This window comes from Mordavella massiliensis (assembly GCF_016901695.1).
Classification (GTDB): Bacteria; Bacillota; Clostridia; order Lachnospirales; family Lachnospiraceae; genus Claveliimonas; species Claveliimonas massiliensis_A.
Genome location: NZ_JACJKS010000005.1, coordinates 1 through 112,509, shown reverse-complemented (window position 1 = coordinate 112,509; position 112,509 = coordinate 1). Strand labels below are relative to the sequence as shown.

Here is a 112,509-nt window from a genome sequence, read left to right as displayed (position 1 = left end):
TTTTGCCTGCCCGTTTTCAATTGTCACCGTAACGCCATCTGAGGGATATTCTCTTAAAACCACATCTCCTTTTAACACATACTCTGCGGAATACAACTCATACCCGGTATCAGTCATATCTGGGAAAACTTCTTTGATCGTATAGGTGCCTGGCTCCAGTGTCGTTCCAATTGGGAAAAAATAATTCTCTTGGTTCGCACAACCGGTATCCGCATATTTCACGATGAGCGTTTTTTCCCCGTTTCCGAATGTAATTGGCTGCCCCTCTTCGTCTATACCGGTTATCTCAAAGCTCAGGGCCTTCGCCGTATCTATGGCATTCTGACTGTCCAGTCCTTTTCCATCTATATCTCCGATAAATCCCGTATCTGCGCCATTTTGATAGTCAGGATCGGCAAAGTAAATATTCTTGTTGATCTCCAGCGTACATCCCTCGCCGCCGTATACTGTCACAGACGCTTCCAGATCGTCCATGGTCACTACATTTCTGAAATCATAGACCTCACCGTCCTGCTGCTCCTCGGACAGGATCAGTTTAACCCTGTAATTTTTCGAAACGGATTTCTCAATCTTTCCATCAATATGCCAGGTCAGAACAATCTGATTTCCCGTTTTGCTCACAGAAACCTGATCTCCATTAATTTGCGTCGAGTAGGATACGTTCTCGGCGTTTCCCATCTGGTAGGTATCTTTGGCAAAATCCTCCCAGGATACATTCTGGGTACTATCATTTTCTATTCTCTGCAGCGTGCAGTCGATGGGTATCATACCTTCCGGAAGCGTATCCACCAGGTCAAATGACTCCTGCTGGCTGGGATGCTCCGGATCGTTTTTCAATGTGATCGTATAGTCAAATTCGGATCCGCTTTCATACACTTTTGAAGAATCCTGCTGTACGATTTTTTCCAGCTCCAGCGGATAATCCACTCCAATGGTAACCTGGTCATCTCCGCCGTCTCCGTCATGCTCTATGGTATTGGTCAACCCTGTTGTTCCTTCCATTTCATCCGTATTGACCGTACAGGTATAAGAAAATGATACGGAATCCCCTTTATTTAACGAATTCAGCGTCCAGGTAAGCTCCTGATCATTGCGATTAAAATTCAGTCCATACGGCTGGCCTGAGCCTGAAGTAATTGTATAAGTTCCACTAGCAGTAACCGATTGCTCTCCAATTTGAGATGACACAAATGTCAGGCCCTTGGGCAGCGTATCTGTAAATGTCTGAGGATCCTTTATATCGGCTCCGCCCGTATTGGATATTGTGATCGTATATGTTACGTTGCCTCCATTCGCTACCCTGTTTTTATCACTGGTCTTTTCTACTTTGATCTTTCCTTCTCCGAAGTAAACCGTAGTCCGGCCGGTAAATCCCTTGTAAGAAGCCATATTCGTAATAGCAGAATTATTATTCAGCTGCTCTCCGCTGCCTGATTTCACCATGACCTCAAAATCAAAAGTAAATGTCTCTCCTGTTTCTAATGTCTCTTTATCCTCTGTCTTTGTGGGATCCCAGGTGATGGTCCAGCGTCCTGTTTCCTTATCTAGTTTTGCTTCAGCGCCCACTGGCAGGTTCTCTTCCTGCTCTTTTGTCAGAGTCAGATATACCGGAAGCGTATCTGTAACCTTATATGCCTGACCGTTTTCATCCCTTAAAGCAATTGCCGTATGGCCGGTATTCTCAAAGGAAATCGTATAAGTCAGCGTGTCTCCTTCTTCAACCTGTTCCGGCTTTTCTCCATCTTTTCCTGCAACAGTCTTTGTTAACCTTCCCTCTTCTTCCGTTTTCTCAAGAGTGGTAAATACGCTGTCTTTACTCTCCTCAGGATTCACGCCTTTTACACAGGGAACCGCTTTAAAGGTTACTTCATTTGTAATACGGTCATTTTCATTTGAAAAAGTATTTCCAAAGTCTTCTGACAGTTCCAGATACTTTGCGTTCACCCGCAGATCCAGATCCAGGTTCGACTGCTCCCGGTCACGATCCGAACTGTTCCAGTTCTGGTTGTCAATCTCGATCGTGTAAGTTATTCCAACTCTCTTACCATTCTCTACAACCCATTGCATATCTTTCACTTCAAACTTCTGGTTTCCTGTATAATCATTGACAAAATACGCAATATTTTCCTCGTCCCCATCTGCAGTCTTTACAACAATTTTCCTTTGATTCAAGATAATTTCTGCGTCTTTCGGAAACCACATCTTGCTCCCGGTCAGCCTGATCGTATCTGTAAGTTCAATGTGATCTGTCCAGATCGCTCCGTATGTATCGTGATTATTTCCTATTGCAGATATGGTGTATATCAAGGTTCCAGACAACTGATTTACGTCTTCATAATATTTAATCGTATTGGATTCTTCTCCGTTTACTTCCTTAATTACATCATTCCAGTCAAAATCAGCCGTCCAGGTCAGTTCAACTGGCTCGGAAGCGTGATCCAGTCCGTCCTTCCAGGCATCCTCAGCGATCCTCGTTTTTTCTGTGTCTATTTCTACTGCAAGAGTTGTCTTCTCCGGCATAATCCCGTTTTCTGTGATAAAATCCAGATTAAATGTCACGGTATCGCCCTGTTCCGGAATATCAAACACTATATAACTGATCCCTTTTTCTTCCCGAAGTTCCAATACAGTAGAATGATTACCATCAATCGCAACCGTATGCTTATTGTCAACAAATCCTGCCAGGCTCATCCCTTCCGGCATCTCTCCAAGCCTGATCCAGATCTCTGCCTTGCCTGCCCAGTTGGCTCCTGAATAAGTAGCAATAACAGAGACTCCCAACTCCTGCCCTGTCTTCGCTTCTGTTGCACTGCCCGGTTTCGGGGTAATGTCTACCGTGATCCGCTGAGAAACATCTCCGCCTGTGTTTCCAGCATCTTTGCTCTCCCACAGGTTCACCGCCTGCTTTCCCGCCGGCTGTGTCTGCTCTCCATCTGATTCTCCTGCCCCGTCTTCTTCCGGAGCTTCTGTATTATCTTTCGCAGACTCCTTTTCTCCCGTCTGGCTATACGCTTCATAAGCTTTGCTTACCAGTCCGTATGCCACGATGTGTTTATCATCTGCGTTATAGGTGTTTTCCTTTACCGCGTCATCACAGTTTCCTTCGATGACCTTGACCTCGGTCACATTGCCGTCTTTATCTGTCCTGACCTCGCTGACGATGCCCATCTGCTGCGCCCGGTCCTGCCCGTCTTTTTCCAGGACCACCAGGTCGCCGCTCTCGGGCGCTGCTCCATCGGGAGCCACATAGTAGCCCGCGTTTTGGATCTGGGTCGTCCACTCATTCAGGCCGTTGGCATTAATGGGAAACTGCTCATCCGGCACGCCCGCATAGCTGAGAACAAAGGCTGCAAAGTCCAGATCCCAGTCGCCGTAGGGATCGTTGTTCCATGCGCCGTAGCGTGTGTAGCCATTTGTCGTCTCATCCTCATTGACAGTATAGTTGCTCTCGCTTTCCGTATACCCAACCTGAGTCTTTGCGATGTAGGCTGCGTCTTTGCCCCATTCGCCGGTCAGCTGGTAGTCTTTGAAGGCTGCTGTCCACTCCTCCTGACTCTCCACCGCGTTTGGATTGGAGTGACAGGCCAGGGTGTGGGTGTGCTCCTCCATGCCGCAGGTCATCTGCTTCTGATAGCAGGCGTCTGTGTGGGTGTGGCCCGCTCTCTCCTCCTGCCCGCAGGTCAGGCGCTGCTCTGTCGTGTAGCAGGCCTCTGTGTGGGTGTGGCCCGCGCTCTCTTCCTGAGCGCAGATGAGATTGCCCGCCTCATCATAGCAGGCCTCCGTATGGGTATGCCCTGCGCTCTCCTCCTGTGCGCAGGTCAGATGCCGCTCTTCCGTGTAGCAGGCCTCCGTGTGGGTGTGACCTGCGCTCTCCTCCTGCCCGCAGATCAGGACCTCCTCATAGCAGGCCCCGCTGTGAGTATGCTCTTCCCTGCCGCAGTAGGCGTCGCCGCCAAGGGCGATGCCCGGCAGGATCAGCTTCCAGGACACGAATCCGGCAACCAGAACAGCTAAAAGCGCAAGACCTGCATAGATCTTCCTGCGCCTCTTCCTTCTTTTGTCCGCTCTCCTTATAATACTTTTCACATCTTCCCGCATAACCTTGCCTCATTTCTATTCTGGAAATCCCGCCCGGGACAGGGGCCATATCCTGAAGGCCACCTTCCCGACCATCTGTTCCTGGGCTACGCAGCCCACCTCCCTGGTGCGGCTGTCTATTGATACGGAACGGTGATCCCCCATCACGAAGACCCGCCCGTCCGGCACCTGGTAGGGAAGGCGGATGTCGCATTCCTCCAGGGATCTCTCCGTGACGTAGGGTTCGTCGAGCCGTATCCCGTTCACTGATACATTTCCCTGTGCATCTATATCTATGTAATCTCCTGCGGTTCCGATGACCCGTTTCAGGAGGATCCTGCTCTGGTAATAGAAGGCGATCAGATCGCCCGTCTCAAAATCGTCCGTCTTCTGAAGGATCAGGATCTCGCCGTCCCTCAGGGTCGGCTCCATGCTGCTGCCCAACACCTGCACCACCGGGAGGAACCTGGCGGATATCAGTACAGATACCGCCGCCACCACGATGAGAAATCCGATCGTATTGAAAAGGCTCCTGCGGAAACGGTTCCTGTGCCGGAGTCTCTTTTTCTCCTCCGCGACCGCTTCCCTGGACGGGATCTCGATGTCCCGCCTCCGCTGTCTGTTCTCTTTCATGCTAAGACTCCTCCGGCGCTGCCTGCGCGCCCTTGTCTTCTCCTGTCCTGGTCCTGCTTGTATTGACAAAGTTCTCGATCATCGAGAGCACGTCGGAAGCCATCCTGGACGCGTCTTCCCGCGCCTTCTGAAGGATCTGCTCCGCCTCCCGCTTCGCCTGGGAGGTGATCTGCACAGCGTCCGCGCCGGCCATGCGGCGCATCTTCTCCGCCTGCTCCCTGGCCTGTGCCAGTTCTTCCTCCGCCCGCTCCTTCGCGCCCGCCTGCTGCTCCTTTATATTCTCCAGATATTGATCCGCCGCGGCCTGCGCCGCCTCGAATACCCGGTTCAGCTCCAGCGCGGCCTCCGCAAGGGATCCGGCGTTCGCAACATCCAGCGTCCGCGCCTCCAGCCGGCTTTTCAGTTCCGCGTTCTCCTGCTTTGCCTGCTCCAGCTCCTCCTGCAGTCTGTCGATGACGTCCACCAGTTCCAGCCGCTTCAGTTTCTTTAAGTCGTTCTCATATTCCGCCATGGATCCTGCTCTCCTATTCTGTCAGTGTCTGTATCTGCTCCCCGCCGTCCTCCGGACCGTCCGCGTCCAGCGCCCCGTCGATCAGCTTCAGCAGCTCCAGGGCTGAGCGGAAGGGTACGGTCTTCTGCTGCTCCGCCCAGGTGACCACCCCCTGCCAGCTACTGTGCTGGCGGTGCTGCACCCGGACGATGAACGTCCCTCTGTCACCGTGTTTTTTTAAAAGTTCCGCGTCACCCATCATCCTTGTCATCTCCGCTTCGCCGTTTGTATGTTGTTTCTTTAGAAAAGACCGGCTCTCCGTACCCGGGAAGGGGTACTTCAGCCTGTTGAAGAAATCCTCCATGAGCAGGAACGCGTCCTCCACGCCGTTGAACGGGATGCCGTCCCTGCTGTATCCGTGATAAAGTTCTCCGCTGATCCTGCTTTGCGCGCCGTCCACGCAGAGGACGACCGCGCAGGGAGTTCCGATGTAATTTCCTGATCCTTCCATATCTGTTCCGGTCCTATCCCGCCATGCTGTTATCTTACATTGCTATCTTACCAGCCCCGCACGCAAAAGAAGCGTCAAAACTCCATATGAAAATGGGAATTTTGACGCTTTTCTTTGCGTTTTCTTTATCTTTTTTACTCGTCCTGCAGGATGCTGCTCACGTGGTAGGACACGCCCGTGCGCTGCCGGCTGCTCAGAAACATGCGGTCGATCCGCTTCTGCACGATCCGGCAGCTCTCCAGCGTGATGTTGAGGAGCAGGATCAGATACTGCCCGCTGCCGTAGCGGTTGACCACATCGCTGCGGCGGATGGAGTGCACGATGGCCTCTCCCAGGCGGGCGGACAGCTCCTCAAGCTGGGCCCCCTCCTTCATGGGGTTCCCTTTGCTGTCCACCACCGTACAGAGCATCAGGTACACGGACTGGCCGCTGCGTTCCGACATCCGGCCCAGCATCTGGTAGATGCCCTGGAACACGGGGTAGCTGCACACGTAAGGGCCGCTCTTCTCCCGGTTCTCGTTTAAGTTTTCCTGGATAAGCCCCACTGCCTCGTAGGGATGTTCAAACTGGTCGCCCAACTGTTTCAGGGAGTCCAGAAGCTTCTGGGATGGCTTAAGGCCCCGCTCCTCAAAGTAGATCTGGGCGGTGTCCGCATAGAGGCGGTCCGCCTCCTCATACCGCCCCATCCCGATGAGGGCTTCCATCGTGACAGCCTCCCAGTCCGAGAAGGGGGAGATCCTGGATGCGTACTCGCCCACCTTCTGCATCTGGATGTAATCCTGCCTGTTGCGCAAAAGCTCTACGATCTCCTCCACGCAGCGGCAGAACAGGATCCGGTAGCGCCGTTCCTCCGCTGCCACCCAGAGGAACCCCACGTAAGCGCCCAGGAACTCGCCTGTGTATGTATGGAGCGCTTCCAGAAGGAGCCGGAGCCTTTCATCCCGGTTCCTCTCCGCTTCCGCCTGCTGCCAGAGGTTCTCAAAGAGCGCCGCGTCCTCCTCCACCGGCACATCGTCCGTCCAGTAGAGCATGCCGTCCTTCTGGATGATATAGTCGCCGCCGTCCGGCAGCTTTCCAAGCGTCTTCTCCAGCTTCTTCCGCGCGTTGTATAAAACGGTGCGGAAGGCATGGCGCGGGTCGTCCACATCCCGGTCCCCGAAAAGGACCTCCTCCACTGCTTCCCGGCTGATCCCGTCCCTGCGGTAATGCAGCACCATCTGCATCAGATAGGCGAACTGGGACTCCATCGCCTTCTGCCCCGCCAGGGATCTGCCGTTGTACATGAGCGAAAATGTTCCGAATGTCTTTATGATGATCGGGTTTCCTGTCTGTTCGTTCTCCACCCCGGTATCCCTCTTTTCCTGCCCCCTGTTCATCCTGCCGCTCATTTTAGTTTTTAGGAGCTTATATTTACCTATAGTTATACGTTATTATACGACATGATGCATGTTTTCGCAATATTTCTTCCATATACATCTATAATTATGTAAGGGACGGCCCATCCTGAACCGTCCCTTTCCCATCTGTCCTTGTTAAAATGTCAGTTCCATCCTTGTGCCCTTCCCGAGCTTGCTGTCCACATGGATGGTGGCGCCGTGGAGCAGCGCGCCGTGCTTGACGATGGACAGGCCCAGGCCCGTGCCGCCGGTCTCCCGGGAATGGCTCTTGTCCACCCGGTAGAACCGCTCGAAGACGCGCTCGATCTGGTCTTCCGGGATCCCGATCCCCGTGTCGGTCACAATGACTTTCGCGCCGCTCAGTGTATTTCCCACCCAGACGGTCACGCTGCCGCCGGGCCGGTTGTACTTGATGGCGTTCTCGCAGATGTTGTAGATCATCTCGCTTAGGACCTGACGGACGCCCGTGATCGTGACGGGCTCCCCCGTCACCTCCACGTGGACGCTGTGCTTCTCCGCCTTGTGGGACAGGCGCGAGCACACTTCCCGGGTCAGTTCGTAGAGGTCCACTTCCTCCTTCTCGATCTCCCCGCCGCCCTCATCCAGCTTGGAGAGCCGGATGATATCCTCGATCAGCACGATCAGGCGGCTCGCCTCGTTGTAGATCCTCTCGGAAAAGCCCCGCACATCCTCCGGGCGCACCAGGCCGTTCATCATGATCTCCGCATAGCCGGAGATGGAGGTGAGGGGTGTCTTCAGCTCATGGGAGACATTGGCCGAGAACTCTTTCCTCATATTTGCAATGGCTTCTTTTTCCTTGTTCTGCTTATCCATACTCTCTAACAATGGCGTCAGTTCCTCATACACATCATTTTCAAGGGGATGCTCCAGGTCCAGCCGGTTGACGGGTTCGATCAGCTTTGCCACCTGCCGCCTGGACAGCCGCCAGGCAAACAGGAACATGAGGACTGCCACGGCCGCCATGGCCGGCAGGATCGCGAGGGCGGAGCCAAGCGCGCTGGACATGGCCCGGGAGACCCGAAGGACCGAGCCGTCCGAGAGCCGCGCCGCATAGTAGAACATCTCCTGCCCCACTGTATCGGACCTGCGGATGTCCTGCCCTTCCCCCTTTTGAAATGCGCTGCGCACTTCCGGGCGTCCGGCATGGTTCTCCATTGTCTCCTGGCCCCTGGCCGAATCGTAGAGAACATCCCCGTCCGCGCCGATCCACGTCACCCGGGTCCCCTCCCGGAGACCTGCAAGCTCCTCAAAGTACCCGGATCCGGACGCCTCGATGGCCGCGCAGACATAGGACGCCTCCTGCCGTATTTCCTCCTCCATAAGCCCCACGTTCTGCCGGTACACGACAAAGGTCATAAGCCCCATGGTGAGGAGGATGGTGGCCGCGATGACCACGATCATGCTTCGCTGTATCTTCCGTCTCATCTTGTCTCCTGTCCGCTGATCCTGTATCCGACGCCGCGGACAGTCTGGATCTGCTCGCCTGCGTCCCCGAGCTTCTGCCGCAGGGTCCGGACGTGGACGTCCACCGTCCTCGTCTCGCCGTCAAAGTCATAGCCCCATATATCCTCCAGGAGCTGGTCCCTGGTAAGGACGATATCCGGGTTCTTCAGCATCCGCTTCAGCAGCTCAAACTCCTTCAGCGTCAGCGCAACCGTCTCCCCGTCCGACTGGACCTCGTGCTTGCGCACGTCCATGACGATGCGGCCAAGGGCGATCCTGTCCTCCACATTCACGGCGTTCTTCCTGCTCCGCCTGAGCACAGCCTTCACCCGCGAGATCAGCTCCATCATGCCGAAGGGCTTCGTCACATAGTCGTCCGCCCCCAGATCCAGGCCCATGACCTTGTCGTACTCCGTCCCTTTGGCCGTCATCATGATGACCGGGATGTCCTGGGTCTTGACGGATGCCTTGAGCTGCTTTAACAGGGATATGCCGTCCTCGCCGGGGAGCATGATGTCAAGAAGAATAAGCTCTGGCGTCTCCAGCGCCAGAGCCTCAAGAAAACTTCTCCCGTCCTCGAATCCGCGGGCTTTGAACCCTGTTGTCTCCAGTGTATATACAACCAGTTCCCGGATGTTGTTGTCATCCTCCACACAAAATATCATCCGTTTTCTCCTTGCTTTCTTATGCTTCGACGGCCTGCGCTCCCTTGTGGACGCCGGTGATGGAGAACTCCACCCACTCGGCGATGTTGGTCGCATGGTCGCCGATCCTCTCCAGGTATTTCGCGATCATGATAAGATCCACGCCCTGCTCGCCCCGGTTGCCCTCTGCGATCAGCGAGATGATGCTGGTGCGGATCTCATTGAAGAGATCGTCGATGCGGTCGTCCGCGTTCATGACCTTTCTGGCAAGCTCCAGGTCCCGCTCCACGTAGGCGGACACGCTGTCGTTCACCATCCTGGCAACGCCTGCGGACATCTCTTCTATCTTCTTCACGTCACCCACCTCGGACATGCCGGCGGAGATGATGATCTCCGCGATGTCGGCTGTCTGGTCGCCGATCCGCTCCATATCCGTGATCATCTTAAGGGCCGCGGAGATCTGGCGCAGATCCCTGGCCACCGGCTGCTGCTGGAGCAGAAGCTTCAGGCAGAGGCGCTCGATGTCCTTCTCCATCTGGTCGATCTCCTCGTCCGCCGCCATGATCTTCTTCGCCTGCTCCGTGCTGTTTTCCACCAGCGCCTTGGTGACGCGGTTGATGGCCAGCTCGCATAATTCCCCCATGTGGGTGAGCTGTTCGTTGAGCAGTTCAAGCTGCATGTCAAATTTGTTCCGCATATCCTAACCAAACCTCCCTGTGATATAATCTTCTGTTCTCTTGTCCGACGGGATGGAGAACAGTTTCTCCGTGTCGTTGTACTCGATCACTTCTCCCAGCAGGAAGAAGGCTGTATTGTCAGATACGCGGACAGCCTGCTGCATGTTGTGCGTAACCATGACAATAGTATAATCTTTTTTCAGCTCCATCGCAAGGTCTTCGATCTTGGATGTGGAGATCGGATCCAGGGCGGATGTGGGCTCGTCCATGAGGAGGACTTCCGGCTCCACTGCCAGAGCCCTGGCAATGCACAGTCTCTGCTGCTGGCCGCCGGACATGCCCAGGGCGCTGCTCTTTAAGCGGTCCTTGCACTCATCCCAGATGGCGGCGTTCCGGAGGGATTTCTCCACGATGTCGTCCAGCTTCGCCTTGGAGTGTACGCCGTGGGTCCTGGGACCGTAGGCGATATTGTCGTAGATGCTCATGGGGAAGGGATTGGGCTTCTGGAACACCATGCCCACGCGCTTGCGCAGCATGTTCACATCCATCCCCTTAAAGATGTTCTGGCCGTCCAGCTCGATGGTTCCCTCGATCCTGCAGCCCTCCACCAGATCGTTCATGCGGTTGATCGATTTTAACAGCGTAGATTTCCCGCACCCGGAAGGTCCGATGAAAGCGGTGATCTTGTTCGCTTCTATTTCGAGATTCACATTCTTAAGAGCCTTGAAATCACTGTAGTACAGGTCAAGGTTCCTGATACTTATCTTAGACATTTCCATTCCCTTTCCTATGCTTTCGTCAGTTTTCTTGCGATCACGCCGGACAGCGCGTTGATGCCCACCACGAGGACGAGCAGGATGACTGCCGTGGCGTAGGCCTGGTCCATGTAGAGGCCCTCGCTGGACAGATTGTACATGTGTACGGCCAGGGTGCGGCCGGAGCCGAACACGCTGGACGGAACCTGGGCCACGGTGCCTGCCGTGTAGATGAGGGCCGCCGTCTCGCCCACGATACGCCCGATCGCCAGGATGATGCCGGCCAGGATGCCGGGGACGGCGGACGGAAGTACGATGCGGAACACGGTGCGCAGCTTGCCGGCGCCCAGGCCGAAGCTGCCCTCACGGTAGGAGTCGGGCACTGCCTTTAGCGCCTCCTCGGTCGTCCGCATGATCAGCGGAAGGATCATGATGGACAGGGTGAACGCGCCGGCCAGAAGGGAGAAGCCCCACCCAAGCGCATTGACGAAGAACAGCATTCCGAACAGGCCGTACACGATGGAGGGGATGCCGGACAGCGTCTCTGTCGTCAGCCGGATCACTTCCACGAATTTATTTCCTTTCCCCGCATACTCCACCAGGAAGATGGCGGAGAAGATGCCGAAAGGAATGGCGATGAGCAGCGACAAAAGCGTCATGATCACGGTGTTGATGAGGGCCGGCACCACCGACGCGTTCTCGGAGGAGTACTCCAGGGAAAACAGGGACGGTGTGATGTGGGGCAGGCCGTTCGCCAGAATGTATATGATCAGGAAGATCAGCACCGCGAAGGTGATGACCGACGCCAGCATCACGAGCAGGAAGGTGAGAAAAGAGCCCGGATGCTTCAGGTATGTGTGAAACTTATCTTTTGTTGTCATCTTGTTACTCATGGTCCGCCCCCCTCTTAAGTAATGCCACGCTGAAGTTGATGATCAGGATGAACACGAAGAGCACCACGCCTGTGGCGATCAGCGCCTCCCTGTGCAGCCCTGTGGCGTATCCCATCTCCAGCACGATGTTGCCGGTCAGGGTACGGATGCCCTGGAGGATGCTTCCTGTGATGCGGGGCTGGTTGCCGACGATCATGATGACCGCCATGGTCTCGCCGATGGCCCGGCCGATGCCCAGGACGATGCCTGCGATCACGCCGGATTTGGCCGCCGGGATGATGACCCGGAAGATGCTCCTCTCCTTCGTCGCGCCCAGGGCCAGGGATCCCTCATAGTAGTGGACGGGGACCGCCCGCATGGCGCTCTCGGTCGTGCCGATGATGGTGGGCAGGATCATCATTCCCAGGATGAGGGAGGTGGTCAGGATGCTGTTGCCGTCGCCGGACCGCTCCACCAGGCCGATGTCTTTCAGGAAATGGCCGAAGTCGCGGATCAGCGGCACCACCACCACCAGGCCGAAGAAGCCGTACACGACGGAGGGGATGCCCGCCAGCAGCTCGGTGGCCGCCTTCAGGGGCTTATATACCTGTTTCGGGCAGTACATGGCCATGAACACGGAGGTGAGGATCCCGATCGGAACGCCGAAGAGGATCGCGCCCGCCGTCACGTAGAGACTGCCGATGATCATGGGGAAGATACCGAAGATCTCATTGTTGGGACGCCAGATATCGCCCGTGATAAATTTTACAAATCCGATTTCACCGATTGCAGGGATGCCGTTCGCGAACAGAAAGATACAAATGAGAGCTACCGCCAGCACCGAAGCGCAGGCGGCAACTAAGAACACTCCCTGCATGAATTTTTCAGTCCATGCTTTTGATTTCATATTTACCTTTTCCTTTTATCTGCAGGGTGCGGGATTACTCCGCGATCTCGTCCCAGGAGTACACTTCGCCTGTGTAGATGGCCTTTACCTGATCGGATGTCATCTCGTCTGTCGGGTTGTTGTTGTTTACGATCACAGCGATGCCGTCTGTGGCGATCACGGTGCCCTCAAGAGAAGCGGCCTCGTCGTCTTTCAGCTCTCTGGACGCCATACCGATGTCGTAGCTGCCCTCGATGGCAGATGTCATACCAGTCGTGGAGTCAGATGTCTGCAGCTCAATGTTGGCGTTCGGGTTTACCGCTGCGTAAGCCTCGACGAGCTTCTCCATCAGGGGAGATACGGAGGAGGATCCGCCTACCACACAGTCGCCGGCCGGCGCGCTTCCCGCATAAGCCTCCACGTCTGCTACCGGGATGTAACCCTCAGCGGCTACCACTTCCTGTCCCTCTGTGCTCATGATGTAACTCATGAAGTCAGCGGCAACCTCGTTTGTGCTGTCCGGTTTCACCGCTACGTTGAAGGGTCTGGACACCTTGTAGGATCCGTTCTCGATATTCTCCGCGGAAGCCTCGGCTCCGTCGATGGAGAGGGCCTTCACGCTGTCGTCCAGGGATCCGAGAGAGATGTAGCCGATGGCGTACTCGTTCTCAGCGACGGTCGTCATCATAACGGATGTGTTGTTTGTGATCTGCGCGTCGGCTGTGGTCATGTCCACATCCTCGCCGTCCACTTCCTCAACTACGCCGAAGAGCTCTGTGAAGGCGCCTCTTGTACCGGATCCGTCCTCACGGGATACGATGGTGATGTCGTTGGCGGCATCCCAGTCGCCTGCTGCCTCTTCTGTAGCCTCTGTGCCCTCGCCCTCTGCTGCTGTATCCTCAGAGCTTCCGCATCCTGCGAGCATGCCTGTCATCATTCCTGCTACTGCTAATACTGCCATAAACTTTTTCATTTTCATGTTCTGTTTCTCCTTTTGTCATTCAGAATTTTGGATGTGTTTTCCTGACATGTGCTATCTTATAAGAGCAATGTTAAATCTGAAACCAGCTCAATGTTAAATCTACGTAAAATCCTCCCTGCATGCGGACTTCTGTTCCCGCATACAGAGAGGATATCCATTTTTCTTCTATATTAGTCATCCGCAGGGCGGCCTGACGCGCTACAGCCGCTTCTCAAAGTTGCCGTCCACCGCGCAGCCCTCCGTGAAGATCATGAAGGCGTGGGGATCGATGCTGTGCACGATGTGCTTGATCTGCCCCACTTCATATTTGGAGATCATGACAAAGAGGATGTAGGACGTCTTGTTCGTGTAGGCGCCCTCCCCGTCCCAGTTGGTGACGCCCCGGCCCATCTGCTCCATGATGGCCTTGGATATGCCGGTCTTCTTTGTAAAGATCATGACGCTCATGTTGATGTTCTGCACATGGACCCGGTCGATGGCGATGGAGAGGATCGTCGTGTAGATCAGGGAGTAGATGACGATCTCAATGTTGAACATGAACAGGCAGATGGCGTAGACGAGCACGTTCATCATGATATTGACCCTGCCGACGCTGAAGCCCGGATACTTCTTCGTGCAGCACAGGCCGATGATGTCCTGCCCGCCGCCGGAGCTGCGTCCCCTGAGGATCAGTCCCGTGCCCGTGCCGGCCACGATGCCGCCGATGATGCAGGACGTGAGATAGTCGTCCACAATGGGCGCCGCCGGGATGGGCACGATGGTCAGGAACACACTCTGGATGCCGACCGTCACAAGGGTCTTCACCGCAAAGGCGCTGCCCAGCACCCGGTATCCCATGTAGAAGAGCGGGATGTTCATGATAAAGTAGATGATACCGGACAGGTCCACGCCCGCCGGCACCGGCATGTGCAGCACCTGGACGATCAGCGTCCGGATCAACTGGGCGATACCCATGAACCCGCCGTTGTAAAGCCCAAGCGGCGTGATCAGCACGTTGACGCCGAAGGCGAACAGAAAGCTGCCGCCGATCGCGTACACCACCTGGGTCATGGCCTCCTTCTTTTTTGCATCTGTCATTTTCCCGCTCATTCCCTTTTCCTCCTGTACTTTGAGACTCCCCGGGGAGTCTTCCTGACGTCTGATAAAAGAAAGGACTTAAGCCTGCCGCCTAAGTCCCTGACTGCTGTTCTTCCAGACACGCCTGTATCGCCTCGTTGAGCGACAGCATCTTCTCATCCAGCGTAGAGACCATCTCCGCGCATTCCCGCAGGTCCCGGCTGATGTACTCCGGCGCGTTCCCCTCGAACTTGTAATAGATCTTGTGCTCCAGGCTGGCCCAGAAATCCATCGCAATGGTGCGGATCTGGATCTCCACCTTCGTGTCCACCACGCTGTCCGACAGAAAGATCGGGACTGACACAAGCATGTGGTAGCTCTTGTAGCCGCTCTCCTTCGGATTCTTGATGTAGTCCTTGATGGACAGCACCTTAAGATCGCTCTGGTTGCCGATCATCTCCGCCAGCTTGTAGATATCGGATGTAAAGGAGCAGATCACCCGCACCCCAGCGATATCATTCACGTACTTGACCATATTCTCAATGGACGTCTCGTAGCCGTGCCGCTTGAGCTTCTTGACGATGCTCTCCGCCGTCTTGATCCTCGTCTTGATGTGCTCGATGGGGTTGTACTGATGGACATGCTGGAACTCATCGTTCAGGATCTCCAGCTTGGTCCCCACCTCCTTGAGGGCCGACGAATAGAGGAACATGATCGTCTTCCAACTGTCTACATCTTCATAAATTCGGATTGGTGTTTCCATACTGCCTGTTCGTACTCCTTACTGCGCTGCGGCCGCATCTTTCTCCTGCCGCAGCCTCTCCTGTCAGTATAGCATACTCCGGAACCCTTGTCACAGACTTCATACTTATTTAAGATATTCGGTCAGAACTCAATGCCCTCCCTGGCTGTCCTGCCCTCGTCGTAGGGGTGCTTCACCTTCCGCATCTCGGTGGCGTAGCTGGCCAGCTCCATCAGGGCGTCGGACACGTGGTGCCCCGTCATGACGACCTCCAGCCCCCTGGGCTTGTGCTGCAGGAAATGGATCAGCTTCTCCTCGCTCAAAAGCCCCAGGTCCGCCGCGCAGACCGCCTCGTCCAGGATGAGCACGTCAAAATTGATGCAGAACTTGGCGATCTCATCCAGCGCCTTTGTATTGTAATGCCTGTACTCCGCCTTCTCCTCCCGGTTCATCTGGTTGTAGAACTTCACGTGCGTCTTCCCCGGAAGGCAGGTGACGTTGGGGATCTGCTCCAGGATCTTCCGCTCGTTGGACGAGTTGTTCTTCATGAACTGGAACACGAGCACCTTCAGGCCGCTTCCCGCCGCGCGGATGGCCTGTCCCATGGCCGCTGTCGTCTTTCCTTTTCCGTCTCCGTAATAGATATGTATCAGTCCGGTGCCTCTCATCGTTTCGTATACCCCCTGTACTTTTATATTCCCTTATGATGTTACGTTACAATTCTAAAATGATTTCCCCTGTAAGTCAAGGCGAACCATTCCGTCCTGCGTTTAGAAGTTTCTAATGATATCTTTAGTTTTTCTTTAGACGCCTGTCACAGATTGGACATATTTACCGGCTATACTGTAACCATCAAAGAAATGAAGCCGGCGCGGGGCCGCGAAGTTCCTGTTCCCGGATCCGCGAACGGCTTCGCCTAAAAAGACATTCCGTTTATATTTTGATAGATTTACCTTTTTTCTCTTATTTCCTTTTTCAGAGGGCAGCCGGCAGGCTGCCCCTTCCTTTTGTCCCGCATTGATGCTATAATAGCCGGTATGAGATGGTGAAAGAAAGGACGGATGAGCCATGTTCCGTTTATGGGCAAAAGAATTCAAAGACAACCGGATGCTGCGGGACACCGTGATCGTGGACGGGAGCGCTGACACCCGCACCCACAAGATCTTCCGGGCGCTGGACGAGGTGTGCTACGCCTTCGACCTGAGCAAGCCGATCTGGCTTGACTCCACCGTCGCCGAGTTCAAAAGGCACGGCAAAGCCAGGTTTTACCAGGACAATTTTGTGGACTCCATCGACTTTGACTACCTGGAGATCCACGTGATAGAAGAAGACTGATCCAAAAAGGACCAGTCTTTTTTTATTTCATATAGGTTTCCGTGAACTCCTGCGCGCTGACAGGGCGGCTGTAATAGTAGCCCTGGGCGCATTCGCACCCCAGGCGGCGGATCAGTTCCTCGTTTTCCTTCGTCTCGACGCCTTCTGTCACGGTGCGGATCGACAGCTTCTTCGCGATCTTGATGATCTGCTTCATGATGATGGCCTGGCGCCATCCCCCGCTCTCTTCCCGGATCGCGGCCAGGAAGCCCCGGTCAAACTTCAGCTCGTCGATCCGCAGGCTTGCCAGCGTGTTCAAAGAGGAGTAGCCCGTTCCGAAATCGTCCAGGGAGATCTGGAATCCGATCTCCTTCAGCTTCAGGATCTTCTCGTTCAGCTCCCCGATATTCTCCATGGCGAGTCCTTCCAGGATCTCCAGCGTGACCAGCTCCGCCGGGATCTTATACCGGTCCAGCAGGGCCTTCAGCCTGTCTGTGTAGTCCGCCTCGTAAAAGAGGAGCTTGGACTGATTGACGGACAGGGGGACCGGCTTGATCCCGCCGTCTATCCAGGAGCGGAGCTGCCTGCAGACCTTCTCCACCATATACATATCCAGATTTACACAGAACCCGTTTTTCTCGAAGATGGGAATGAACTGGCCGGGATAGATCATTTTCCCTGCGGACGGGATCCAGCGCACAAGCGCTTCCGCGCCGCACACCTGCCCTGTCTCCAGATCCGCCTTGGGCTGGAGATACATCCGGAATTCCTCCCCCTCCAGCGCCTGATGCATGTGGCTCTCCACGTAGTTCTCCAGCTTCTCGTCTTCGTGGAGGGCGGTGTCATAGAACCAGATGCTGTTCTTCAGGGACTGCCTGGCCGTTGCAAGCGCGAACCGCACGTGGGTCAGGCTTTTCTGCACCGATGGCCGCACATCGTTTACATCCGTCCCGATCACAACGCCGCAGTACAGCATGATCTGATAGTTCCGGTTGTTGCTGACAGCGTGACGGCTGATCTCCTCCATCATCTGTACAAGCCTCGCCCGGATCATGTCCCGGTCCGTATCCTTAAGAAGGATGAAAAACATATCGTCTGTGCTCCTGCAGAAGACTTCCCCCTCCCTGATATGACTCATGACGACGTCCTTGATATGGCGCAGGAGCAGGTCCGCCTGCCGGCTTCCGAAGATCTCGTTGATGAACTTGAACTGCCGCACATTCAGCCCTGCCAGGCTGTACTCCGGCGTCCGCTCGATGATCCTGGCCGCCTCCATCTCAAACCGCGGCATATTGTAAGCTCCCGTCAGCGGATCGTACCAGGCGCTCCGGATCAGGCGGCGGTTCGTCTGGTAGATCATGCGGTAGCCGTACAGGATGATCGCCATGATCAGGAGGAGCACAGCCACCGTAATGATCCGGGTGCTCACCATGAGCTGATAGATCCCTGCGTTTACGCTCCTTGCTGTCTGGACGCAGAACAGGTACCAGCCGTTGACCTCCATAGGTTCCAGGAACACCCGGTATGTCTCGTCCATGTAGGTAAACTCTGACCGGCACACGTCTCCCTTTTCCAGCGCCTTCCGGATGTGCTGCTGCTCTTCCGGCCCGATGTAGCCGTGCTCGTAGATGCTTGCCAGCTCTTCCTCCACAACCCTGTCTTCGGCGCGCACAAGGATCCGCCCCGTATCAGAGATCAGGTGGATATAGCCCCGCCCGGTCAGGATGGACCGGTCCTCCAGGATCCCTGCCAGGGAATCCGTACTGACGCCTGCTACCAGGGCGCCGACCGTCCCGTCCGCCGTATACACCGGCACCCCGTAAAAGTAGATGCTTCCGCTCCCGTCTGACAGCTCGTAGATCCGGGAGAGCCCGCTCTCCCCCGCCCAGGCGTTCTCTACAACAGCGCGCAGGTTCCCGTCCACATCGTCCAGGGAAATACCTGTCTCAATGCCCGCTTCCCGCGTCACTCTCGTCCCGGTCCCGTCCTTTGGAAAATAGCCGAGACGGATGAACTGGTTGTACTGCCGGGAATCGTTGAATGCGTGCAGGAAGTTCTCCGTGCTCATCTGCGAGTGGCGCAGAAAACTGGACAGGGTATGCAGCGTCTGGAAATCCCCGTCTATCTTCCGGCTGATGTTGATCTTGTACTGCTCCGCCTCGCTCTCCATCTGCGCGTCCAGCGTGTCCTCCAGCATGGCCCGCAGATAGTAGGAGGCCACGCTGCCGCCGGCCAGGATCAGTATGCTGATCAGGATGACCACAATGGTCACCCGGTTCAGACGTTTTTTTAGTGATCGTTCATCCATCTGTGTCTCTCCTGTGTCGTCCGCGTTGTCATTCCTCCATATCGATCCTGCGGATACGGCAGCATCCCTTTACCCTCTTTGCCTCATACAGGACCTGGTCTGCCAGACGGTAGAGCTCCTGAAAGCTCCGCCGCTGCCTCCCGCAGATCCCGCCGATGGAAATGGAGGTCCCGCTTTCCGGATACCGGCGCCGCGCCTCCTCCTCATACCGGCGGATCACCTGCTCGGCCTTCCTTTGGATCGCATCCGCATCGCTGCACGGATAGGCGAGCACCGCGAACTCGTCTCCGCCCACCCGTATGACCACGTCGGACTGCCGGAATGCCTGCTTTAAGACCGCGCCGGTATAGTACAGCATCCGGTCCCCCTCCTCGTGCCCGTACAGATCGTTTACCTGCTTAAAATCATCCAGATCCAGCATGAGGAAGGCGTAGGGCATCGGGATCTTCATCCGCTCCTTAAGAAGCGATTCGCCGCCTCTCCGGTTGTAGACCTCCGTGAGAAAATCTCTGGACGACTCCTCCATCAGCCGGATCCGGTTCTGCACGTCCTTGGAGACGTCCATCAGGACGCTGATGATAGCCTCCCGGCCGTCCTCCGTGGTGATCTTGCGGCCCACGTCATAGACCCAGAGGTATCCGCCGTCTTTTTTGCGCACCCGGTATTCGATGGAGTACTCCCGGTTTGTCTTCATCCGCTCCAGCACTTCCCGGGTGACGCGGTCCGCGTCGTCTTCGTGGAAGGAATTGGCCACCATGCCGTCCACAGCTTCCACAAATTCCTCATACGTATAGCCCATCATCTCAAGCATGGTATCATTGATCACATAGAGCGGGAAGCCCTCCTCAATATAGCCGCCGATGATCCCGCCAGGCATGATCCTGCATACAATGTCCAGGATCTCTTTCTGCGCCTTCCCGTCCATCGCCTCCGCCTGCTTGGAGATATAATGAAGCGGGAAGAACTCCTCCCTGTCCTGGGAGCGGCTTGCCTCCGACATGTGCAACTGCGAGGCGAGCCAGCGCCCTCCCTCGCGCCGGAACGTGCCGGTAAAACGGGTCGAGTAGAAAAGAGGCGGCACCTCCCCCTGGTCGATGGTCGTCTCCACCCGGCAGAAGCAGTGCAGGCAGTCCGGCGTGCACTGCTTTTCGTGATAGTCCAGGATCCGGTACCGGATCGGCATGGGAAGCCCCTCCATCTCCTGCCTGAGAAGCTGTTCCAGTTCCCGCTTGTTCAGGGCGATCTCCTCCTCGCCGGTCCCCAGGCTGTACACGTCATCCGTCACCAGGGACAGGGTTTTCTCAATATCTCTCTGTTTCAGATAGGCCTGGAAAAATGTGTCCAGCGCCTGGTATAACTCTTTTTCCACAGCCTTCCCCCCCCTATTCATTATGTATACCTAAACTGTCGATGATCGTGATGACCAGACCCCTGATGTTATTCTCCGTTGTGCGGTAGGGCGCGATACGGAGTGTATAGTACCGCCCGTTCATGGCGGTCACCTCCCGGTCGATGGGAACCAGATTTTTGGACACCTCCTTGGCATCCTTTACGATGTCCTCCTCCGGGAAGCTGTGGGCGAAGATCTGCAGGGAGCGGCCCACATCATGCTCCATTAACTGGAACTCCCGCCCTACATACTCCGTGAACTTCCGGATATTCAGGTTGCTGTCCACAAAGAGGATGCCGATCATGGTGGAGGACAGGAAGTTGGACAGGTCGTTGGTGAGCATGGTCAGCTCATCCAGCTTCTGCTGGTACTCCGTGTTGACTGTGTACAGCTCCTCGTTGACAGACTGCAGCTCCTCGTTTGAGCTCTGCAGCTCTTCGTTGGCTGTCAGGAGCTCCTCGTTGGCGGCCTGCAGCTCCTCGTTCACTGTCTCCAGCTCCCCGATGGTGGCTTTCAGATCGTTGCGGGACTCATGAAGCTCCTGCTCCAGATCCGCGATCCGGCGCGCCGCCGTGGTATCCACGTCGTACTTCTCCGTCACGCCGTCCAGGTCCGCCGTCTGATTTTCCATAAAGAGGACGGCGATCAGTCCCGTGTCATCGTTCTGCCGGCCGGGACGGGCCTTCTGTCCCGTCCTTCTCATCTGTCAGGACGCAGACGCTGCCGGTGCCGTTGCTCCGGGCTTCGTAGATGGCTGCCGCCGCCTGCCCGAACAGCCGCTCAAACGGGATCTGCGCTCCCTGCGCCAGGTATACCCCGACGGAGACCGTGGCCGCCATACCGGAGGGCGCCGCCCCGGCAAGGCGCACCTGCGAGCAGACCTCTTTCGCCTTCTCCTGCGCCTTCTTCCCGGATATCGCTCCGGCGCTGTAGACGAGGAAGCTGTCTTCTCCCACGCGGCTTACGATGTCCGAGCCGCGGAACAGGGAGGACAGGATCTTCCCCACGCACGCCATCATATGTTCTTTCTCCCCCTGGCCGTATGTCTCCGCCATCTCCGCCGCCTGATCCAGCCGGACCAGAAACAGGGCGCAGACGTCCTCTGCTGTCATCTTGCCCAGATGCGCCGTGATATACCTTCTGGCCTCCTCATCATCCGGCAATCTTATCGCCGCTTCCTGTCCTGCTGCTTTCTGTCTCGGGTTTCTCATTGGTTTTTTCTTTCCCCTCTTCCACTTCCAACTGCCGGTACTCTTCGCCTTTCCAGTAATCGTCCAGCCGGACCGGCATATCCTTCACCATCTTCTCCATGCGGGAGTTCAGAAGGTACAGGCCCTGCTGGGCGCTGGATATTTCTTTGATATACTGTTCGATCTTATATTTGGCCGCCATGAGCTGTATGCCCTTCTCTTCAAGCTGGATGTTGATCCTAGAGGCAATGCGGTGTCTCTGCTCATCTTCCTCCTCCTTCAGCTTCTGCCGGGCGCCCTCAAGGATAGCGTCCGCCTGCTGCCGCGCCTCTTTTTCGATGATCCAGGCGTTATTGCGCGCTTCCTCCATGATTTTTCTCACGGTCTCATAGTCAAACAGCTCGTCTTCCTGTCCCTGCTTCTCCAACTTCTCCTTCAGGCTTTGGTTCTCCTCCTCCAGTTCCCTTAAGGACTCCCGCAGGGAAGCGAGCTCTTCTTTTTCCGCCTCCGGCGCCGCCTCTCTGACCGGCGCGCCGATCACTCTGCCAAGCTCTTCCTCCAGTTTCCGGAGGGCGTCCTCCTGGCCGGCCCCGTCTGCCGTCGGGGATGCCGGCCGGACGTCTGACCGGGCCGCCTCCAGTTCGTATCTCACCCTCGTAAGTTCCGACTCGCTCTCCTCTGCCCGCCGGATCAGATCCTCCTTTTCCTTCTGGTGAAGCTCCCTGACAGAGTCCATCTCCTTTTCAAGCGTCTGGATGTACTCGTCCACATCGTCCCGGTTGTACCCGCCGAACACCGCGGTGCGGAACATGCCATTGTCTGCCATCCTTCATTCCTCCTTTTATCCTTCGCACTCCTTATGTCTGCGCATTTTATCCAATTGTCGCACAATCCTACTCTATATTATAGGTGCATTTTTGCGGATATTCAAGGACGGCTTTCCTGTTTTTCACTTTTTCATCTTCGGCTCAAACACAAGGGAGGCCAGGTAGCCGAAGATGAGGGCGGCCGAGATACCGGCCGCGCTGGCTGTAAAGCCGCCCAGGAAGATGCCGGTGAACCCCTCCTGTTCCACCGCCTCCTTCACGCCGTTCCAGAGGGTGTTGCCGAATCCGAGCAGGGGGACCGAGGCGCCGCCCCCGGCGAACCGGGCAAAGGGTTCATAGACGCCGAGGAATCCCAGGACCGCCCCTGTGCACACGAGGAGGACCATGACCCGCCCCGGCATGAGCTTTGTCCGGTCCAGCAGGATCTGGACAAGGGCGCAGATCGCCCCGCCCACCCAGAATGCATTGACATACTCCATCCTATCCTTCCTCCTTCCAGTCCGGGCAGTGCTCCAGCAGGATGCCGTGGGCGATGCCCGGCACGCTGGCCCCCTCGTTGTAGCTGACCGTGGACATGAGCGCGCCGGTGGGGACAAACAGGACCCGCTTCCACTCCCCGGATATGATTTTCGGCAGGATGAAGGCGGAGAGCGTCACCGCCGCGCAGCCGCAGCCGCTCCCGCCCGCGTGGGTGTCCTGGGCCTTCTGGTCAAAGATCAGTTTCCCGCAGTCCAGGTGGAGGCCGCCGATGTCGATCCCCCTCTCCCGCAGCAGGTCCAGCAGGATGCTCTGTCCCACATACCCCAGGTCGCCGGTCACGATCCGGTCGTACTCCTGCGCCTCCCGCCCGAAGTCCTCCAGATGGCAGGCGATGGTGTCTGCCGCCGCGGGGGCCATGCAGGCGCCCATGTTCTGGGAATCCTTCAGGCCGTAATCCACGATCTTCCCCACCGTCACCCCCGCGATCCGCACCGCGCCCTTCCTGCTGCCCACGACAAAGGCGCCGGCGCCTGTCACCGTCCACTGGGCCGAGAGGGGCCGCTGGCTGGCGTAGCTTAAGGGAAACCGGAATTCCTTTTCCGCTGTCCCGAAATGGCTGGACGTGACAGCCAGCATGTACTCCCCGTACCCCGCCGACACGGCCATGGCGGCGAGGGCCAGCGCCTCCCCGGAGGTGGAGCAGGCCCCGAAGAGCCCGAACATGGGGATCTGCAGTTCCTCCGCCCCCATGGAGGTGGCGATGCCCTGGCGGAGCAGGTCTCCGCCGTACAGGCAGCGCACCTGTTCCGCGCGGATCTTCGCCTTCCCCAGCGCCAGGATGCAGGCCTCCTTCTGGATCCTGCTCTCCGCGGCCTCCCACGTCTTCTCCCCGAAGAGGTCGTCCTCCCCCGTCACGTCAAAACAGTCTCCCAGCGGCCCTTCTGCCTCCTTCTTTCCCGCCACGGAGGCGCTCCCCAGGATGCAGGGGGCCTCGGTAAAGGCAAGGCTCCTTGCGCCCTTCGTCTTCTGGATCATCCGATCACCCCCGTCTCCAGCGCCGCCCAGTACACGAATCCAAGAAGGGAGCTGGTAAAGATCCCGTAGAGGATCACCGGGCCGGCGATGGTGAAGATCTTGCAGCCGATCCCCATGACCTGTCCCTCCTTCTTGTACTCGATGGCCGGCGCGGCCACGGAATTGGCAAACCCCGTGATCGGCACGAGCGCCCCGGCCCCGCCCCACCTGGCGATGCGGCCGTACAGATTAAGGCCCGTCAGCAGGGCGCTCGCAAAGATGAGGAGGATGCAGCACCAGGCGGCGCCCGCCTCCTTTCCAAGCCCCATCTTTTCGCTGTAATTTAAGATAAACTCCCCGACTGTACAGATGACGCCCCCTGTCAGAAATGCCTTCGCCATATTTGCAGGCAGGCTGTGGACCGGCGTCTTCTTTTTTACATAGTCCCTGTACGCCTGTTCCCGGCGCTCCTTTCCTGTTTCCATTTTGTTCTTCCACCTTTCCTTTCCCGGCTGTCTTTAACCGCCCCACTGGTTCCAGAAAAACACGAGGGCGCCCAGCCCTTTCCCGAAGGCCATGCCAAGGATCGCCCAGGGAAGACAGTTCTGAAGCCGGACCCGCCGGATAAATACCGGGAATACGTTCAGCACCTCCGCCAGGGCCATGGCCCAGCAGCCGGTGAAGATCCCCGCCAGCAGCCCGAACACCGCCAGCGTCACAGCCCCGCCCGGCAGGTCCAGTCCGTACACAAAGACAAGACTGCCCGCCGCGCCGCCGAGCGCCGCCGCGTCCTCGTAGAGGAGCACATGCTCCCCCGTGTGGGTCCGGTCCGCGAAATCCGCCACGACCCCCAGCTCGACAAGGAAGGAGAACAGGCCGCCCGCCACGGTGATCCCGGCGCTAAGCCCCAGGATCCCCAGAAGGATCTGCTGCATCCACATCCAGTTCCCGCCCCTTTCTGGCGCAGGCCTCCACCAGGGCACTCTGTATCTCTCCCTCGTAGGTGCGCATCTGCACCTCGATGGGCGTCGGGTCCTGGGAAAACCGCTTTTTCCCGAAATGATTGAAGAAGATCAGGATCCCCATGACAAGGCCGATGCTGTAGGTGCACTCCAGGACGGTGAACCCGCTCTTCGCCTCCCCGGTGACAAAGGTGTAGATCTGTCCGAACAGCCGGCTCACATCCACATCGTTGTTGAAGGCCATGATGGAGAAGGCCGCTCCCGCAAAGGTCACCAGCGCCACACCCGCCGTCTTGAGGGCGTGAAGGGCTCTCCCGTCCCGGCGCGCCTTCACGTACGTAACGATCACATCCGCGCTGCCAAGGCTGACCACCTGGAGCTTCGGGAATTCCCTGCGTATGGCTTCCACCGCCAGCAGGACGCTCACCACCCGGCGCTGGGCCCTGCCCCCGCGGTCCGGTTCCGGAAAGCGAAGCAGGCGGATCGCGCGGATCCCCTCTTTTTGCGCCGGCGCCGCGCCCCCGATCTGGAAGAGGTCCCCCAGTGTGACGGCCGGATGGTCCACCTCCACGCTGGCGTCCGCCTTTAGATAGACTGTGCCGTCCATAGGTCAGATGCGCCCCCGTCCAGGTACACGAGGGTCCCCTCCGTCACATCCACACTGTCCAGCGTATCCTGCACATACCAGACTGCCCCCAGGAGCACGGCAAGCGCCGTCACGGCAAGAAGGCACGCCCGGATTTTTTTCCTCGCCTGATCCATACTGTCTCCTCCTTTTTTTGCTGTCTCACAGTTAGTATGGATCCCGCCTCTGGAAACTATACATGCCGGCGTGCCTTTTTCAGATTTTTTCGCGCATTTTCTCCAGGATCTTCTTCTCCATCCTGGACACCTGCACCTGGGAGATGCCCAGCATCTTCCCCACTTCGCTCTGGGTCCTCTCCGCAAAATAGCGCAGGTAGATGAGCTGCCTCTCCTGCGCCCCAAGCTCCTCCAAAAGCCGGGCGAGGAGCATGCGGTCCAGGAGTTTCTCCTCCCGGTCCTCCCGCTCTTCCAGCCGGTCGAGGAGCCGGATCTCCCGCCCGTCCTTCTGTCCGACGGTCCGGTGCAGCGACTCCACCTGGGCGCCCGCATCCAGCGCCTGCATCAGCTCCTGGGGCTCCACGCCCGCCAGGGCGGCCACCTCCTCCACAGAGGGCTCCCGCCCCGTCTCCTCCCGCAGCCGGTCCCGGCAGGCGCAGGCCCGCACGGCCGTTTCCTTCAGGGAACGGCTCACCTTGATCATGCCGTCGTCCCGGAGGAAGCGCTTGATCTCCCCGGATATCATAGGCACCGCGTAAGTGGAAAACCGGACGTCATACGAGAGGTCGAATTTGTCAATGGCTTTCAGAAGTCCGATGCTTCCGATCTGAAAGAGATCCTCCGCCTCCGTCCCCCTGCCCCGGAACCGCTTCACAATGCACCAGATCAGCCCCGTATTTTCCTCCACAAGCTGTGCTTTCGCCTCCTCATCCCCCTCGTGAGACCTCTGTATCAAAGCGATTGTGTGGTCCATAGATCCCTTCCTCTTCCGACCTCCTTGCGCATCCGCACGGTCGTCCCCCTGCCCGGCTCCGATTCCACTTCCAGCTCGTCCATGAACGCCTCCATAAAGGAAAAGCCCATGCCCGAGCGCTCCAGTTCCGGCCGGGTCGTAAAAAGCGGCTCCATGGCTTTCCGGATGTCCGGGATGCCAACCCCCTCGTCGGACACTTCCAGATACAGGCTCTTCCCCTCTGTCCACGCCCGGATATGTACTTTCCTGCGCCTGTTTTCGTAGCCGTGTATGATGGCGTTGGTCACCGCCTCGGACACGGCTGTCTTCACATCCGCCACCTCCTCCACCGTGGGATTGAGCTGCGTCATAAAGGCGGCCACGGTCACCCGCGCGAAGGCCTCATTGGACGAGTGGCTGTCGAAGGTAAGCTCCATCTCATTTGTCACATCCCCTACATGTTCCATGCTATTTATCCTCCTCATAGATCTGCATTATCTTCATCACGCCCGACATGGTGAGGATCTTCTTCATCCTCTCGCTCGCGTGCACGGCGCACACTTCTCCCCCCATCATGTACACCTTGCGGTAGCGCCCCATGATGACTCCGATCCCCGAGCTGTCCATAAAGCCGGTGTCCGCAAAGTCAAAGATGACGTAGCGGATATGCTCCCTGTCGATGAGCCGGTCCGCCTCCCTCCGGATCTCCTCCGCATTGTGGTGGTCCACATCTTCCGGCAGGAAGATGGTGAGACAGTTCTCCTGTACCTGATACTTCAATTCTGATTCCTCCTATCTGACAAAAAAAGAAGGACATGCCGTTTCGCATATCCTTCTCTTTTGTATCCTTTTCTATTGTCCGGGACGCGGATCCTACTCCCACTCGTCCCAGCTCTCCTCCTCATACCAGCCGTCCTCATCGTCCCACGTATCTTCCTCCCCGCTGTCCTGCTGCGGGTCTGCCGTGGTATCGATATCCGGGTATTCCGTCTGCACCCGCTCGGTCCAGGAGGCCGCATTCTGTGTATCGCCGGACGCTTCGTAGGACCGGGCCAAAAGCCACATGGCCTGGCCGTCGTCGTAGCCCGCGTTCATCTGCATCACGGTGTTCAGGTTCGCGATGGCGTCCGCGTAGTTGGCCGCGTCGTAGTTCTCCAGCGCCGTGTAGTAGAGCGTCTCGCAATACCGGTCATAGATCTCCCCCGTCATGGTGTCATACTGCTCCCGTCCCAGGGTTCCCAGGGAATCCGGGTTGACCTTCAGAAGTTCCTCCACCATGGCGGAATCGCTCATGTCAGACGCCAGATAATGGTCGTACATGTTCATGATGATCTCATAGCTGTCCTTCGTGGAAGCCGCCGCCTGCTGCGCGCTCTGCGTCGCCTCGCTGTCGGCGCGGTAGCTCTCCAGCTCCGTCTGCAGGGCGCTGATCTGCGCCTTCTGCTCCGCGATCTGGTTGCTGAACTCCCGTGCCTCCTGGTTCGTCTTCCTGGCGGTGGAGCTGTTCACCGCCGGCATAATCAGGAACCACATGAACGCCACGCCCACCAGGAGCCCGATCACAATGTTCACGATGGTCATGAGGCCGGCATTCTCCTTCATCCCGCCGGAGGCCGGCTGGATGATCGTCTCGTTTCCGATGTTGTATGTGACCGTCTGGGGCTTCTCCTTCTTCCCCTCCTTCTCGGCCTGCCGCACGGCCCTGTTCCTGCGCAGCTCATTCATCTCGTGCATGTAGCGCAGGGTGATGTCGTTGGTCGTGTCAAGCCTGTGGGCCTCCCTGAGAGTGTGCCGCGCCTTCCCGTACTGCTCCGTGTGGAGGTACAGAAGGGACAAAAGCTGCCAGGCCTTCAGGAAGGATGGGTGCTCCGCCACCACCTTCTTCAGTTGGATGACAGCCAGGTCCTCCCCGTCCTGGTAACAGTAGGCAAGGCTCTGGTTGAACTTGCGGATCGCCTGGTTCACCTGCTCCAGCTCTGTCGGATTCTCCTGCAGTTTCTTGATATAATAATTGGCGATGTTCTCATGGGACTGGAAGTTCTTGCTGAGGATCCACTCCACGAGCGCCTCCCCGACCTCTCCCCGCCCGTAGTAGACAAGCCCGAGAAGATTTCTCGCCGCGATGTTTTCCCTGTTATACTGAAGGCTCTTCTTCAGGGACGTGACCGCTCCGGACATATCCCTGATCCTGGCCCTCTTTAGACCGTCGTTGTACCAGTAGTTGGACTGATACACCAGTTTCTGTGTATACTCCATATAAACCCCGTATCTATTTGCTGTTGTTTGTCTGCTCGATCATCTCCCGCAGGATATCACTCATATCCGTCAGATCTTCCTGATATACCGCGTCCTCTATATCTTCCACTTCCACGCTTGGCTGGAATTTCTTCAGTTCCTCTTCATAGTTCAGCATCGATCTTTCAACCTCCTCTGTACGCAGTCTCCCTGCTCTGTCAGGATGCGCTTCAGCTCCCCGATCAGATAGAGGGATCCGAGACAGTAGATCCTGCGCCCGCGCCGGTTCGACACAGCGGCCGCAAGGGCGCGCGCCGGGTCCGGCTCCACCAGCACAGGGCTGTCTGTCCGCTCCCGGAAGATACGTCCCAGCTCCCGGGCCGGGACGCCCCTGGCGTCCTGGATCTGCGTTATGATATACAGTCCCGCCTTCACCCTGCCGCACAGGATGTCGGCTATCTTCTCATATTCCTTGTCCGACACGGCGGAAAACAGGAGCACCGGACTTTCTTCACCGAGCGCTTCCAGCGTGTCCGCAAATGCCTGCGCGGCTCCCGGATTGTGGGCCCCGTCCAGGAAGATCCCCGGACGGATCTCTTCCATCCGCCCCTCCCAGACGACAGACGCGAGGGCCTTCTTCCACACGGCCGGATCCCTCTCCCCCGCCTCCGGGAACAGGATCTCCAGCGCTGTCAGCGCAAGGGAGGCGTTCATGGCCTGGTACACGCCGCAGCCGCTGATCGTCCAAAGATCATTTCTATCATACGCACTGCCCCTGGAAAAAGCAATATGTTTCCTTGTAATTTCCCGGATTTCGTACGCATTTTTCCCAAGCTTTCTACACGCCGCATGCAGCCTGGCCGCCTGCTCTTCTATCACCTTCGCGGCGCGCGGGTCCGTCCCGTCGAACACGACGGGCACGCCCTCCCTGATGATGCCGGCCTTCTCTGCGGCGATCTCCTCCACCGTGTTCCCCAGGTACGCCGTGTGGTCCAGACTGATGGACGTGATGACGGTGACCGCCGGATGCGGCACCGCGCTGGTGGCGTCCAGCCGGCCGCCAAGCCCCGTCTCCAGGATGATATACTCCGCGCCGGCCCGCCCGAACGCCAGCATGGCCATGCCGAAGAGAAATTCAAAATAGGAAGGATGGGACAGCCCTTCCTCTGCCATCCCATCCACTGTCTCCTTCACCTGCCGGAAGACGGCGAGAAACTCTTCGTCCCCGATCTCATCATCCCCGATCACGATCCGCTCGTTCAGCCGGATCAGATGGGGGGATGTAAAAAAGCCGGTCCGCTTTCCCATCGCCAGGAGCACGGCGCGCATGTAGGCGCACACGGAGCCTTTCCCGTTGGTCCCCGCCACGTGGATCACCTGGCTGTCCGCCCCGGGATTGCCCAGTCTTGCCAGGAAATCCGCCACGTAGGACAGGTCGTGCTTCTTCGTAAATCTCGGGATCCCTTCAATATAGGCCGCGGCCTCTTCATACGTCATATCACTCTTCCTCTTCCCCGTTCGCCACAACCCAGGATACGCCCTCCTGGTCCGCGCTTCCGGTGCCCGGCACCTCTGTGAGCGCACCGTCCTGGTACACATACTCGCAGGATGTCCGAAAGATCGTATTGCTGGATCCGACCTGGCTCACAGTCACCACATCGCCGTCCGCAAGCGTTGTCTCAGGCAGCTCGATCCTCGTGTTGTTGAGGAAGGTGCTCTTCTGCCGGTCCCCGTTCACATAGACCCTGCTGTTCTTCGTGAAGTTCTCCCCGTACAGGCTGTAGCCTTCATCCAGCTTGGGCACAAGGTCTGTGATCTTCACATCCTTCACGCCCATCTGCATATGCCCTTCCGTGATGGGCGGGTTGCCGTTGTAGACATACTGCTCCCCGTACATGATGTCGTACTGCAGAAGCTCCAGGTCGGCCAGATAGTTCTTCGTCTGCCTGCGCTCCTGATGGTAGTTGAACACTGTGCCGGAGTGGATGTCCAGCCGCTCCAGCACGTCCGCCATGATCTGGTAGGACGGGATGTTCCTGTCCTCCTTGGGAAGCCCGATGTTGTCCCAGATCACATAGTTTGTATTGTAGAGGTAGCGGCTCTTCAGATCCTCCGCCTCCAGTCCCATGGTCGGCAGATGGTCGCCGTAGAACACGATAACAGTCGGCTCGCCTCTCTCCTCGATGGCTTTCACCAGATCCCCGGCGAACTTGTCCATCTCGTACACCTGGTTCACGTAGTACTCCCACTTGTTCTTCAGGCCCTCGTCCTCGATCCCCTCCACTTTGATCCGCGGGTTCTCGATGATCTGCTCCTCCGGATAGTCCCCGTGTCCCTGCACGCTGACGCCGAACACAAAATCCTGCTGCTCAGTCGTATCCATGGCGTCCAGGATGTGCTGGATCAGGATCTCGTCCTTGGACCAGCCGTTCTCCGTTGTCTGCAGGATATTCATGAACTCCTTGCTCGTGAAGGAGTCAAATCCCATCTCATTGTACACCCTGGCCCTGCTGTAGAAGTTGCCGCCGTTGTTGTGGGCCGCGTGGGTGCCGTAGCCGAGGGCGGAGAAAGCTGTTGCCGCGCTCTCCGTGGGCTGGAACTTGACGATCGTCTTGTAGGGGTATTCCCCCGGTCCGAAGTAGCGCATATTCATGCCGGTGAGCACCTCAAACTCCGTGTTGGCCGTCCCGGCTCCCACGGACGGCACTTTGAAGTACCCGCTGGAATAGTTGTCAAACATGGCGTGGAGGTTGGGGCAGGCATCTTCCGAAGTCGTAAAGAACTCCGCCTCCTCCACATCAAAGTAGGACTCAAGCTGGATGAAGATCACATTGGGCAGGGCTTCCTTTGCCCGTCCCGTCTCGCACTTTGTGATCTCCCCGCCTCCGCTGATCTCCTCCATCGTCTCCTCGCTGTAGCCGTTTGGCTCGTCGATGCCCGTGTTGAACAGGCTGGCCATGAAGCAGTAGGGCAGCCCGTAGTCCTCGTAGGCAAAGGCAATGTTTCCGAAGTAGTTGGAGACGACCCGCTTGTCGAGCGCCGCCTGGGAGACGAAGGTATACGCCCCGAAGCAGGCCGCCACGCCCACGAGGGCCAGGATGCGGTGCATCTTTCCCTCGAACTGGCCGCCACGCCTCCACATGGACACGCTCCACACGATGACCGCCGCCAGGCCGATGATCACCAGCACAAGCTCCATCGGTTCAAAATAGTTGTTGATAAGCGCCAGCCCTTCTCCCGCCGCCTTCAGGTCCTGGGCGTTGAAAGGCGTCACGCGGACCATCAGCATGTAGCCGTTGGCCACGCCCAGCACAAGCCAGAGCACGCTGATGACAATGCGGGCGAACACGCGCCGCCGCACCAGGTACACCACGGTGAACGTCAGAAAGATCATGAACGCGTTGTACAGAAATACAAGCGGCGATCCCACCATATACTCCCACGCCTCAAACGCCGAGTGTCTGGATATGGCCTCGATCACGAAATTGATCAGGCAGGCCAGCAGGGCGTGGAACACCAGTGAAAAGCGGTTCATAAACGCATACACCGGCTTCATCTTCCGGGCGAAGGGCCCGTTGCGGCGGGCCTCCAGGATCCTCTCCCGGCGCTCTTTGCCCGCCCGGTGCCACTCGATGATATCCTCTTTTTTCAAATGCCGGATCCGGTGAAGCGTCCCTTTTACATCCGGCTTTTTCAAATGGATCTTTTTCATTGTCAACCCTTTCCTTTGATCGGTAAGGAGGCTGCGGTCCGAACGCTTCGCAGCGCTTCTATGCCATCTTCGCGCGCAGGGATGCCAGACGGTCCTTCACCTGCGCCATCATCTGCTCATATTTCTCCAGCTTCTCCCTCTCCTCCTGCACTTTGGCAGCGGGGGCTTTGCTTATGAATTTCTCATTGCCGAGCATGCCGTTCGAGCGGGCGATCTCCTTTGTCAGGCGGGCCTCCTCTTTCGTCAGGCGCTCGATCTCCTGGTCAAAGTCGATCATATCTTCCAGGGGCAGGTAGGCCGTCGCATCCGGGATCACCACAGACATGGCATCCTGCGGGATTCCCGCCTTATCCTGCTGCACGGTGAAGTCGGATGCCTTTGCCAGGCGGAGCACCGCGTCCTCCAGCATCCGGAAGCCGTCCAGGAGCTCCTGATCCTCGCTCACCACACAGATCTTGATCTTTCTGTCCGCAGGCACGTTCATCTCCGAGCGGATGTTCCGCACGCCGCCGGCCAGGAGCTTTACGTGCTCCACCACATTCTCCGCCTGGGGGAACTCCCACTCCTTCCTGTACACAGGCCAGTCAGACATCATCAGGGACTCCTCCTCCGGGATCAGCTTGCTGTAGATCTCCTCTGTCACGAAGGGCATGAACGGATGGAGCAGCTTCAGCGCGTTCTTCAGCACTTCCCGGAGCACCCACAGCGCCTTGTTCGCAGAGGCGGGATCCTCATCCGCGTCGTACATCCTCTGCTTGACGAACTCGATATACCAGTCGCAGAACTCGTCCCAGATAAAGTCATAGACTTTCTGAAGGGCGATGCCCAGCTCGAACTTGTCCATGTTCTCCGTCATTTCGCGGATCAGTGTATTGCATTTGGACAGGATCCAGCAGTCCGCGGGAAGCAGATCTGCAAGGTCCGGCTCCGTGATCTCTTTGCCTTCCATGTTCATGAGGATGAACCGGGATGCGTTCCACACTTTATTGGCAAAGTTCCGGCTCGCCTCCACTCTCTCGTTATAGAAGCGCATATCGTTGCCCGGCGCGTTGCCTGTCACCAGGGTCATGCGCAGGGCGTCCGCGCCGTACCTGTCGATGATCTCCAGCGGGTCGATGCCGTTCCCTAAGGATTTGCTCATCTTGCGGCCCAGGGAATCCCGCACAAGCCCGTGGATGAACACCGTGTGGAAGGGGCATTTCCCGGTGTGGGCGTATCCGGAGAACACCATGCGGATGACCCAGAAGAAGATGATGTCATAGCCGGTCACCAGCACGTCCGTGGGATAGAAGTAGTCGAAGTCCTCGCTCTTCTGCGGCCATCCCAGCGTGGAGAAGGGCCACAGGGCGGAACTGAACCAGGTGTCCAGCGTATCCTCATCCTGGGTGAAATGGGTGCAGCCGCACTTCGGGCATTTCTCCGGCATGCCTCTGGACACGACCACCTCCCCGCACTCGTCGCAGTAGTAGGCCGGGATCCGGTGTCCCCACCAGATCTGGCGGGAAATGCACCAGTCGCGGATGTTCTCCAGCCAGTGGAGATAGATCTTGTCAAACCGCTCCGGGACAAATTTCAGATCCCCGTTCCGGATCGCCTCGATGGCCGGCTTCGCGAGCTCGTCCATCTTTACGAACCACTGCTGCTTTACAAGGGGCTCCACCGTCGTGTGGCAGCGGTCATGGGTTCCTACGTTGTGGGAGTGGGGCTCCACCTTCACAAGGTATCCCTGCTCCTCCAGGTCCTTCACCATGGCCTCCCTGGCCTCGTAGCGGTCCATGCCCGCGTATTTGCCGCCGTACTGTTCATTGATGGTGGCGTCGTCGTTCATGACATTGATCTCCGGCAGGTTATGGCGCTTGCCCACCTCAAAGTCGTTGGGGTCGTGAGCCGGCGTGATCTTCACCGCTCCGGTCCCGAACTCCCGGTCCACGTAGTAGTCCGCCACGATGGGGATCTCCCGGTCTGTCAGGGGGAGCAGACATTTCTTCCCCACGAGGTCTTTGTATCTCTCGTCATCCGGGTGCACGGCGATGGCCGTGTCGCCCAGCATCGTCTCCGGACGCGTCGTCGCGATCTCCAGATACTGATCGGTCCCCACGATGGGGTACTTGATATGCCAGAAGTGTCCCTCCTGCTCCTCATGCTCCACCTCTGCGTCAGACAGGGACGTCTTGCAGACCGGGCACCAGTTGATGATCCTGGATCCCTTGTAGATATAGCCATTCTCGTACAGGCTGATGAACACTTCCTCCACGGCCCTGGAGCAGCCCTCGTCCATGGTGAACCGCTCCCTGTCCCAGTCGCAGGACACGCCCAGCTTCTTGAGCTGTCCCTCGATGGTGCCGGCGTACTCTTCCTTCCACTGCCAGGTCCGCTCCAGGAATTTCTCCCTGCCGAGTTCCTTCTTGTCGATGCCCTCCTCCTTGAGCTGGTTCGTCACCTTCACCTCTGTGGAGATGGCCGCGTGGTCTGTCCCCGGGATCCAGAGCGCGTTGTAGCCCTGCATCCTCTTGTAGCGGATGAGGATGTCCTGCAGCGTATTGTCGAGGGCATGCCCCATGTGCAGCTTGCCGGTGATGTTCGGAGGCGGCATAACCGTCGTAAAGGGCTTCCGGCTGCGGTCCACTTCCGCGTGAAAATACTTGCTCTCACACCACTTCTCATATAACTTTGATTCGATTTGTTTTGGATTGTAGGTCTTTTCCAGATTCTGGCTCATGTTGTTCCTCCTCATTGTCATCCTTCTGCATCATGCGCAGCACACCGGCTGCCGGGTGAAGGGGCAAAATATAAAAAATCACCCTTCACTCAATCGTAAAGGGCGAATCGATCTGTCCGCGGTACCACCTTTGTTTGTATCTCTTCTCCTGTTCTGTAACGTGAACGACTCCGTGATAGCCTACCTGCTGCCGCCATTCAGCCATCCGGCTCCGAAGCTACCTTCCGCAGTCTCATCTCCGGGCCGCCTCCCAGCCTGTGGACAGCCCTCTCTTGGGGAGCGGAAAACGCCTGCGTACTCCTCTTCTTCTCCGCCTTTTTCATAAACTATGGATAATCATAGCCAGACGATGCGGTTTTGTCAAGGAATTCCTGGAATTTTCACAAAGTCTTAAGAACTGCTTTTACTGAAAGAGCTTCTGATAGATATGCAGGTCCTCCTCCTTAAATACATCAAAGATGACCCTCTGTATAGCGGAGCCGGACAGATACCGGTCCGTCACGTCCACAGCGATCCGGGCCGCCAGCTTCCCCGGGAAATGGAATTCCCCCGTAGAGATGCAGCAGAATGCGATGGATTTCAGCCCGCTTTTCTCCGCCAGCTTCAGGCAGCTCCGGTAGCAGGAGGCCAGCTCCTCCTTCTGCCTCTCCGTCACCTGCTGTCCGACCACAGGACCCACTGTGTGGATCACATGGCGGGCGGGCAGGTTATATCCTTTCGTGATCTTCGCCCTGCCGGCAGGCTCCTCGTGCCCCTGGGCCTCCATGAGCTGCGCGCACTCGTTCCGCAACTGGATGCCGGCCGCCGAGTGGATGACATTTGCTATCCCTATCTCGATTACACATTTGGGGCTTACGGGTATCTGTCAAGAACTCAGGTGACAGATACCCTCCGACAAAAAAATCGTCGTACTTATCCTTTGGTGTCCCTTTCACAAAAATGTGACAGATCTGTTCGTTACCGTGATTTAAAATAATGATACGTTCAATCACAGTATTAAGCAAGGACAATTTTTCTTCATAAGCGCTGGACTCGATAAAAGCCGGAAAGCTGAAAATGATTTTTTTGATTTCTCCCAGCCCTTTAGCCGATTTGCTTTCAGAAGATTTTGCGTCCTCAAGCCTAACGATCAGATCCCTGGTTTTAGAAAGTTCTTCTGAGAGCTGCGATATGTCCGCTTGAATGAAACTGCGGATGTTTTCATCAGCTTCTCTCATGTTGCGAACCTGGGCAGCGATGTCGGCCTGTATCTTTTCCATTTTTGTTTTTGCAGAAGCAAGGTCGCGTTCATTGCTGTCAGAGCGAATTAAGCTCTCCATCTTCGTGTCCAGAATTTGAGTGTAATATACACTGGCTTCATCTGCTACGGTTGCCATTTTTTCAAGAACAAAGCTGTCCATTCTGTTTCCATCAATAGGTTTGAAAGTACAGCTCTTTTTATATCTCTGGTTTGGACACCCATACTTGAAGCGAGGTTGTCCGTTCGTCCAGCGATTGGACTCAGGAAATACGTTGAGTCGGTGTCCGCATATCGGACAATACAGGAGGCCGGATAATAGAGCGTTGGTCGCTCTATGGGGCCTGTTATATTTATCCTCAATGGCATCTAAGATTTCTTGGACCTCAACCCATTCTTTTCCTGGAATAAAGCCCTCATGCTTTCCAATAGACACAATCCATTCATCAATGGGTTTATCTGTATGGACCTGTGCAAACTTTGGCTCAATAAAGGTGCTATCCTCATCTTCCAGCTTTTCTTGTTCTGTTCGATTATAGACAGCTAAGCCATACGTTCCATCAAACTCTGATTGGTCTTTGCATATATTCCCGTTGCGCTCATAGAAATACTCATACGCATCCTGATCGGCTGTGCAGTAATTGGGATTTCGGGCAATATCCTTCAAGCTCAAAATGGTATGGTCTTTACCATTTTTATCCCTTCACAACGTTGAAGGCTATTATTTTTAAAAAAATAAGTAAAAGCTAAACATTCCAATTTTTATGTAACTTCACGTTTATCAATTTATAATAATATTTATTCTCGATTCCCTTTAAGACTTTCCACCATATCCACTTTGGAAACCTTACGTCTTAAAAGGAACAATGAACCAAAGTAACTGCAGCACACCAAAACAGCTGTATAAATAAAGCTCATCGGTGCCACATAAGCCTTGGGCAAAACGCCGATAAAATCAGCCAGGAAAACCATAAACCAGTTCGTCGAAGCAAATACCAACGGAATGCTCAGAAGAAATCCAATCGGTAATAAAATATGATTTACATTTAATACAATCTGATTAATCTGATTGTCCTTGTATCCTAATACCTTCAACATGGATATATTCGAACGGTTCTCTGATACCAACATGTTGACTGCTACATAAATAGATGCCACGCAGATGATTGCACCTATGCCAATCAGAAAATATACCATAACATTCATTTGGTTTGACATATTCTGAAATTGCTCTTTGGCATCAGCCTTTTTAATGGTTTGAATAATCTTAGAATCCGGAATATCCAGTTCTACATCGCTCATCACTACATTGCTGATATCTTCATCAATACTCATGATATTAGCAACATTTTCCCGGTTACTGAATAATGCATTCTGCATATCGTTATCGATAATTCCTGCAACGGTGATTTCAAACTCTTCCAAAGTCAGCTGATTGCAAAGTATCATTTTATCTCCGGTCTGAACATCCTGTAACATTGCCATTATACTGGTAATATAATATCCGTCATCAAGGCTAACATTATTTCCCTCAACATCCTTCAATTGCAAATATGGATTACTATCTGTTGTACCAATAATGCTGAACTGCTCACCTTCTCTATTCTCCATTGTAGACATAATTACCGGTTCGCCACCGTAGGGATCTCCTTCTACAAGTTCATTCAATACATACTGATATTCAAAGCTACCCATTTTATCAACCATGTTTTGCTTTGTGTTATCCATGGTATCCAAAAAGCTATATCCCAAAAGTGCAATATAACTTCCCAAGAAAATACCCAAAAGTACTACAAACGTTCTGGACGGGTTGCCAATCAAAGAACGCATTGCATACTTAATGCGGAAAGAAATCTTGTTTTTAACCAGCATATTTTTATAGTTTCTTTCACCCTGTTCTGAGTTTCCGTTTAAAAGAAGTACCGTATCTTTCTTTAATAATTTATTCACCGAATATATTGCCGCAAGCACATACATCACCGTAGGTACAACAATTGCTATCACCGCTGCTACGGGGGCAACCTGACACTCTATTCGCATGGGTTCATAATCCGCCAAACACACCTCTCCGAAAGGTTGTGCAAATATCATTGCAAAAATGACTGCAAAGATTCCGCCAAACAATCCGGGAATCATAGCAAAACCTGCATAATGGTGCATTAATTTACCCTTTTTATAACCAAGTGCAGTTAATGTACCGATTAATCTCTGTTCGGATTTTACTTTTCGATTGATAACAATGATTACAAGTACCACTACACTCAACGGCATAACTGCTAGAATAATATATGATATAGCGGTAAACATCTCCGCCTGCATTTTTACCATGTCAATTCGCATATTTTCCTGTTCAGATATGTAGGTGCGCATATAATAATTTTCATTGATTGCCTTACGGAAATCAGCCTGATTATCTTCCTCATAACGGACAAGATACATACAATTATCGCCACCGATATGCTCATACTCCTCATCGGTCACATAAGCAAGATAAAAGGTGGTGACATTTTTATAAGAATCCCCTTCATTCTGAAGCATATATAAATAATCCGGTCTCTGGAAAAATCCGGTTATGGTATACGCCTTATCCCCAATTGTTATTTGGTCCCCCAAGGAAATTTTGTTAAAGACAGCATACCCTTCGGAAATAATAATCTCGTCATTTAACGCTACATCTTCTCCTTCTGTCACGCTGTAAAGATTGATTTCATTTGTCTTCTTAAAAACTCTGGCAGTCACACCATCAGTCTCAATATTGCTGTAATACTGTGCTTCTAAGTTTACCGAATAGTCTTCTTCCAGCTCTTCTATTTCCGTTTCTGAAATCGGCAGATATGTTGAAAAATTGGCATGTTCAAGATTCTGTGTTTCAAAAAAATCATCACCGAACTCCCATATTGCACTACCAGCAATATTCATCATAAAAAACAGGAACAATGTCATTATCGTTAAAATCGTCGAAGAAACATAAAACGATAAATTGCTTTTAATACTCCGAGAATATCTTTTATTTAACTTCATAATCGTCCTCCCTTAAAGTTCCAATTCCGAAGCTGATATCTTTTCGGTATTTATTCTGTTTTCCTGTACTTTTCCGTCTTTGATATAAATAATGCGGTCTGCCATTTGGGCAATTGCTTCGTTGTGGGTAATAATAACCGTTGTGGTGTTATATAATTTATTGATTTTTTCAATAAACTCCAAAACAGTTTTAGAAGATTTGGTATCTAAGGCACCTGTCAACTCATCACACAACAAAAGCTTGGGATTTTTGATAATGGCTCTCGCAATGGCAACACGCTGCTGCTGACCACCGGAAAGTTCCTTCGGGAAACGATAACGATATTTTTCCATTCCCATTGCTTCCAATACTTCGTCAACATTCAAAGGATTCTTCGAGATATCTGATACAACTTCAATATTTTCAGCCACTGTCAAATCCGGAATCAAATTATAAAACTGAAATACAAATCCCACATCTTCCTTGCGATACTCTGTAAGTTTATTGTTTTTGTAACCTGAAAGATTCCTCTCTCCTATAATAATTTCACCCTCATCCAAGTGATCCAAACCTCCGAGCATATTCAGCAAAGTAGACTTACCTGAGCCGGATGGTCCTAAGATAACACAAATCTCACCCTTCTCAATTTCCAGATTCGCATGATCCAATGCATAAACAAGCGATTCACCTTCACCATACTTTTTTGTTGCGTTTTTCAATGTGATAAACATTTTTCTACCTCCCGGTCGTAAATTTTTATTTCGTGGAAAATTCCTATGAAATATAAAAAACCCAAGTACAGCTTTAAAACTATACTTGGGTACATGTGTCAAATACATAGACTTCACGTATAGTTTGAGCTATACATGAGTCTCGCAATTTAAAACAAGCCAGACCAAGAGGTCAGTATGTTGACTTGCTACGTTATACGCTTGCTACTCCCTCATGGGAATTTTACATAGAGAGATGTTATCATTTTTTATTTCGGTTGTCAAACACTTTTTATCTTTTATTTCAATAATGCATGAAAATTTGGTTTTATTCTATCACTTCAGGTCTATATATTCTACCTGCACTTCATAGGAAAAATCACTTATTGAAATCACCAAACTTCCAAACTATCAATCGCATCCATCCACGCTTGCATTTCGCCATCTAAAGCCAATCTTGCATACTCAAGTGGCTCATCTATTGCTAAAGCATTAAGTGGATTTTGTGAGCAAGGTGTAGTTTTCAAACCATCCTCTGCCTCGTTACAATCAATTCGTAATATGTAATTCTCAAATGTAGTCACATCAATACTGTTCGTTTGAGGGTTATAATCTGCATATATCAATCTCATCTTATCAGTCCTTTCTTGAAAATGTATTATAAGCATTCCATCCAGTTCCAACTGCCATTTTCATAAACTGTTATAAGTTGTTGCCAGATTTTCTTTCCCTTATTTTTTCCCTTATGCGGGTTCATAAACAAGGGTAGAACGATATAACACGATACAAGATGTAATGGAAAGGACACCAGTGAAAAGTCTAGTGTTTTCAAGGGTTTGACGAGATTTCTATAACAAAATATAACAGTTATTAAATCCCATAAAAATCGTCATCTGAGAACTGGAATTTATTGTTTTGCTTCTCCACAATACCATAAATATATTGAATATACAAGCATAGCAATCAGTCCTATTACCAATAGAACATTCACTTTAATTATAAATATAGATAAAAGAGTATTTGTCAATCCATGAAAAACACTACAAGCAAAAACACATTTCGTTTTTTTGTAAATTGTCGCCAGCCAAAAGCTCAGTATAACAGCTAACGCTAAGAAAAAGAGAAATGGCATATTTTGTTGCGATGAGCCATTTACAAACCAAAGGGGAATATGCCAAATTCCCCATACAACACCCGTAATGATTGTGGCTATAGGAAAATTCAATTTTTCCTCTAATAAAGGCTGCATAACACCTCTCCAACCTAATTCTTCTTCGCCGCCATATATAAATGTTGCTTGAAGAAAGATTAAAGGCATCAAATACCATGGTAATGCGGAATTTAATTCCATTGACGATAAACCTATTGTCAGTATTTCAAAAATAGAAAATAAAAACAGAAAAATCAATGATTTCTTTCTGTAGCCAAAAATAAAATCTAATATAGATTTAACCGTGTTTTTTTCTTCTAAGACAAAGAAAGTTGCTATTGTCGGTCCAAATCCTCCTATAATATGTAAAATAGTGCCTAAAGGATGCGAAAATGGGATAATATTTAAACTCGTTAACACAGCAAGTCCAGACCAGGCTATCCCTGTAATAACAAATGTAATTATAAGAAATTTTGCTAACCGTTTAGTATCCAATTCAGTATATCTCCTTTTCAAATTAGGATTTGTTTTATTCTTCGCTTTGATTATTTTCGTCCTGCTCCAACTTAATCACATCCAAAATACCACAATTCAGGGCCTCGCAGATACGCAGTAGCGTTTTCATACTGATATGCTCATCCTTGCCCATGTTAGCAATCATATTAGTGGTTAGACCGGCGGCAAGCCGCAAATCCTCTTTCCTCATGCCACGCTCTTTCAATGTGTTCCATAGTGGCTGATAACTAATGTGCATAGGCTTCCCGCCTTTCTCCTCGTTGTCAAGTATTCTACTTCCATTATAGCAAAAATCTTGTGTTTCCACAATATTTCTTGACCGCACCGCCGGTTCCGTCTGGATTGTGCTTTTCCTTTCTTCGCTTTTGTTACATCTAATCAGCCATAAGCTGTTTCATGCCCTGGCTTTTTGCTTATGTGTGATAAAGAAGCAATAGAAGTGCAAAAAATTTTGCCGTTCCTATCCGACACTTGGCCATTGTGTCGGATAGGTCGGGCGGTTATTCGGGCAAGTCAATCTTGCCGACAAAGCTGTAATAAATCTCAATGTCCTGCCTGCGGGTGCCGTTCTCATCATAGCTGCACTCATGCACCACAATTTTCTCGATCATTTCCCGCAAGAGAGTGGGGGTCAGTTCTTCAAAGGCAAGGTGCTTGCGGACAATGCCCATAAATTTCTCGGCGTTGACGGTAGCTGCCTGTGACTTGTCCAGTTCGGCTTGCAGGGCGGCGGCTCTCTTTTTCAGCTCCGCTTGCTCGGCTTCGTAGTCAGCCGACAGTTCCATGAAACGCTCATCGCTGATTTTGCCGTTTACATTGTCCTCATACAGCCGCTTGATAATGCGGCTGATTTCAGAAATGCGTTCCTGCGCCTGTTCAAGCTGCTTGATGGCTGCGGCGGTCTTTCGCTTGCCGCCGATCTCGTTCTGCTGGACAAGTAGTTTCACAAACCGGCTCTCATGCTTGGCTGCGTATTCGGTCACTTGCCGGAGATTTGCCAGGACACCAGCGGTCAACAGATCGGTGCGGATAAAGTGCGCCGTACAGTTGCGGGTGCGCTTCTTGTAGCTGCCGCAGATGTAGCAGTCCTGTTTGCGGTCTTTGTTCTGATACCGCTGCTGATACAGCACATGGCCGCAGTCGGCGCAGAACAAAATCCCGGAGAACAGCCCCACTTCATCGTAGCGGTTCGGGCGTTTGCGCTGTTTGCGTAACTCCTGCACCCGTTCCCATGTTTCCTTGTCGATGATCGGCTCATGGTGGTTCTCGAAAATGGCCTGCTTCTCGACGGGGTTCTCTATGCTGTGCTTGACCTTATAAGAAGGCTTTTCCGTTTTGAAGTTCACCAGACATCCGGTGTACTCTCGGTTTTCGAGGATATGAACGACGGTGTTGGTCGCCCATTTGCACTCATAGCCTGGGTGATAACGGCGGGTGCTGCCTGTCCGCTGATATTCCAGCGTCCCCGGCGTGGGGATTTGCTGCTCCGTCAGCATACGGGCAATCTTGGTCGGGCCGTTCCCGGCAAGGCAAAGCTGGTAAATCTGCTGCACCACCGGGGCGGCTTCCTCGTCTATAATAAAATTCTCGTCCTCGTCCATCACATAGCCGTAAACCGGCTTGCTGGTAACAGGCTTGCCGCTCATGCCTTTTGACTTTTTCACTGCCTTGATTTTCTTGCTCGTATCTCTCACCAGCCATTCATTGAACAGATTTCGCAGCGGGGTAAAATCGTTGTCCATGCCCTCGCTGGCACTGTCCACATTATCGTTGACAGCGATAAAACGCACACCCTTTTGAGGGAACAGCATTTCCGTGTAAAACCCTACCTGCAAGTAGTTTCGCCCTAACCGGCTCATGTCCTTGACGATGACCGTACCCACTTTCCCGGCTTCAATGTCCGCAAGCATGGCTTGAAATCCGGGCCGCTGGAAGTTCGCGCCGGAAAAACCGTCGTCGGTGTACCAGCGCAGATTGGTAAAGCCGTTCTGTTTTGCGTAGGTTTCGAGTATCCTTTTTTGGTTCGATATGGAATTACTCTCGCCTTGCAATTCATCCTCGTGGGACAATCTCGGATAAAGGGCGGTAATGAGGTTTTGGGTGGCTTGTCTTAACATAAAATCCTCCGTTTCCGACAGCCAGCCCCACTATTCCGTGGTTTCATTGTACCACGGAACGGCGGGGGCTGTACAGCGGCAAAAGCGTTAAATTTGCTTCTTTACAGCTTTTCAATTTTCCGATTTTTATGGTATGGGTTGTCGTCCCATATTTGCAGTAGAAAAGTTCATAACTCCGTGGTATACTCTGATTTAACAAAAAAATCAGAAGTTAAAGGAGAAAACATGAAGTATACAATAGATGAATTAACCGCGGCCAAAAGGCAAATTGATTCAACTCTGCACAAGCTAAGAGAAACAGTAAAAACATTTGAATCAAAGGATAATTCCGAGCGTTATAAATCACAAATCACATTGGCAAAGAGAAGAATAAAAGCCTTTGAAATTGCAAATTATTTTATAGAGAATGAGATTAAGAATTGCTAAAGCACTTCCGATTTTCGTTCCAGCGGTCATGCTCCCTGGCATGGCCGCTTTTCCATGCCCCGGTTCACGCCGGATAAGTCGGCTCCTGTGTAGCAGCGGCTTCCGCTTCCAGTACCCGCGCCATTTTGTCGGCGGCTGTGGTTGTGGTGTCTTTCTTGAAATAGCCGGACACGACAAGGACGGAATTGCCCATGCGGATTTCCGTCACACAGTCAGGGCGGCGGGTGGTGCGGGTGTCGTGCTGCTTGTTATCTGCCATAGGCAATACTCCTTTCAGTCGGTAATCAGTTTCTTCATGCTCTCCATTTTCCGCTTGGCGGTTTCCTGCCGGAAGTTGTCGCCGGTAAAGCGTACCGGGACGCACATGGAAAGCAGGCGGTCATAAATCCGGGAATGGGCGGTGTCCTCCGGGTTGTGCAGGTCGTCCAGCGTAAGGTTGGTCGTGACGATCAGCGGCTTGCCGCTGCGGTAACGGCTGTCAATCACATTGAACACCTGTTCCAGCCCGTATTCCGTCCCGCGTTCCATGCCGAAGTCGTCAAGGATCAGCAGCGGATAACGACAAAGGCGGGAAATGTACTCGTTGCGCCCCTCAAAGCTGGCGGCAAGGTCATTGAGGATAAGAGCAAAGTTCGTCATGCGGACGGGGATTTCTTTCTCCATGAGGGCGTTTGCGATACAGCCTGCAAGGTAGCTTTTGCCGGTGCCTACGCCGCCCCAGAACAGGCAGCCGATATTGTCTGTCCGCATATCTTCCCAATGCTCCACATACCGGCGGGCAAGCCCGGTCTGCGGGTTCCTGCCGTTGTCGTTCTCGAAAGTCCAGTCCCGCATGGTGGGGTCGGTAAAGCCCCGGCGTTTCAGTTCTTCCACGGTGTCAAGGTGTCTGCGCCGCTTTTCGGCGGCTTCCCGTTCCTCGCGGGCGGTTCTCTGGCAGTCGCACTCTGCCGGGTGGCGGTCGCGCCCGAAGATAGCGGCCTTATCCGGCGCAAAATAGGCTTCTTTCGGCTTGCGGCACTTGCCGCAGTACAGTAAACCGTCCTCGCCGGTGTAGTCCTCCGGCTCCGGGATGGTGGTCGTCATATTCTCCAAAACCGCGTTGATTTCATTCTTCATAAACTCTCGCCCTCCTTGCATGAGTAGTCTGGTATGCCCTTTTTAGGGGCTTCCTTTTTGTCGTTCCCCGCCCATATCCGCAGGGCGGCGGCATAGTTCTGGTAGCTTTTCCCGTTGGCGGCAAGGTAGCGGCTCATTTCCTCGATGAACCGTTCCAGCCTGTCAGGGTACTCTGCCTGCAACTCGTCGTATTCGGTCTGTGACAGAAAAATATTTCCATATCGGCCATAGGGCGCGGACGGCCCCCCACTCACTCCCTTTGTTTGGCTCTCTGTAAGGTTGTTTATAGTAGTTTGGTTAGGGGACGGTTTTCCGACCATCATAAGGTCGGTTTTCTGACCATCAGTAGGACGGTTTTCCGGCTCTATGAGGGGCGGACTTCCGGCCATCAGTTGGTCTGAAAACTGTACCTGTGGCACTGGCGGTACTTTGACATAAAGCCGGTTCGGTGCGGAGAAGCCGCCCCGTTCCCGTTCCAACAGCCCCGCCGTGTCCAGTTCATTAAGCGCCCCCTTGATGGTGGTGCTGCCTTTATCCAGTATTTCTGCTATCTCCGCGATGGGATAGATAATATAAATCCTGCCCTCGTCGTCCAGCCACTTGTTTTTCTGGGAGAGGGTGGAACGGTCTAACAGCAGCGAATACAGCAGCTTGGCGGTCTGTGAAATCTCCATTTTCAGCAGGAAACGGGGATACGGCAGATAGGCGGGCAGCCGCGTGTCTGCCCTGATATAATCAGCGATAGGATCACCTCCCTGTGTTCGGGTTGATTTTGGCGTATTGTCACGCATTAAAACGCCGTTTCCGGGGGAAAAGGATAAATGTATCGCGTACCCTTTGACACCCACGAAAAAAGCCTTGATTTATGCGGGTTTGAAAGGCTCTAAAGCGTGACATCTCTGCCTTTGTTTCCGCTTTCTCTCGGCGGCTTTGATTTTCTTCATGCGCCCGGCGCAGTCGGGGCAGTATTTTCCCCGGTTGGATTTGGGGACAAAGGCCGCCCCGCAGACGGCACACCGTTTCCGGCTTCCCCGGCACAAGAGGGCTGCGGCCAGCTCCCCGTCAAGGGGCAGGACAGCCACACGGAACCAGTGGCACATGAGGGAAAAGGAAATGCTCTGGACGCACACGCAAGGCTCCCCGTCGTCTAACAGCAGGCAGTTCCCCTCATCGTAGTTACAGCACTCATGTACCAGCCGCCGCGCCCGCCGGTGCTGGCGGTAGTCCATGTGGGGCAGGTTATCGCTCATGGCTCTGCTCCTTTCTGCGGTGCGGCTCGTCCCGGCGCAAAATCTGGTCGATGTTCCGCTTGACGGTCTGCAACTCCTTGAACCGCTGTTTCTGTTCGTGATAGGTGTTATACAGGCCGTCTTTCTCGGAGATAAGCTGCTCGATCTCGGCCTGCAACGCTTTCCGGGCGGGCAGCTTGGTAATGCCATGCTCCCGGAAATATCGGGCGGCTGCGTCGGCTATGATAAAATCGCTCTCATGGGCCTGCCGGTATGCGGCGCGGGCTTTCTCGGATTTCTGTGCCCGCAGCCCGTCGCGGGCGGCCTTGGTCTGGGCGTAGGCCAACACCTGCCGCTGCAACTTCTTTTTCCCTTGCAGCTTCGTTTCCAGTGCTTTCAGTTCGCCGCTGGTCTGGCGCATTTTCTGATAGGCGGTGTCAACGGCGGCTTCTAACTGCTCCGGGGAAGTAAAGCCGTATTGCTGGTAGACGGACAGCGTTTTGGCGGCCTGCTTCAGATTGTGTATCTTCGCCCAGCGTTCATAGCCCCGGCCTTTGCCCTCGGCCATTTTCTGCTCAATGTCCACAAGCCGCTGCACTCCGTCCTGTTTCGGGGCGGCTATCTCGGCTCTGGCAACCTGCAAGCGGTCTTTTATGGTGCGTGGGGGATCGGGGGATCTGGCTGGCGCTTCGGCTGCTCTGGCGGCGTTTTGCTCTAAAACGGCAAAGACAGCGGCGCGGTCAAAATCGTCGCCCAGCTTCCGGGCGGTAATTGGCTTTGTCCTGTCCGGCGTGAGGTAGGAAAGCCGCCCCCGGCTCTCCTTGACGGTCACACCCTCCTGCAGCAACAGAGAGGAAAACTCGTCAAAGCTGGCGGCGGTGGCAAGGGCTTTCCGTAGGGTCTGCCGCAGCTTCTCCTTGTTCGTTTCAAACTTGGTCTGCCGGGGCGTGATACTATCGGCAATCATGGGGGCGTTCTGCTTGTCCAGCGCGGCCTGTCCCTTTTTCTGCGCCCAATACTCCCGGTCGGTGACGCGGTTCTTGCTGCCGTTCAAGAGGTCGATTTGATAAAGCCCCTCCCGGTGGCACATCTCCATGACTTCGGATTTGAAGTAGCGCAGGGCAGCGTCGGTACATCGGTGCTTGCAGCCGACTTTCGTATCGGCCGGCCTGTCCATGTAGGGCAGGAACGGCACTTCCTCAATCCGCAGGCTGTTTATGACGATATGCACATGAATGTTGCCGCTGTGGTTATGCCCGTCCGGGTGGGTGCAGACAAGGGCCTGGTGGCCGGGAAAATGCTCTTTACAGAATTGTTCCCCCAACGCCTGCGCCCGGTCTACGGTCAGGCCGTTGTCCGGCCCGTCCCGCGGGTCAAAGCTGATGATGTAGTGGTGGCTTTTCACATCTTCCCGCCGCTGGTTTTTCTGATAGCGGAGATTGGCCCGCATACACGCAACGGCAAAATCCTCCCCGTCGCAGTTCAGCGTGGACAGCCGGTAGTCCTCGCGGGGGATAAGCCTGCCGGTTTCATCAAGGACGGGCTTCATGGTAAACTCGTCATGCTCAAAGAGAAGATATTGCTCGGCGGCTCCGTAGTCGGCGTTTTTAGAGTTGATATGCTTGAGTGTTGCCAACCGCGTCACCTACTTTCTTGAGGACTTCATACTTGAGGACGGCAAGGTCGGATATGGCGGCGCGTACCTCGCCGGAAAGGGTGTTGTAGGGTACGCCGTATTCGTTCAGATACCGGGCAATCTGATTGAGGTTGCCGCCGATCCTGCCGTACTCGGCTGTCAGCTTCCCGACAGCGGAAAGCAACTCGTCATTGACCGACGACACATGGACAACCGGGCGTATGGTCGCCCGCCGTATCGCCTGCCGGAGAAATTCGGACTGGCTGATACCATAGGGCGCAAGCCGCGCTGTGAAGTCGGCATACTCATCTTCGGACAGCCGGGTTTTCACAACGCGGCTGCGGTGGGGCGTGTTGTATTTCTTTCGCATGGTGTGACCTCCTTTCTCGCCCGTAAGGGCGCATGAGCAGGGTTTGGGGAAGGCACTCCCCAACAAGTTTCCCGCGAGGGGCAAAACTGCAGAATTGCGGATTTTGGCACCGTGGTAGAAACTTGCTCTCCGTGACTGCAAACTTTCTCTCACTTCCGTCCGCCACTTTTTTGGAAAACTGCAACCACAAAAGTTTGTTTCTCTTTTTCTGCTACTACTAATCCTGTAAAGGGCATTCCTGCCCGCTTTCGCTAAAATGACACCGGACGCAGTGGTTTCTACCCGGTGTTGGAGAAATCCTTTCTCTTTGCCCTCTACTACGGGTAAATGCTCCAAATGCCAAACACCAGGGCAGAAAAATTCCCTCCTCGCTTACTACTACAACCGGCAGGGGGCAAAATGGCCGGGAGCGGAGCCGGACAACAAAAAAAGCAGTAAATCTTTTTCAAGACTTACTGCTTTCGCTGGCCGCGTCGGTGGCGGCTGGTATTCAGTTTTTATGACTTGTCCGGTGGTTCGTCAAGCCGGAACTTGAATTGACAGTCAATTAACCGCTGCTTTACATAGTCCTCCACCTCGGCGTTGACCTGCCCGTTCACTTTTGAGAAATAGCGGATATATCCGGCGTAGTGGAGCAGGACAGCGTTCACGGCTTCTGGGTCGCCCTCACGGGCTTTGAGGATTGTTTCATAGGGGAGAAGTCTACTCATACCGGCTCACCCCCATTTCTTCGCGTAGCCGCTGCAAGGCAAGCTGGATATGCCGCCCCGCTGTGCTGCGTGACCGGCCAATACACGCGCCGATCACGCGCTGCGGCTGGCGCAGAAAGTAATAGCGCAGGATTTCTTCCCGCGTCTGCTCCGGCAAAACAGAGATCGCGTCGGCAAGGGCGGCGTTGCAGAGCAGGACGGTCTGACCGCAGACGGTAAATGGGTATTCCTCGTCCGGCTCCGACGCGGCAAACTGGACAAACTTCTCGTTCATCAGATAGTCAAGGGAAACTTGCCGTTCCCATTGCCGTTTAAGCTTCAAAATCTTGTCCAAGGCGGCACAGCGGATAACAGTCTTGCAAAAGGCGTTGTACCTGCGCTGGATATATTCTTGATAGGCTATCTGGTCGGTCATGGAAATTCCCCTTTCTGAATAATAGTGCGGGGCGGTGGCACTTCTTGCTGTCGCCCCTTGATTGCCTACCAGCAAAGGCGGGCGGGGCTGTCAACGGCTGCGCATATGCGCCGTTCATCTTGACCGTTGACTGGCTCGGCTGGGTTTGCTATTTACCCGACAAACTTGAATTTATTTTAAGCTATCACGTTTTACCTTCTTAAGCCTTACTATCATTACCATAGGAATTTCTTTGTTGGTTTTAAAACATTCTTCATAAAATCCATCAATGACAAATCCAGCTCTAAAACAAAGGTTAAAAATATCTTGTATGGAACGATGATAATAAATCTGCTCTTTCGGTTGCCCTTCAATCGCTATATCATAGTAACTGTGCGGTGTCATATATTTTTCAGTCAACGTGACAAAACAAGGGTGTTGCGTTGCAAAGACAAAAATTCCGCTTTCCTGCAACAGTTCATAAACAGCCATAAGAAGTGGTTCAATATCCGTAATATCCATAATTGCCATATTAGAAACTGCTTTCGTAAAGGCTCGATTTCTTTTTAATTCTAATATACTTTTTCTATCGGTCGCATCCGCCACACAAAATTCAATTTGTTTTGCATATTGTGATTGCCGTCTTTTAGCCAATTCTATCATTTTTTTGCTGTAATCAAAAGCGACAACCGAAGCGCCTCTTTGTGCAAGATACGAAGAATAATTTCCATTGCCACACGCAATATCCAAAATGTAATCCGCAGGATTAGGAGATAGAAGTTCCGTTACTTTGGGACGCACTACCTCTCTGTGAAATTCATTAGATTCGTCACCCATTGCATTATCCCAAAATTGTGCGTTCTCCTCCCAGATTTTTTTACTTTCCTCTGTTCCCATGTTCTCTCCCACTCCCCAAATTTGCTTTTTTGCTTCCATTAAATCTTCCTTACTATATTCCATTGTTACCCTCCATAACTTCTGATTGTTGCCGTCTTGACGATTATGTATCTTTACATTACCTTCTGAAACATATGGCGCACCTTGTCCAGGCGGCTGTTTGGACGGCGGGGCTGGATGACCGGCTGACCGACAGCGGCCTGATATCCTTTCAGCTCTGTAAGGCATACGCTCCGCCCGTTGGTGTAAAAGGCCAGATCAGTACGGTATGCCTGTATACAGCGGGCGGGAATCTCGCCAGTAAAGACAACTTCATCCTTTTTTACCTGGGCCGTTTCGATGGTGGCACAGTATTTCGGTGCATCATGATAAGCCCTGGAAAGGTATTCCTGGGGCGCATAGAGGATGAAGGAGAGATAAGGTTCCAGCAGCTGCGTCCCCGATTCCTTCAATGCCTGTTCCAATACAATCGGGGCCAATGAGCGGAAGTCCGCCGGCGTGCTGACCGGACTGTAATAAAGCCCGTATTCAAAGCAAATCTTACAGTCCGTTACGTTCCAGCCGAACAAGCCCTGCTCCAGCCCGTAACGGATACCATCCCTGACAGCGTTTTGAAAACTCTGGTTCAAGTATCCCAGCGAAACCCGGCTCTCGTATTGTACACCGGAGCCAAGCGAGAGTGGTGTAACAGACAGTCCTATGGATGCCCAAAACGGGTTGGGCGGCACCTCGATATGGATGGTGTGGCTGGCTGCTTTGAGCGGCCGCTCCATATAAATGACGGAGGGTTCCTTTACCACTGTTTCAAGCTTGTATTTTTCCGACAGCAAAGCGGAAACAACCTCCAACTGCACCCGGCCCAAAAAAGAAAGAATGATCTCATGGGTGATGGAATCCACTTCGCAACGCAAAAGCGGGTCAGTATCCGCAAGTTGCGTAAGAGCGTCCAGCAGCCGTTCTCTTTGCGCTGCCGTTTTCGGCGCAATCGTCGTCCGCAGCATGGGGAGGGGGTCCTCGCGCCACCTTTTACGAGGGAGCCGGGTTTGGTCCCCTAATACATCGTTTAACCTCACGCTGTCGCTGGGAAGGATAACAATTTCACCCTGATAAGCGGTGTCTGTCCGAACAATTTCCCCTTTGGATGGAATACGCATCTCTGTGATTTTCAGCTTTTCTCTCCCGGCCAGGGCCACCGTATCCCGCAGGCGCAGCGTTCCGCTGTATAACCGTAGATAGACACGCCGCTGGCCGCAATCGGTGTACTCAACCTTGAAAACGCTGCCGCATAGGGCGGCGCCCCCCTGTTCCCCAATCGGTTGGAACAGCCCTGTCACCGCATCCATCAACGGTTGAATGCCAAGGCCATTTTTGGCGCTGCCATGATAGACTGGGAACAGGGAGGCGTCTTGAACCCGCTGCTGTTCCTCCCGCGCAAGTTTTTCCCGGCTGATTGGTTCTCCTGCGATATACTTTTCCAATAATTCATCGTTATTTTCGATGACCGCATCCCATGCTTCTATGTCGGTATTTTCCTCCAGGACTATTTCCGGGGACAGCGACACCGTCTGCTTGATGATAATATCGGCGGAGAGCTTATCCCGAACAGACTGAACCACGCTCTGCAAATCAACGCCAGCCTGGTCGATCTTGTTGATAAAGATAACGGTGGGAATGTTCATTTTCCGCAGGGCATGGAACAGAATACGGGTCTGGGCCTGCACGCCATCTTTAGCGGAGATCACCAAGATGGCCCCATCTAAAACAGCCAAAGAGCGGTACACCTCCGCCAAAAAATCCATGTGGCCGGGCGTATCCACAATGTTAACTTTACATCTGTGCCACTGGAAGGAAGTGACTGCCGCTTGAATGGTAATCCCACGCTGCCGCTCCAAAAACATGGTGTCCGTCCTCGTTGTCCCTTTTTCGACGCTCCCCGGTTCTGAAATGGCTCCGCTGGCATATAGCAGGCTCTCCGTCAAGGTCGTCTTTCCAGCGTCTACATGGGCAAGAATTCCAATATTGATTATTTTCATGTGATTGTCCTCCCTTTACAGCCCCAAAGGGCATAAAAATCCCCAGCAGTAAAATACTTTTACCACTGGGGATTATAAGTTGCGGACATACACATATACAGCATACACCTGTTTGTGATTGCTGTTTTTGGGGATATGTCAAAATTGATAAGGCAAAAGTATTCTTAAATTGGGTACAAAAAACTAAGCCCCTACAAAAGGAGCTATCATAATCCTTTGTTCCCACTATTTGATTATAGTTTTATTTAAGAATACCTTGCCGCATATTTTTTACTCCTTTTCTGGATTAAATCATTGTATCACATCAGTTTTAGGAAAGCAAGTACCTAAAAGAAATTTTTCTTCCCCTTATATGTAACAATCATACCGGCTTCCTAGCGTTCAGAATGTTTTCTGCTGTCTGCTGTGGTGTTTGGTTGGAATTGTCCAACCAAAAGCCGATCCGTGGTGTTGTCTGCATTTTACTAAATACAAATTCAATGTATACAGAAAGATATAAGGAGTGGGAGGGATTCCGCCGTAGTTGGCATTGTAGGAAAATCCAAAAGTTTAGATTTTCCCACAATGCTTATCTTTTGGTCTTTGGTTCGGAATAGTGTAGTGCTGGCGGTCTATCTCTTGTTTTCGGTTGCTTGCTTCCTTACCGTACATGAGCATTTGCCCCAGGGTTGTCGTTGCCGTAACCTTCGAGAAGGTTAATCACGCCCCAGATACCAAGGCCAGCGCCCAGGGCAATCACGAGAGTCTGAAGAACATCCACAGCAGAGTTAAAGAATTCCATAATGTACCTCCATAAAATTTGATTGATTTTTGATTGATTACGGAAGGCACACATTTTCCCCGAAGGTAATCAGCCGCCGGTTTCTTCGGCAGCTTCGTCCCCGGACAGGTCAATCGAATAGGCTGCAAACTGTTCGTCCGGCCGCAGTTTGAGCCTGGCAGACAGAAAACGCTCTATGTTGAAGGCGTTTTTCTTGTCGTAGTCGGAAAGGTATTTGTAGTTCGGATGTTTGGTAATATCAAACTTATCCGAAAGAAACGGCCTTACGCCGCGCAGTTGCAGGATGCACTTGCCGCCATCCATAACGGCCAGCTCATCCTGGCTCATCAGCTCTTTTCCGAGCTTCTGGTAATTGAGAGAGTGGGAGGTTTCCCGCCCACGGCTCTCGCCGGTATTGTAGGTGTCGATTGTCTCTTTCCCAAGGGATGCCGCCAGTTCCTTTAGGGTGGTCGGCTCCTTGCCGCCAAGAAATACCGTGGCATCCATGTTTCCGATGATGGTGTCGGCGTTGTCCTTATAAATCGCTTTAAGCTGGCTCTGTGCCTGAAGGACGAGGCAGGCAGATACCTCACGGCTTCGGATGGTTGCGACCAGCTTCTCCAGCCGGGGGATCTGCCCGATATTGGCGGCCTCGTCTATGAGGCAGCGCACATGGACCGGCAGCCTGCCTCCATACACATCATCAGCCTTCTCACAAAGCAGGTTGAAAAGCTGGGAGTAGGCCATAGCGATCAGAAAATTCATGCTGTCCTCGGTGTCGCTCATTATGAGGAACAACGCTGTCTTGCGATCTCCGAGGGTGTCCAGTTCCAGCTCGTCATAGGCAGTCAGGTCCCGGACCTCCTGAATGTCAAAAATAGAGGTCCTGGCCGCCGCGCTGATAAGGATGCTTTTGGCTGTCTTACCTGCGGCGAGCTTGTATTTTTTATACTGGCGCACCGCAAAGTGTCCGGGCTGGCGGCTTTCCAGCTCCTTGAACATCAAATCCACAGGGTTTTCAAATTCCTCATCGTCCTCCCGGACCTCCATCGCGTTAATCATTTCCAGCAGGGTGGAGAAGTTCTGCTCCTCCGTTGGGGCCTCATAATGGATATAGCCGATCAGCGCCGTGAACAATAGCGTCTCGGCTTTGACCCAGAAATCGTCCCCGCCCTTGCCTTCGCCTTTGGTGTTCGCAATCAGCGTTGTTACCAGCTTCAGGATGTCCTTCTCCGAGTGGATGTAGGCGAAGGGGTTGTAGTGCATGGATTTTTTCATGTTGATGGTGTTCAGGAAACGGATGCGGTAGCCGAACTTTTGCAGCATTTTTCCGCACTCGATGAGGATGCTGCCCTTTGGATCGGTGACTACGAAGGAGGTCGGATAGGTCTTGGAAGTACACTGCATCAGGTTGGGTTTCAACCAGAAGCGGGTCTTACCGCTGCCGGAGCCGCCGATAATCAAAACATTCTTATTTCTGGCTGTCCGGGGGGCTTTTGGGCGGCTGTTCATCGTCAGCCGTTCCGTCTGGGTGAGAATGATATTATTCTCAAACACCGGGTCCATAAACGGCTTGATGTCCTCCGCAGTCCCCCATGAAGCGTTTTGTCAAGTGCTTTTTTGAGTTATTGACGCAAATTATCGTGAAAGTGCGAAAGTGCAAAGTGCAAAGGGTCTGCGTTTTGCACTTTCAGCTTGCGGGTTCGGGCTGCTGCTTCTTCTTGATGAAGTTATACCATTGACCGCCGACGCGCCTTGCGCCCAGAATGTCGCCCATGTTGCGCTTGGCGTTCTGTACCGTCCTTTCGGATATTCCGGCTTCGGCGGCTGCTTTCACTATTTCCTCGCTGGCAAGTTCTTTCCCGTCTGCAAGCAGGTCAAGTATCAGCTTCTCGGCTTGCTCGGTCTTGGTGGCGGTATTCCCGCCCGCGCCGGACAGCAACTCGTCGGCGGTTATGTCGTATTCGCCTATCCATGAAAAGCCTGTTTCCGGGTCAAGGCAAAAGGCGACGGGCTTCCCCTCCGGCGCAAGGGAAGATTTGTCATGGACGATTACCCGCACATTCGGCTCCCGCTTCACGCGCCCGATCAGCAGGACGCTCCTTGCTGCGGCGCGAAAGTCGATGGAGCCTAAACCCCGGTATGCGCTCTGTCCTCCGGCAGCTTTGTTGAGATGTCCGATAAGGATAACGGCGCACCCGGTACGCTCGGCAACATCGGCAAGGCGGCGGAACATGGGGCGTATCTCATTGGCCTTGTTCATGTCGGTTTTCTCGCCCACATACGCCTGTATGGGGTCAAGGATAATCAGCCGCGCCCCGGTCTGCCGGATAGCTCTCTCTATGCGCTCGTCGGAAAGGGAAAGCCCCTGATTGCTCTCGTCGATGACAAGAACGCGGTCAAGGTCTGCTTCGGCTTCCATAAGGCGGGGTTTGATGGTGTCCCCCAAACCGTCCTCGGCGGTCTGGTAAATCACATTGAACGGCTCATGCGCCGCCATGTGGGGGAACGGCTTGCGGTTGGTACAGGCTGCGGCAAGGCGTAGGGCAAAGGTGGTCTTGCCCTCGCCGGGATTGCCTTGCACAATGGTTACTTTCCCAAAGGGGATATACGGCTCCCATAGCCATTCGACGGTCTGTGTGTCAACCTCGCTCATGCGGATAATCTCAACCGTTTCTTCCTGCGGCGGCTCTTTCAAGCCATAGACCGCTTCGCGGAGATACTTCCCGTCTGTGATTTCTTCCCGGCGCGTCTGTACCTCGTTCCAGTCCTTGTAAAGCGGCACAAGGCGGTGGACGGTCAAGCCCTCCGGCACAAGCTCTGCAAGGCGGCTGCAAGCGTCGTTTCCGGCTTCGTCGCTGTCAAGGCAAAGAAAAACGGTCTTGATGTTCGGACGGTCAGAGAGAAAGCGCAACAGGGCTTTTTCTCCCACGCCGCCCAACGCCAGATAGCTTTGCTTCTGCCAGTCCTTTTTGAACAGGCAGAGGAAAGATAAGAGGTCTATCGGGGCTTCAAAGACAAACAATCTTTCGCCCTCGCCACGGTAGCAGAAGTTAAAGGCTTTGTCGCTGCCTTTCACATCAAGCCGGAAGTTCCTGGCTGTGCCGCGTTGGTGGGCGTATCGTGGTACTCCGTCCTCGTCCCGTCCTACGAATACGGCGTTATGGTGGGCGGCTTCCTCGTAAATGTCGCCGCTGGAAAGAAAAAAGCCCGTCACATCTTTATCAATGCGGCGGGCTTCGGTAAGGTAGCTTTTCACTTGTCCGGCGGTGTCGCTGCGGGGCGGTAATCGGAAATCAGAGAGGGGCGCGGGGCTTGGTCTGTCCGGCGCGGCTGCTCCCTGTTCCCCTGTGAGAAGTTCAACGGCTTCGGTAAAACTCTTTCCGAAAAACTCCATGACAAAATCAACGGGGCCGCCGCCCTTGCTCTGGCTGTGGCGATACCATTTGTTTCCCCGGATAGTCATACTGTCGTGCCGTTTCCAGCGGTATTCATTCCCGGCGCGGGTAAGCTGCTCCCCCTGTGATTGCAGGAAAGAAACAAGGTCGGCTTGGTTGGCGCGGTCTATTTGTTCTTGGGTGTAATACATGGTTGATACCTCGCTTTCTGTGGTTGAATTGTTCATAGGTTTTGAGTATAATGAAATCGACAAATCGGTATTTGTGGAGGAGAAACTTGTGAATGAATTAAGAAAAGAAATTGCAATTCAGCAGAAAAAAGGATTACCGTTTATCATGACATCAGTGATTATATGGCTGCTGATATTGCTTGTATCAATTTTGGATATCAATATGAATATGAAAAATTTATTGGTATTTTGCTGTTCATGCCCATTATTACCGCTGTCCTGGATAATTGGTAAACTAATAAAGGTGGATATCTTTTCAAAAGAAAACCCGTTAGGACAGTTAGGCTTCATTTTTACCTTAAATCAAATGATTTATTTATTAATCGTTATGTGGGTGTTTAGTGCGGTTCCGGAAAAGATGATTATGGTATACGCCATGGTGTTTGGAGCACATTTGTTTCCATATTCATGGTTGTATAAATCAAAGGGATATACAGTTGTTGCAATTTCAATTCCGGTTATTTCCTTGATTTTAGGATGCACATTAAATGGCACGACGGTTGCTGCTGCTGCATGTATTATTGAAGTAGTATTTGCTTGTGTATTACATATGGAATTAAAGAAAATGGCAGATAACTAAAAGGCAAATTCCAGTTTATCAGAAAGCATTTAGGGCGGACAAGCAAAATGGCTTGCCCGTCCTTTTTTCCTTATCGCTCCTGTTCGTGTCGCTTGGCGCGGCTCTGCTCCGGCTGGTCGGCGCGGAGTGCAATATCCACGCACCTGCGGATTTTTTGAAGCTCGGCAACCTCGGCGCGGGTCTCTTTCAGCGTGTCATATTCCGCTTCCCGCTGTGCTTTGAGGGCGGTATATTCCTGTTCCCATTCCGCAATAGGCAAGGTCTTTGTTCCTTTCGGCAGATTTGCATGGAGATAGCGGTTTGCCGCGTCCCATAGGGTCAGCTCGGCGCGGTGGGCTTCCTCGTACTTGTCGCGCTTGTTTGTCCAGCCGTTTTGCAGCTTTTTCAACTCATCGTGAATGGGCTTGTAGGTCTGATAATTTCTGCCGTACTCCATGAGTTTTTGCAGTCCTTTCATGCGCTGCTCGGCGGTTTTCATTCCCTCCCGGATTGAATAGGCTTTATCGCTGACAGAGGAAAGGGCTGCGTCCAGCTCATCAAGATTAGAGATACCATGCTCGGAAAGATAGTTGACCGCTGCCGCTATGGTTTTCAGTTCATCGGCTGCGTGCTGTTGTTGCCAACGCTGCGAATACTTCCGGCTCTTTTCTCTCTGAACGCTCAAATACTTCATCAGCAGCTTTGCAAGGCCGGGGGATTGTTGCGGCTGCTCCGGGGCGGTTTCCCACGCTTTGAACAGGTCGGCAATCCATTCTTTGAGCTTCCCAATCTGCGCCCGGATTTCACGGATAAGGCGGTTTGCCTTTTGGATATTTCGGTTCAGTTCGCCTTTCTCGGTGGCGATACCTTTCTTCTCCATCTGGCAAGCCGCCACGCCCATGTGGACGGTGGGTATCTCGTCAATGCCGCGCTCGGCGTTGCTGCGGTGGTCGATACGCTCCGGGCTTCCGTTCCTCTCCAAAAAGTCGTTGGTAAAGTCAGCCCATGCCTTGCGCCACAAGAGGGTGTTGTCCTTGTTGTTCCAGCCTGTAAGGTCAACTTTGTGAGTTTTGTATCTGCCACTTGGCAAGCGGATACGCTCGCCGTTTTCGTCAAGGTCATATTCCTTTTTGGACTTCGCCGCCCACGCGCCGCGCTCGTCAAGGGGGCGCATGGTAAGCATAATATGACAATGGGGGTTGCCGCTGTTGGTGTCGTGGATAGCAAAATCCACACACATTCCCTTAGAAACAAATTGAGAGGAACAGTATTCCCGGACAAGCCGGATCTGTTCCTCTCTGGATAATTCTATGGGGAGCGCCGCGTCAATCTCACGCGCAAGCTGGGCGTTCCCGGCTTTCTCGTAAAGCTCCACGCTGTTCCACAAGGTTGAACGGTCAGAGAAAGAGGGCAGGGCATGGGGCGGCAGCATGATTTCTGTATGGACAACGCCGCCTTTGCGGGTGTAGTCATGGGTCATTCCGTCCCATTCGTTTGTCAGCTTTTCACCGCTTCGGTAGGCGGCTGCGGCAACGGCTGATTTGCCTTTTCCTCGGCTCACAATGCCGACGTTCCAATGGTAAATGGCTATGGGTATCACCTCCCGGATAGGATAATAAAACCCGCAAAAATGGTACAGACGCCAACGGCGGGTGTACTGTTTTTGTGGGTGTGCAGGGATAGCCGCAAAGCGGCGCAAGGGGTGCAGCCCCTTGTTGCGGCAAAGCCGCCATATCGGAGCGCGGGGAAATCTCCCTGTGCGGAGACAAGCCCTCGGCAGAGCGCACACGCCCGCAAGGGTGTATAAGTGCGCCCTTTGTTCCAAAGGGATTTTCAGCTTGTGGCGTTCCCGGCTCGTTTTTTCAGATATTCCCGCGCTGGTTCACTCGTCAAGGCAAGCCGGAGAAGTGCTGCGGCTTCCTCGTCGGTCATGTTCTTTGCTTCCGGCACAATGCTCTCAAAGACCGCGCCCCGGACGATAAGACGGTGGCTGCGTGTTCTGCGTTCCTCTTTGGATAACTTCTGACGCAACATCTTTTCCCTGTTCTCAAACTGCCGGATTTTCTTCTTTCCGTCCTCAATCTCAGCTTGCAGTTCCTCGCGGGTTTTCTCGCTTGGCTTTGTCATGGTTGGTCGCTCCTTTCTGCCCGTCGGCATAAAAATAGAGCAGCCGTTTTCAAATTGAAATGGCTGCTCGTGGCGGTGTTATTCAGTTCTTGTCAGTTCCCAGATAAACGAGAAGTTGCCGTTGTGAAGGTTATGCTCATTTTGCGTTATTACTCTTCCGAACTCCGTCATTCATTCTTTTCACTTTGCGTTTCCATACAAAATATTGAACGAGCCAAGTGATGACGAAAATTGCAACGAATATTCCTACATATGAAAGAATACCAATGGCATTATGCTTCATCCAATTCGTAATATAGGCAATCGGAAACATCGTAACACAGGCAATGGAAAAGTAAATTCCGCTTTGCTTTGCAAGGCTCCACGAATCAATTTCCCAAATAACGGAAGCCATTGCGAAGCCTGTACCCAAAATTCCGCAGAGAATTGTTTGAAGAATAACTGCGTTTAATTCATTTTTCATTGTATCAATCAGCTCAGGGGTGACAGGATAGAACGAACCATCTCCTATGCACATTGATATAATCACAGTTATTACAAAACCGATAGCAATGCCGAGAGGGAATCCGAGAAGCCCACGCTGAATCATCTTTTTTTTCATTTTTACCACCTCATATTCCTAATAATTGTTTGATCTTGGCGACAAAACGCCTTGAAACATAAGTAACCGTCCCATTTGAAAGCGTAACACAAATTGTTCCTGCAAAGCTTAAATCAAAACCCTTGACTTTTCTCAGATTGATAATATCCGAGTTTGATATTCGGACAAAAAAGTTGCTGTCCAGCCGCTGCTCCATTTCGTAAAGCCGCAGACGGAGCGTGTACTCACCGTGATTTGTTTCGGCAAACACTTTGCCTGATGCAGCAAAAATGCGGTAAATATCAAACGGCTCCAACACTTCGACAATATCATCTTTGAATCCGGCAATCATTTTCGGCTGCTCGTCTGAAAGCCTTTTCATGATTTCATTGATTTCGTCGGTCATTTTGTTTGTCACAACGATGATTTTGGGTTCCTTGCAGTTCTCATCTAACTTGATTTCAATTTGCATTTTCTCACCTCCTCTTTGTTACGGTTACAGTATAAGAAAATCGAGAATTGATTTCCACCGATTCTCGATAGGTGGTCGTTTTCAGACCATAGACGGTAGATTATATAAATAATCTTCCTCATCAAATTCGCATTTGTTGCTCTGACAATAGATAAAGCATACCACAAGACGGTGGATATTTCTACCTGCTATTTCAGCCTGTCGGCGGCGTTACTATCTCTGGCATATTGCCGCGCCGCTTCCCGCCGTTCCTCGCTGTATGGGGCGGTCAGACGGAAAGAGAAACGCCCCTTGCGGATTTCAAACTCCATGCAGCCCGTTTCGGGGTCTGCGTCGGTCTGGCGGCACTGGTCGGGGTGCTGTCCGGCGTAGGCGGCAAGCCGCTTCTTTAAGTCGGTGTTGTGGGTGCGGATATGGATAAGGGGGTCTTTCTCGTCAAACCAAATATCTGTGGTCTTTTCCTGCTTCGTAAGCCCTGTTCTCATAAACTCTCCTTTCTGCGCCCCTGTTACGCAATAGGGGCATTTTTCGGGTGTTTTTCCCGGCTCTTGACTTGGGGAAAATAAGGATTTTCAAATAGAAACCGCCCGGACAGGGAATGTATCGTCGGGGCGGCTGTTATCGCGGATTTTCTGTTTTTTCCGGCTCTTGACCGTCAGATGCGGATAAACGCGAATTGTCGGCAAGCACCAGTTTGAGCAGCTTGTCGCGGAATGTTTCTGTACTGCTGTGATTGAAAAATAACTCCGCAACAATGGTCTGCCCGTTCCTCTGGGTCGTGATGATACTGTCGGGGGTCTGTTCTGCCATAGGCGGCTCCTTTCTCTGGGCGCAAAAGAGGGATTTCCCGTAACTCGGAAAATCCCTCTTGGTTGACGGTTATTCTGTTTTACTGTGTGGGCTGTGCGGCGGCTGCCTGTGCCTTTCTCCTTGCCCGGTATTCCCGCGCTTTCATGCGGTCATACTCCCGCTGCTTTTCAAGGTTTCGCGCCCGGTACTCCCTTGAATACTGCCGGTGGTATGCGCGGCTCTTTTCCTTCTTGGCTTCTTCGATTTCCTCCCGCATTTGCCGGATTTCCTGCTCGGTCGGCTCTGCAAGCTGTGTCACTTCATTCTCAAACTTGCCGATATAATTGAAATATATGCTGATGTGCTGGATTGCGTATCTCGCCCTTTTCTGGTCGCGCTCATGCACTTCAATCCTGCTGATAAACTCGTTGAGAATGGCGGGTGTAAGGTCGGTAAAGGCGGCATGGCGTTCCGTCAGCTTCAAAAACTTCTGCGCCCGTCCTCCCGCGTTCTCATAAGCGGATAGCTGCTCTTGGAGCGTGGCAAGCTCCGCTTTCAGCGCGTAGTATTCTTCCGAATACTTCTGCGACATCTGCTCATAACGGTCTTGCGGGATCGTGCCGAGGGCGTTGTCCTCATAGAGCTTATTCAGCACCTTGTCGATCTGTTCAAGGCGTGTCGTGATTTGCGGAATACGCTTCTGCTGCTTTTTGGTCTGGTCGGTCTGCTGCATGGCAAGGTTCTTTTTCACTAAGGCTTCAAACTCCGCCCGGTTGCTGATAGAATAGTCCTCGATTTTCTTCAGCACTTCCGCGATAGTCTGCATGAGCAAATCCGCGTCCATGATGTGCGGGGAATGGCATTTGGGGTTCTTGGCTTTCCCCTTGTGGTACTCGCTGCAATAGGCAACATGACGCTTGCCACCATTCCGATAATCTATGCGAATGTGCATTTTTGCGCCGCAGTCCTTACAGAAAAGCAAGCCCGACAAAGGGTGGATTTCCCCGTCCCCGTTGGGGCGTTTGACTGGTGCGTTTTCCAAAATCCGCTGTACGGTTTCAAAATCGCTGCGGCTGATAATCGGTTCATGCACATTTTCTGTGATGTGCCACTGGCTCCGGTCTACATAGTGGTTATGTTTATCCCGGAAATGCTTTGTAGTCTTGAAGTTGACCACATCGCCGCAATACTCCTGCCGTGTGAGGATATTGGTCAAGGTGGCTTTGTTCCACTTGCAGCGGTTATCCTCGTTGAGCGTCTTATTTTTACAGGTTCCCCGCCCTCGGTCTTTCATATAGAAAGTGGGGGTAGGGATTTGCTCGTTTTTCAGATGCACGGCGATTTGGTTGCGGTTTTTCCCACCGATAAACAGACGGAAAATCAAACGGACAACCTCGGCGGCTTCTTCGTCGATTATCCAAAAATCCTTGTTGTCCGGGTCTTTGACATAGCCGTAAGGGGCTTCGGTAACAATCGGCTTTCCGCTCATGCCTTTGGTCTTAATGCCCGTTTTCACTTTCTTGCTGATGTCCTTTGCGTACCACTCCGACATGATATTGATAAAGGGCGCAAACTCCAATGTGTCGGGCTTCTCGCTGTCTATCCCGTTGTTGACCGCGATAAAGCGCACATTGTTCCGTCTGAATATCTCCATCGCGTTGCCGACTTGGAGATAGTCACGCCCCCAGCGGGTAAGGTCTTTCATAATGCAGACACCGATTTTCCCGTTTTCCACATCGTCCATCATGCGGGAGTAGGCGGAACGGTCAAAAAACCTGCCGCTTTCGTCATCGTCGATGTAGTGCCGGATATTGGTTAGGTGCTGCCCTCTGGCATAGTTCTCCAAAAATATTTTTTGGTTCTGTATGCTGTTGCTCTCGCCGCCGTCCCTGTCCTCGTCGCCTACGGAAAGACGGGAGTAAAGGGCTGTAATTTTGCTATAATCAGTCATGTGCATAACCTCCTGTGCGTCCATGTATGTGTCATTTACACTTAAAATTATGCACTCCAGCGGGCAGAACCGTATTCCATGTTCTTGCGGTATTTCTTGGCATTTTTGCCCTTGATGTAGACAGCCAGGCGCAGGGCAGCCCCGCAGCAAAGGCCCACCAGCAGGTCAACCGGGTGAAAGCTGGGGAGCGCCGACTGAAAGGCGGCGGCAAATCCATCCATCAGGCCCAGCAGCTTGGCCGAAGCGTCCACGCCCGGAGCCAGCCGCCATGCCTCACCCAGCTTGGTGGCATAGAGGCCGATCAGCAGATAGGGCAGGTTGGGGAGCAGAAGTTTTTTCAAATCGAGCTGCCTCATCGTTCCTGTTCCCTCCGTTTCTCACGGTTCGGGACAGGGGCTTTCACCAGCTCCTTGAACTTCTTGAGCTTACCCAGCACCGACTCCCGGCGCTGCTCCTTTTTCAGCCGGTTCTTGGAATACTTCTGGAAGGCGGCGTTCATGCTCGCCTCGCTGGGTGCCTTAAAGAAAATCTGATACTGGCCCTTTGCCGTTTTATAGACCGCATACTGGACCTTGTACTCGCGGGCAATCCGGTCAAAACTCCGAAGCCCCTTATCTTGCAGGTCGATCTCCTTCATATCGCCGTACTGCTTTTTCAGGTCCTCCATGCTGACCCTGCCGTATGGCTTCACATCGTCCGGGCTGTCCCGGCTGTTTTGCAGTTTTTTATTCTTGCGGTGGGCCAGGTACTTGGAAAGCGCCGCTTTCAGGACCCGCCCGGTGAATTTGGCGGCATTGACCGTCAGCGTCAATGTCCTGTTTTCCACTTCTTCCTGCATCAAAATCACTCCCTTCTGTCAGGATGAAAGCGGCGGCCCCGTCTAAGGCGGGACCACCAGACGGCGGAGCAGGTATCGTGTCCGCATAGCCGATTACTCCCAGATGGCTGGAAACAGCTCATCAGAGCGGCGCTCCGGCTGTTCCAGCAGGGGGAAATGGACCTCTTGCAGATACCGGGAAAGCTCTGCCACCTGATCGTCCTTCGGCGGATTATAGCTCCAACTGCACAAGTCATCGTCCCGGCCATACCGCTCATTCCGCCAGCAGTTGATGTGGATGCCAGTGCCGACCTCCACATCACAGTGCCGCCTGCCATTCTGGATGTGCAGATAAATCCCTTCCGGGAAAAGCTCTTTCTTAAACCGGCATCGCGGGAACTGCGGCTTGAGCTTTCGGTATTCCGCATCCATCAGGCCCTCAAAGAGCGCCATCTGTTCTGTGTGGTTCAGCTCCATCATTTTCCACCCCCTTCCTCGCGGCCCTGGCCTTTGACTGTCAAAATACCGTCCAGGGTGGTAGCGGTGATCCGCAGCCGCTCGGCTACGGCGATGTCGTTCTTCATGGCCTTATCCACCGTACCGCCGCAGACCACCAGCACCGAAGCGCGGCGGAGATAGTCGCGGGCCATGTCGATCCCGTCTTTATGCTCCTGGGGGATGCTGTCCTTCAAAAACAGCGGAAGGAACAGAAGCGGGCAGACCGGGGAAAATCCGGCCTCGTAGACCAGGCGGCAGTATTTGGCGGCGTTTTCGGTGTTCTCAAACTCGTTGTCGCCCCAATGGGCGGTGATATACGCAAGCGGGCGTTTCATGCAAAACTCCTTTCTCCCCATGTCCGGGGTGCAGAAAAGGCGGCCCTTATGAGCCGCCTCCGTAAAGGTCGTGATTGACCAACATCGTGTAGTGATTGTCCAGAGAGGACGGTGCATTGAACAGCGCCGCCATCAGATATGCCTTGGTGTTCCAGACGCGGGTGGTGTTTTCGTGGATGCCGTCCAGCACCTTCTCGATGTGGGAACAGGTGATCTTCGCAAACCGCTGCTGAACAAAAGCGGTGGGATATTCCGCATCCCGCCCGATCTTGATGGTGGGGCTTTTGGTCAGCGCCACTTCCAGCATGATTTCCACGAACTCGTCTATCTGTTCCCGGTTCAGGGAATTGCAGATATGCTCGTACTCAATCTGATACCTGATTTCTTCCCGTTTCTCCATCACTTCCGTCTGTCCGTCCGTCTCTGCCGCCGCAGGCGCAGAAGGAAAGAATGAATGAGTATTTGATCCATAAGTATTTGATTTTTGGATATTTGATTTCCTAGTATTTAATTGCGGCGGGTTTTCCGTATCTGGTACAGCCATATCTGGTGTTTCCATATCTGGATTTACCATATCCGGGTTTTCCGTACCTGGTGAAGCCGTATCTGGCGGGGCCTGTTCCGGCTGGGGCTTGACCGGCTTCTCAAAGATGGTGTATTCGGTATCGGTGATCCGGCCATTCTTGCCCCGGAGCTGCCTGCGGGTCAGATACCCCGCGCTTTCCAGCTCCCGGAGGGTCTTGCCAATCGTCTCCACGCTTTCCTTGCAGATGGAGGCCAGGCCCCGCGTGGTGTAATTCCACTCATCCGGCAGGGAAAGCATCATAGAAAGAAGCCCCTTGGCTTTCAGGGTCAGGCCGGTATCCTTCAGGTGGTAGTTGCTCATCACGGTGTAGTCCCGTGTGCGCTCTACGCGAAAAACTGCCATATTCATCACTCCCATTCTGAAAGGGCGGCCCGGCCCTGGGGCCAGCCGCCTTACTGGTTACGGTTCATAGACCGGCTGGGTATGTTCATACACCGGGCCGCACAGCCCGTTTAAGTCCTCCACAAGCTCGCCCAGGTCCAGACACAGCTCGCTGTCCATGACCGGCGTATCCTTGATGGTGCGGTACTGCGTGATATAACCGTCATGGTCGTAGTTCACGCTCACGCAGGAGACAACCGCCAGGGACATATCTTCCAGGAGCCACAGCTCCAAGGTGCGGGTAGCCACCACGATCTCCATTGTCACCTGGTCGGTTTCCTCATACAGCAGGGTGGCTTTCTGGCGGAACAGGTCCTCTCCCCGGTAGTTAAAGGACCGTTCCTGCCTTCCCTGGGTGATGTAGGAATACACCGTTGTAGCATTATGGCGGACCACCTGCAACAGACTGTAAATGTCCAGGCTTTCCACCAGCTCGGCAGCTTCGTCCTCGGTGTAGCAGCCTTCCTCCACCGCCTGCTGGAACAGATCGTCAAAGGTTTCTTTCAATGCTTCATAAGCGTCCATACTTAAATCCTCCTATGGGTGCGCCTGCCATCAATGGCGGCGCTTTTTGGGTTTGTCGGGCAGGATATGCCCCTCGATGATTGCAGCGTGGCGGCGGATCTGAAGCTGCCCCTGGCGTTCCAGGGACCGCATCCGGGCATATTCGTCCTCGGTCAGAAACAGCCGCTTATACTGGCCCCTGCGCCCCAGGGGGCAGTGGGTGGACAGGATGAGAAATTCTGCCATGTGCCGGGTATCATCCTTGAACCGTTCCACAGCCAGCAGGTCGTGGCCTTCCAGCGGAAGATGCAGAGGTTTCATGCCTTGCGCCCCCTTTCGTGAATATCCAGGACCGCACAGCCGTACCGGGCGATGAGCAGGGCGTTCACGATCATGCGGAGCGCCGCAGCGTCCACAACCTCGGCATCTGCCAGGTCACGGGTTGTCAGTCCTCCCGCGTTGGTGTAGATGCCCCGCGCAGCGATATAGAGGGTGTAGTCATGGGGTGAAATCTCATGGAGCCTTGCATAATCGAACTCCGCGCCCCGCCTGCACAGGCAGTTTCCAGCGCGGCGGTAAATGTCCTCATCGGAAGTGAACAGGAACATGACCGCAAAGAAGGCAGGTGTGTCCCGGCGCTTGCTGTGTCCCAGGTGGATTTTCACGCCCTCCATACGCTGCCGGTGGCGCTCATCCTTCCAGAGCATACCGGGGAAATCCCGGATCAGCGGTTCCAGGCGGGCCATCAGGCGCTTGTCATTGGGAAACATCTGCCGGACCACCTCTGCATAGCTCACAACGCCCGCCTCAATACGCTCGGCCATCCAGGGGCAGCCGCAGGCGGTGCAGCCAAATTTCTTGACATACTCGGTACAAAGTTTGCAGTCCACATCTTCCGGTGTGTATTTGAAAGTGTTGATATACATGGATACCTCCTTATGAAAATGAAAAAGCCGGGCAAATGGATTGTCCGGCGGTTTAGGTGTATTCAGTTTTATCGCTCCTGGCTGCGCTGGCGTTTCTTCTGCCATGCCTCAAGCAGCTTGATGATGGTGTTCTCCATTTGCAGGGGCGTATAGGATTTGGGGAAATACTTGCGTATGCGGTCCCCGTCAAAGGTCAGGCTGAACTTCTCCGGCTTCTTTTCCTCTGACATGATTGCCAGCATACTGTCCTCATTGAGCCGCCCGGCCTGGCTGAATTTCTTCATCCGCTGGGCCTGGGAGAGTGACGGGGTGGCCTGCTCATAGTCTATCGTGGTGACGAGCATCTGCTGTTCCTCCGGTTTGAGCGCCGCAATCTGATAGGCGGGTGAAAGGGCAATCTTTTTCTCGTCTACCATCTGCATCAGCTCCGGAACCAGGTTCGTCAGGGAAATATAATTGCGGACCGTATCGCCGCTGACCCCCATCTGCTGGCCGATTTCATCATCACTTCTCAACTTCGCCGAAATTTTCGGCGAAGTCAAATCGTTTCGTGCGCCCTGCCGCTTGATGGCCTCCAGCTTCATCTTGTACGCCTTGGCCCTTTCGCTGGGAAGGATGTTCTCCCGCTGAAGGTTGCTGTCCACCATGATGATGGTGGCCGCATCCCGGTCCAGGTTGCGGATCAGAACCGGCATGGTATCCAGACCGGCCTGCTCACAGGCGTATTTGCGCCGGTGTCCGGCCACAATCTCATAGCCGCCTTCCTCGCGGGGCCGCACGATGGCAGGGACAATCACGCCATACTCTTTGACGCTCTGGATTGTCTCCCGCATTTCCTCATCGTCCCGCACCTGAAAAGGGTGGTCCGGGAATGGGTAAAGGTCCGTCAGCGGCAGGCGAACCACCACTTCTTCCTGGGGTGGCTGCTGGGCAGGCGGGGCGGTTTTCTTTCGTCCCCTGGCAGGTGACGCGGGCTTATCGCTCAATGCTTCTCACCTCCATTGAGACACAAAAAGGAGGCCCAGCCCGGAACCTCCTTTCGCATCTGATTTTAGGCATAGAAAAACGGACATCAGCAGAAACACTAATGTCCGTCAATCCATCGGCCCACAAGAGCCGCTATATTTAGTTGTTAAGCAGTTTTTGATAGATTTCTAAATCCTTGTCCGTAAAGACATTGAAAATTACTTGTTGAATGGAGCTGTCCGTCTCAAGAAAGCTCCTAACTGTTTTGACTGCGATTTCAGCCGCCCGTTCCTGGGGAAAATGGAAAACGCCAGTTGAAATACAGCAAAAGGCAATAGACTGTACCTCATTCTCTGCGGCAAGCTCCAGGCAAGATTGATAACAGCTTGCCAAGAGATCACAGTCACTTTTGCGAAGTGGTCCTGAAATAATCGGCCCAACCGTATGCAGCACATATTTGCAGGGAAGATTGTAGGCAGGCGTAATTTTAGCGGTTCCCGTTTCTTCTTCATGCCCCTGCGCCTGCATAATCTCGTTACACTTGATCCGAAGCTCGACACCGGAAAGCGAGTGAACAATGTTGTCGATGCAGGAATGGCAAGGTTGCCAGCACCCCAATAGGGCGCTGTTGGCGGCATTTACAATCGCATCGCAACGCAGTGTCGTAATATCTCCCTGCCAAAGCGTTATTTTCGGATCATTCTTTACCCTCGGCAAATCGCAGGCCACGGTAATTCCTCTTTGCCGTATCATCTCCGACAGGTATTCATCCTGAACCTTCAGGAAATCCTTCGATGCCGGATACGGAGGACGCACATTAAACAGAGAACGTAAAAGCCGCCATTGTTGATCCTCGGTGTCAGGAATGGCAAGGTTCTCGTACTGAGGCATCTCGTGCTGTAATTCTCTGATGAGATATATCCTTCTTTCCTCCTGGGTCATATCTTCACCTCCTTTAACCGTGAAAGCACATTACCAATGTCAGCGTTGATGCAGATTGACCGATTTCTAATCTCCGGCGGAGCGAATGCCTCTCCGAAATTGATACAGGCATAGGTGGCATTTTGATTTGCATAGGTCATTTTCCAAAAAGGATATTTAATAATGACCGGAGTGTTGGCTCCCACGCCAAGCTCCAAATATAACACTTTCAGTCCATCGTGACGGCGCAGAAAATCGTCGTAACGCTCCGCGGCCAGATGCCAGCCTTCATCCTCAACAAAAGTATTGTCGCTCCGCAAATTCATGGTCATGGGTTTGCCGCAGACAGGGCAACGTGGGACTAACTCTGTGGGTATCCTCATGTCCCTCTGCTCGGCGACCATCCGCCGGACTACTTCCTCGTTATCATACGTTTTCTGATGGCAAGGCTCCATACATTGCCAAAGACCATAGTCACCTTGCGTGTAAAATAGCTTGTGCTTGTCAAATCCCGCCTTCTGAAACTGGTGGTCCACATTGGTAGTCAGTACGAAATAATCCTTATCCTGCACCAAAGACAGCAGTTCTTGATAAACCGGCTTCGGGGCATCCAGATAACGGTTGCAGAAAATGTACCGGCTCCAATAAGCCCAATGTTCTTCCAGCGTATCAAAAGGATAGAAGCCGCCGGAATACATATCAGAAAAGTGATACTTGGCAATAAAGTCCGGGAAGTAATGCTCAAACCGCTCCCCGGTATATGTGAAGCCTGCTGATGTGGATAAGCCAGCCCCGGCTCCGATCACAATCGCATCGGAGCTGGCAAGCTGCTGGGATAATCTTTCTATCTGTTTCTGGTCCAAACTACACTACCTCTTTTCCTTGGGAAGTAATAAAAGCTGCAAATTTCTGAAACGGCTCACGGCCAGGTCTGACCGCAGCACATTCCCATGTGCCATACGTCCCACGGGCTATTCCTGCTTTATCTGCAATCTCAACCTGCGTCAGTCCTAATTCCAAACGAAGTTCCTTGCATCGAAGCTGAAATGGATAGTCCAGAAACCGACAGTAATCGTCAAAGAGAAGTTTTTCGTCTATCTCTAACGCCTTTGCCAGTCTCTTTGCCTTATCATAGGCAATGGGCATATAGCCAAGCTCATAGTTCAAAATCGTTGTCTCTGATATTCCGGTCATATCTCCTAATTCCCGCCGCAGAAGGCCGCGGTACTCACGATAATATCGGAGTTGTTCTCTTGGAGAGGCATCAGGGGCAATCGAAACCCACGGAAATTCTAAGTGCAGCAGCATTCGATCTTGCTTGACCAGGTAAACCCCTGTGTGATTGAGTGAGGAATGGCATTGTCGATGCAGCCGTGACAGGGCACAAAGCATCCCAGCATCTGGGAATTGGCGGCATTGACAATAGCGTCCACCTCCAGTGTGGTGATATCCCCCCGCCAGAGGACGATGCGGTCGTCGTTCTTGACAGCCGTGCAGGCATACTCATCCCGGATCACAGGCAGTGCATCTCCATGTACGATCCCTCTTGCCCGCAGTTCCTCCTGCAGAAGTTCATCCTGCACACGCAGGAATTCCGCGCTTACCTCCCCCGGCCATCTCACGTTCATCAGGCTGCGCAGCAGCCGTCTGCGCTCTTTTTCATCCACCGGTTCCCGCAGCGCCGCGTATCCCGGATTTTCTTTTTTCAGCTCCCGGATCAGCCAGGATACTTTCTCCGAATGATCCATGTCTTCTCCTCCCCGTCACATGAAGTCAAACAGCGAGAGCTGGTTATCCCGGCTGGACTCCATCTCCCTGTCCGCGATCGTCTCATCTCCCCTGAGATGTCCGATGAGGAGCGGCGATTCCGGGTCGTGCTGCCCCTTCCGGTTCTTCGCGCTGGCCAGGCTGGCCGTGGCATAGCAGTAGCGGCAGCCGTGCACGCAGGTGTCATACATGCCGATGTCAACGCTCTCGCAGCAGCCGCACTCTTTCCGCTGTCCCTTATCTCTCTTCAGATCCAGCTTATAGCCGACGATCTTTTCTATCTTTTCCCTGTCAATGCAGGCCGCATGGCGGATCCCGCATGTTGTCAGATCCAGATTCTCTGCGCATGTATAGAGCGGAAGCCCGTACTTTTCCGCGATCTTTGCAAACCCCTGCGCCAGCCGGATCTTCTCTTCCTCCTCCGGCTCCCCGAACGGGCTGCCCCTGTATGTGTCCACAAAGCTGAAAATGCAGCGGGTCGTGTACCTGTGCAGCCACCCGCACAGCATGTCAAACTGCTCCAGATGATAGGACACTGTGTACCTGTCCGTCAGAAGGACCGGATCAAACCGGAAGTCCACCCGCTCCTTCCCCAGCCGCTCGCTCAGCAGGATAAAGCTGGCGATGGACTCCTCCGTAGTCGGGAGGTTCGGTTCTATATCTCTCTCATAGTCCGTGACGGACATCTGAAAACAGTAGGGATACCCAAGCCGGTCGATCATCTTCAGATAATGCAGCATCGGCTCCGGGTTCTTTGTCCAGAAGACAAAGCAGTCCACCACATCCGGAGTAAGCCGGACGCGGCTGATCTTTTTTCTGTTATAGGGATTGGGAACCAGCACTTCCTCCGCCAGCAGCCGGTTCATAAACCACTCCGGATACAGGGCTGGGATATCTGTCCTCCTGCTTGCGCTGATGATCATAGATCCTCCCGGTCTCTCCGTGCGGACACGGATATATTTACAGTAGATTATATCACATTTCTTCTTTATATGACAGGGAAACTGATACATTGCTTTTTTCTTTCAGATCCGATAAGATGGTAGCGGAAGGAGGATCCGCCATGATCATTGAAAACAATCCGAAAGAACTGGCTGCCATGGAAGAATTTCACAAGGGAAACCGCGCGGAGGGCCTGAAGCTGCAGGAGGAATTCGCCTCCCAGTTCAGGGAGGAATACAAAGATAAGGACCACTGTCCCTGCCAGAAAGCCTGCCGTTATCACGGGAACTGCAAGGAGTGCGTCGCCATCCACCGGGCCCATCAGGAGCATGTCCCGAACTGCATGCGCCCCATGCTGAACAAAAAGATCAAACTGCTCTCAGAGCTGACCGAGCACACGCTGGCGCGGGAGATCGAGCCGCCCGCCGAGGTGCTGCGCAACAAATAAGAAAGGATCCTGCTTTGCGGGATCCTCCGCCTGCGGCGGGTCGCATAAGCGACATCTTCCATTCCGCGGCAGTGCGATCCTCGCGGAGCGTTTTTATTTCATAGGAAAGCAATTTCCTATGAAATAGAAAAGAGCGCCGCCTGTCAGCGGCGCTCCAGTTCCCCGAGCCGTTTTCTCAATCTGTCGATCTCCTCCTTCTGGCCCTCGATCGTCTCCCTCTGACTGTCAATCTCCTCCTTCTGGCTGTCGATCGTCTCCCTCTGACTGTCAATCTCCTCCTTCTGGCTGTCGATCTCCTCCTGCATCTCATCGATCATATACTGCACGGTATTCCGATCCAGCTCCCGCAACTCCTTAGAGAACATCTCCATCACCTTCTCCGTATGCAGGCACAGTTCATAGATTTCCTCGTACAGCTTCCCGAATTCCGGATATCCCCGAAGCAGTTCCTCTATCCTTTCCGGTTCATCTGTACTGAAAAACACAAGCCATGCCTCCAGCTTATTTCTGATACCTTTATTGTGCACAATCTTCCGAAATATGTCAAGCGCAATAAAGCAATATTCCTGCAGCAGCTCCACTTTCAGCCCGGTGTTTGATCTCTGTGAGAAGAGATGCAGGTACTCATCCGGAAACGCATTGAATTCCTTCGGGCTCCCCTCATATAGGATGATCGTGTATACTTTTTTAATGTCCCGGTAGCTGAAGCTTTTTCCCTTTTCCCCCTTCACTCTTTTATACTGTCTCAAAAGCAGGTCTGCAGAGTAGCAGGCGCTTCTCTGCCCGGGAAACCTGTATCCCAGCTTCTGCACCTCCACATTCGCAATACTGTGGTCTTCCATCTCAATGACTATGTCCATGACTACAAGAGAATGTTATCCGCTATCCGGGTAGAATCATTCGGGATCGCTGACAATATCTTTATCTTCTGTCCCAGAACAAGAGACAGAAATTCTTCCAGGCGCTCCGGCGCGCTTTCCGGATTCAGGATCTCCTTAAACATTCCTTGTGCGTATCATGGGAAAATACTGCTGTAAAATGCCCGCCATTTTACCCCTCCGTTTCTTTTGTGCTGTTTTTAAGTTCCATTCATTTACGGGTATGACTTCCGACCTGGAAATACCGAAAATGAGAAGCCTTGCGGCTGTAAGAAATGCCTCGCCATGAGCCGGCAAAGCGACTGGACCCCAGAGCAGGATCCGTGTGGATCATAATAACATAATTTCATCTCTTCGGCAAGCTTTTTCCAACAATCACCGGAAGTGCCAAAAGGCACATTCCGGGATTGTAGGCGGTCGCCAAGGTCTCGGGCAAGCCCGGACTTTGGCTCGTCGCCAGTACAAAAAAGAGTCCCGCCTGCGGAACTCTGAAACACGTATAACACTGTCCTAATCAAAATTCTTGCGGATCAGCCTGCAGTATTCCTGAAACACAGGCTCATCCCGGAAATCATTCGCAAGGGCATCCCGGATCCCCTTGTAGTACCAGCCGATCATCTTCTTATCCTTCATGCGGAAGCGGTTCCAGAGTTCTTCCCCCACTTTGGGATAGTCCCTGTCAATGTCCCGCATATTGGAGAGCTTGTCCGCCAGGCCGATCATCTGCACCTCCCGCGGTGCGCTCCCGATGGAACGGATCGTAGCGCTTTTTCGCTCCAGCCATGTCCTGGACTTGTCCTCGCTCTCGCCGGCGACCATGCGGGCCACCCGCGGGGAAAACTCCAGCGCCAGCACTTCCTCCGTCACGCCGCTGCAGTCCTCGATCGTGTCGTGCAGCACAGCCGCGCTTATGATCTCCTCGTCGCTCGTCATCCGTGATACGATCTCCTTCACCTCGATCGGATGCACGATATACGGACGTCTCGTCCCCTTGCGGAACTGCCCTGCGTGCGCCTTCGTCGCAAATTCCACTGCCCTCTCGACCATATTCATACCTCTTTTTTCTCCGACTACCGTTTCCATACGCCGCCTCCCGGCTTCCCCTGCCGCCCGGTATCGCCTGCCCGTGCTATTATGCATTCATCATAGCATCAGCAGTCTGAAATAGCAATGGTTTTCCCGCTTTTTTGCCGGTACTCGCCGGCGCTCATATGATACTGCTGCCTGAATTTCCGGCAGAAATAACCTGCGTCCGCAAAGCCTGTGTCTGCCGCAACAGACGAGACGGACTTCCGGGTTGTCTGAAGCTGTTCTGCCGCCTGTGCCAGCCTGTAGCGGATGAGATAGGCCACCGGGGATATCTGTATGCCTGACCGGAAAATATGGAGGGCGCCGCTTTTACTCAGGGATGCGGATGCCGCGATCTGTTCGAGCGTTATTTCTTCCATATAGTGATCGTGGATGAACTGCATCATGATCTGCAGTTTAGCCTGCTTGTGATTCAGGCGGCGGAGACGGGAAGAACCTGCTTCCAGATCCATGTGCCCCGCCAGCAGCTCCCACATTTCCAGAAGCATCCGCACAGTGGTCAGTTCGCAGTCCTCCCCTGCCTCCTGCAGGGCAAAAATCCGCCGCAGGATCTGCAGGATCTGCGCCTGCCAGTCAATATGCGGATCCAGAAGCTGATACGGGACAGACGAGCGGATGACAGGCATAACGTACTTGCGGCAGACAAATGTCTCCTCTGCCGCGAGAAGAGACGGGGAAAAGACAATATTAGGCGCAACTGCGCTTTCCTGCGCCTCATACCGGTGCAGCACCCCGCTGTTGATAAAAATGCCGCTCCCCTGCCGCAGCTCTATCCGGTCTTCCCCGGCAAGACAGAGCACACTCCCCCGGGCCAGATACATAAATTCCAGCTCATGGTGCCAGTGCCAGTCTACCCGGTGGAAGTCAAACTGCCAGATATCTTCCGGATAATAGGCAAATGGATACTCACTGCTTCCGTGGACTGCCATCTCCCGGAGTGTTTCATCCGTAACTGTCGCGCAATATTCCATACCCATCCTCCCGTTCATCTCATTTTGTGATATTGTACCATATAAAAGCAATTATATGCAATGATTTATTATTTTTCACGTGATATAATCCATATCCAGAACAGGAGGAAACAAAATGAAAACTAAAAATCAGTATAACAAAACTATTGCAGCCTGTTTCACGGGCTATATCGTCCAGGCTGTTGTCAATAATTTCGCGCCGCTGTTGTTTTTGCTGTTTCAGAAAACCTATCACATCCCGCTCTCCCAGATCACGCTGCTTGTGACCTTCAATTTCGGGATACAGCTTCTTGTCGATCTTCTGTCCGTCGGATTCGTGGACAGGATAGGATACCGGACCTCCATGGTCGCGGCTCACATTTTTTCAGCCGCAGGCCTGATCCTGCTCACCGTTCTGCCTGACCTTCTGCCGGTACCGTTTGCCGGCATACTGATCTCCGTCATGGTCTACGCAGTCGGCGGAGGGCTGCTGGAGGTGCTTGTCAGCCCGGTCGTGGAAGCCTGCCCTTCCGATCACAAAGAGAAGGCCATGAGTATGCTGCATTCCTTCTACTGCTGGGGCTATGCGGGCGTCGTTCTTGTATCCACGCTCTTTTTCCATCTGGCAGGCATGGAAAACTGGAAGTTCCTGGCGCTGGCATGGGCCCTTCTGCCCATCTGCAACGCCTTCCTCTTCACAAGGGTTCCCATGGCTCCCCTGCTTGCGGAGGGCGAGCGCGGCATGACGACTGGCGCTCTCTTCCGAAATAAGCTGTTCTGGATCCTGCTCGTCATGATGGTGTGCGCCGGCGCAAGCGAACAGGCAGTGAGCCAGTGGGCATCCGTATTTGCCGAGAAGGGCCTTGGCATCTCCAAGAGCGCCGGGGATCTGGCCGGCCCGATGGCATTTGCCCTGCTGATGGGACTGTCCCGCCTGTTTTACGGGAAATACGGACACCGCATCAACCTGGAACGCTTTATGGCCGCCAGCGGGCTTCTGTGCATTTTATCCTACCTGGGGATCTCCCTCCTTCCGGTTCCCCAGCTCAGTCTGGCCGCCTGCGCTGTCTGCGGCCTGTCTGTGGGGATCATGTGGCCGGGCACCTTCAGCAAGGCGGCCGCCTCTCTTCCAAGAGGCGGGACAGCCATGTTCGCGCTGCTGGCCCTCGGCGGGGATATCGGCTGCTCGGCGGGGCCCACGCTGGTGGGACTCGTCTCAGGCGCCATGGATGACGATCTGAAACTGGGCATCCTGGCAGGCGTACTGTTCCCGCTTCTTCTGGTAGCAGGGATCGCGCTTGCAAAAAAGCCGGAGGTGAAACGCAGCAATGAAAGGGAAGCTGTCCTTGGAGAAGCGTAAAGATGGATTTATTTTTATCGTATTTTCTGTAGAAAGTTACGAGAGCTGCTTTTTATGCGCAGAGGAAAGCGGACTGAAAATACGCGCCTGCCCGGACAGGTAGACAGCAGGTATACTCTGGTGTAAAATGAGGGAAACGATAAAGACAAAAGGAGAAGATTCATGTCTGCAGAACAGTCCGTAAAATACGTACTCGTCACAGGCGCCTCCCGGGGCATCGGCCGCGCCTGCGCACTCCGCTTCGCCAAAGAGGGCTGGCACGTCTTCCTCAACTGCCGCTCCTCCCTGGATGAGCTGGAGGAGGTCCGGCAGGAAATCCAAAATGAGTTCCCAGGGCACTGTACCCCCGTCCCCGGAGACGTGGGAAACCCGGAGGATGTACGAAAGATCTTTGAGAAGATCTACCAGGTCTGCCCCTGCCTGGATGTGCTTGTCAACAATGCGGGCATCGCCCACATCGGCCTGCTCACTGATATGACGGACGGGGAGTGGAGCCGTCTTTTGGACACCAACCTCTCCTCTGTCTTCTACTGCTGCCGCAGCGCGGTGCCGCCCATGGTCACAAGAAAAGCCGGGCGGATCATCAACATCTCCTCCATGTGGGGCACGGTTGGCGCCTCCTGTGAGGCGGCCTACTCCGCGGCGAAATCCGGCGTCCACGGGCTGACCCGGGCCCTTGCAAAGGAGCTGGCCCCCAGCAATATCCAGGTCAACGCCATCGCCTGCGGCGTCATTGACACGCAGATGAACAGCCAGCTGCAGCCGGACGAGCGGCAGGCGCTTGCGGAGGAGATCCCGGCCGGCAGGTTCGCCTCCCCGGAGGAGGTGGCGGATCTCGTCTGGCAGACGGCCCACGCCCCTGCCTACATGACCGGACAGGTCATCGGAATAGACGGAGGGTATATCTGATCTGTCCAGATCAGATATACCCTCCGTCTTCTTTTCTATTTCCTATTTTACAAGTCTCTGGATCTTCTTGCTCTCCTCTGTCCCGGCCTTTTCCAGCAGTTCAAAGAGGAGCGCCTCGTACGTGGTGAGGATGGCCCCCTCCTGGCGGGCCCGCTCAAGCGCCATCTCATAGTCGCTCCGCCTGCGGCTTGAGATGCAGTCCGCCGCAAGGACCGGCACAAAGCCCGCTGCCTTCAGGTCGATCAGCGTCTGCAGGACGCAGATGTGCGCCTCCACGCCGCAGAGGATGATATACTTCTTCCCCCGGATCCAGGGGTGGCTCCTTACGACATCCTCCCAGGCGCTGAACCGGATCTTCTCCACAAAGTCCTCCGTCCCGGAAGCCTGAACGAGCTCCTGCACCGTACTTCCCAGCCCTTTCGTGTACTGCTGGGTGAGCACCATGGGGATGCCCAGCGTCCGGAGGCCTGCCAGCAGGATGGATGCATTCTCCGTCAGTTTCTCTTTCCGGTCCATGACCGGCATCAGTTTCTCCTGGTAATCGATCACGATCGCCGCTGTGTGTTCACGCTCTATCCGCATGTTTAACCGCCTTTCCCTACTCTATATCCAGTTCCACCGGGCAGTGGTCCGAACCCATCACGTCCGTCAGGATCTTCGCATCCTTCAGCCGCCCTTCCAGCGCGCGGGACACGCAGAAATAGTCGATGCGCCACCCCGCGTTCTTCTCCCTTGCCTTAAACCGATAGGACCACCAGGAGTAGACGCCCTCCCTGTCCGGATAGAAGTACCGGTACGTGTCAATGAAGCCCGCGTCCAGAAGCTCTGTGAACTTCTGCCGCTCCTCGTCCGTAAATCCGGCGTTCTTCCGGTTCGTCTTCGGATTCTTCAGATCGATCTCCTTGTGGGCCACATTCAGATCCCCGCAGAAGATCACCGGTTTTGTCTCCTCCAGCTTCTTAAGGTACGAGAGGAAATCCCGCTCCCACTCCATCCGGTAAGGAAGCCTGGCCAGCTCGTTCTGGGAGTTGGGAGTGTATACGGTCACAAAGTAAAATTCCGGGAATTCCAGGGTGATGACCCGCCCCTCCTGGTCGTGCTCCTCCACGCCAATACCGTAGGACACGCCCAGAGGCTCCTCCTTTGTGAAGACCGCCGTCCCGGAATACCCCTTCTTCACCGCATAGTTCCAGTACTGGTAGTATCCCGGCATCTCCAGGTCGATCTGCCCCTCCTGGAGCTTCGTCTCCTGCAGGCAGAAAATGTCCGCGTCCGCCTCCCTGAAAAATTCTGTAAATCCTTTCTGGACACAGGCCCGCAGGCCGTTTACATTCCAGGAAATAAACTTCATCCGTCTTACTCCTTTGCTCTCTTCTAGTAGTATACCTTGCGCAGGAACAGCCCCCTGGCCGGCGCGAGAAAGCCCGCCAGGCTCCGGTCCTCCGCCGCGATGACTACGGGCAGCTTGCTCGCGTCCCGCTTCCCGGTCCCGATCTCAAGCAGGGTTCCTGTCAGTATCCGCACCATATGGTAGAGGAAGCCGGACCCGTAGTAGGTGATCCGCACCTTCTCGCCGGACCGCACGATCCGGATGTTGTAAATGCGGCGCACTGTGTCATTTGTATCTCTGTTGTCCGTAAAGCTGACAAAATTCTTGACGCCGATGAGATATTTCGTGGCGTCCCGCATGGCCTCGATGTCCAGCTTCTCCGGATAGTGATAGCAGTACCGTCTGGAGAACACGTCCGGTTTCTCCCGGCAGTCTATATAGTACTCGTACTTCTTTCCCTTGGCGCTCTTCCTGGCGTGGAAGCTGTTCTTCACCATCTCCACCTTCAGGATGCGGATGTCCTCCGGGAGGTACCGGTTCAGGGCGCTTTTGAGCTCCTCCGGGTCATAGGCGCCGGACAGCTTCACGCTGGCCACCTGCCCCCGGGCATGGACGCCGCTGTCCGTCCGCCCGGAGCCGTCCACCTGGACCCGGTATCCCACGATCCTGCCAAGACTCCTCTCAATGATATACTGTATCGTATTGTCTGTCGTCGCCTGCCGCTGCCACCCCTGGTAACGGCTGCCGTCGTAGGCGATCGTCAGCTTGTAATTTCTCATATACACTCACCCACTCTGTCTGAAACTAAACTGTATACGGCCAGTCCCCGTCAGATGATATTCTGCCCGGGCGTCTTCTCCCTCGTCCTGATATACAGCACGTACCGGGACACCACATCCACGATCAGGAAGCCAAGCGCGATGGCCAGGCATGTCTCCAGAAGCACCCACGTCTCGTTGCCCGCCATGGCGGAATCGCCGCTCACCCAGCCGTACATCATGTAGTACAGGTTCGGTCCGGGTATGAGCGGAAAGGCCGAGGCCGTCAGGAAGATCGTCGCCGGCGCCTTGTTGACCCTGGACATGACAAAGGCATACGCAGCCACGAAGATGCCGCCTGCCAGCGTCGCCGCAAAATTGCTCGGCCACACGGCAAAGGTCACCACATAGATCGCCCAGGTAAAGAAAGCGCCAACCCCGCAGAAGAGCACCTGCCTGCCCCGGATCCTAAACCAGAGGGCAAACCCGATGCACGCGACCGTACAGGAGACAAGCTGTACCGGCACGCTGTTGTTCAGGATAAAGCCGTCGTACTCGCCTTCCCCCAGAAGCCACATGGCGAGGGCGATGCCAAAGGCGATGCCCGCCGCTCCCAGGACGGAGTTCATGATATTGATAAGCCCCGAGATGAAATCCCGCTGCAGCACCTCCCGTATGCCGTTGGTCGTGCTCAGCGCACTGATCAGCAGCATGACGATGCCGATCATGATCCGGTCCGGATGGGTGCCGATGCCAAGCGCCGCCATACCGATGATCACCACCTCGGAGAGAAATGCAAGGAGGAGGTTGTATACAAGAAGATTGTCCTCCACCTTGTCCAGCACCCTGCCCACGAACACAATGAGGAGGGAGACAAGGACCGCCACAACAGCGTCCGTCAGTCCGCAGCCGAAGAAGACCGCAAAGCCCGTCCCTCCCATGATCCCGGCGGCGTACGTAAGCGCCACCGGCTGCTGCTTCCGGTTCATGACCTCCAGATACTTTTCCCGGAGCGTCTCCTCGTCCGGGGTATGCCGGCAGACATACCGGGCCAGGTTGTTCAGGTAATCCAGCCGGTCATAGTTGATCCCCGCGGACTCGATGTGCCGGATCTGGGTGAGGAACTCTCCCTCCGGCGTCTCCACGGTGATCTGTATATTGCTCGGGATGACAAATACATCGTACCGCTTAAAGCCGTAGCTCTTGCACATCCGGTACAGCGTGTCATCCAGTCTGAAGTTCTCTGCGCCGCTGCAGAGCATGGCCTCCCCGATATCGAGGATGCCTTCAAGGATCCGCTGATAATTCATCTCTTACGCATTCCCTCTGTCCAGAATTTTTTTGATCTCGTCCATAAATGTGTTCACGTCCTTGAACTCCCTGTACACAGACGCGAAACGGACGTAGGCGACCTCATCCAGCTTCTTGAGCTCGTCCATGACGATCTCGCCTATGGCGCTGCTGGAGATCTCCTTCTCCTCCAGGCTGAAGATCTTCGTCTCGATCCGGTCGATGCACTTCTGGATCTCCTCCGCGGAGGCCGGCCTCTTATAGCATGCCCGCAGGACGCCGTTCTCAATCTTCCCGCGGTTGTACTGTTCCCTGTTGTTGTCTTTCTTGATAATGATAAGCGGGATCGTCTCCACCTTCTCGTAAGTCGTGAAGCGCTTTCCGCACACATCGCAGGAGCGTCTCCTGCGGATGGAATTTCCGTCGTCCGCCGGGCGGGAGTCGATGACTCTCGTGTCCGGATGACCGCAGTATGGGCATTTCATCTCGTCTTTTCATCCTTTCATATTAATATATCAAGTATATATCCCGGCAAACGGAATTGTCAATTTATTACTTTGGCCGGCGGCCTATTTCTTCCGGGATCTCCACCAGGATGATATCGGGCCCGATCTTCCGGATGCACCCAAATGGGATCACATACTCGCCGCTGTCCCCGAACAGGCCGCAAAAGAAGCCGCCCCGGGGCACGATCACCGCCTCGATGCACCCGGTGCACTCGTCGAAGACAAGGTCCGCCACATACCCGAGTCTTCGGCAGTCGCAGATACTGATCACTTCTTTCTGCTGAAAATCACAGAGCCTCATGCTGTCACCTCCCCTCCCATCCTATGCGCGGATGCGGGAAGAGGTGCGGCATGAGGCTCTCTATTTCTGCCTCTATAAAGCCATGATTTTTTCGTTGTTGAACGCCCGGGCAATGATCACCGTGAGCACGCCGCCTAAAAGCAGCGTCTCCCCCAGCGTCACCGCGTACTGGGCCAGGGTGATCTCATGGCTCAGGATCGTCTGCAGCGCAACGGCGCTGTTGTAGAACGGGATATAGTAGTCGGCCGCGCGCCCGTCCCCCATGCGGAACATGGTCAGAAGCCCCACCACCAGCACAAGCATGTAGGCCGGCATGATGTAAGTACCTGCCTCCTTCGTCGTCCTGGCAAAGACGGACACGAGCGCCACCACCGCTGAGTACAGGAAGGCAAGGGCGATGAGCAGCAGGCCGAGCATGACGATCTGGGACGGATCCAGGCGGAGGTTCAGGGCCTCCTCCATGCCTGCCATGGAATCCATCATAAACGGGGTGCACGCCACCATGCCGCCCACATAGATGATGGAGGAAATGCCGGAGACCGTCATCAGGGCGAACACCTTCCCAAGGACGATGGAGGAGCGCTTCACCGGCGCCACAAGAAGGCTCGCCATGGTCCCTCTCTCCTTCTCGCCCGCGATCATGTCCGTCCCGATCCCCATAGCTCCCGCAAAGAGCAGGATCGTGATGAAGTAGGGGAGCATCATCCCCAGCGCCTGGCCGCTTGCTTTCTCGTCATCCTGGATCACCATCTCATCATTGTCCGAGTTGACTGTGAACACCGTGACAGCGTCCGCATTGCCCACCCGGCCGGCAAGGAGCGTCTGCCGGTAGGCTTCCAGCGCTCCCGTGGAGATCGTCTGGTAGGCCTGGGAGGAATACTCCTCGGACGGGTTGTAGTATGTCTTCACCTGGGGCACCTTGTCCCCCTCCCGGAATGCGGCGATCTCCTGGTCAAAGTCCTCCGGGAATTCGATGAGGAGGTCCGCGTCCCCTTCCAGGATCTGCGCCCTGGCCTTTTCGTTGTCCTCCGGGGAAGATACGGTCTCCATGTCGCAGTCCAGGCCGGCCGCCTCCAGAAAGGCCCGGAAGCTTTCCGGCTCATTCTGGACCCAGACAATGGATCTGTGGGACTCTATGTCGGACTGCATCTGCCCGGCCAGGTTGTTGATGATGGTGAGGATCGCCACCATAACGATCACCGGGAGAAGGAACACGGAAAACACCATCTTCTTATCGCGGAAGATCCGCGCCATTTCTTTACAGAATATCTGTCTGATGCCGTTCATCTATCTCTCCTCCTTCCGTCCTGCATAGATCTGGAAGAACGCGTCCTCCAGGTCATCGGCGCCCGTCCGGGCCAGGATCTCGTCCAGCGTCCCCTCCGCTTCCTTCCGGCCGTCGATGATGACGCCGATGCGGTCGCAGAGCTTCTGGGCCTCGGACATGATGTGGGTGGAGATGATGACAAGCTTGCCTTCATCCCGCAGTTTCCGCAGATAGTCCGTCACGCTCCTGGCCGTGATGATGTCCAGCCCGTTGGTGGGCTCGTCAAAGATGACCACGTCCGGATCATGTACCAGGCTGACCGCGATGGCCGCCTTCTGCTTCATGCCGGTGGAGAGTTCCCGGATCTTCTTGTGGGCGAACTCCCGGATGCCGAAATAGTCGAACAGCTCCTCCCGCCTCCTGGCGATCACGTCCTCCGGCACCCGGTGGAGGCGGCCAAAGAAGCGGAACATATAGTCCGGGTCAAACTGGTCGTCCAGCTTGATGTCGCTTGTGAGGAACCCAATCCGGTTGCGCACCGCCTCCGGCTCCTTCCCCACTTCGCAGCCCTCCACCCAGATCTCGCCGGATGTGGGTTTGATGATCGTGGAAATGCATCGCAGCGTGGTGGTCTTCCCGGCGCCGTTCGGCCCGAGGAGTCCGTATATCTCCCCTTTTTTCGCCGTCAGGCTCAAATGATCCACGGCTGTCTTATTCGGATTTTTTGTGTGCGACTCGGCCATCTGCTTCCGATTCAGCCGGTACACTTTTGTCAGATCCCGGATCTCTATCATGTCTCATTCCCTTTCTCCCCTGCGGGGCGCTGTCTTTTTTATCAGATCACAGTACATTTCTGCTTTTTGTTTGTACCATTGATATAATACAATAATATATTCCTTCCTGTAAAAAGTCAATACGGTCTGCGCACTTTTTTACAGATCATCTACATTTTCCCCGAGAAATACCTGTAGGTGACTGCCCCTGTCACCGCCAGGAAGAAGGCGGCCGCCACCAGCGTGGCGAAGACAGTTATGTTGAAGTAGCCCGCTGCGACGCCAGCCGTAACGAGGCCGCCCAGACCGACAACATAGGCCGTGCGCCCAGACTCCCGCTGGATCGCCGCCGCCCGCTCGTCATGGGCCTCGATATAGCGCTGCCTGAGCTTCCTCTCGTCTTTCAGCGCCCGCACATTGGACACGATCCCATAGACAGACGCTCCTGCCCACACCAGGAAGATCCCTGCCTGGAATCCCCTCACAAAACTGGCCGCGTGGGCATTGTCGTCCAGCTTCGAGGCACTGACGCCGCAGATCACGATCACCGCCACAGACACCACGAGAAAAAGAACCATCCCTTTGATCTGTCTTCTGAGTTTCTTCCTGTATTCCTTCATCTTACATCTCCTCCTCATCCACTTCCGAAAAATCAAACACATCCTCAATGGCCAGACCGAAATACCGCGCAATCCTGTAGGCCAGAACAAGAGAAGCCGTGTACTTTTCCTTCTCCAGCGATATAATCGTCTGCCGGGTTACACCGACTGCCAGGGCAAGCTCCTCCTGAGAAAGCTTGTGTTTCCTGCGCAGTTCCTGAATACGGGTCTTCATCTCTTTGACATCCCCTTCACAATCGTATAGTATGCTTTACATTTATAGTATAGTTCGCTTTACATTAAATGTCAAGTTAGTTTTACAAAATTGCATTCCGGACGTAACACTTTTTAAAAGTGTTACGTGTCCTGTGAAAGCATTAACAAAGGCCCCGGCCGCGCATTCCGCACGGCCGGGGCCTTTCACAAAGTTCTCTTTCTTTCCGTATCCGCCTACCGGATGATCGTTCCTGTCTTTCCCTTCAGTCCGTCTTTGAGCTTGTCAAAGGAAGTGATGAGCGCGCTGCGGCCCTCCCGCTTCTCGATGAACTCCACGGACGCGCGGAACTTCGGCAGCATGTTGTACACGCCGAAATGTCCCTCCTCCATGTACTGTCTGGCGTCTGCAAGGGAGATCTCGCCAAGCTCGGACTCCTTGGGCGTGTTCATGTTGATCCGCACCTTCTCCACACTTGTGAGGATGATGAGTTCATCCGCATCGATGGCCTCCGCCAGCTTGCCGGCTGCCAGGTCTTTCTCGATCACGGCGCTGGCTCCCTTTAACCGGTGATCCTGCTGCATCACCGGGATGCCGCCTCCGCCGCAGGCAATGACCACCTGATCCGCATCGATCAGTGCCTTAATGGCGTCGATCTCCACGATCCCGACCGGATTGGGGGCGGATACGACACGGCGGAAGCCCTTGCCAGGCTCCTCGATCACATAGTTTCCTTTCTTCCGCTCCTCGTTGGCCTCCTCAGCCGTCATGTAGCGGCCCAGCACCTTGGTCGGCGTGTAGAACGCCTCGTCATAGGGATCCACCGTCACCTGCGTCAGGATCGTGCTCACCGTGCGGTAGATGCCTCTGTCAAGAAGCGCCTCCCGGATGGCGTTCTGCAGGTCGTAGCCGATGTAGCCCTGGCTCATGGCGGAGCACACGGACATGGGCGCCGGCGTGTAATCCTGATGCGCCTTCCCGAACTCATTCATGGCGGTATGGATCATGCCCACCTGGGGCGCGTTGCTGTGGGTAATGGCAACCTGGTATCCCTCCTGTACAAGATCCGCTATGGATACGGCTGTCCGTCTCACTGCTTCCTTCTGCTCGGGCAGCGTATTGCCCAGCGCCCTGTGCCCCAATGCAACTACTACTCTCTTTTTCATCATGTTTTCTCCTTTAACTCTCTATGACTTTTTAACAGCTTTCATTTATCTGTCATTTATAAGAAATGATAGAAAAATTATATTATTTTTCTTGGGAAAATGCAATGGATATTATCGTTTCCACCGGGAAAATAAAAAGAAAAAAGCCGCTGAACTCCAGCGGCTTTCACCATGGAGCATACGGGATTCGAACCCGTGGCCTCCACAATGCGAATGTGGCGCGCTCCCAACTGCGCTAATGCCCCATGCGACCATTATACCACTTTGAAAAGAGAAATCAATCACTTTTTTTCTGCCGCCGCATATTTTGAACCAAAGACTGATCCTGCATCTTTTCACAGGAGGCGTCCGATGGAGCAGATCACCGAATATCTCAAGCCCGAACTTCTGTCTGTGGCAGTCATCCTCTTCTTTATCGGAAAATGGCTGGCCCGGCTGCAGGCAGTCAGAGAACCGTACATCCCGCTTATCAAATGCGGCATCGGGATCGCCCTGTGCGCCGTCTGGGTCCTGGCCTCCTGCCCCCTCTCCACCGGGCCGGAGATCGCCATGGCTGTCTTTACCGCAGTGGTGCAGGGAGTCCTTGCCGCCGGCCTGTCCACATTCCTTGGCCGGGTCGCCGGACAGCGGGGGCGCCACGACTAGCCCTGTCCGCCGCCCTTCTCCTGCCCGGATGCATACTCCCAGAACGCGCCGGCCGCCCGGGACAGGATCCGGTATCTCTGCCGGACCATGTAAAGGCGGGATTCCTTCCTGGGCTCTGTGATCGTCTTGTAGACGATCCCTTCCCCGGCGGCGAAATACCTTGCCGAACCGGGGCAGATGGCGATCCCCATCCCCTTCTCCACAAGCGGCAGCATGGAGGCGGAGGAGTTGTAGTAGCAGAGGATCTCCCGCTCCTGCGCCAGCTCGTTGAACCAGTGGTTGATCTCCTCCTGGAGCTGGTCCCGGACCGGCAGCATCAGCGTCTCCCCGCCCAGCTTCTTAAGCGTGATCCCTTCTCCCTGCTCCTGCGCCAGCGGATGCTCCCGGCTCATGGCGGCTACCCACGGCTCGCTGCGAAGAAAGATCTGCTCGCACTGCTCCATGTAAACCGGCGCGCGCACGATGCCTACGTCCGCCAGCCCCCGCTCCAGCTTATCCCGAACCTCGTCGCTGTTGCCGCACCAGATCTGGAACCGGACGTCCGGGTACAGCCCGTGAAATTCCTCCACCATATCGGAGAGGAGGCCGATGCCGAAGGACTCCGCCGCCGCGATGGAGACAAGCCCGTGCACGCCGCTCCCGAACTTCCCGATCTGCTCTTGGGTCTTCTCCAGCAGCTCCAGGATCTCGCCCGCCTGCTGCTTGAGGAAGCGCCCCTCCTGCGTGAGCTGTATCTCCTTTTTCCCGCGGATGAAGAGCGTGGTCCCGAGCTCCTCCTCCAAAAGGCGGATCTGCCGGCTCAGGGGCGGCTGCGCGATGCACAGTTTCCGCGCCGCCCGGGAAATGTTGCCCTCCTGCACCACTGCCAGAAAATATTTGAGCGATTTGATGTCCACTTCACGTCACCATACCTTTTCTATATAGTTATTCATATATTATATGTATTTTTATATATTTTTGCAATATGTTATAATAAGAATCACGGATACGGCAAGAGAAAGGTGAAAACAATGGACCCTGTAAAAAAATATGAGACACCCCTCCATTATATCATGGCGTTTGTAGGCGGCTTTTTCGGCGTCTACGCGATCCTCAGCTTCTGCAACCTGTTCGGGAACGCGCAGACCGCGAATCTGATCTATTTCGTGACGGATCTTCTGGGCGGAGACATAAAGGACGCCGCCCTGCGGATCGGCGGCATGCTTCTTTTCATGGCCGCCATCGTCCTGACCGTGTACCTCCCGAAGCACAGCCGGGTCAACCTCCAGGTCATGAGCGTTCTTCTGGATGCGGCCGCAGCCGTGCTGGTGGGCCTCTTCCCGGCGGACATCCACCCGGTCCTGGCCCTGTATCCCTTTTTCTTTGTCACGGCGTTTCAGTGGAACAGCTTCCGGGGCGCGCAGGGATTCGCCAGCTCCACCCTGTTCTCCACCAACAACCTGAAGCAGTTCACCATGGCGGCGACGGAGGTCCTGCTCAACGGCGACCGGTCCCACACAGCCAGGGCAAAATTCTTCGGCTGCACCCTGCTCTCCTTCCACGCAGGCGTCGCCTGCTCCTACGCTGCGCGGGTCCTCATCGGGCCCGGGAGCATCTGGCTTGCCCTGCTCCCCCTCGGCGTCTCCCTGTATGTGGTGTGCTTCGCCAACGGCTGGATCCCGGCAGCCCTTGCAGGCGCGGTCAGGCAGGAAGGCTAAACAAACTATATATTTAAAAAAATCCCCTTGCTCAAAGCTATGAGCGAGGGGATTTTGCATCCTTTTTTATTCTACTGCGCCCTGAGCTGCGCGCCCATCTTCTTGCCAAGCTTCTTCATCACCTGGCCGGCCGCGTTCTCGATCTCCTGGGAAGTCAGCGTCTTCTCATCCGAGCCGATGGTCAGGCGGATGGTGACGGATTTCTTTCCTTCCGGGATCTGTTTGCCTCTGTACTCATCCACAAAGGCAGCGTCCTTCAGAAGCGCGCTCGCCTTCTTCTTGCCCATGACTGCCTCATAGATGTCGCTCCAGGCAGCGTCTGAGTCAAAGAGCATGGAGATGTCGTAGTCTGTCTCCGGGTACTCCGCCAGGTGGGCAAAGGTGTTGGTCCTGGACGGGAGGGGCTTAAGCTTCGTCGCATCGATCTCAAAGAGCATGACGGAGAGGTTCTTGATGCCGCACTCCATGGAGACTTTCTTGGCCAGCAGGCCCAGGTCTCCGATCTTCTCCTCGCCCAGATAGATGTTCAGCCACACGACATTGTCCGCCCACACCGGCTTCTCCTCTTTCCGGAACGTGAAGCCCTCCATGTGGGTGTAGCGGGGCATGTACTCCAGCGCGCCCTTGGCCTCGCGGAAGAGCTGGTCGATCTTCTTCACACTGCTCGCAAAGGCCGCCCCGATATGCCGGCGCTGCTCCGGCAGGGACTCCGTCTCATCGTAGAGGGAGGTGTAGTTCCGGTCAAAGAAGACCTGCGCCTCCTCAAAGATGGAGAAGTCATTGAAATAGCGCTCGTTCTTCATCACTGCCTCGCACAGGTTGGGAAGCAGGGAGCAGCGGATGCAGCCAAGATCCGGAGCCGGCGGCGTGGAGAGCTTCAGCACGCCCTCTGTGCTGCCCAGCACGGCGTTCACGTACACATCGTTCATCCACGGATAGGTGTACACTTCCTGCATGCCGCAGCGGAGCGCCAGATACTCCTTGATATGCCGGATCAGGTCCTGATCCTTCTGGTTGATGGCGCCTGTAAATGTGGTGGTGAATTCTGTCGCCTCAAAGTTGTCATACCCGTACAGTCTGGCCACTTCCTCCATCACGTCGTCCTTCATGGAGATGTCTCCGGTGGACCGCCAGGTGGGCGCTGTCACATGCATGTTGTCGCCCTCGATCTCCACGTCAAAGCCGAGAAGTTCCAGCTTGGCGCGGATCACATCGTTGGACAGATCCTTGCCCAGACGTTTGGCAAGCCAGGCCAGGCTCACATCGATCTGGGCGCGCTCCAGCTTCTTCACATACTGGTCGCAGCAGCCGGTCACATGAAGCTCCGGGTACAGTTCCTTAAAATACTGCATGGAGAGGGCCAGTGCCTGGTCGCACCGCTCGGGATCGATGGCCTTCTCATACCGGGAGGACGCCTCCGTGCGGTTGTCGTAGCGCAGGGCCGTTCTCCTGACGCCGGTGGACTCAAAGTTCGCCACCTCCAGGATGACCCGCTTCGTGTCAGGCAGGATGGAATCCTTGGCGCCGCCCATGACGCCCGCCAGGGCCACCGGTCCCTCGGAGTCTGTGATGACGAGGTCGTCCCCGCACAGATCCAGCTCCTTGTCATTTAAGAGAACAAGCTTCTCCCCCTCGGCCGCGCGCCGCACCACGATGTGGTCGGAGATGTTGTCCGCGTCAAAGGCGTGGGTCGGGTTGCCTGTGGCCAGCATCACGTAGTTGGTGATGTCCACCAGCGCGTTGATGGGGCGCATGCCCACCTTCCAGATCCGGCTCTGCATCTTGTAGGGCGATGGCTTCACTTCCACGCCGGACATCTCCACGCCGATGTACCTGGTACATCTGTCGGGATCCTGGATCTCCACTTTAAAATCAGACTCCACATCCGCCTGCCAGGGCTCGATCTTCTTGAGGGGCAGGTCGTAGAGGGCCGCGATCTCGCGGGCGATGCCGTAGTGGCCCCACAGATCCGGCCGGTTTGTCATGGACTTGTTGTCGATCTCCAGGAGCACGTCGTTCATGTCCAGGGCGTCCGCCAGCGGCGTGCCGGCCGGCACGTCAAATGCGGACAGATCCAGGATCTCCGCCTCCTGTGAAGCGGGGAACAGATCCCCTAAGCCGATCTCATCGGAAGCGCAGATCATGCCGTAGGACTCCACGCCCCGCAGCTTGGAATTCTTGATCACGACAGGCTCGCCCTCGCCGTGCCAGCGCACCACCGCGCCCGGGCAGGCCACTGCCACGCGCATGCCTTCCTCCAGGTTGATGCCGCCGCAGACGATCTCCTTCGTCCCGCTGCCCAGATCCACTTTGCACACCCGCAGCTTGTCCGCGTTGGGGTGCGCCTCGATCTTCTCGATCACGCCCACAGCCATGTTGTCGAAACGGCGGGCGAGGTACTCCACGTCCTCCACCTCTACGGTGGACATGGTCACGTCATACGCAAGTTTCTTCAGATCCATATCTTCGGGGATCTCCACGTAATCCCCGATCCATGATAATGATAACTTCATTTCTCTTCTCTCCTTTATCTGAACTGCCTGAGGAAACGGAGGTCCGCGCTGTGGAACAGTCTCACGTCATCCACGCCATAGCGCATCATCACCAGCCGGTCCAGGCCGATATTTACATAGAAGCCCGTATACTCATCCGGGTTGAGGCCCGCTGCCCGCAGCACGTTCGGATGCGGGGAGCCGCCCGGCATTACCTCGATCCAGCCCACGTGCTTGCACACGCTGCAGCCTTTTCCGCCGCAGACCTGGCACTCCATGTCGATCTCAAATCCGGGTTCCACGAAGGGGAAGAAGCCGGAGCGCATGCGCACGGCCACGTCCCGGCCGAACACTTTGCTCAGGATGCTCTTGATCATCACCTTGCCGGATGTAAATGTAATGTCCTTGTCCACGATCAGCGCCTCGTACTGGAAGAAAGCCCTCTCGTGGTGGGCGTCCGTCGTCTCGTTCCGGTACACGCGCCCCGGGTACACGAAGCGGTAGGGAGGCTTGTGGGTCTGCATGTAGCGGACGCTGCCGCCGGTCAGATGGGGGCGCAGGCAGAGCTTCTCGTTCGTGCTCCCGCTGTCGTGTCCCTCCAGCCAGTACGTGTCCATGCTCTCCCTGGCAGGATGGTTCAGCGGGAAATTCAGCTTGTCAAACGCGTACATCTCGCTTGTGATATCGTCCTCCTGGAAGATCTCAAAGCCCATGGACCGGAACGTGTCGTTCAGGTCATAGCACATCTGGGTGATGGGGTGGAGTCCCCCGCCGGCCGGCAGGATCCCCGGTACGGAGCAGTCAAAGTCCGGCGATACCTCCGACGCCTTCAGCTTCAGCTCTGTTCTCTTGGCGTCGATCAGCTCCGTGACCTCCTTCTTCGCCTGGTTCAGCAGTTTTCCTATCTCCGGGCGCTGCGCGGGGTCCACATGGGGCAGCTCCTTCATCAGGAGCGTCAGGGAGCCCTGCTTGCCGACGTAGGCGCTCTTCACGTTCTGAAGCTGCGCTTCGCTTGCGGCCTCGGAAATCTTTGTCTTTACTTCTGATAAAATGCCGTTGATCTTATCTTTCATCGCACTTCTCCTTCCTGTGATCGGACAGGCGGCTCCGGCGATCCATCGCGTTTTCCTCTCGTCTGATTAAAAAAACACCGCCGCCTGTATTGCTACAAGGGACGATGTTTCATCGCGGTACCACCCTATTTCAAGGCACGTTCCTTCTGTGCCCTGCACTCGTTTTGTGTATTGTCCTGCTACACGAACATCCGGCTTAGCGCAGTCCTGTGCTGGCCTGCTTTTCGCCGGAAGGCTCCCATACTGAAACTTCCGGAAGACCCGCGCAGGGGCGCTCTCAGCCGGCGGCGCCCGGTCTCTGTATACGCTGCGGTCTTCCGTACTCACATATGTTCATCGCCTAAAACTCAGATAATTATGGCATAGAATGGCAGGTTTGTCAACGGGAAATGCCCCGGCTAAAGTCCCGCGCAAAACTGCGCTCGCCGCGCAATCGTCTGCGCGCCCTACGCGATGGCCCGGTGCTTCCACCTGCCGGACCGGTACCGGATGAGGAAGCAGACCGCCCGCACGACCCAGTCGATGATCATGGCCACCCAGACGCCGAACACGCCCATGCCCATATATTTCCCCAGGATATAGCTGAAAACGATCCGGAAGATCCACATGGACGCCACGGAAATGATCATGCACATCTTCGCGTCCCCGGACGCCCGGAAAGTAGCCGGTATGGTAAAGGCAAGCGGCCAGATGAGCACGCAGCACACCGCGTAGAAGATCACGATATCCGAAGTGACGGCCGCCGTCTTGTCCGACAGGTTGTACACCTTGAGGATCAGCGGCAGCGCCAGCACGATGATCACGTTTGTCACGACCATGCAGCCGTAGGTGATGAGGGTCAGCTTCTTCGTGTAGTAGCTGACCTGCCTGTAGTCCCCCGCCCCCACGCAACGGGCAATGACGGTCGTGACCGCCAGGGTGATCGCCATGCCCGGCAGCACCTGGAAGGATGCCAGGGTGTTGGAGACCGCGTTGGCCGCGATCGCGTAGGTGCCGAAGGTGGATACAAGGCTCAGTACAATGATCTTGCCAAGCTGGAACATGCTGTTCTCAAGCCCGTTGGGGATGCCGATGCCGAGGATCTTGCGGATCATCCCCCAGTCCGGCCTGTATTTCGCCGAAAAGCGGACCCAGATGGACCGCTTCCGGTCCGCCAGCAGCGCCATGATGAGGAATGCGGCGGTGATCCGGGAGACGAGGGTGGGGATCGCCACGCCCTCCGTGCCCCGGTGGAACCCGTAGATCAGGATGGCGTTGCCGGATATATTTACAACATTCATGACAATGGACACCCGCATGGAGATCTCCGAGTTCCCCATGGTCCGGAAGATGGCCGCCCCGCCGTTGTAGAGGGCGATGAACGGGATGGACGCTGTCACGATCATGAGGTACGTGTCCGCATGCCCCATCACGTCCCCGTCGATCTGTCCGAACACCCCGTGCAGGATCCAGTATTTGCACCCGTAGATGACGAATGTCACCGCCACGGCGCACAGGGTGATGAACCAGACGAGCTGCTCCGCCGCCCTGCGGGCGCCCTCCAGCCGCTTCTGGCCCAGGTACTGCCCGGCCACCACGGCGCCGCCTGTCCCGAGGGCGGCAAACACGTTGATGAGCAGCACCATGATGTTGTCCACCAGGGAGACGCCGGAGACGGCCGCCTCCCCCACGCTGGCCACCATGATGCTGTCCGCCATGCCCACCAGGACCGCCAGGGCCTGCTCGATGATAAGAGGCACGATCAGCGCGGTCAGCGCCCGGTTGTCAAACAGATATTCCTTTGTCTTTGCTTTCAATGTTCTCCCAGCTTTCTCTTACTCTATAGAGGGGACTGCGGGCTGCTTTGCCTGCACCCGGAAAGTCAGCACGATCTCCTCTTCCCTTCCTCTGTAAATGTGAAGTTTTCCTTCCCCTTCCATTCCGGTCGTGCGCACGTAGCAGCCGCCCATGCCGCCCTCCAGGGCCATGAAGTCCGGGCCTTCCACCTGCACCGCGCCCTCCGCGGCGAAATGCAGCACATCATTTGCGTAGACGGCTGTGTTCCCGTTCTGATCCGCGGCCCGCAGCCGGATGGTGGCCATATCCCAGGTGTCGCCGTCCACCAGCGTGTCCGTGTCGCACAGCGCCTCCAGGTGGATCCGCTCCACCGGCTCCACCGTGACGGAGGCCATCGGTTTGCCGTCTTTGACCGCCTCAAATGTCCAACTGGCGGTCTCCTCGCCCCAGCTTCCCATGTACTGGGTCTCCGCCTTCGTCCCGCCGGCCAGCTTCTCCCTAAGTTTCGCAAGCCATCCTTTTGCGGAAGCCCGGCTTTCCGGCGCCATGCTGTCCCGGATGAGAACCGGTGGATGGGGCAGATGGCTGTATCGTAAGGATGGCCCGTACTCGCCCGCCGGCTCCCCGTTCCGGTAGAGCCGCACCTTGTCCCCGTTGGTGAAGACGGCCACCTCGCCCAGCCGCCCGGCCGGATGGTCGCCGATATTCATGGCGCTTGCCACCTCCAGCACCGGCCGCTCCTCCTGCTGGGACGCGTAGACGGCTGCCGCCGGCTTGGGGTTGCGGAACATGTCCAGCACACCGTGGTAGCAGATCCGGTCGCCGCTCCCGAAGTCCCGGTGGGTATTGTAGTCAAACATGCACCAGCCGAAGGTGCCGCCGATGTCCCCGTGGGACAGGGCCGCATCCAGCACGCAGGCGTGGCGCAGGGCGTGCTCCCGCCTGTGGCCTTCATCGTCAAAGGCTTTCGTGGGGAACATGTGGCCGTTGTACTCGGTGATGAAGTAGGCCTTCTCCGGATCCGGCGTGGCCTCCGCCTTGGGAATGCAGCCCCGGTTGTTCCCCTCGTGGACGAAATCATTGTAGGTGTACACATCCTCCAGAAGACTGCTCTTGCGAAGATACCGCACGCCGCCCGTCGGCCGGGTGGGATCCAGCCGGTGGGCCGCCTCCACGGTCCGCGCGTAGAAGCTGTCGTCGTCCTGGCTCTCGTTGATCCGCACGCCCCACAGAAAGATGCTTGGGTGGTTGCGGTACTGGAGCACCATCTCCTCCACATTTTGCACCGCCTGGTCCTTCCAGGCGTCGTCGCCGATATGCTGCCATCCGGGGATCTCGGTAAAGACGAGAAGGCCGATCTCGTCGCACCGGTCCACAAAGGCCTGGCTCTGGGGGTAATGGCTCGTGCGCACCCCGTTGCAGCCCAGCTCGTATCTCAGGATATCCGCGTCCAGGCGCTGGGCTCTTTCCGGCGCCGCGTAGCCCATGTAGGGCCAGCTCTGGTGCCGGTCCAGCCCCCGGATCTGCACCCGGCTGCCGTTGAGATAGCAGCCGTCCGGCTTCATCCCGATCGTCCGGAACCCGAAGCGGACCTCCCGCTCATCCAGCACTTTGCCGTACCTGAGAAGCTCCAGCCGGAGCGTGTACAGGTTGGGGTGTTCTGTGTCCCACAGCTTCGCCCGGGGCACATGCATATGAAAATGATCCTGGAACTTCTGCTCCTCCATGCGGGCAACAGCTTCCCCGCCGCCATCCAGGACGCAGGCCCGGATCTGGCAGTCCTGCGCGCCTGCGGCCTGCACCTGCACCTCCAGATGCTTCCGGTCATCGGGCATGACAAAGATGTCCGTGAAGTGGGTTTTCTCCCGCACCTCCAGGTAGACCGGGCGGTAGAGCCCTCCGTAGGTCATGTAGTCGACGACGTGGCCGAACGGCGGGATATTCAGGCTCTCCCGGCTGTCCAGCCGCACCACGATCCGATTCCTGTGGCCGTACCGAAGATGTTCTGAAAGGTCCGTCTCAAAAGCCGTATACCCGCAGCCGTGGACGCCGAGGGATGTGCCGTTGCAGTACACCTCCGCCTGGTGGGCCGCCCCCTCCAGGGTCAGGGTGACGCACCTGCCCTCCCAGTCCCCGGGGATGTCCAGCTCCCGCACGTAGCCGCTCACCATCTGGTAGTCCTTTTCATTGCAGTAGTGCATGGGGAGCTCCTTCACCGTGTGGGGGATCCGGACCTGCTCCAGCTCCTCCAGCCGCTCTTTGGGCATGCTGTTCAGGCTTCCTGTATAGTGATCTGTGTAGTACCAGTTGTCATTGATCTGATAGCGCATGATGTCCCTCCTTCGTATGTCCTGCTCATATAAATAATGATAGCGCAAGGGGGAATGGAATACAAGCGGATATAAAAACAAGGCAGGGGGCGGTTTCACATCCGTCCTCTGCCTCTGTATTCCTTTTCCCCTGCAGATCTGTTCTGCATCCCGCGTTAGCCTTTCACCGCGCCGGCCGTCAGTCCCTGTATGAACTTCTTCTGCGCCACTATATACAGAAGAACTACCGGAACCGTCGCGATCGTCAGCGCCGCGAACAGTTCAGGATAGTAGACATTGTGATCGTCCACAAAGATCGCCAGCCCCAGCGGGATTGTCTGCAGTTCCTGACTGCGGATCAGAATACTGGAAAGGAAATATTCGTTCCACACATTCAGACCTCCGAAAATCGCAACCGTAAGAAGTCCCGGTTTTGTCAGAGGCGTCATTACATACCAGAACGATTTAAACCATCCGCATCCGTCAATCCTCGCTGCGTCTTCCAGTCCTTTTGGAAGCGAAGCATAATATCCCCGCATCAGGAAAATACTAAACGACATAAACTGCGCCACATACACAAGCACCAGAGAAATCCTTGTATTGGCAAGGCCAAGTGCTACGATCACCTGGTAGATCGGGATGGCAAGGACGCCCCTGGGGATCACAATACCCACAAGGAGGAGCAGGTAAATGATCTCCTTACAGCGGAATTTGGATTTGGGCATCCTCGCGATCACGTACGCCGCGCAACTGGCAATCGGCAGAAGAATAACAAGAAACAAGACTGTGATAATAATGCTGTTAATATACTTCTGTCCCAGCGCCGCTCTGTCCCAGGCATTTACAAAATTCTCAATCCTAAGGTCAGATGCCATCCCCCAGATATTATTATAAAATTCATAATCGTCTTTAAATGCTCCAAAAATCATCCACAAAACAGGATATACCGTAATAATCAGCATCAGGATTAAAACGAGATATTTAAAGCATAAAAACAATCTTTTTTTCGTTTTTCCTTCACTTAATTTATTCATCGTCATCCTCTTTCGTCATAACCTTTAACTGCATAAATCCGAATACTGCCACGATAAGTACAAGTATGATCGTCATCGCATTTGCTTTTCCTACATTCATAAACTTCAGGAGGTTCCGTACAATGTAGGTAAGCGCTACCTCCGTGGAGTTGAATGGCCCTCCGTCTGTCATAACCTTGACCAGATCATAGTTCTGCACAAATCCGCCCGTAAATGCGATCAGCACATTCAGCACGATCGTAGCATTCATCTGCGGGACAGTGATACTCCTGAACTGCTGCCATGCCCCTGCTCCATCGATTGCAGCGCTTTCATACAGTTCCGGCGATATCTTCTGCAGACCGGCCATATAGATCACCATATGAAATCCCGTCCATTTCCAGACATCCACCACGCATATGGAGGTCATGGCAACTGCAGGATCGCTCAGCCACTCCTGAATAAAGCCGCCCAGTCCCACCGTGTTCATGAATTCATTCAGGATACCGAACACAGGACTGTAGATCCAGGACCAGAGCACACCTGTCACGATAAAAGAGAATGTGACAGGGATAAATACCGCAACGCGGAACAATGTCAGACCACGCATTTTCTTGGCCAGAAGAAGCGCAAGCCCAAGTCCGAGTGCATTTTTGGCAATTGTAATAAACACGGCATAATACAGTGTGTTCTTGATCGACAGCCAGAACACATCATCCTGCAAGGCAAATACATAGTTCTTCAGGCCGATAAATGTGCCGCCTCCCGTCATACTGGTCGTCTGGAACAGACTTGTGTAGGCACCTATAAATAATGGTACAACCACAAAGGCCAGGAGCAAGATGAGCGCAGGCGCTACCATTGTGATAATAAAAATACGATCTCTTATTCTCCGGCTTTTCAACCCTATCACCTCCTACTGCAAGTCCGGCCTTATTCACAGCGCGTAAACCATTTTCCCATGTTGCTCCACAATTTGTTATACCCTTCCCATCTGAGAAAGTCTTCCGTACACCAGTGAGGCGCACAGTCCGTTGTAAATACTGCGCATCTGCCTTTTCCCGGTTCACTCACTGCAATAAACGGATCATTCTGCACACTTGCCAGCACCTCTGCTCCAGGTCTGTCTGCCACAGTCCTGTTGTAACCGAGGATCAGCGGCCATTCTCCGATCCCGTCAAGGATCGGATGGCTTTCTTTCCCTTCGCACGTCACCGGCTGACACCCCTGCGGATATTCCTGCCTGTCATCATACTTAAGGACTGACACAGGAAGAATATCCTGCAGGATCGTATCTCCATACCTTGCCTTTCCGTCATATCCTGCAAATGACATATAGCCGCCTACCATCAGAAGCCCTTTCCCCTTTTCTGTCACAAAATCATGCAGCAGATCCAGTTTGTTGGATTTCTGTCTGCCTTCCGAGAAGACACTCTGAGACAGGAGCAGATTATTAGATCCTATATCTGAAAGAATGACTATGTCATATCTGCCCAGTTCTTCTTCCGAATCCGGAAATGCTGTCGCCGCCAGGTGATTCGGGATATGAGTCACCTCGAATCCTGCCAGTTCAAATGCTGTCCGGATATACTGTACCCCCTCTTTGTAAACAGTTGTCTGAAAGCTGTCAAATCCTTTGATATGTGTCGTAATGTTTATCCAGGATTCACCCGCGATCAACACTCTTTTCATAGCACTTCCCCCTTTACTCTGCGGGCAGACAGCACACTGCTGTCTGCCCTGTCATTCACCTGTCTACTTTACTTCAAATTCCGGGATCTCCTTCGGCGTTACAGCATCCCACTGCTCGTCTGTCCAGGCCTCCCACCAGTCATATTGATAACCTGTCTCCTCAACCAGTGTGTCAAATGCATCCTGCACCTGCTGCGCAGCCTGCTCCGGGGTTACTTCTCCGGACATAGCCGCCGGTACGGCCTGCATCAGGGAGTCATTCATCTGAATGGGCATTACCCAGTCGATCCAGATTGTATTGAGAGGAACCATCTCATCTCCGATCCTCTGTGCATATTCATCGTCGATCGTCTCTACGCCGTTGATCGGGCAGTTGATCGGCTGATAAGTGGAAAGGATCTTCTGCGCATTTTCTTCTCTTAAAATGAATTCAAAGAACTGCATGATCAGGTCCAGGTTCTCCTGATTTGCAAAGCTGGGTACTGCAATACCGTAGTCCGGCGCACCCGCATGCTGTACAATAACGTTCTCATCATCCACAAACCTCGGCAGCGATGTCACGCCGAACTCAAAGTCCTTCACAAGTTCTTTTGTCGGGGCAAGCTCCCATGTACCGCCGAAGAACATAGCCGCTTCCTGCTGTGCGAAGGCAGCTTTCATACCATCCGCATCCGTCTCAAAGCTGGCAGACGTATACAGCCCCTCATCGTACATCCGCTTGAACACCTCAAACGCCTGGATCTCCGCCTCGCCTGTAAACTCATGCTGTCCTGTCAGGAATTCGTTGATATTTTCAATCGATGTATTTCCGCTTGTCTGTGCATAAATATCTCCGTAATACATCAGCCAGTAACTCTGTGTTTTGCCCTGATGGATCATTGGCATGATCCCCTTCTTCTCCTGGATCACCTTGCCGCACTCGATCAGGTCATCAAAAGTCTCCGGCTCCTCCAGTCCCAGCTCGTCAAACATGGTCTTGTTATAGTACAGGACACTCGAGCTCTGATCACCGTACGGGAAGCCCCAGAGATGGTCGCCGATCGTATAGTAATCCAGCACGCCATCCTTGAACCGGTCTTTTAAGGGCTCCATCAGTTCCGTGAGATCCATCAGCATGCCGTTAGGTGCCAGGCTTGAATATACACGTCCTCCGTTCGGGAAACAGATATCAACTTCCTCGCCGGAAATCTTGGCTGCCTCCAGGTTCGTCACCATATCGTCCACCTTGCCCTGCCACCGGTACTCGATCGTACAGTTGTACTCTTCCTCAAAATCTTTGAATACTTCTTCCCAGGCTTCCTCTTCGCCCTCATATCTTCTTACTGTCCCAAGAATATGGAGCGTTCTCTTTCCGTCCTCCGATTCGCCCCCGCTCTTGGAGCAGGCCGCTAACGGCAGGCACATCGCCACAACGAGTATGATCGACAGCAACCTCTTTTTCATAACTTCTTTCATCTTTTTTCCTCCTCTGAAACATTACACTACTTCAATAACAAGTTCCCCTTTTCCTTCTGCATTTTTTTCAAATCTCATCTTTACCGGCATTCGCTCTTCTTCACTCATCCAGCAGCACTGCTGATGCATAAACTGATATGCTTCCTCCGCCATATCAAAATAGGCCAGTCCTTCCCGGATGGGATCGTCTGAGAATGTCACTTTCAGTTCCGTCTCATCTTCCTCAATTTCCGCCTCAAACGCTATAAAAGGAAGGTCAAAACTCTTTGTGACAAACGTCTTCCAGTCCTCATGCGAAGCCTCAAAGAATCTGACAAAATCCGCCGCCCGCTCCTGTGCCAGAAGCTTCAGGATCTTCTCATACAGTTCTTCCTGCCGTTCCGGGAAGTACTCCCGCAGCGTCTCCCTCAGCATGTAAAGTTCCATCCCAAGCAGCCTTGTGCCTCTGCGAATATTCTTTTTCTGCGCCTCCTCCGGCGTCTGTGCAAGGTAATCCTTCTCGTGGTCCTGTCCCGGATAGTCGTCTTTAACGTCATCAAACTTCATCTGGGCAAACGGAGGCAGGATCCATCTGAAATCGCACTGCCTGTCCCCCTTCATCAGACACTCCGGGATGACAACGACCCCGTCCGGGTTATATTTCTCCAGGATATGCTGATGCAGTTCGTCACAATAGACATGTCCCCACATCCACCAGTCTCTCTCCTGCCACACGTCCGCATAGGCACACGACGGAACCTGCATGGCTACATCATACGTGGTATATTTTCCCTCCTTTCTGTACCAGAAATCTGAGAGAGCATTGTCCCAGAAACGCTGTATATGTTCCACATCAATGGGCATACGCAAAGCTGTATGCGCTTTCTTCATCTCTTCCCCGCGCCAGTTGGCCTGTATCCGGATCCAGTGGCGCACAGCCCGGCCGCCTTCAAACCCTTCCTCCTCTGTCAGCACCCGGCTCACCGCATAGTAGAGAAGTCCGTGAGTCCTCATCAGTATACCGGCCTGTCTTCCCAATTCTTCACTGGAATATTTCATGGCAGTCAAACCTCCTGAATCTGTCAATATTCAGACGCGGGATATCCTCGCCTTCTTTGTAAACCTTCATGATCCGTGTCCGGTCCGCGATCACGCGGATATTTGTAAGCATTTCCTGATCCACGACGAGAATATCCGCATATTTCCCTTTCTCTACCGTGCCTGTCACATCCTCGATCCCGAGTATTTTGGCATTGTTCCGCGTCGCACATACGATCGTCTCGCCCACGGATAATCCGGCACGCTCTACGTAGTCAACCACTTCGACAATATTTCCGCCCATGGGCGTCATAGAGGAGTCGCTCAGGAAATCTGAACCAAGCCCGCAGACCACACCTGCCTTGTATGCTCTGTGGAACGATTTGAGCTGCACTTCTATCAGCTTCTCCGCCTTGCGGATCTTGTAATCCGGCATACCGCACGCGGCGCCCTTGTTTTTCATCACATTGAAGATCGAGATTGTAGGCACAAGGAAGCATTTATGCTTCAGGATCAGTTCCAGCCCTTCCTCATCCATATAGACACCATGCTCGATACTGTCGATCCCGCCTTTGGCTGCATTGATGATTCCCAGCCGTCCCTGCGCGTGGGCTGCTGCCCGCACGCCACGGTTATGAGCCTCCTCTGCGCACGCCTGGATCTCTTCCAGGCTGTACTGGCACTCCTGGGAAGATCCGTACTCTGACATAACACCGCCGGAAGTATAGATCTTGATAAAGTCTGCCCCGGCTCTGAGCTGCTCGCGGGCTGCCTTTCTCACTTCACCGACTCCGTCTGCCAGCCGGCATGTCAGACCCCGGTTGGAGAATTCCACCGGAACGGAATGCATCAGTTCTCCGTGTCCGCCTGTCTGGGAAAGGGCCAGACCGCAGGCAAGGATCCTGGGGCCTACCATCTCACCCTCGGCAATGAAGTTCCGAAGCGGGATGCCGTTTCCAGAGGTGCAGTCCCTGACTGTTGTATAGCCCGCGTCAATCAGCCGCCATGCATCCAGCACTGCCCGCATTCCGTGCAGGATCGGATCCTCACAGATATGTACCACATGTGACATCACCTGTCTTCCAAACAGGTGAAGATGCGCATCGATCAGTCCCGGCATGATCACATGTCCTGTGCAGTCGATGACTTCCGTCCCTTTCGGATATCTCACCGTACCGTTCGGCCCGATCTCTTCGATGTACTTCCCCTTGATCAGCACATCCATGTTTTCCTTTGTCACCGGACCTGTCCCATCCAACAGGACTCCGCCTTTCAACAGCTTGTATTCAGCCATTTCCTCGCCTTCTTTCTTATTCTTCTATTCTCTCGATCTTGAAAACAACCGGACGGAAACCGTCTGTGCAGCAGGCGATCGCCACGCCCTCATCCTTTGCATATGTTGTGAAATTTCCGCCGCTCATGATCTGTACAAGATACTGATGGATGTCTGCCCAGGCCCAGCCGCAGAACCCTTCGGGACATTTTCCCCAGTCATCTGAGATGAATTCCTGGCCTTCCTGCAGGTACGGACACGGCATCATATCCATTTCCTTGTAATCATCTCCCATATACTGCTCCGCGATATCGGAGCAGGAGATTTTCTTTAATACAGTAATCCTGGCTTTCTTTGCTAAATTTGGCATTTCATTTCCTCCTTTTCTACTAATTGGTTATCTCGCTTCTGGACGGCATGGACGTCTGTGCTCCTTTTCGCGTTACAGCGACCGCTGACGCCTTCTGTCCGAACCGGATCGCTTCCTCGCAATCTTTTCCCTCGCTTAGAGCAACTGCGAAAGCTGCCGTAAAACTGTCGCCCGCTGCTGTTGTGTCCACTGCTTTTACCTTGGTTGTCTCAAAGGATTTCTCACCATTTTCTGTGACCAGCATACAGCCATCCTCGCCCAGCGTGACGATCACCCCTTTTACCCCCTTATCCAGCATCATTCTCGCGCCGTCCCGGATATCCTGCTTTGTCCTGATCTTTCTGCCGGTCAGGATCTCCAGCTCGCTTTCATTAGGTTTGATATAGTCAACCCCCTTCCAGAAACTGTCCGGAAGCTCCCTTTGCGCGGGCGCCGGATCGATGATCACGGTCTTTCCCATCTCCACAGCCATATCCTTCACATACTCCACTGTGGACGCCGGAATTTCCATCTGCATCACGATAATATCGCTATCCCGGATCTTCTCCGCAAATTTCTGCACCCGGTCCCTTGTCACATCTCTGTTCGTACCCTGAATGACAATGATCGCGTTCTCTCCATCTTCATCCACCGTAATAAATGCCTGCCCGGTCGTCCCCCCGCAGATGATCTCCACGCACTCTGTGTTGACCCCTGCATCTTCCAGATTCCCCTTCAGCCTCCTCCCATAAGCATCGTCTCCAACTGCTCCGATCATTCCGATCCTGCCTCCCAGTTTACCGGCTGCATAGGCCTGGTTGGCCCCTTTCCCTCCGGGAATCAGCGTCACGGAATTTCCCAGCACTGTCTCTCCTGGTTTCGGCATATGATGCGTCTCAATCATACAGTCCATGTTCAGACTGCCTATCACCAGTATCTTCTTCACTCTTTTCCCTCCCTCCTTCTGCGAGTGCACTGTACCTTGCATATATTTCGTCTTCATACACAAAGACCGCCTTCCGGTCCGGCAAAGCTGGCTGCACACCATACCTGGTCACCGTGATCCCCGAAGCATAGATCGCAAATCCGATCGCATAGACAATGTGCTTCCCCTCGCTCAGGCAGACCGCCACCGCGCTGATAAACGAATCTGCACCCCCCGTTGTATCCACCGGTTCAAAACCTGAGCCCGGGAAATGCACGGCAAAATCTTTGTTTCTCAGATAACACCCCCTTGCTCCCATCGTCACTATGACATTCTCTGCGCCGCGGCTTCTCAGGATTTCCGCTTTTTCCTCCAGGCTCTGCGATCCGGGGATCAGAAGATCCAGCTCCTTCTCATTCGGCACAAAATATGCGATATCCTTCAGAAGCTCATCCTTGATCTTTTCTGTGGCGGATGGTTTCAGAATCACTTCCGTATTATTCCGCTTGCAGAACTTGATCGTATACTCCACAATCTTGTCAGGTATCTCCATCGACAGCAGACAGTACTTTGCGCTCTGGAACAGGTATCTGCATCCGTTGATCTGGGAGATGTCAAGATTTCTGTTCGCCCCCTGATATACAACGATCGTACTCTCCCCGTTGCTGTCTACATTGATGTAGGCCTTACCGCTGGGGAGTTCTGAGTCGAATATCACGCCGTCCATATGTACATGATTCCCTGCCAGTCCGGTAAAGAGCTGCTTCCCGTCCATATCGTTTCCGAGGCACCCGATCATATACACCTGTCCGCCGAGTTTTCCTGCCCCGACCGCCTGGTTTCCGCCCTTCCCTCCCGGGAAAACAAGCATTTTCTCTGCTAGCTGCGTCTCCCCGTTGACCGGGATCCTGGATACTTCCATGGTGACATCCATGTTCATACTTCCGACAACGATGATCTTACCGCTCTGCTTCTCCTGCGGCGGCGGAACGATACTGCCTCTCTCCACAAGAACCGGAGAGAACTTTCTCATAAGCTCGATCGTCTTCTTCTCGCGGATCATATCGATCACATATTCTACAGCGTTCTGGCTCATACATTCCGACGGAAGCCGGACAGAAGTGATCCCGTCCCCGAAGATCCAAAGCATCCGGCTGTCTCCCACTGCGATCACAGACAGGCTGTCCGGGATTACCGTCTTCATCCTCTCCATCATCTTCCATACACTGCAGGCGATCTCGTCCGAACCGCATACCACGGCAGTTACTTCTTTTCCCAGGCACTGGCGGATTCCATGCCTTTCAATATCTCCCAGACAGTTTCCCTCGTAAGTCCACACCTCCTCAAAAGGAAGCTCATGATCCTGCAGCGCTGTTTTGTAGCCCTCTATAATAGATCTGTCGCTCTGCCTGACAATACACGCAATCTTCTGGTGTCCCTCCGCGATCAGGCGCTCTGCCGCCACCCTGCCCGCATCAGAAAGTCTGTAATAAAAGGTAACCTTCTGCTTTTCATCAAAATCTTTCGTCCGGGACAGGTAAACAGTTGTCTCTTCCAGCCGGTCGCAAAAATACTTTTCTGTAGAATCGATCACAAGCCCCGACACCTGACGCCGGTTCATCTGTTCGATCGCTGCCGGGATCTCCTCCTCTGCTTTCACACAGTCAAGCACCAGGCTGTATCCTTTCTGCTTCGCTGCGCTTTCCGCACTGAGCACGATGTTTTCTCTCTCCCTGTTATCAAGTTTTACGATCATGCCGATCAGGTGGCTTTTCAGGCCTTCCTTTTCCCTGTATTTGAAATAGGGGATATAATGCTCTTTCTCAATCACATCCAGAACCTTTTGTCTGGTTACTTCACTGATATCACGGTCTTTGCCATTCATGACCTTTGACACTGTAGAAGCAGAAACACCGGCAAGTCTTGCAATATCGTGTATGTTCATTTTTCCTTCCTTTCACGGCATTTACAGAAGTATTATAGTTGCTTAATTTTGTCTAAACATTACCATTTTTCGAAAATTTAATCAATATTTTGACTTTACGAAACTATTTTCCGACATTTTGCACAATTTGTCTGTTTTACTAAACAAGTTTCGCTATTGTATTTTGCACGTTTCGACAAGCTTTTATCCGTCTATCCTAACACCATCCTTCCGCCATGCATACTGGAATATTTTTCCATGAAAACAGCAAAAAAGTCCCCCGGAACAAGGAAATCGCTTTCTTTGTTCCAGGGGACTTCCCACACGCACTCCGTATGTATTTAAAGATTTATCTTACCGTTCAGGGCAAAACCGAAAACGCGCCCAGAACCGCTGCCTCCGCCAGGAGCGCCAGCAGAAAGACCAGGTTCCAGAAGGTGAACACTTTCAGGAACCGCCCCCTGCTGTGCGGATACTCCCTCGTAAAGATCTTATAGGAGATCAGGCTCGCAAGGGAGGCGATGAGCGTCCCCAGGCCGCCCAGGTTCACTCCGGTCAGAAGAGCCGGCAGATCCGCGGAAAAACCGGACAGGAGGATGGCTGCCGGCACGTTGCTCATGACCTGGCTTGCCAGCACGCCGGTCAGCAGCTCCCGGCCCTCCACCACGGAGACAAGGAAAGCGCTGATCTCCGGGACGCGCTTGATATTTCCCACAAAGATAAAGAAAAAGAGGAAGGTCAGCAGGAGGAAATAGTCCACCTCCAGATACAGCCTGCGGTTGACAAGCGCTGTCACCGCGATCACGATGAGGAGCACCGGAATGTACGGCAGCACATGGAACACCACCAGCAGGCAGAGGACGAGAAGACACAGGTAGGGAAAGATGCCCCGCATCAGTTTCCCCACATCCGTCCTGTGCTTCCGCTCCGTCCCCACATCCATCAGCGGCTCATCCCGCCCCAGCAGGACCGCTCCCATGAGAAGGAGGAGGGACAGCCCCGCGTAGGGGAGCACCGCCGCCGCAAAGCCGCCGCCAGACAGACCGGATATGGAGTAGAGGTACAGGTTCTGTGGGTTGCCGATGGGCGTGGCCATGCTGCCCAGGTTGGCCGCCACCGTCTCCAGCACCACCAGCTTCACGATCCGCTCCGTCTGCCCGATCATGCGGAACACAAGCATGGTAAAAGGCACGAACGTAAGAAGCGTCACATCGTTGGTGATGAGCATGCTGGAGAAAAAGCACAGCAGCACCATGACCGCCGCCAGCGCCCGCAGGCTCCGCGCCCTGCGAAGGAGCGCATGTCCCATCATGGCGAACACCCCTTTGGACTGAAAGCCCGCCACAATGATCATCAGGCAGAACAAAAGGGCGAGGGTCCGGTAGTCCGGGTAGGCCAGATAGGCCTCGTCCGGATGGACGAAAAAGGCTGACGACGCCGCCAGCACAAGAGCCGCGCAGCACACGGTCTCATTTTTCAGGATATTCTTAAAAATCGTCTTTGCGAGTTTCATCTGCAGGACTCCATGGTATCATTTTATTTCCCCGGCCCCGCCTTCTCCCCGGCAGACCGGCAGTACTTATTATAACGCCGCACACCCGCGGGCGCAATGCGAAAAAATGAGAGCCGGGCAGCCGCGCCCCGCTCTCTTACCTGCGTCTCGTCCTACGATGCCACAAACTCCCGGATGTCGTCCCAGAGTTCCCCGCAGTCGTCCTCGTAGACTTTTAATTCGATTTTCTTTTTGAATCCGAGATTCATAAGGCCGAGCAAAGATTTCGCATCAACGATATATCTTCCACTCTTCATATCCATATCGTACGGATACTTGCCGACCCTGTCCACGAACTTCACGACGTCGTCAGGTCCCTGAAAGATAACTGTCTTTTTGTTCATATCTGTCTCTCCTTTTCAGGAGATATCTTACCATATTTTGTCAGATATGCAAGAACTATATTATGAAGATATTGTGAACAAAGAGTAAAGCGCCGCTACCGGCTGCCGGAAATTCTTTCCATGGTTTTCTTGATTTCGACCGACCGCGTCTTTATAATAAGATCATAGTAGGATCCGTTTCAAAAAGGGTTCGTTTTGGAGGGGAAGACTATGCATGTATTTCTGGGATATGTAAGAACTGATATAGAGAAAAAACGGCAGTACTTCCACACTGCCAAGGAAGAGATCGCCGGGCAGAACCTGCTCTTTCTGCAGCTCGCCAGCATCAGCACCGTGGCCCTGCTCCTCATCTTCTTCCTGCTGACGCCGTTTATCATCGATGACTGGCGTATGAGCCCGCAGCATCTACTGTTTCTTCCTGCTGCCCTTTTTTTCGCGGTCGTCTCCAGCCTGTACGCAAGGAAAAAGACGCGCAGCTACCGGTTCGTCACCGCTTTATGCTTTATCTTTGAGATCGTGGAGATGATCTTCATCCTGCTGATCGATATCTTCGCGGACGCAAAAGCGCCGGGCTCTTTCTTCCCGCCCATCATCATCGCCCTTCCGGCGCTGTTCATCTTCCCGATCCACCAGAATTACCTTCTGTTTCTGGCGTTTGAAGCGGCGTACATCGCGCTCACTTCCTCTTATAAAGTCCATTATATTGCGCAGTACGATATTTTTTCCTCCATTGTGGCTTTTGTGTTTTCCCTCGTCATCGCGCACACGATCCTTCACCTGCGGTGTACGGATTTTGATCTCCGTCTGAAATACCAGCAGTTAAGCCAGCAGGACTTTCTCTCCGGGATCCTGAACAAGCAGACTTTCGAGGAAAAAGGGCGCTGCTGCATGGAGAGCCTTACGCCCTCCAGTCATTGCGCCCTGCTGCTTCTGGATCTGGATGATTTTAAACTGGTCAACGACTCCCTCGGCCACTATGCCGGGGATCAACTGCTGCGCCAGATCGGCGAATTCCTGCAGCATGCGTTTCGCTCCACAGATCTCATCGGGCGCTTTGGAGGCGACGAATTTATCGTCCTCATGAAAGGGCCCATGTCAACTGCCATCGTGGAAAAGAAGGCAAGCCTGATCCTGCAGATGCTCCGCTCCATCCAGATGTCGGGGCTGCCGAAAGAAATCACCTGCAGCATCGGCTGCGTCGTCTCGGAAGACGGGGACACCTACGACGAGCTTTTCATCAAAGCTGACAAGGCGCTCTATACCGCAAAGAAAAACGGCAAAAACGGCTATCATCTCTACTCCTGACGCCGGCTTCCGATCAGGCGTGCTGGTGGAGATATTTCTCCCGGGTGGCAAGTCCGCCCCGGATGTGGCGCTCGGATTTATTTACGTCCAGCACCTTGCGGGCCTCCGCCGCCAGGGACGGATTGATCTGGAGAAGGCGGTCGGTGACGTCCTTATGTGCGGTCGTGATTATTTTGAGCGTTTTCTGTATTCGACACTTCTGACCGGTCTTCAACCAGTATGGCTTCGTCCAGTCCCAACTCTCCCAGCAATTTCAGGTAAATGTCTACATTTCCATCTTTGTCCACTTCAATCTTCTCAATAATTTTTTTCAGCTGGGTATTGGTCATCTGGTGCACATCTGTAATGTCCTCGATCGACCGAAACGTTGTATTCAGCAATTCTTCCAGCTGATCACCCTTTGTGATCTGATAGGTCACCATTTTTAATTCATTTTCCAGCCGCTCGATTTCCTGTCTTGCCCCGCCGATCCGGTCATTCAGCTCCTGCCTTGTGATCAGGTCATCGGTATACATGTCCATATATTTCTCCCGCATGGCTTTCAGCTTTGCCAGCTTGTCCTTCAACTCTTTTTCATACTCCACGTTTTCATCTTTCGCCTTGTAGACACGCTGAAATTCCTTCACCACATACTGAATGACTTTTTTCTTATTCTTCAGTACATTCGAAAAGTATTCCTGCAGCACTTCAATCAGTTCTTCCTCATCCAGGGTCACTGCATTAGGACAGGAATCTGCACCTTTCCCGTTATGTCCGGAACATACCCAGCGTACGTAAGTATTCTTATACTTTCGCACGGTCCGGCGGAAAGACCATCCGCACTCCTTACATTTGATCAACGTAGAAAACAGGTATTTGTTACTCTGCCGTTCATGATTCAGGTTAAACGCCTGATTCCGGGAATGAAGAATCTTCTGCGCCTGTTCAAACACTTCATCATCAATGATCCGCAGTTCTGGCCGTTCTGTCACCAGCCATTCCGTTTCATCCTTTTCCTTCCGCTGTCCGGTAAGAAAATCTGCTACTTCCTGTTTCCCGTTAATGATCTTTCCCGTGTAAAGTTCGTTTGTGAGAATCCGGCTGACCGCATTCTGACTCCACTTACAGTTCCGCTTTGTCCGACTTCCCTGTTCATTCAGTTTGTTGGAAATAGCGGCGCAGCCGTAGCCCTCTTCTGTATACCACCGGTAGATCTGCCGTACCACCTTTGCCTCTTTCTCGTTGATTGCCAGATTGAAATAATCGCCGATCGTCTTATCATATCCAAAAACAATATTGGGAACCCGGCCCTTCTCCGCATTCACCTTTTTCCCGAACTTGATACGTTTGGATGTATTGGCACTCTCTTCCTGCGCCAGAGCACCAAAGATGGTGAGGACAAACTCGCTGTTCCCCATGCTGGTCATGTTGGCCGTGAGAAACTGCGTCTCGATTCCAAGCGCTTTCAGACGGCGGATGTTCTGAAGAAGATCCACGGTATTCCTCGCAAAGCGGGAAATATCTTTTACGACAACCATATCAAAAAGGCCGTGCTCTGCATCGGCCATCATCTGTAAAAATTCTTTTCTGTTTTTAATTTTCGTTCCGGAAATCCCCTCATCTGCATATACTTTAACAAGGTGATCTCCGGTACGCTGAACATATTCCGTAAAGAACTGCTTCTGGGTTTCCAGACTGTTCAGCTGGTCGGATTTATCCGTGGAGACACGGCAGTAGGCTGCGATATTCATAAGCATTTGCCTTTCTGTTACATCTATTACAATCAGTTACTATTTTTATTTTGATTATAACATATATAAAAGATTTGTACAGATAAAGACTTTGGTTTAAAAATTGAAACAAAAACAGAGGAAGCAAAACTACTTCCCCTGACTTTTACTTTTTTATTTAAAATTCACATTATGCTCTTCCAGATATTCCTTTATTAACGGCAGCATATATTCTACAGATTCCAGCTGTGTTTTTGCTTCATCTGCTGATGCAATGAAGAAATCATTATAATCACTTTCTTCTCTTTTCATTTTTAATCTTGCCAGACGTCTGCCCATTTCTCCCGGAAACTTGCCCGCTGCAACAAATTCTTTATTAAAATAAGCCACAACATCTTTATGCCGTTTGAAATCAATGCTATCCAATGCAAGAACAGCGCGTACTCCATAAAACACAGCATAATAAGACCGATTAATACAGTCTCTGTAAAACCCATTATCAAAACACATTTTCGCATTTTTATAAGTTTCCTCTGCAAGGGAAAATCTGTATTTTGACAATTCCATATCTTTGTTCATATCATGCACTAAGCCTTACCCCCTCATCTCTGACATTACGATAATAAGGCAGATTGTCTACCCAATAATTGAAATGCTCTGTATTTGTTATTACTGGGGAAATGTCAATGCCATACTTCATCATAAAATCAAAAGCAAGATCACTGATCCGATCTGAGATCTTCTTAATTTCTTCCTCTTCCAACGAGACAAGAATCATTACATCAACATCCGAAAATTCGGAATAATCTCCCCTTACATAAGACCCATACACAATAACACTGTCAAGCGAATCGCCCAACATTCTTCTTACATTCTTTGCAAAATCCTGCATGATATCTGAAATATAAACCGGCATACTACCTCACCACTTTCTTAACTGTGTTCAAAATACTTCGCTATATACCACTTTCATTATATCTTATGCCATACAATTTGTATATCAAATCATACGAAGAGAATTACTAATGATCATATCCCGCCTGTATCTTCTTATTCTTCCTTTCACAAAGTTTATCAGCTTCTGCTTCGGACAGACGACTGTTCCATAAAAACTTAATTGTAGCTTTATAGCTGTTTTCTATTTTCAGATTTTTCCCAAAATAATATGGTAATACAATAAATTTAGGATTATCTTCTATATATATTTTTTGCACATGCCATAATGTCATAACTCCGCCTCGTTTTCTCTTTTTCAATAGTATATCACTCTCCAGACCTGATGGCATACCCCACAGATAATAATTTATGTACAGTTTTCTTCTTTCTCCCGACTGGCATCTCTGATCACCTTCTCCACCTTCTTCTGGTTTGCCTCAACAAACACTTTCAATATGTATTCAGCAGCAACCGCCGGATCATTTGGGTCATGAAAGCGATAATTCAGTTTTTGTTTCTTCACGGCGGTCCCACCTCCTTGTCCGTTTTTTACAGGCTATGATTAACAACCTCCAATTAGAATTAATTTCATTCCCTTTTTATAAGCTATCCTCCTCACTACAGGTATAATCCAGAATATTTTTTACCGGGGCTGCGCGTTCTGCCCATCTTCTCAAGGTAACAGCATGATCAGCATATTGCTTTCCACTGGAACGCATATAACTGGACAGTTCCTCAATCAGCCTGTCTAATTCCCGGATCTCCTGTTTCAATTCTCCATATTCTGTTTCGGAGAGAAACACATTGTTATATTTGCCATAGGCAGAGTGTGCCTCTCTCTCTTTTACTTCCTATGCGCTTTTCAAAAAGGGGTTTTCCAAAGCTACCTACTACTCCATTAAGAAAGGCAACAGCATCAGCACAAATACTGTCAATCAGCTGTGCCGTCTGTTAAATTGTTCTGTCTCTGACATTATAGAATATATAGATGATAATCCGAATTCCTAGAAACACATAACCAACAGTTATCGTGTTTCTTTTTATTTATATAAGTCTATCCAGCTTATCTTTAAATCAGAATAAATACACATCATTTCGTTAATCGATACAAAATATCGCCTTCTTTACATCAATCAAAAAAAGCCTGGTTTAAACCCAATGTCATTAAGATAACATTGGAACAAACCCATAGTTCCGAAGAACTGATATAAAAATGTATCATTCTTCGGAACTTCTCTTTTTTACAGAAAGTTAGACATGGGA

119 protein-coding genes, 1 tRNA gene and 5 pseudogenes (1 of these 125 only partly in view) are annotated in these 112,509 nt (G+C 53.7%); 10 read left to right on the top strand and 115 right to left on the bottom strand.

Going from position 1 to position 112,509, the window contains the following annotated elements:
• From H6A20_RS05120 to H6A20_RS05050, 15 genes are all read right to left on the bottom strand, one after another.
• On the bottom strand, positions 1-4,098 hold the 5' portion of the coding sequence (locus H6A20_RS05120; RefSeq protein WP_204906071.1) for an isopeptide-forming domain-containing fimbrial protein. It extends 2,142 nt beyond the left edge of the window; only the first 4,098 of its 6,240 coding nucleotides appear in the window; its start codon is at positions 4,096-4,098; its stop codon lies off the left edge, out of view.
• Positions 4,099-4,113: 15 nt separating this feature from the next.
• Positions 4,114-4,710, bottom strand: coding sequence for a signal peptidase I (gene lepB / locus H6A20_RS05115; protein ID WP_204906070.1), 597 nt, complete (start codon positions 4,708-4,710; stop codon positions 4,114-4,116).
• Position 4,711: 1 nt separating this feature from the next.
• Entirely contained in the window at positions 4,712-5,221 is a 510-nt protein-coding gene (locus H6A20_RS05110; RefSeq protein WP_204906069.1) for a hypothetical protein, read from the bottom strand.
• Between the two features lie 13 nt (positions 5,222-5,234).
• Positions 5,235-5,711: a hypothetical protein gene (locus H6A20_RS13525; protein ID WP_243426133.1), complete on the bottom strand. Its 477-nt coding sequence runs from the start codon at positions 5,709-5,711 to the stop codon at positions 5,235-5,237.
• A gap of 134 nt (positions 5,712-5,845) precedes the next feature.
• Positions 5,846-7,099, bottom strand: coding sequence for an AfsR/SARP family transcriptional regulator (locus H6A20_RS05100; protein ID WP_243426132.1), 1,254 nt, complete (start codon positions 7,097-7,099; stop codon positions 5,846-5,848).
• 144 nt (positions 7,100-7,243) lie between these two features.
• Entirely contained in the window at positions 7,244-8,554 is a 1,311-nt protein-coding gene (locus H6A20_RS05095; RefSeq protein WP_204906068.1) for a sensor histidine kinase, read from the bottom strand.
• Entirely contained in the window at positions 8,551-9,237 is a 687-nt protein-coding gene (locus H6A20_RS05090) for a winged helix-turn-helix domain-containing protein (protein ID WP_204906067.1), read from the bottom strand. The genes H6A20_RS05095 and H6A20_RS05090 overlap by 4 nt, the downstream gene beginning before the upstream one ends.
• A 19-nt stretch (positions 9,238-9,256) precedes the next feature.
• Positions 9,257-9,913, bottom strand: coding sequence for a phosphate signaling complex protein PhoU (gene phoU / locus H6A20_RS05085; protein WP_204906066.1), 657 nt, complete (start codon positions 9,911-9,913; stop codon positions 9,257-9,259).
• A 3-nt stretch (positions 9,914-9,916) separates the two neighbouring features.
• Positions 9,917-10,666, bottom strand: coding sequence for a phosphate ABC transporter ATP-binding protein PstB (gene pstB / locus H6A20_RS05080; protein WP_243426131.1), 750 nt, complete (start codon positions 10,664-10,666; stop codon positions 9,917-9,919).
• A 14-nt stretch (positions 10,667-10,680) separates the two neighbouring features.
• Positions 10,681-11,541: a phosphate ABC transporter permease PstA gene (pstA, locus tag H6A20_RS05075; RefSeq protein ID WP_204906064.1), complete on the bottom strand. Its 861-nt coding sequence runs from the start codon at positions 11,539-11,541 to the stop codon at positions 10,681-10,683.
• Positions 11,534-12,427, bottom strand: coding sequence for a phosphate ABC transporter permease subunit PstC (gene pstC, locus H6A20_RS05070; RefSeq protein ID WP_204906063.1), 894 nt, complete (start codon positions 12,425-12,427; stop codon positions 11,534-11,536). Before pstC ends, pstA begins: the two co-directional genes overlap by 8 nt.
• 34 nt (positions 12,428-12,461) lie before the next feature.
• Positions 12,462-13,367, bottom strand: a complete 906-nt coding sequence (locus H6A20_RS05065; protein ID WP_338106588.1) for a substrate-binding domain-containing protein — start codon at positions 13,365-13,367, stop codon at positions 12,462-12,464.
• A 219-nt stretch (positions 13,368-13,586) separates the two neighbouring features.
• Complete coding sequence (locus H6A20_RS05060) at positions 13,587-14,477, bottom strand: YitT family protein (RefSeq protein WP_204906061.1); 891 nt, start codon at positions 14,475-14,477, stop codon at positions 13,587-13,589.
• 79 nt (positions 14,478-14,556) lie between these two features.
• Positions 14,557-15,207, bottom strand: a complete 651-nt coding sequence (locus H6A20_RS05055) for a GTP pyrophosphokinase (protein ID WP_204906060.1) — start codon at positions 15,205-15,207, stop codon at positions 14,557-14,559.
• Between the two features lie 122 nt (positions 15,208-15,329).
• Complete coding sequence (locus tag H6A20_RS05050) at positions 15,330-15,854, bottom strand: cob(I)yrinic acid a,c-diamide adenosyltransferase (protein WP_204906059.1); 525 nt, start codon at positions 15,852-15,854, stop codon at positions 15,330-15,332.
• 400 nt (positions 15,855-16,254) lie between these two features.
• On the opposite strand from H6A20_RS05050, the gene H6A20_RS05045 reads away from it, so the two are divergent.
• Positions 16,255-16,521 carry a hypothetical protein gene (locus tag H6A20_RS05045; protein ID WP_204906058.1) on the top strand — a complete coding sequence of 89 codons (267 nt, stop codon included), beginning with the start codon at positions 16,255-16,257 and terminating at the stop codon, positions 16,519-16,521.
• Positions 16,522-16,543: 22 nt separating this feature from the next.
• On the opposite strand, the gene H6A20_RS05040 is transcribed toward H6A20_RS05045, so the two are convergent.
• From H6A20_RS05040 to H6A20_RS04910, 29 genes and pseudogenes are all read right to left on the bottom strand, one after another.
• On the bottom strand, positions 16,544-18,808 hold the full coding sequence (locus H6A20_RS05040) for a bifunctional diguanylate cyclase/phosphodiesterase (RefSeq protein WP_204906057.1): 2,265 nt from the start codon (positions 18,806-18,808) through the stop codon (positions 16,544-16,546).
• A 28-nt stretch (positions 18,809-18,836) separates the two neighbouring features.
• Complete coding sequence (locus H6A20_RS05035) at positions 18,837-20,177, bottom strand: diguanylate cyclase domain-containing protein (protein WP_204906056.1); 1,341 nt, start codon at positions 20,175-20,177, stop codon at positions 18,837-18,839.
• Positions 20,178-20,190: 13 nt separating this feature from the next.
• Entirely contained in the window at positions 20,191-20,901 is a 711-nt protein-coding gene (locus H6A20_RS05030; RefSeq protein WP_204906055.1) for a PAS domain-containing protein, read from the bottom strand.
• A complete protein-coding gene (locus H6A20_RS05025) occupies positions 20,855-21,361 on the bottom strand; it encodes a GGDEF domain-containing protein (RefSeq protein ID WP_204906054.1) in 507 nt (168 codons plus the stop codon). Before H6A20_RS05025 ends, H6A20_RS05030 begins: the two co-directional genes overlap by 47 nt.
• Entirely contained in the window at positions 21,351-22,214 is an 864-nt protein-coding gene (locus H6A20_RS05020; RefSeq protein WP_204906053.1) for a hypothetical protein, read from the bottom strand. The genes H6A20_RS05025 and H6A20_RS05020 overlap by 11 nt, the downstream gene beginning before the upstream one ends.
• Before the next feature lie 123 nt (positions 22,215-22,337).
• Positions 22,338-22,694 (bottom strand): SpoVA/SpoVAEb family sporulation membrane protein, encoded by a 357-nt coding sequence (locus tag H6A20_RS05015; protein ID WP_204906052.1) that lies wholly within the window; start codon positions 22,692-22,694, stop codon positions 22,338-22,340.
• A 1-nt stretch (position 22,695) separates the two neighbouring features.
• On the bottom strand, positions 22,696-23,730 hold the full coding sequence (locus tag H6A20_RS05010; RefSeq protein WP_207750374.1) for a stage V sporulation protein AD: 1,035 nt from the start codon (positions 23,728-23,730) through the stop codon (positions 22,696-22,698).
• Positions 23,727-24,194: a SpoVA/SpoVAEb family sporulation membrane protein gene (locus H6A20_RS05005; RefSeq protein WP_204906051.1), complete on the bottom strand. Its 468-nt coding sequence runs from the start codon at positions 24,192-24,194 to the stop codon at positions 23,727-23,729. The genes H6A20_RS05010 and H6A20_RS05005 overlap by 4 nt, the downstream gene beginning before the upstream one ends.
• 33 nt (positions 24,195-24,227) lie before the next feature.
• Entirely contained in the window at positions 24,228-24,650 is a 423-nt protein-coding gene (locus H6A20_RS05000; protein ID WP_204906050.1) for a stage V sporulation protein AB, read from the bottom strand.
• The gene (locus tag H6A20_RS04995) at positions 24,610-25,278 is read right to left on the bottom strand and encodes a stage V sporulation protein AA (RefSeq protein WP_204906049.1); all 669 of its coding nucleotides are present in this window, start codon (positions 25,276-25,278) and stop codon (positions 24,610-24,612) included. Before H6A20_RS04995 ends, H6A20_RS05000 begins: the two co-directional genes overlap by 41 nt.
• Positions 25,257-25,433 (bottom strand): hypothetical protein, encoded by a 177-nt coding sequence (locus H6A20_RS04990; protein ID WP_204906048.1) that lies wholly within the window; start codon positions 25,431-25,433, stop codon positions 25,257-25,259. Before H6A20_RS04990 ends, H6A20_RS04995 begins: the two co-directional genes overlap by 22 nt.
• 79 nt (positions 25,434-25,512) lie before the next feature.
• Positions 25,513-26,226, bottom strand: a complete 714-nt coding sequence (locus H6A20_RS04985; RefSeq protein WP_204906047.1) for a SigF/SigG family RNA polymerase sporulation sigma factor — start codon at positions 26,224-26,226, stop codon at positions 25,513-25,515.
• The gene (gene spoIIAB / locus H6A20_RS04980; protein WP_207750373.1) at positions 26,205-26,672 is read right to left on the bottom strand and encodes an anti-sigma F factor; all 468 of its coding nucleotides are present in this window, start codon (positions 26,670-26,672) and stop codon (positions 26,205-26,207) included. Before spoIIAB ends, H6A20_RS04985 begins: the two co-directional genes overlap by 22 nt.
• A gap of 1 nt (position 26,673) precedes the next feature.
• On the bottom strand, positions 26,674-26,985 hold the full coding sequence (locus H6A20_RS04975; protein WP_204906046.1) for an STAS domain-containing protein: 312 nt from the start codon (positions 26,983-26,985) through the stop codon (positions 26,674-26,676).
• Positions 26,986-27,078: 93 nt separating this feature from the next.
• Complete coding sequence (locus H6A20_RS04970; RefSeq protein ID WP_204906045.1) at positions 27,079-28,461, bottom strand: tetratricopeptide repeat protein; 1,383 nt, start codon at positions 28,459-28,461, stop codon at positions 27,079-27,081.
• 13 nt (positions 28,462-28,474) lie between these two features.
• A complete protein-coding gene (locus H6A20_RS04965) occupies positions 28,475-28,618 on the bottom strand; it encodes a hypothetical protein (RefSeq protein ID WP_164488608.1) in 144 nt (47 codons plus the stop codon).
• Positions 28,612-29,937 (bottom strand): bifunctional folylpolyglutamate synthase/dihydrofolate synthase, encoded by a 1,326-nt coding sequence (locus H6A20_RS04960; RefSeq protein ID WP_204906044.1) that lies wholly within the window; start codon positions 29,935-29,937, stop codon positions 28,612-28,614. The genes H6A20_RS04965 and H6A20_RS04960 overlap by 7 nt, the downstream gene beginning before the upstream one ends.
• A 1-nt stretch (position 29,938) precedes the next feature.
• A complete protein-coding gene (locus tag H6A20_RS04955; protein ID WP_204906043.1) occupies positions 29,939-32,152 on the bottom strand; it encodes an LTA synthase family protein in 2,214 nt (737 codons plus the stop codon).
• Positions 32,153-32,210: 58 nt separating this feature from the next.
• The gene (locus H6A20_RS04950) at positions 32,211-34,871 is read right to left on the bottom strand and encodes a valine--tRNA ligase (RefSeq protein ID WP_204906042.1); all 2,661 of its coding nucleotides are present in this window, start codon (positions 34,869-34,871) and stop codon (positions 32,211-32,213) included.
• A gap of 197 nt (positions 34,872-35,068) precedes the next feature.
• The gene (locus tag H6A20_RS13715; protein ID WP_275952116.1) at positions 35,069-35,194 is read right to left on the bottom strand and encodes a hypothetical protein; all 126 of its coding nucleotides are present in this window, start codon (positions 35,192-35,194) and stop codon (positions 35,069-35,071) included.
• A gap of 80 nt (positions 35,195-35,274) precedes the next feature.
• The gene (locus tag H6A20_RS04945) at positions 35,275-35,661 is read right to left on the bottom strand and encodes a macro domain-containing protein (protein WP_204906041.1); all 387 of its coding nucleotides are present in this window, start codon (positions 35,659-35,661) and stop codon (positions 35,275-35,277) included.
• The gene (locus H6A20_RS04940; RefSeq protein WP_338106596.1) at positions 35,579-36,472 is read right to left on the bottom strand and encodes a recombinase zinc ribbon domain-containing protein; all 894 of its coding nucleotides are present in this window, start codon (positions 36,470-36,472) and stop codon (positions 35,579-35,581) included. The genes H6A20_RS04945 and H6A20_RS04940 overlap by 83 nt, the downstream gene beginning before the upstream one ends.
• 15 nt (positions 36,473-36,487) lie before the next feature.
• Positions 36,488-36,793: pseudogene (locus H6A20_RS13875) on the bottom strand (recombinase family protein); the annotation flags it as partial.
• A 113-nt stretch (positions 36,794-36,906) separates the two neighbouring features.
• The gene (locus H6A20_RS04935; protein ID WP_204906039.1) at positions 36,907-39,129 is read right to left on the bottom strand and encodes an ABC transporter permease; all 2,223 of its coding nucleotides are present in this window, start codon (positions 39,127-39,129) and stop codon (positions 36,907-36,909) included.
• Between the two features lie 12 nt (positions 39,130-39,141).
• The gene (locus tag H6A20_RS04930) at positions 39,142-39,840 is read right to left on the bottom strand and encodes an ABC transporter ATP-binding protein (RefSeq protein WP_204906038.1); all 699 of its coding nucleotides are present in this window, start codon (positions 39,838-39,840) and stop codon (positions 39,142-39,144) included.
• A 371-nt stretch (positions 39,841-40,211) separates the two neighbouring features.
• Positions 40,212-40,451, bottom strand: coding sequence for a DUF6061 family protein (locus tag H6A20_RS04925; protein WP_191374820.1), 240 nt, complete (start codon positions 40,449-40,451; stop codon positions 40,212-40,214).
• Positions 40,452-40,726: 275 nt separating this feature from the next.
• On the bottom strand, positions 40,727-41,464 hold the full coding sequence (locus H6A20_RS04920; RefSeq protein ID WP_204906037.1) for a CPBP family intramembrane glutamic endopeptidase: 738 nt from the start codon (positions 41,462-41,464) through the stop codon (positions 40,727-40,729).
• Between the two features lie 34 nt (positions 41,465-41,498).
• A complete protein-coding gene (locus tag H6A20_RS04915) occupies positions 41,499-41,792 on the bottom strand; it encodes a helix-turn-helix domain-containing protein (protein ID WP_476739006.1) in 294 nt (97 codons plus the stop codon).
• Between the two features lie 193 nt (positions 41,793-41,985).
• The gene (locus H6A20_RS04910; RefSeq protein WP_002596236.1) at positions 41,986-43,602 is read right to left on the bottom strand and encodes a recombinase family protein; all 1,617 of its coding nucleotides are present in this window, start codon (positions 43,600-43,602) and stop codon (positions 41,986-41,988) included.
• A gap of 225 nt (positions 43,603-43,827) precedes the next feature.
• Here H6A20_RS04910 and H6A20_RS04905 point away from each other — a divergent pair, with 225 nt between their 5' ends.
• On the top strand, positions 43,828-44,028 hold the full coding sequence (locus H6A20_RS04905; RefSeq protein ID WP_002596235.1) for a hypothetical protein: 201 nt from the start codon (positions 43,828-43,830) through the stop codon (positions 44,026-44,028).
• Positions 44,029-44,092: 64 nt separating this feature from the next.
• Here the strand turns inward: H6A20_RS04905 and H6A20_RS04900 are convergent, their stop codons facing one another.
• From H6A20_RS04900 to H6A20_RS04840, 13 genes and pseudogenes are all read right to left on the bottom strand, one after another.
• On the bottom strand, positions 44,093-44,287 hold the full coding sequence (locus tag H6A20_RS04900) for a transposon-encoded TnpW family protein (RefSeq protein ID WP_002596234.1): 195 nt from the start codon (positions 44,285-44,287) through the stop codon (positions 44,093-44,095).
• Positions 44,288-44,301: 14 nt separating this feature from the next.
• Positions 44,302-45,144, bottom strand: coding sequence for an ATP-binding protein (locus tag H6A20_RS04895; protein ID WP_002596233.1), 843 nt, complete (start codon positions 45,142-45,144; stop codon positions 44,302-44,304).
• Positions 45,141-45,935, bottom strand: a complete 795-nt coding sequence (locus H6A20_RS04890) for a replication initiator protein A (protein ID WP_006356266.1) — start codon at positions 45,933-45,935, stop codon at positions 45,141-45,143. The genes H6A20_RS04895 and H6A20_RS04890 overlap by 4 nt, the downstream gene beginning before the upstream one ends.
• A 72-nt stretch (positions 45,936-46,007) precedes the next feature.
• On the bottom strand, positions 46,008-46,394 hold the full coding sequence (locus H6A20_RS04885) for a cysteine-rich VLP domain-containing protein (protein WP_002596231.1): 387 nt from the start codon (positions 46,392-46,394) through the stop codon (positions 46,008-46,010).
• A complete protein-coding gene (locus H6A20_RS04880) occupies positions 46,384-48,009 on the bottom strand; it encodes a relaxase/mobilization nuclease domain-containing protein (protein WP_204906036.1) in 1,626 nt (541 codons plus the stop codon). Before H6A20_RS04880 ends, H6A20_RS04885 begins: the two co-directional genes overlap by 11 nt.
• Positions 47,981-48,379, bottom strand: coding sequence for a plasmid mobilization protein (locus H6A20_RS04875; RefSeq protein ID WP_002596229.1), 399 nt, complete (start codon positions 48,377-48,379; stop codon positions 47,981-47,983). The genes H6A20_RS04880 and H6A20_RS04875 overlap by 29 nt, the downstream gene beginning before the upstream one ends.
• 497 nt (positions 48,380-48,876) lie before the next feature.
• The gene (locus H6A20_RS04870) at positions 48,877-49,089 is read right to left on the bottom strand and encodes a helix-turn-helix domain-containing protein (RefSeq protein ID WP_002586615.1); all 213 of its coding nucleotides are present in this window, start codon (positions 49,087-49,089) and stop codon (positions 48,877-48,879) included.
• Entirely contained in the window at positions 49,082-49,504 is a 423-nt protein-coding gene (locus H6A20_RS04865; RefSeq protein ID WP_002586616.1) for a sigma-70 RNA polymerase sigma factor region 4 domain-containing protein, read from the bottom strand. Before H6A20_RS04865 ends, H6A20_RS04870 begins: the two co-directional genes overlap by 8 nt.
• Before the next feature lie 171 nt (positions 49,505-49,675).
• Positions 49,676-50,443, bottom strand: a complete 768-nt coding sequence (locus tag H6A20_RS04860; RefSeq protein WP_002586626.1) for a class I SAM-dependent methyltransferase — start codon at positions 50,441-50,443, stop codon at positions 49,676-49,678.
• Positions 50,444-50,493: 50 nt separating this feature from the next.
• Positions 50,494-52,413: a tetracycline resistance ribosomal protection protein Tet(W) gene (tet(W), locus tag H6A20_RS04855; RefSeq protein ID WP_002586627.1), complete on the bottom strand. Its 1,920-nt coding sequence runs from the start codon at positions 52,411-52,413 to the stop codon at positions 50,494-50,496.
• A gap of 652 nt (positions 52,414-53,065) precedes the next feature.
• Positions 53,066-53,194: pseudogene (locus H6A20_RS04850) on the bottom strand (Maff2 family mobile element protein); the annotation flags it as partial.
• A 69-nt stretch (positions 53,195-53,263) separates the two neighbouring features.
• A pseudogene (locus H6A20_RS04845) lies at positions 53,264-54,778 on the bottom strand (VirD4-like conjugal transfer protein, CD1115 family); the annotation flags it as partial.
• Between the two features lie 85 nt (positions 54,779-54,863).
• Positions 54,864-56,762 (bottom strand): AAA family ATPase, encoded by a 1,899-nt coding sequence (locus tag H6A20_RS04840; protein WP_204906144.1) that lies wholly within the window; start codon positions 56,760-56,762, stop codon positions 54,864-54,866.
• Between the two features lie 88 nt (positions 56,763-56,850).
• On the opposite strand from H6A20_RS04840, the gene H6A20_RS04835 reads away from it, so the two are divergent.
• The gene (locus H6A20_RS04835; RefSeq protein ID WP_181979549.1) at positions 56,851-57,381 is read left to right on the top strand and encodes a DUF7010 family protein; all 531 of its coding nucleotides are present in this window, start codon (positions 56,851-56,853) and stop codon (positions 57,379-57,381) included.
• 70 nt (positions 57,382-57,451) lie between these two features.
• On the opposite strand, the gene mobQ is transcribed toward H6A20_RS04835, so the two are convergent.
• The 21 genes and pseudogenes from mobQ to H6A20_RS04730 all read right to left on the bottom strand — a co-directional run bounded on the left by mobQ (position 57,452) and on the right by H6A20_RS04730 (position 71,903).
• Positions 57,452-59,059 carry a MobQ family relaxase gene (mobQ, locus tag H6A20_RS04830; RefSeq protein WP_476739005.1) on the bottom strand — a complete coding sequence of 536 codons (1,608 nt, stop codon included), beginning with the start codon at positions 59,057-59,059 and terminating at the stop codon, positions 57,452-57,454.
• Positions 59,060-59,193: 134 nt separating this feature from the next.
• Positions 59,194-59,487 (bottom strand): DUF3847 domain-containing protein, encoded by a 294-nt coding sequence (locus tag H6A20_RS04825; RefSeq protein WP_204906035.1) that lies wholly within the window; start codon positions 59,485-59,487, stop codon positions 59,194-59,196.
• A 136-nt stretch (positions 59,488-59,623) separates the two neighbouring features.
• Positions 59,624-60,088, bottom strand: a complete 465-nt coding sequence (locus H6A20_RS04820) for a DUF3021 domain-containing protein (RefSeq protein WP_002610306.1) — start codon at positions 60,086-60,088, stop codon at positions 59,624-59,626.
• 10 nt (positions 60,089-60,098) lie between these two features.
• A complete protein-coding gene (locus tag H6A20_RS04815; RefSeq protein ID WP_002610304.1) occupies positions 60,099-60,539 on the bottom strand; it encodes a LytTR family DNA-binding domain-containing protein in 441 nt (146 codons plus the stop codon).
• 188 nt (positions 60,540-60,727) lie between these two features.
• A complete protein-coding gene (locus H6A20_RS04810; RefSeq protein WP_204906034.1) occupies positions 60,728-61,024 on the bottom strand; it encodes a hypothetical protein in 297 nt (98 codons plus the stop codon).
• 133 nt (positions 61,025-61,157) lie between these two features.
• A complete protein-coding gene (locus H6A20_RS04805; RefSeq protein WP_204906033.1) occupies positions 61,158-61,349 on the bottom strand; it encodes a transposon-encoded TnpW family protein in 192 nt (63 codons plus the stop codon).
• Positions 61,350-61,428: 79 nt separating this feature from the next.
• Positions 61,429-63,303 (bottom strand): recombinase family protein, encoded by a 1,875-nt coding sequence (locus H6A20_RS04800; RefSeq protein ID WP_204906032.1) that lies wholly within the window; start codon positions 63,301-63,303, stop codon positions 61,429-61,431.
• A gap of 32 nt (positions 63,304-63,335) precedes the next feature.
• Positions 63,336-63,635: pseudogene (locus H6A20_RS04795) on the bottom strand (VirD4-like conjugal transfer protein, CD1115 family); the annotation flags it as partial.
• Positions 63,632-64,117, bottom strand: a complete 486-nt coding sequence (locus tag H6A20_RS04790) for a PcfB family protein (protein ID WP_055163927.1) — start codon at positions 64,115-64,117, stop codon at positions 63,632-63,634. The pseudogene H6A20_RS04795 and the gene H6A20_RS04790, both read right to left, overlap by 4 nt.
• 93 nt (positions 64,118-64,210) lie before the next feature.
• Positions 64,211-64,576 (bottom strand): hypothetical protein, encoded by a 366-nt coding sequence (locus H6A20_RS04785; protein WP_154238893.1) that lies wholly within the window; start codon positions 64,574-64,576, stop codon positions 64,211-64,213.
• Positions 64,573-64,929 (bottom strand): DUF7768 domain-containing protein, encoded by a 357-nt coding sequence (locus H6A20_RS04780; protein ID WP_204906030.1) that lies wholly within the window; start codon positions 64,927-64,929, stop codon positions 64,573-64,575. The genes H6A20_RS04785 and H6A20_RS04780 overlap by 4 nt, the downstream gene beginning before the upstream one ends.
• A gap of 46 nt (positions 64,930-64,975) precedes the next feature.
• Entirely contained in the window at positions 64,976-65,857 is an 882-nt protein-coding gene (locus H6A20_RS04775) for a DUF6017 domain-containing protein (RefSeq protein WP_204906029.1), read from the bottom strand.
• 57 nt (positions 65,858-65,914) lie between these two features.
• A complete protein-coding gene (locus H6A20_RS04770) occupies positions 65,915-66,421 on the bottom strand; it encodes a hypothetical protein (RefSeq protein ID WP_072853534.1) in 507 nt (168 codons plus the stop codon).
• Positions 66,422-66,451: 30 nt separating this feature from the next.
• A complete protein-coding gene (locus H6A20_RS04765) occupies positions 66,452-66,721 on the bottom strand; it encodes a DUF5720 family protein (RefSeq protein ID WP_087389325.1) in 270 nt (89 codons plus the stop codon).
• Complete coding sequence (locus tag H6A20_RS04760; protein ID WP_204906028.1) at positions 66,718-67,326, bottom strand: hypothetical protein; 609 nt, start codon at positions 67,324-67,326, stop codon at positions 66,718-66,720. Before H6A20_RS04760 ends, H6A20_RS04765 begins: the two co-directional genes overlap by 4 nt.
• A gap of 68 nt (positions 67,327-67,394) precedes the next feature.
• Positions 67,395-68,234 carry a ParB/RepB/Spo0J family partition protein gene (locus H6A20_RS04755; RefSeq protein ID WP_257367254.1) on the bottom strand — a complete coding sequence of 280 codons (840 nt, stop codon included), beginning with the start codon at positions 68,232-68,234 and terminating at the stop codon, positions 67,395-67,397.
• Positions 68,235-68,451: 217 nt separating this feature from the next.
• Positions 68,452-69,234, bottom strand: coding sequence for a protein-ADP-ribose hydrolase (locus tag H6A20_RS04750; RefSeq protein ID WP_204906027.1), 783 nt, complete (start codon positions 69,232-69,234; stop codon positions 68,452-68,454).
• Positions 69,231-70,076 carry an SIR2 family NAD-dependent protein deacylase gene (locus H6A20_RS04745; RefSeq protein ID WP_204906026.1) on the bottom strand — a complete coding sequence of 282 codons (846 nt, stop codon included), beginning with the start codon at positions 70,074-70,076 and terminating at the stop codon, positions 69,231-69,233. Before H6A20_RS04745 ends, H6A20_RS04750 begins: the two co-directional genes overlap by 4 nt.
• Before the next feature lies 1 nt (position 70,077).
• Positions 70,078-70,521, bottom strand: a complete 444-nt coding sequence (locus tag H6A20_RS04740; RefSeq protein ID WP_204906025.1) for a helix-turn-helix domain-containing protein — start codon at positions 70,519-70,521, stop codon at positions 70,078-70,080.
• The gene (locus H6A20_RS04735) at positions 70,506-70,961 is read right to left on the bottom strand and encodes a macro domain-containing protein (protein WP_204906024.1); all 456 of its coding nucleotides are present in this window, start codon (positions 70,959-70,961) and stop codon (positions 70,506-70,508) included. Before H6A20_RS04735 ends, H6A20_RS04740 begins: the two co-directional genes overlap by 16 nt.
• A 15-nt stretch (positions 70,962-70,976) precedes the next feature.
• Positions 70,977-71,903 carry a DUF1848 domain-containing protein gene (locus tag H6A20_RS04730; RefSeq protein ID WP_204906023.1) on the bottom strand — a complete coding sequence of 309 codons (927 nt, stop codon included), beginning with the start codon at positions 71,901-71,903 and terminating at the stop codon, positions 70,977-70,979.
• A gap of 140 nt (positions 71,904-72,043) precedes the next feature.
• Between H6A20_RS04730 and H6A20_RS04725 the strand changes: the two genes are divergently transcribed.
• Complete coding sequence (locus H6A20_RS04725; RefSeq protein WP_204906022.1) at positions 72,044-72,370, top strand: LPS biosynthesis protein; 327 nt, start codon at positions 72,044-72,046, stop codon at positions 72,368-72,370.
• A 143-nt stretch (positions 72,371-72,513) separates the two neighbouring features.
• On the opposite strand, the gene H6A20_RS04720 is transcribed toward H6A20_RS04725, so the two are convergent.
• From H6A20_RS04720 to H6A20_RS04710, 3 genes are all read right to left on the bottom strand, one after another.
• Positions 72,514-73,230 (bottom strand): PD-(D/E)XK nuclease family transposase, encoded by a 717-nt coding sequence (locus tag H6A20_RS04720; RefSeq protein ID WP_243426128.1) that lies wholly within the window; start codon positions 73,228-73,230, stop codon positions 72,514-72,516.
• A gap of 528 nt (positions 73,231-73,758) precedes the next feature.
• Entirely contained in the window at positions 73,759-74,295 is a 537-nt protein-coding gene (locus H6A20_RS04715) for an HD domain-containing protein (RefSeq protein WP_204906021.1), read from the bottom strand.
• Positions 74,296-74,399: 104 nt separating this feature from the next.
• Positions 74,400-75,308 carry an AraC family transcriptional regulator gene (locus H6A20_RS04710; RefSeq protein WP_204906020.1) on the bottom strand — a complete coding sequence of 303 codons (909 nt, stop codon included), beginning with the start codon at positions 75,306-75,308 and terminating at the stop codon, positions 74,400-74,402.
• Between the two features lie 115 nt (positions 75,309-75,423).
• Between H6A20_RS04710 and H6A20_RS04705 the strand changes: the two genes are divergently transcribed.
• Positions 75,424-76,647: an MFS transporter gene (locus H6A20_RS04705; protein WP_204906019.1), complete on the top strand. Its 1,224-nt coding sequence runs from the start codon at positions 75,424-75,426 to the stop codon at positions 76,645-76,647.
• A 162-nt stretch (positions 76,648-76,809) separates the two neighbouring features.
• Positions 76,810-77,556, top strand: coding sequence for an elongation factor P 5-aminopentanone reductase (ymfI, locus tag H6A20_RS04700; protein WP_204906018.1), 747 nt, complete (start codon positions 76,810-76,812; stop codon positions 77,554-77,556).
• A gap of 42 nt (positions 77,557-77,598) precedes the next feature.
• Here the strand turns inward: ymfI and H6A20_RS04695 are convergent, their stop codons facing one another.
• The 12 genes from H6A20_RS04695 to H6A20_RS04640 all read right to left on the bottom strand — a co-directional run bounded on the left by H6A20_RS04695 (position 77,599) and on the right by H6A20_RS04640 (position 86,005).
• Positions 77,599-78,138: an isochorismatase family protein gene (locus tag H6A20_RS04695; protein WP_204906017.1), complete on the bottom strand. Its 540-nt coding sequence runs from the start codon at positions 78,136-78,138 to the stop codon at positions 77,599-77,601.
• A gap of 16 nt (positions 78,139-78,154) precedes the next feature.
• Positions 78,155-78,907: an exodeoxyribonuclease III gene (locus H6A20_RS04690; RefSeq protein ID WP_204906016.1), complete on the bottom strand. Its 753-nt coding sequence runs from the start codon at positions 78,905-78,907 to the stop codon at positions 78,155-78,157.
• Positions 78,908-78,930: 23 nt separating this feature from the next.
• A complete protein-coding gene (gene truA / locus H6A20_RS04685) occupies positions 78,931-79,665 on the bottom strand; it encodes a tRNA pseudouridine(38-40) synthase TruA (protein WP_204906015.1) in 735 nt (244 codons plus the stop codon).
• 50 nt (positions 79,666-79,715) lie between these two features.
• Entirely contained in the window at positions 79,716-80,954 is a 1,239-nt protein-coding gene (locus H6A20_RS04680) for a threonine/serine exporter family protein (protein WP_204906014.1), read from the bottom strand.
• A gap of 3 nt (positions 80,955-80,957) precedes the next feature.
• Entirely contained in the window at positions 80,958-81,419 is a 462-nt protein-coding gene (gene nrdR / locus H6A20_RS04675) for a transcriptional regulator NrdR (protein ID WP_204906013.1), read from the bottom strand.
• Positions 81,420-81,486: 67 nt separating this feature from the next.
• Positions 81,487-81,741, bottom strand: a complete 255-nt coding sequence (locus tag H6A20_RS04670; protein ID WP_204906012.1) for a PRC-barrel domain-containing protein — start codon at positions 81,739-81,741, stop codon at positions 81,487-81,489.
• A gap of 72 nt (positions 81,742-81,813) precedes the next feature.
• Positions 81,814-83,028, bottom strand: a complete 1,215-nt coding sequence (locus tag H6A20_RS04665; RefSeq protein ID WP_204906011.1) for an ABC transporter permease — start codon at positions 83,026-83,028, stop codon at positions 81,814-81,816.
• Entirely contained in the window at positions 83,029-83,802 is a 774-nt protein-coding gene (locus H6A20_RS04660; protein ID WP_204906010.1) for an ABC transporter ATP-binding protein, read from the bottom strand. It abuts the gene before it with no gap.
• A gap of 149 nt (positions 83,803-83,951) precedes the next feature.
• The gene (locus H6A20_RS04655) at positions 83,952-84,401 is read right to left on the bottom strand and encodes a hypothetical protein (RefSeq protein WP_204906009.1); all 450 of its coding nucleotides are present in this window, start codon (positions 84,399-84,401) and stop codon (positions 83,952-83,954) included.
• 1 nt (position 84,402) lies between these two features.
• Complete coding sequence (locus tag H6A20_RS04650) at positions 84,403-84,615, bottom strand: helix-turn-helix transcriptional regulator (RefSeq protein WP_204906008.1); 213 nt, start codon at positions 84,613-84,615, stop codon at positions 84,403-84,405.
• A gap of 215 nt (positions 84,616-84,830) precedes the next feature.
• Positions 84,831-85,760 (bottom strand): carbamate kinase, encoded by a 930-nt coding sequence (gene arcC, locus H6A20_RS04645; RefSeq protein ID WP_204906007.1) that lies wholly within the window; start codon positions 85,758-85,760, stop codon positions 84,831-84,833.
• Positions 85,761-85,932: 172 nt separating this feature from the next.
• Positions 85,933-86,005, bottom strand: a tRNA-Ala gene (locus H6A20_RS04640).
• Between the two features lie 106 nt (positions 86,006-86,111).
• On the opposite strand from H6A20_RS04640, the gene H6A20_RS04635 reads away from it, so the two are divergent.
• Positions 86,112-86,405, top strand: coding sequence for a phage holin family protein (locus H6A20_RS04635; protein ID WP_204906006.1), 294 nt, complete (start codon positions 86,112-86,114; stop codon positions 86,403-86,405).
• On the opposite strand, the gene H6A20_RS04630 is transcribed toward H6A20_RS04635, so the two are convergent.
• Positions 86,402-87,301, bottom strand: coding sequence for a LysR substrate-binding domain-containing protein (locus H6A20_RS04630; RefSeq protein ID WP_204906005.1), 900 nt, complete (start codon positions 87,299-87,301; stop codon positions 86,402-86,404). The genes H6A20_RS04635 and H6A20_RS04630 overlap by 4 nt on opposite strands.
• Positions 87,302-87,415: 114 nt before the next feature.
• Here H6A20_RS04630 and H6A20_RS04625 point away from each other — a divergent pair, with 114 nt between their 5' ends.
• On the top strand, positions 87,416-88,102 hold the full coding sequence (locus H6A20_RS04625; RefSeq protein ID WP_204906004.1) for a YoaK family protein: 687 nt from the start codon (positions 87,416-87,418) through the stop codon (positions 88,100-88,102).
• Between the two features lie 71 nt (positions 88,103-88,173).
• Here the strand turns inward: H6A20_RS04625 and pheT are convergent, their stop codons facing one another.
• The 15 genes from pheT to H6A20_RS04550 form a co-directional block, all read right to left on the bottom strand.
• Entirely contained in the window at positions 88,174-90,615 is a 2,442-nt protein-coding gene (gene pheT / locus H6A20_RS04620) for a phenylalanine--tRNA ligase subunit beta (RefSeq protein ID WP_204906003.1), read from the bottom strand.
• Positions 90,616-90,629: 14 nt separating this feature from the next.
• Positions 90,630-91,667 carry a phenylalanine--tRNA ligase subunit alpha gene (locus tag H6A20_RS04615; protein ID WP_204906002.1) on the bottom strand — a complete coding sequence of 346 codons (1,038 nt, stop codon included), beginning with the start codon at positions 91,665-91,667 and terminating at the stop codon, positions 90,630-90,632.
• 446 nt (positions 91,668-92,113) lie between these two features.
• Positions 92,114-93,463 carry an MATE family efflux transporter gene (locus H6A20_RS04610; RefSeq protein ID WP_204906001.1) on the bottom strand — a complete coding sequence of 450 codons (1,350 nt, stop codon included), beginning with the start codon at positions 93,461-93,463 and terminating at the stop codon, positions 92,114-92,116.
• A gap of 18 nt (positions 93,464-93,481) precedes the next feature.
• The gene (locus tag H6A20_RS04605; protein WP_204906000.1) at positions 93,482-95,773 is read right to left on the bottom strand and encodes a glycoside hydrolase family 2 protein; all 2,292 of its coding nucleotides are present in this window, start codon (positions 95,771-95,773) and stop codon (positions 93,482-93,484) included.
• 155 nt (positions 95,774-95,928) lie between these two features.
• A complete protein-coding gene (locus H6A20_RS04600; protein WP_204905999.1) occupies positions 95,929-96,534 on the bottom strand; it encodes a carbohydrate ABC transporter permease in 606 nt (201 codons plus the stop codon).
• Between the two features lie 244 nt (positions 96,535-96,778).
• Positions 96,779-97,627, bottom strand: coding sequence for a carbohydrate ABC transporter permease (locus tag H6A20_RS04595; protein WP_204905998.1), 849 nt, complete (start codon positions 97,625-97,627; stop codon positions 96,779-96,781).
• Positions 97,628-97,698: 71 nt separating this feature from the next.
• Complete coding sequence (locus H6A20_RS04590) at positions 97,699-98,457, bottom strand: glutamine amidotransferase (protein WP_204905997.1); 759 nt, start codon at positions 98,455-98,457, stop codon at positions 97,699-97,701.
• Between the two features lie 63 nt (positions 98,458-98,520).
• Positions 98,521-99,912 carry an ABC transporter substrate-binding protein gene (locus H6A20_RS04585; protein WP_204905996.1) on the bottom strand — a complete coding sequence of 464 codons (1,392 nt, stop codon included), beginning with the start codon at positions 99,910-99,912 and terminating at the stop codon, positions 98,521-98,523.
• A gap of 21 nt (positions 99,913-99,933) precedes the next feature.
• Positions 99,934-100,950, bottom strand: coding sequence for an L-2-amino-thiazoline-4-carboxylic acid hydrolase (locus tag H6A20_RS04580; RefSeq protein ID WP_204905995.1), 1,017 nt, complete (start codon positions 100,948-100,950; stop codon positions 99,934-99,936).
• On the bottom strand, positions 100,934-102,223 hold the full coding sequence (locus H6A20_RS04575) for a metal-dependent hydrolase family protein (protein ID WP_204905994.1): 1,290 nt from the start codon (positions 102,221-102,223) through the stop codon (positions 100,934-100,936). Before H6A20_RS04575 ends, H6A20_RS04580 begins: the two co-directional genes overlap by 17 nt.
• 16 nt (positions 102,224-102,239) lie before the next feature.
• Positions 102,240-102,572: a TIGR04076 family protein gene (locus H6A20_RS04570; RefSeq protein ID WP_204905993.1), complete on the bottom strand. Its 333-nt coding sequence runs from the start codon at positions 102,570-102,572 to the stop codon at positions 102,240-102,242.
• Positions 102,573-102,591: 19 nt separating this feature from the next.
• Entirely contained in the window at positions 102,592-103,464 is an 873-nt protein-coding gene (gene rbsK, locus H6A20_RS04565) for a ribokinase (RefSeq protein WP_243426127.1), read from the bottom strand.
• The gene (locus H6A20_RS04560; RefSeq protein WP_204905991.1) at positions 103,448-105,421 is read right to left on the bottom strand and encodes a PfkB family carbohydrate kinase; all 1,974 of its coding nucleotides are present in this window, start codon (positions 105,419-105,421) and stop codon (positions 103,448-103,450) included. The genes rbsK and H6A20_RS04560 overlap by 17 nt, the downstream gene beginning before the upstream one ends.
• Before the next feature lie 340 nt (positions 105,422-105,761).
• A complete protein-coding gene (locus tag H6A20_RS04555) occupies positions 105,762-106,913 on the bottom strand; it encodes an SLC13 family permease (protein WP_204905990.1) in 1,152 nt (383 codons plus the stop codon).
• A 152-nt stretch (positions 106,914-107,065) separates the two neighbouring features.
• Positions 107,066-107,296, bottom strand: coding sequence for an HPr family phosphocarrier protein (locus H6A20_RS04550; protein WP_204905989.1), 231 nt, complete (start codon positions 107,294-107,296; stop codon positions 107,066-107,068).
• A gap of 210 nt (positions 107,297-107,506) precedes the next feature.
• Here H6A20_RS04550 and H6A20_RS04545 point away from each other — a divergent pair, with 210 nt between their 5' ends.
• Positions 107,507-108,601 carry a GGDEF domain-containing protein gene (locus H6A20_RS04545; protein ID WP_204905988.1) on the top strand — a complete coding sequence of 365 codons (1,095 nt, stop codon included), beginning with the start codon at positions 107,507-107,509 and terminating at the stop codon, positions 108,599-108,601.
• Positions 108,602-108,614: 13 nt separating this feature from the next.
• On the opposite strand, the gene H6A20_RS04540 is transcribed toward H6A20_RS04545, so the two are convergent.
• From H6A20_RS04540 to H6A20_RS04515, 6 genes are all read right to left on the bottom strand, one after another.
• Positions 108,615-108,815 carry a sporulation transcriptional regulator SpoIIID gene (locus H6A20_RS04540; RefSeq protein ID WP_476739004.1) on the bottom strand — a complete coding sequence of 67 codons (201 nt, stop codon included), beginning with the start codon at positions 108,813-108,815 and terminating at the stop codon, positions 108,615-108,617.
• A complete protein-coding gene (locus H6A20_RS04535; protein WP_204905987.1) occupies positions 108,754-110,331 on the bottom strand; it encodes a recombinase family protein in 1,578 nt (525 codons plus the stop codon). Before H6A20_RS04535 ends, H6A20_RS04540 begins: the two co-directional genes overlap by 62 nt.
• 153 nt (positions 110,332-110,484) lie before the next feature.
• Positions 110,485-110,889, bottom strand: a complete 405-nt coding sequence (locus tag H6A20_RS04530; RefSeq protein WP_204905986.1) for a HEPN domain-containing protein — start codon at positions 110,887-110,889, stop codon at positions 110,485-110,487.
• Between the two features lies 1 nt (position 110,890).
• A complete protein-coding gene (locus H6A20_RS04525; RefSeq protein WP_204905985.1) occupies positions 110,891-111,226 on the bottom strand; it encodes a nucleotidyltransferase domain-containing protein in 336 nt (111 codons plus the stop codon).
• Between the two features lie 106 nt (positions 111,227-111,332).
• Positions 111,333-111,596, bottom strand: coding sequence for a hypothetical protein (locus H6A20_RS04520; RefSeq protein ID WP_204905984.1), 264 nt, complete (start codon positions 111,594-111,596; stop codon positions 111,333-111,335).
• 17 nt (positions 111,597-111,613) lie between these two features.
• Positions 111,614-111,769, bottom strand: coding sequence for a hypothetical protein (locus H6A20_RS04515; protein ID WP_204905983.1), 156 nt, complete (start codon positions 111,767-111,769; stop codon positions 111,614-111,616).
• A gap of 356 nt (positions 111,770-112,125) precedes the next feature.
• On the opposite strand from H6A20_RS04515, the pseudogene H6A20_RS13705 reads away from it, so the two are divergent.
• Positions 112,126-112,254 (top strand): annotated as a pseudogene (locus H6A20_RS13705) (helix-turn-helix domain-containing protein); the annotation flags it as partial.
• Positions 112,255-112,509 lie beyond the last annotated feature (255 nt).

Bases quoted from the DNA above. Each gene is read 5' to 3' on its own strand.
- lepB (WP_204906070.1), bottom strand. From the start codon at position 4,710: ATGAAAGAGAACAGACAGCGGAGGCGGGACATCGAGATCCCGTCCAGG.
- H6A20_RS05110 (WP_204906069.1), bottom strand. From the start codon at position 5,221: ATGGCGGAATATGAGAACGACTTAAAGAAACTGAAGCGGCTGGAACTG.
- H6A20_RS13525 (WP_243426133.1), bottom strand. From the start codon at position 5,711: ATGGAAGGATCAGGAAATTACATCGGAACTCCCTGCGCGGTCGTCCTC.
- H6A20_RS05100 (WP_243426132.1), bottom strand. From the start codon at position 7,099: ATGAGCGGCAGGATGAACAGGGGGCAGGAAAAGAGGGATACCGGGGTG.
- H6A20_RS05095 (WP_204906068.1), bottom strand. From the start codon at position 8,554: ATGAGACGGAAGATACAGCGAAGCATGATCGTGGTCATCGCGGCCACC.
- H6A20_RS05090 (WP_204906067.1), bottom strand. From the start codon at position 9,237: ATGATATTTTGTGTGGAGGATGACAACAACATCCGGGAACTGGTTGTA.
- phoU (WP_204906066.1), bottom strand. From the start codon at position 9,913: ATGCGGAACAAATTTGACATGCAGCTTGAACTGCTCAACGAACAGCTC.
- pstB (WP_243426131.1), bottom strand. From the start codon at position 10,666: ATGTCTAAGATAAGTATCAGGAACCTTGACCTGTACTACAGTGATTTC.
- pstA (WP_204906064.1), bottom strand. From the start codon at position 11,541: ATGAGTAACAAGATGACAACAAAAGATAAGTTTCACACATACCTGAAG.
- pstC (WP_204906063.1), bottom strand. From the start codon at position 12,427: ATGAAATCAAAAGCATGGACTGAAAAATTCATGCAGGGAGTGTTCTTA.
- H6A20_RS05065 (WP_338106588.1), bottom strand. From the start codon at position 13,367: ATGGCAGTATTAGCAGTAGCAGGAATGATGACAGGCATGCTCGCAGGA.
- H6A20_RS05060 (WP_204906061.1), bottom strand. From the start codon at position 14,477: ATGAGCGGGAAAATGACAGATGCAAAAAAGAAGGAGGCCATGACCCAG.
- H6A20_RS05055 (WP_204906060.1), bottom strand. From the start codon at position 15,207: ATGGAAACACCAATCCGAATTTATGAAGATGTAGACAGTTGGAAGACG.
- H6A20_RS05050 (WP_204906059.1), bottom strand. From the start codon at position 15,854: ATGAGAGGCACCGGACTGATACATATCTATTACGGAGACGGAAAAGGA.
- H6A20_RS05045 (WP_204906058.1), top strand. From the start codon at position 16,255: ATGTTCCGTTTATGGGCAAAAGAATTCAAAGACAACCGGATGCTGCGG.
- H6A20_RS05040 (WP_204906057.1), bottom strand. From the start codon at position 18,808: ATGGATGAACGATCACTAAAAAAACGTCTGAACCGGGTGACCATTGTG.
- H6A20_RS05030 (WP_204906055.1), bottom strand. From the start codon at position 20,901: ATGAGAAGGACGGGACAGAAGGCCCGTCCCGGCCGGCAGAACGATGAC.
- H6A20_RS05020 (WP_204906053.1), bottom strand. From the start codon at position 22,214: ATGGCAGACAATGGCATGTTCCGCACCGCGGTGTTCGGCGGGTACAAC.
- H6A20_RS05015 (WP_204906052.1), bottom strand. From the start codon at position 22,694: ATGGAGTATGTCAATGCATTCTGGGTGGGCGGGGCGATCTGCGCCCTT.
- H6A20_RS05010 (WP_207750374.1), bottom strand. From the start codon at position 23,730: ATGATCCAGAAGACGAAGGGCGCAAGGAGCCTTGCCTTTACCGAGGCC.
- H6A20_RS05005 (WP_204906051.1), bottom strand. From the start codon at position 24,194: ATGGAAACAGGAAAGGAGCGCCGGGAACAGGCGTACAGGGACTATGTA.
- H6A20_RS05000 (WP_204906050.1), bottom strand. From the start codon at position 24,650: ATGTGGATGCAGCAGATCCTTCTGGGGATCCTGGGGCTTAGCGCCGGG.
- H6A20_RS04995 (WP_204906049.1), bottom strand. From the start codon at position 25,278: ATGGACGGCACAGTCTATCTAAAGGCGGACGCCAGCGTGGAGGTGGAC.
- H6A20_RS04990 (WP_204906048.1), bottom strand. From the start codon at position 25,433: ATGGATCAGGCGAGGAAAAAAATCCGGGCGTGCCTTCTTGCCGTGACG.
- H6A20_RS04985 (WP_204906047.1), bottom strand. From the start codon at position 26,226: ATGGACCACACAATCGCTTTGATACAGAGGTCTCACGAGGGGGATGAG.
- spoIIAB (WP_207750373.1), bottom strand. From the start codon at position 26,672: ATGGAACATGTAGGGGATGTGACAAATGAGATGGAGCTTACCTTCGAC.
- H6A20_RS04970 (WP_204906045.1), bottom strand. From the start codon at position 28,461: ATGGAGTATACACAGAAACTGGTGTATCAGTCCAACTACTGGTACAAC.
- H6A20_RS04965 (WP_164488608.1), bottom strand. From the start codon at position 28,618: ATGCTGAACTATGAAGAGGAACTGAAGAAATTCCAGCCAAGCGTGGAA.
- H6A20_RS04960 (WP_204906044.1), bottom strand. From the start codon at position 29,937: ATGACGTATGAAGAGGCCGCGGCCTATATTGAAGGGATCCCGAGATTT.
- H6A20_RS04955 (WP_204906043.1), bottom strand. From the start codon at position 32,152: ATGAAAAAGATCCATTTGAAAAAGCCGGATGTAAAAGGGACGCTTCAC.
- H6A20_RS04950 (WP_204906042.1), bottom strand. From the start codon at position 34,871: ATGAGCCAGAATCTGGAAAAGACCTACAATCCAAAACAAATCGAATCA.
- H6A20_RS13715 (WP_275952116.1), bottom strand. From the start codon at position 35,194: ATGAAAAAGGCGGAGAAGAAGAGGAGTACGCAGGCGTTTTCCGCTCCC.
- H6A20_RS04935 (WP_204906039.1), bottom strand. From the start codon at position 39,129: ATGAAGTTAAATAAAAGATATTCTCGGAGTATTAAAAGCAATTTATCG.
- H6A20_RS04930 (WP_204906038.1), bottom strand. From the start codon at position 39,840: ATGTTTATCACATTGAAAAACGCAACAAAAAAGTATGGTGAAGGTGAA.
- H6A20_RS04925 (WP_191374820.1), bottom strand. From the start codon at position 40,451: ATGAGATTGATATATGCAGATTATAACCCTCAAACGAACAGTATTGAT.
- H6A20_RS04910 (WP_002596236.1), bottom strand. From the start codon at position 43,602: ATGTTAAGACAAGCCACCCAAAACCTCATTACCGCCCTTTATCCGAGA.
- H6A20_RS04905 (WP_002596235.1), top strand. From the start codon at position 43,828: ATGAAGTATACAATAGATGAATTAACCGCGGCCAAAAGGCAAATTGAT.
- H6A20_RS04900 (WP_002596234.1), bottom strand. From the start codon at position 44,287: ATGGCAGATAACAAGCAGCACGACACCCGCACCACCCGCCGCCCTGAC.
- H6A20_RS04895 (WP_002596233.1), bottom strand. From the start codon at position 45,144: ATGAAGAATGAAATCAACGCGGTTTTGGAGAATATGACGACCACCATC.
- H6A20_RS04890 (WP_006356266.1), bottom strand. From the start codon at position 45,935: ATGCGTGACAATACGCCAAAATCAACCCGAACACAGGGAGGTGATCCT.
- H6A20_RS04885 (WP_002596231.1), bottom strand. From the start codon at position 46,394: ATGAGCGATAACCTGCCCCACATGGACTACCGCCAGCACCGGCGGGCG.
- H6A20_RS04875 (WP_002596229.1), bottom strand. From the start codon at position 48,379: ATGCGAAAGAAATACAACACGCCCCACCGCAGCCGCGTTGTGAAAACC.
- H6A20_RS04870 (WP_002586615.1), bottom strand. From the start codon at position 49,089: ATGAGTAGACTTCTCCCCTATGAAACAATCCTCAAAGCCCGTGAGGGC.
- H6A20_RS04865 (WP_002586616.1), bottom strand. From the start codon at position 49,504: ATGACCGACCAGATAGCCTATCAAGAATATATCCAGCGCAGGTACAAC.
- H6A20_RS04860 (WP_002586626.1), bottom strand. From the start codon at position 50,443: ATGGAATATAGTAAGGAAGATTTAATGGAAGCAAAAAAGCAAATTTGG.
- H6A20_RS04840 (WP_204906144.1), bottom strand. From the start codon at position 56,762: ATGTATTACACCCAAGAACAAATAGACCGCGCCAACCAAGCCGACCTT.
- H6A20_RS04825 (WP_204906035.1), bottom strand. From the start codon at position 59,487: ATGACAAAGCCAAGCGAGAAAACCCGCGAGGAACTGCAAGCTGAGATT.
- H6A20_RS04820 (WP_002610306.1), bottom strand. From the start codon at position 60,088: ATGAAAAAAAAGATGATTCAGCGTGGGCTTCTCGGATTCCCTCTCGGC.
- H6A20_RS04815 (WP_002610304.1), bottom strand. From the start codon at position 60,539: ATGCAAATTGAAATCAAGTTAGATGAGAACTGCAAGGAACCCAAAATC.
- H6A20_RS04810 (WP_204906034.1), bottom strand. From the start codon at position 61,024: ATGAGAACAGGGCTTACGAAGCAGGAAAAGACCACAGATATTTGGTTT.
- H6A20_RS04805 (WP_204906033.1), bottom strand. From the start codon at position 61,349: ATGGCAGAACAGACCCCCGACAGTATCATCACGACCCAGAGGAACGGG.
- H6A20_RS04800 (WP_204906032.1), bottom strand. From the start codon at position 63,303: ATGGACGCACAGGAGGTTATGCACATGACTGATTATAGCAAAATTACA.
- H6A20_RS04790 (WP_055163927.1), bottom strand. From the start codon at position 64,117: ATGCAGGAAGAAGTGGAAAACAGGACATTGACGCTGACGGTCAATGCC.
- H6A20_RS04785 (WP_154238893.1), bottom strand. From the start codon at position 64,576: ATGATGGAGCTGAACCACACAGAACAGATGGCGCTCTTTGAGGGCCTG.
- H6A20_RS04780 (WP_204906030.1), bottom strand. From the start codon at position 64,929: ATGAAACGCCCGCTTGCGTATATCACCGCCCATTGGGGCGACAACGAG.
- H6A20_RS04775 (WP_204906029.1), bottom strand. From the start codon at position 65,857: ATGGCAGTTTTTCGCGTAGAGCGCACACGGGACTACACCGTGATGAGC.
- H6A20_RS04770 (WP_072853534.1), bottom strand. From the start codon at position 66,421: ATGGACGCTTATGAAGCATTGAAAGAAACCTTTGACGATCTGTTCCAG.
- H6A20_RS04765 (WP_087389325.1), bottom strand. From the start codon at position 66,721: ATGAAACCTCTGCATCTTCCGCTGGAAGGCCACGACCTGCTGGCTGTG.
- H6A20_RS04760 (WP_204906028.1), bottom strand. From the start codon at position 67,326: ATGTATATCAACACTTTCAAATACACACCGGAAGATGTGGACTGCAAA.
- H6A20_RS04750 (WP_204906027.1), bottom strand. From the start codon at position 69,234: ATGACCCAGGAGGAAAGAAGGATATATCTCATCAGAGAATTACAGCAC.
- H6A20_RS04740 (WP_204906025.1), bottom strand. From the start codon at position 70,521: ATGCTGCTGCACTTAGAATTTCCGTGGGTTTCGATTGCCCCTGATGCC.
- H6A20_RS04735 (WP_204906024.1), bottom strand. From the start codon at position 70,961: ATGGATCATTCGGAGAAAGTATCCTGGCTGATCCGGGAGCTGAAAAAA.
- H6A20_RS04730 (WP_204906023.1), bottom strand. From the start codon at position 71,903: ATGATCATCAGCGCAAGCAGGAGGACAGATATCCCAGCCCTGTATCCG.
- H6A20_RS04725 (WP_204906022.1), top strand. From the start codon at position 72,044: ATGATCATTGAAAACAATCCGAAAGAACTGGCTGCCATGGAAGAATTT.
- H6A20_RS04720 (WP_243426128.1), bottom strand. From the start codon at position 73,230: ATGGACATAGTCATTGAGATGGAAGACCACAGTATTGCGAATGTGGAG.
- H6A20_RS04715 (WP_204906021.1), bottom strand. From the start codon at position 74,295: ATGGTCGAGAGGGCAGTGGAATTTGCGACGAAGGCGCACGCAGGGCAG.
- H6A20_RS04710 (WP_204906020.1), bottom strand. From the start codon at position 75,308: ATGGAATATTGCGCGACAGTTACGGATGAAACACTCCGGGAGATGGCA.
- H6A20_RS04705 (WP_204906019.1), top strand. From the start codon at position 75,424: ATGAAAACTAAAAATCAGTATAACAAAACTATTGCAGCCTGTTTCACG.
- ymfI (WP_204906018.1), top strand. From the start codon at position 76,810: ATGTCTGCAGAACAGTCCGTAAAATACGTACTCGTCACAGGCGCCTCC.
- H6A20_RS04695 (WP_204906017.1), bottom strand. From the start codon at position 78,138: ATGCGGATAGAGCGTGAACACACAGCGGCGATCGTGATCGATTACCAG.
- H6A20_RS04690 (WP_204906016.1), bottom strand. From the start codon at position 78,907: ATGAAGTTTATTTCCTGGAATGTAAACGGCCTGCGGGCCTGTGTCCAG.
- truA (WP_204906015.1), bottom strand. From the start codon at position 79,665: ATGAGAAATTACAAGCTGACGATCGCCTACGACGGCAGCCGTTACCAG.
- H6A20_RS04680 (WP_204906014.1), bottom strand. From the start codon at position 80,954: ATGAATTATCAGCGGATCCTTGAAGGCATCCTCGATATCGGGGAGGCC.
- nrdR (WP_204906013.1), bottom strand. From the start codon at position 81,419: ATGAAATGCCCATACTGCGGTCATCCGGACACGAGAGTCATCGACTCC.
- H6A20_RS04670 (WP_204906012.1), bottom strand. From the start codon at position 81,741: ATGAGGCTCTGTGATTTTCAGCAGAAAGAAGTGATCAGTATCTGCGAC.
- H6A20_RS04665 (WP_204906011.1), bottom strand. From the start codon at position 83,028: ATGAACGGCATCAGACAGATATTCTGTAAAGAAATGGCGCGGATCTTC.
- H6A20_RS04660 (WP_204906010.1), bottom strand. From the start codon at position 83,802: ATGATAGAGATCCGGGATCTGACAAAAGTGTACCGGCTGAATCGGAAG.
- H6A20_RS04655 (WP_204906009.1), bottom strand. From the start codon at position 84,401: ATGAAGGAATACAGGAAGAAACTCAGAAGACAGATCAAAGGGATGGTT.
- H6A20_RS04650 (WP_204906008.1), bottom strand. From the start codon at position 84,615: ATGAAGACCCGTATTCAGGAACTGCGCAGGAAACACAAGCTTTCTCAG.
- arcC (WP_204906007.1), bottom strand. From the start codon at position 85,760: ATGAAAAAGAGAGTAGTAGTTGCATTGGGGCACAGGGCGCTGGGCAAT.
- H6A20_RS04635 (WP_204906006.1), top strand. From the start codon at position 86,112: ATGGAGCAGATCACCGAATATCTCAAGCCCGAACTTCTGTCTGTGGCA.
- H6A20_RS04625 (WP_204906004.1), top strand. From the start codon at position 87,416: ATGGACCCTGTAAAAAAATATGAGACACCCCTCCATTATATCATGGCG.
- pheT (WP_204906003.1), bottom strand. From the start codon at position 90,615: ATGAAGTTATCATTATCATGGATCGGGGATTACGTGGAGATCCCCGAA.
- H6A20_RS04615 (WP_204906002.1), bottom strand. From the start codon at position 91,667: ATGAAAGATAAGATCAACGGCATTTTATCAGAAGTAAAGACAAAGATT.
- H6A20_RS04605 (WP_204906000.1), bottom strand. From the start codon at position 95,773: ATGCGCTATCAGATCAATGACAACTGGTACTACACAGATCACTATACA.
- H6A20_RS04595 (WP_204905998.1), bottom strand. From the start codon at position 97,627: ATGGTAGCGCCTGCGCTCATCTTGCTCCTGGCCTTTGTGGTTGTACCA.
- H6A20_RS04590 (WP_204905997.1), bottom strand. From the start codon at position 98,457: ATGAAAAGAGTGTTGATCGCGGGTGAATCCTGGATAAACATTACGACA.
- H6A20_RS04585 (WP_204905996.1), bottom strand. From the start codon at position 99,912: ATGAAAGAAGTTATGAAAAAGAGGTTGCTGTCGATCATACTCGTTGTG.
- H6A20_RS04580 (WP_204905995.1), bottom strand. From the start codon at position 100,950: ATGAAATATTCCAGTGAAGAATTGGGAAGACAGGCCGGTATACTGATG.
- H6A20_RS04575 (WP_204905994.1), bottom strand. From the start codon at position 102,223: ATGGCTGAATACAAGCTGTTGAAAGGCGGAGTCCTGTTGGATGGGACA.
- H6A20_RS04570 (WP_204905993.1), bottom strand. From the start codon at position 102,572: ATGCCAAATTTAGCAAAGAAAGCCAGGATTACTGTATTAAAGAAAATC.
- rbsK (WP_243426127.1), bottom strand. From the start codon at position 103,464: ATGGACTGTATGATTGAGACGCATCATATGCCGAAACCAGGAGAGACA.
- H6A20_RS04560 (WP_204905991.1), bottom strand. From the start codon at position 105,421: ATGAACATACACGATATTGCAAGACTTGCCGGTGTTTCTGCTTCTACA.
- H6A20_RS04555 (WP_204905990.1), bottom strand. From the start codon at position 106,913: ATGAAACTCGCAAAGACGATTTTTAAGAATATCCTGAAAAATGAGACC.
- H6A20_RS04550 (WP_204905989.1), bottom strand. From the start codon at position 107,296: ATGAACAAAAAGACAGTTATCTTTCAGGGACCTGACGACGTCGTGAAG.
- H6A20_RS04545 (WP_204905988.1), top strand. From the start codon at position 107,507: ATGCATGTATTTCTGGGATATGTAAGAACTGATATAGAGAAAAAACGG.
- H6A20_RS04535 (WP_204905987.1), bottom strand. From the start codon at position 110,331: ATGAATATCGCAGCCTACTGCCGTGTCTCCACGGATAAATCCGACCAG.
- H6A20_RS04530 (WP_204905986.1), bottom strand. From the start codon at position 110,889: ATGAACAAAGATATGGAATTGTCAAAATACAGATTTTCCCTTGCAGAG.
- H6A20_RS04525 (WP_204905985.1), bottom strand. From the start codon at position 111,226: ATGCCGGTTTATATTTCAGATATCATGCAGGATTTTGCAAAGAATGTA.
- H6A20_RS04520 (WP_204905984.1), bottom strand. From the start codon at position 111,596: ATGCCATCAGGTCTGGAGAGTGATATACTATTGAAAAAGAGAAAACGA.